The 114,292-nt window shown below is 68.0% G+C and carries 108 protein-coding genes, 1 tRNA gene and 3 pseudogenes (2 of these 112 running past the window's edge); 79 read left to right on the top strand and 33 right to left on the bottom strand.

The genetic code is table 11. From position 1 onward, the window contains the following. The 5 genes from yidC to CPY97_RS01055 all read left to right on the top strand — a co-directional run. A protein-coding gene (yidC, locus tag CPY97_RS01075) for a membrane protein insertase YidC (protein ID WP_096423252.1) crosses the window boundary here: on the top strand, positions 1–658 show its 3' portion. 311 nt of this gene lie to the left of the window's left edge; only the last 658 of its 969 coding nucleotides appear in the window; the start codon falls outside the window, past its left edge; its stop codon occupies positions 656–658. A 3-nt stretch (positions 659–661) separates the two neighbouring features. Next, the gene (locus tag CPY97_RS01070) at positions 662–1,144 is read left to right on the top strand and encodes a protein jag (RefSeq protein WP_096420081.1); all 483 of its coding nucleotides are present in this window, start codon (positions 662–664) and stop codon (positions 1,142–1,144) included. A 10-nt stretch (positions 1,145–1,154) separates the two neighbouring features. Beyond that, positions 1,155–1,799 carry a 16S rRNA (guanine(527)-N(7))-methyltransferase RsmG gene (gene rsmG, locus CPY97_RS01065; RefSeq protein ID WP_197702238.1) on the top strand — a complete coding sequence of 215 codons (645 nt, stop codon included), beginning with the start codon at positions 1,155–1,157 and terminating at the stop codon, positions 1,797–1,799. 66 nt (positions 1,800–1,865) lie between these two features. Continuing rightward, the gene (locus CPY97_RS01060) at positions 1,866–2,759 is read left to right on the top strand and encodes a ParA family protein (protein WP_173826846.1); all 894 of its coding nucleotides are present in this window, start codon (positions 1,866–1,868) and stop codon (positions 2,757–2,759) included. Then, on the top strand, positions 2,759–3,709 hold the full coding sequence (locus CPY97_RS01055; protein WP_096420077.1) for a ParB/RepB/Spo0J family partition protein: 951 nt from the start codon (positions 2,759–2,761) through the stop codon (positions 3,707–3,709). Before CPY97_RS01060 ends, CPY97_RS01055 begins: the two co-directional genes overlap by 1 nt. 4 nt (positions 3,710–3,713) lie before the next feature. Here CPY97_RS01055 and CPY97_RS01050 read toward each other — a convergent pair whose 3' ends face one another. The 6 genes from CPY97_RS01050 to CPY97_RS01025 form a co-directional block, all read right to left on the bottom strand. Further along, a complete protein-coding gene (locus tag CPY97_RS01050) occupies positions 3,714–4,688 on the bottom strand; it encodes a D-alanine--D-alanine ligase family protein (protein WP_096420075.1) in 975 nt (324 codons plus the stop codon). A gap of 6 nt (positions 4,689–4,694) precedes the next feature. Continuing rightward, entirely contained in the window at positions 4,695–6,017 is a 1,323-nt protein-coding gene (locus CPY97_RS01045) for a PLP-dependent aminotransferase family protein (RefSeq protein WP_096420073.1), read from the bottom strand. 103 nt (positions 6,018–6,120) lie between these two features. Then, positions 6,121–6,444 (bottom strand): thioredoxin, encoded by a 324-nt coding sequence (gene trxA / locus CPY97_RS01040; RefSeq protein WP_096420071.1) that lies wholly within the window; start codon positions 6,442–6,444, stop codon positions 6,121–6,123. 48 nt (positions 6,445–6,492) lie between these two features. After that, positions 6,493–7,458, bottom strand: a complete 966-nt coding sequence (gene trxB, locus CPY97_RS01035) for a thioredoxin-disulfide reductase (RefSeq protein ID WP_096420069.1) — start codon at positions 7,456–7,458, stop codon at positions 6,493–6,495. A gap of 125 nt (positions 7,459–7,583) precedes the next feature. After that, entirely contained in the window at positions 7,584–9,251 is a 1,668-nt protein-coding gene (gene murJ, locus CPY97_RS01030) for a murein biosynthesis integral membrane protein MurJ (RefSeq protein ID WP_231923987.1), read from the bottom strand. Next, the gene (locus tag CPY97_RS01025) at positions 9,248–11,293 is read right to left on the bottom strand and encodes a DUF6049 family protein (protein ID WP_096420067.1); all 2,046 of its coding nucleotides are present in this window, start codon (positions 11,291–11,293) and stop codon (positions 9,248–9,250) included. Before CPY97_RS01025 ends, murJ begins: the two co-directional genes overlap by 4 nt. 58 nt (positions 11,294–11,351) lie before the next feature. Here CPY97_RS01025 and CPY97_RS01020 point away from each other — a divergent pair, with 58 nt between their 5' ends. From CPY97_RS01020 to CPY97_RS00990, 7 genes are all read left to right on the top strand, one after another. Next, complete coding sequence (locus CPY97_RS01020; protein WP_096420065.1) at positions 11,352–12,794, top strand: CCA tRNA nucleotidyltransferase; 1,443 nt, start codon at positions 11,352–11,354, stop codon at positions 12,792–12,794. A 133-nt stretch (positions 12,795–12,927) separates the two neighbouring features. Beyond that, a complete protein-coding gene (gene rpsF / locus CPY97_RS01015; protein WP_096420063.1) occupies positions 12,928–13,290 on the top strand; it encodes a 30S ribosomal protein S6 in 363 nt (120 codons plus the stop codon). A 4-nt stretch (positions 13,291–13,294) separates the two neighbouring features. Beyond that, the gene (locus CPY97_RS01010) at positions 13,295–13,834 is read left to right on the top strand and encodes a single-stranded DNA-binding protein (protein WP_096420061.1); all 540 of its coding nucleotides are present in this window, start codon (positions 13,295–13,297) and stop codon (positions 13,832–13,834) included. A gap of 53 nt (positions 13,835–13,887) precedes the next feature. Next, positions 13,888–14,148 (top strand): 30S ribosomal protein S18, encoded by a 261-nt coding sequence (gene rpsR, locus CPY97_RS01005; RefSeq protein ID WP_096420059.1) that lies wholly within the window; start codon positions 13,888–13,890, stop codon positions 14,146–14,148. A gap of 9 nt (positions 14,149–14,157) precedes the next feature. Beyond that, positions 14,158–14,619, top strand: coding sequence for a 50S ribosomal protein L9 (rplI, locus tag CPY97_RS01000; protein WP_096420057.1), 462 nt, complete (start codon positions 14,158–14,160; stop codon positions 14,617–14,619). A 418-nt stretch (positions 14,620–15,037) separates the two neighbouring features. Further along, a complete protein-coding gene (gene dnaB / locus CPY97_RS00995) occupies positions 15,038–16,423 on the top strand; it encodes a replicative DNA helicase (protein ID WP_419866109.1) in 1,386 nt (461 codons plus the stop codon). Positions 16,424–16,548: 125 nt separating this feature from the next. Further along, positions 16,549–20,211 carry a P-loop NTPase fold protein gene (locus CPY97_RS00990; RefSeq protein WP_150129155.1) on the top strand — a complete coding sequence of 1,221 codons (3,663 nt, stop codon included), beginning with the start codon at positions 16,549–16,551 and terminating at the stop codon, positions 20,209–20,211. Between the two features lie 24 nt (positions 20,212–20,235). Here the strand turns inward: CPY97_RS00990 and CPY97_RS00985 are convergent, their stop codons facing one another. Then, entirely contained in the window at positions 20,236–20,556 is a 321-nt protein-coding gene (locus tag CPY97_RS00985) for a hypothetical protein (RefSeq protein WP_096420053.1), read from the bottom strand. Positions 20,557–20,912: 356 nt separating this feature from the next. Here CPY97_RS00985 and CPY97_RS00980 point away from each other — a divergent pair, with 356 nt between their 5' ends. From CPY97_RS00980 to CPY97_RS00955, 6 genes are read left to right on the top strand one after another with little or no spacing between them, the layout of a single operon-like run. Beyond that, a complete protein-coding gene (locus CPY97_RS00980; RefSeq protein WP_096420051.1) occupies positions 20,913–21,635 on the top strand; it encodes a TnsA-like heteromeric transposase endonuclease subunit in 723 nt (240 codons plus the stop codon). Next, the gene (locus CPY97_RS00975) at positions 21,632–22,045 is read left to right on the top strand and encodes a hypothetical protein (RefSeq protein WP_096420049.1); all 414 of its coding nucleotides are present in this window, start codon (positions 21,632–21,634) and stop codon (positions 22,043–22,045) included. Before CPY97_RS00980 ends, CPY97_RS00975 begins: the two co-directional genes overlap by 4 nt. Before the next feature lie 20 nt (positions 22,046–22,065). Next, positions 22,066–24,219, top strand: a complete 2,154-nt coding sequence (locus CPY97_RS00970; RefSeq protein ID WP_096420047.1) for a DDE-type integrase/transposase/recombinase — start codon at positions 22,066–22,068, stop codon at positions 24,217–24,219. Further along, positions 24,216–25,373 carry an AAA family ATPase gene (locus CPY97_RS00965; protein ID WP_096420045.1) on the top strand — a complete coding sequence of 386 codons (1,158 nt, stop codon included), beginning with the start codon at positions 24,216–24,218 and terminating at the stop codon, positions 25,371–25,373. The genes CPY97_RS00970 and CPY97_RS00965 overlap by 4 nt, the downstream gene beginning before the upstream one ends. Beyond that, positions 25,370–27,589: a TniQ family protein gene (locus CPY97_RS00960; protein ID WP_096420043.1), complete on the top strand. Its 2,220-nt coding sequence runs from the start codon at positions 25,370–25,372 to the stop codon at positions 27,587–27,589. Before CPY97_RS00965 ends, CPY97_RS00960 begins: the two co-directional genes overlap by 4 nt. Continuing rightward, entirely contained in the window at positions 27,586–27,795 is a 210-nt protein-coding gene (locus CPY97_RS00955; RefSeq protein WP_096420041.1) for a hypothetical protein, read from the top strand. Before CPY97_RS00960 ends, CPY97_RS00955 begins: the two co-directional genes overlap by 4 nt. A 421-nt stretch (positions 27,796–28,216) precedes the next feature. Here the strand turns inward: CPY97_RS00955 and CPY97_RS00950 are convergent, their stop codons facing one another. Both CPY97_RS00950 and CPY97_RS00945 read right to left on the bottom strand, forming a co-directional pair. After that, positions 28,217–29,023 carry a metallophosphoesterase gene (locus tag CPY97_RS00950; protein ID WP_096420039.1) on the bottom strand — a complete coding sequence of 269 codons (807 nt, stop codon included), beginning with the start codon at positions 29,021–29,023 and terminating at the stop codon, positions 28,217–28,219. A gap of 80 nt (positions 29,024–29,103) precedes the next feature. After that, complete coding sequence (locus tag CPY97_RS00945) at positions 29,104–29,565, bottom strand: zinc ABC transporter ATPase (RefSeq protein WP_096420037.1); 462 nt, start codon at positions 29,563–29,565, stop codon at positions 29,104–29,106. A gap of 464 nt (positions 29,566–30,029) precedes the next feature. Between CPY97_RS00945 and CPY97_RS13215 the strand changes: the two genes are divergently transcribed. Next, positions 30,030–30,191, top strand: a complete 162-nt coding sequence (locus tag CPY97_RS13215) for a hypothetical protein (protein WP_161494032.1) — start codon at positions 30,030–30,032, stop codon at positions 30,189–30,191. Then, the gene (locus CPY97_RS00940; RefSeq protein WP_096420035.1) at positions 30,188–30,433 is read left to right on the top strand and encodes a hypothetical protein; all 246 of its coding nucleotides are present in this window, start codon (positions 30,188–30,190) and stop codon (positions 30,431–30,433) included. The genes CPY97_RS13215 and CPY97_RS00940 overlap by 4 nt, the downstream gene beginning before the upstream one ends. Here the strand turns inward: CPY97_RS00940 and CPY97_RS00935 are convergent. From CPY97_RS00935 to CPY97_RS00920, 4 genes are read right to left on the bottom strand one after another with little or no spacing between them, the layout of a single operon-like run. After that, positions 30,408–30,938 (bottom strand): YbhB/YbcL family Raf kinase inhibitor-like protein, encoded by a 531-nt coding sequence (locus tag CPY97_RS00935; RefSeq protein ID WP_096420033.1) that lies wholly within the window; start codon positions 30,936–30,938, stop codon positions 30,408–30,410. The genes CPY97_RS00940 and CPY97_RS00935 overlap by 26 nt on opposite strands. Before the next feature lie 20 nt (positions 30,939–30,958). Then, complete coding sequence (locus CPY97_RS00930) at positions 30,959–32,524, bottom strand: GMC family oxidoreductase (protein WP_096420031.1); 1,566 nt, start codon at positions 32,522–32,524, stop codon at positions 30,959–30,961. Next, positions 32,521–33,042: a hypothetical protein gene (locus CPY97_RS00925; RefSeq protein WP_197702237.1), complete on the bottom strand. Its 522-nt coding sequence runs from the start codon at positions 33,040–33,042 to the stop codon at positions 32,521–32,523. The genes CPY97_RS00930 and CPY97_RS00925 overlap by 4 nt, the downstream gene beginning before the upstream one ends. Before the next feature lie 55 nt (positions 33,043–33,097). Continuing rightward, a complete protein-coding gene (locus tag CPY97_RS00920; protein ID WP_096420029.1) occupies positions 33,098–34,126 on the bottom strand; it encodes an NAD(P)-dependent alcohol dehydrogenase in 1,029 nt (342 codons plus the stop codon). 260 nt (positions 34,127–34,386) lie between these two features. Here CPY97_RS00920 and CPY97_RS00915 point away from each other — a divergent pair, with 260 nt between their 5' ends. The 3 genes from CPY97_RS00915 to CPY97_RS00905 all read left to right on the top strand — a co-directional run bounded on the left by CPY97_RS00915 (position 34,387) and on the right by CPY97_RS00905 (position 37,367). Next, positions 34,387–35,145 carry an MIP/aquaporin family protein gene (locus CPY97_RS00915; protein ID WP_096420027.1) on the top strand — a complete coding sequence of 253 codons (759 nt, stop codon included), beginning with the start codon at positions 34,387–34,389 and terminating at the stop codon, positions 35,143–35,145. A 124-nt stretch (positions 35,146–35,269) separates the two neighbouring features. Further along, a complete protein-coding gene (locus tag CPY97_RS00910) occupies positions 35,270–36,418 on the top strand; it encodes a glycerol dehydrogenase (RefSeq protein ID WP_096420025.1) in 1,149 nt (382 codons plus the stop codon). Between the two features lie 112 nt (positions 36,419–36,530). Further along, entirely contained in the window at positions 36,531–37,367 is an 837-nt protein-coding gene (locus CPY97_RS00905; protein ID WP_161494031.1) for an IclR family transcriptional regulator, read from the top strand. A gap of 51 nt (positions 37,368–37,418) precedes the next feature. On the opposite strand, the gene CPY97_RS00900 is transcribed toward CPY97_RS00905, so the two are convergent. The 5 genes from CPY97_RS00900 to CPY97_RS00880 form a co-directional block, all read right to left on the bottom strand. Further along, on the bottom strand, positions 37,419–38,078 hold the full coding sequence (locus tag CPY97_RS00900; protein WP_231923986.1) for a bifunctional 4-hydroxy-2-oxoglutarate aldolase/2-dehydro-3-deoxy-phosphogluconate aldolase: 660 nt from the start codon (positions 38,076–38,078) through the stop codon (positions 37,419–37,421). After that, a complete protein-coding gene (locus CPY97_RS00895) occupies positions 38,075–39,022 on the bottom strand; it encodes a sugar kinase (RefSeq protein WP_096420019.1) in 948 nt (315 codons plus the stop codon). Before CPY97_RS00895 ends, CPY97_RS00900 begins: the two co-directional genes overlap by 4 nt. Before the next feature lie 35 nt (positions 39,023–39,057). Beyond that, positions 39,058–39,948, bottom strand: coding sequence for a carbohydrate ABC transporter permease (locus CPY97_RS00890; protein ID WP_096420017.1), 891 nt, complete (start codon positions 39,946–39,948; stop codon positions 39,058–39,060). Positions 39,949–39,953: 5 nt separating this feature from the next. Beyond that, the gene (locus tag CPY97_RS00885; RefSeq protein ID WP_096420015.1) at positions 39,954–40,964 is read right to left on the bottom strand and encodes a carbohydrate ABC transporter permease; all 1,011 of its coding nucleotides are present in this window, start codon (positions 40,962–40,964) and stop codon (positions 39,954–39,956) included. 73 nt (positions 40,965–41,037) lie between these two features. Next, on the bottom strand, positions 41,038–42,327 hold the full coding sequence (locus tag CPY97_RS00880) for an ABC transporter substrate-binding protein (protein WP_096420013.1): 1,290 nt from the start codon (positions 42,325–42,327) through the stop codon (positions 41,038–41,040). Between the two features lie 241 nt (positions 42,328–42,568). On the opposite strand from CPY97_RS00880, the pseudogene CPY97_RS13855 reads away from it, so the two are divergent. The 12 genes and pseudogenes from CPY97_RS13855 to CPY97_RS00825 form a co-directional block, all read left to right on the top strand. Continuing rightward, a pseudogene (locus tag CPY97_RS13855) lies at positions 42,569–42,703 on the top strand (LacI family DNA-binding transcriptional regulator); the annotation flags it as partial. A gap of 30 nt (positions 42,704–42,733) precedes the next feature. Continuing rightward, positions 42,734–43,603 carry a substrate-binding domain-containing protein gene (locus CPY97_RS00875; protein ID WP_231923985.1) on the top strand — a complete coding sequence of 290 codons (870 nt, stop codon included), beginning with the start codon at positions 42,734–42,736 and terminating at the stop codon, positions 43,601–43,603. Beyond that, entirely contained in the window at positions 43,600–44,610 is a 1,011-nt protein-coding gene (locus tag CPY97_RS00870; RefSeq protein ID WP_096423248.1) for a Gfo/Idh/MocA family protein, read from the top strand. The genes CPY97_RS00875 and CPY97_RS00870 overlap by 4 nt, the downstream gene beginning before the upstream one ends. A 9-nt stretch (positions 44,611–44,619) precedes the next feature. Beyond that, positions 44,620–46,251 carry an acyl CoA:acetate/3-ketoacid CoA transferase gene (locus CPY97_RS00865; RefSeq protein ID WP_096420009.1) on the top strand — a complete coding sequence of 544 codons (1,632 nt, stop codon included), beginning with the start codon at positions 44,620–44,622 and terminating at the stop codon, positions 46,249–46,251. A 37-nt stretch (positions 46,252–46,288) separates the two neighbouring features. Beyond that, the gene (locus CPY97_RS00860; protein WP_096420007.1) at positions 46,289–47,908 is read left to right on the top strand and encodes a GMC family oxidoreductase; all 1,620 of its coding nucleotides are present in this window, start codon (positions 46,289–46,291) and stop codon (positions 47,906–47,908) included. 32 nt (positions 47,909–47,940) lie between these two features. Continuing rightward, positions 47,941–48,708, top strand: coding sequence for an enoyl-CoA hydratase/isomerase family protein (locus CPY97_RS00855; RefSeq protein ID WP_231923984.1), 768 nt, complete (start codon positions 47,941–47,943; stop codon positions 48,706–48,708). 37 nt (positions 48,709–48,745) lie between these two features. Beyond that, entirely contained in the window at positions 48,746–50,272 is a 1,527-nt protein-coding gene (locus CPY97_RS00850; protein WP_096420003.1) for an aldehyde dehydrogenase family protein, read from the top strand. Further along, positions 50,269–51,447 carry a glycoside hydrolase family 88 protein gene (locus CPY97_RS00845; RefSeq protein WP_096420002.1) on the top strand — a complete coding sequence of 393 codons (1,179 nt, stop codon included), beginning with the start codon at positions 50,269–50,271 and terminating at the stop codon, positions 51,445–51,447. The genes CPY97_RS00850 and CPY97_RS00845 overlap by 4 nt, the downstream gene beginning before the upstream one ends. Positions 51,448–51,476: 29 nt before the next feature. Next, a complete protein-coding gene (locus CPY97_RS00840) occupies positions 51,477–52,982 on the top strand; it encodes a GMC oxidoreductase (protein ID WP_231923983.1) in 1,506 nt (501 codons plus the stop codon). Positions 52,983–53,328: 346 nt separating this feature from the next. After that, positions 53,329–53,811 (top strand): hypothetical protein, encoded by a 483-nt coding sequence (locus CPY97_RS00835; protein ID WP_197702236.1) that lies wholly within the window; start codon positions 53,329–53,331, stop codon positions 53,809–53,811. A 173-nt stretch (positions 53,812–53,984) separates the two neighbouring features. After that, positions 53,985–54,587 (top strand): hypothetical protein, encoded by a 603-nt coding sequence (locus CPY97_RS00830; RefSeq protein WP_096419998.1) that lies wholly within the window; start codon positions 53,985–53,987, stop codon positions 54,585–54,587. Then, positions 54,584–54,838, top strand: coding sequence for a hypothetical protein (locus CPY97_RS00825; RefSeq protein ID WP_096419996.1), 255 nt, complete (start codon positions 54,584–54,586; stop codon positions 54,836–54,838). The genes CPY97_RS00830 and CPY97_RS00825 overlap by 4 nt, the downstream gene beginning before the upstream one ends. A 12-nt stretch (positions 54,839–54,850) precedes the next feature. Here CPY97_RS00825 and purB read toward each other — a convergent pair whose 3' ends face one another. Beyond that, positions 54,851–56,236 (bottom strand): adenylosuccinate lyase, encoded by a 1,386-nt coding sequence (gene purB / locus CPY97_RS00820; RefSeq protein ID WP_096419994.1) that lies wholly within the window; start codon positions 56,234–56,236, stop codon positions 54,851–54,853. Next, the gene (locus CPY97_RS00815) at positions 56,233–56,775 is read right to left on the bottom strand and encodes a low molecular weight protein-tyrosine-phosphatase (protein ID WP_269457827.1); all 543 of its coding nucleotides are present in this window, start codon (positions 56,773–56,775) and stop codon (positions 56,233–56,235) included. Before CPY97_RS00815 ends, purB begins: the two co-directional genes overlap by 4 nt. Positions 56,776–56,898: 123 nt before the next feature. Here CPY97_RS00815 and CPY97_RS00810 point away from each other — a divergent pair, with 123 nt between their 5' ends. Continuing rightward, the gene (locus CPY97_RS00810) at positions 56,899–57,165 is read left to right on the top strand and encodes a hypothetical protein (RefSeq protein WP_096419992.1); all 267 of its coding nucleotides are present in this window, start codon (positions 56,899–56,901) and stop codon (positions 57,163–57,165) included. Further along, entirely contained in the window at positions 57,162–58,580 is a 1,419-nt protein-coding gene (locus CPY97_RS00805; protein WP_096419990.1) for a hypothetical protein, read from the top strand. Before CPY97_RS00810 ends, CPY97_RS00805 begins: the two co-directional genes overlap by 4 nt. A 19-nt stretch (positions 58,581–58,599) precedes the next feature. Here the strand turns inward: CPY97_RS00805 and CPY97_RS00800 are convergent, their stop codons facing one another. After that, positions 58,600–58,998, bottom strand: coding sequence for a phage holin family protein (locus CPY97_RS00800; RefSeq protein WP_096419988.1), 399 nt, complete (start codon positions 58,996–58,998; stop codon positions 58,600–58,602). A gap of 110 nt (positions 58,999–59,108) precedes the next feature. Between CPY97_RS00800 and CPY97_RS00795 the strand changes: the two genes are divergently transcribed. The 14 genes from CPY97_RS00795 (at position 59,109) to CPY97_RS00730 (ending at position 71,349) form a co-directional block, all read left to right on the top strand. Next, complete coding sequence (locus CPY97_RS00795; protein ID WP_231923982.1) at positions 59,109–60,197, top strand: histidinol-phosphate transaminase; 1,089 nt, start codon at positions 59,109–59,111, stop codon at positions 60,195–60,197. A 34-nt stretch (positions 60,198–60,231) separates the two neighbouring features. Next, on the top strand, positions 60,232–61,347 hold the full coding sequence (locus CPY97_RS00790; RefSeq protein WP_096419986.1) for a thiamine pyrophosphate-dependent dehydrogenase E1 component subunit alpha: 1,116 nt from the start codon (positions 60,232–60,234) through the stop codon (positions 61,345–61,347). Continuing rightward, on the top strand, positions 61,344–62,321 hold the full coding sequence (locus tag CPY97_RS00785; RefSeq protein ID WP_096419984.1) for an alpha-ketoacid dehydrogenase subunit beta: 978 nt from the start codon (positions 61,344–61,346) through the stop codon (positions 62,319–62,321). Before CPY97_RS00790 ends, CPY97_RS00785 begins: the two co-directional genes overlap by 4 nt. A 17-nt stretch (positions 62,322–62,338) precedes the next feature. After that, on the top strand, positions 62,339–63,706 hold the full coding sequence (locus CPY97_RS00780; protein ID WP_096419982.1) for a dihydrolipoamide acetyltransferase family protein: 1,368 nt from the start codon (positions 62,339–62,341) through the stop codon (positions 63,704–63,706). A gap of 99 nt (positions 63,707–63,805) precedes the next feature. After that, a complete protein-coding gene (locus CPY97_RS00775) occupies positions 63,806–64,912 on the top strand; it encodes a metal ABC transporter substrate-binding protein (protein ID WP_096419980.1) in 1,107 nt (368 codons plus the stop codon). A 5-nt stretch (positions 64,913–64,917) separates the two neighbouring features. Next, complete coding sequence (locus CPY97_RS00770) at positions 64,918–65,739, top strand: metal ABC transporter ATP-binding protein (protein ID WP_231923981.1); 822 nt, start codon at positions 64,918–64,920, stop codon at positions 65,737–65,739. 4 nt (positions 65,740–65,743) lie between these two features. Next, positions 65,744–66,667 (top strand): metal ABC transporter permease, encoded by a 924-nt coding sequence (locus CPY97_RS00765; protein ID WP_096419976.1) that lies wholly within the window; start codon positions 65,744–65,746, stop codon positions 66,665–66,667. Next, positions 66,667–67,515 carry a metal ABC transporter permease gene (locus tag CPY97_RS00760; RefSeq protein ID WP_096419974.1) on the top strand — a complete coding sequence of 283 codons (849 nt, stop codon included), beginning with the start codon at positions 66,667–66,669 and terminating at the stop codon, positions 67,513–67,515. Before CPY97_RS00765 ends, CPY97_RS00760 begins: the two co-directional genes overlap by 1 nt. Continuing rightward, positions 67,512–67,916 (top strand): Fur family transcriptional regulator, encoded by a 405-nt coding sequence (locus CPY97_RS00755; RefSeq protein ID WP_096419972.1) that lies wholly within the window; start codon positions 67,512–67,514, stop codon positions 67,914–67,916. Before CPY97_RS00760 ends, CPY97_RS00755 begins: the two co-directional genes overlap by 4 nt. A 152-nt stretch (positions 67,917–68,068) precedes the next feature. Then, positions 68,069–68,305: a 50S ribosomal protein L28 gene (rpmB, locus tag CPY97_RS00750; protein WP_096419970.1), complete on the top strand. Its 237-nt coding sequence runs from the start codon at positions 68,069–68,071 to the stop codon at positions 68,303–68,305. Next, complete coding sequence (gene rpmG, locus CPY97_RS00745; RefSeq protein ID WP_096419968.1) at positions 68,305–68,472, top strand: 50S ribosomal protein L33; 168 nt, start codon at positions 68,305–68,307, stop codon at positions 68,470–68,472. Before rpmB ends, rpmG begins: the two co-directional genes overlap by 1 nt. Before the next feature lie 2 nt (positions 68,473–68,474). After that, positions 68,475–68,780 (top strand): 30S ribosomal protein S14, encoded by a 306-nt coding sequence (gene rpsN, locus CPY97_RS00740; RefSeq protein WP_096419966.1) that lies wholly within the window; start codon positions 68,475–68,477, stop codon positions 68,778–68,780. 77 nt (positions 68,781–68,857) lie between these two features. After that, positions 68,858–69,130, top strand: coding sequence for an HU family DNA-binding protein (locus CPY97_RS00735; RefSeq protein ID WP_096419964.1), 273 nt, complete (start codon positions 68,858–68,860; stop codon positions 69,128–69,130). A 233-nt stretch (positions 69,131–69,363) separates the two neighbouring features. Then, entirely contained in the window at positions 69,364–71,349 is a 1,986-nt protein-coding gene (locus CPY97_RS00730; RefSeq protein WP_096423245.1) for a bifunctional copper resistance protein CopD/cytochrome c oxidase assembly protein, read from the top strand. Between the two features lie 22 nt (positions 71,350–71,371). Here the strand turns inward: CPY97_RS00730 and CPY97_RS00725 are convergent, their stop codons facing one another. Continuing rightward, the gene (locus tag CPY97_RS00725) at positions 71,372–72,316 is read right to left on the bottom strand and encodes a hypothetical protein (RefSeq protein ID WP_150129151.1); all 945 of its coding nucleotides are present in this window, start codon (positions 72,314–72,316) and stop codon (positions 71,372–71,374) included. A gap of 94 nt (positions 72,317–72,410) precedes the next feature. On the opposite strand from CPY97_RS00725, the gene CPY97_RS00720 reads away from it, so the two are divergent. Then, positions 72,411–73,739 (top strand): ATP-dependent DNA helicase, encoded by a 1,329-nt coding sequence (locus CPY97_RS00720; protein WP_096419961.1) that lies wholly within the window; start codon positions 72,411–72,413, stop codon positions 73,737–73,739. Here the strand turns inward: CPY97_RS00720 and CPY97_RS00715 are convergent. Together CPY97_RS00715 and CPY97_RS00710 are read right to left on the bottom strand one after the other, a co-directional pair. Next, entirely contained in the window at positions 73,710–73,949 is a 240-nt protein-coding gene (locus CPY97_RS00715; RefSeq protein ID WP_096419959.1) for a hypothetical protein, read from the bottom strand. The two genes, CPY97_RS00720 and CPY97_RS00715, sit on opposite strands and share 30 nt — an antisense overlap. Before the next feature lie 159 nt (positions 73,950–74,108). Then, positions 74,109–74,182, bottom strand: a tRNA-Gly gene (locus tag CPY97_RS00710). Between the two features lie 122 nt (positions 74,183–74,304). On the opposite strand from CPY97_RS00710, the gene dcd reads away from it, so the two are divergent. After that, positions 74,305–74,886, top strand: coding sequence for a dCTP deaminase (gene dcd / locus CPY97_RS00705; protein ID WP_096419957.1), 582 nt, complete (start codon positions 74,305–74,307; stop codon positions 74,884–74,886). Positions 74,887–74,907: 21 nt separating this feature from the next. Here the strand turns inward: dcd and CPY97_RS00700 are convergent, their stop codons facing one another. Next, on the bottom strand, positions 74,908–75,279 hold the full coding sequence (locus CPY97_RS00700) for a response regulator transcription factor (protein WP_096419955.1): 372 nt from the start codon (positions 75,277–75,279) through the stop codon (positions 74,908–74,910). A gap of 83 nt (positions 75,280–75,362) precedes the next feature. On the opposite strand from CPY97_RS00700, the gene CPY97_RS00695 reads away from it, so the two are divergent. Continuing rightward, positions 75,363–77,399 carry an ATP-binding protein gene (locus tag CPY97_RS00695; protein ID WP_096419953.1) on the top strand — a complete coding sequence of 679 codons (2,037 nt, stop codon included), beginning with the start codon at positions 75,363–75,365 and terminating at the stop codon, positions 77,397–77,399. On the opposite strand, the gene idi is transcribed toward CPY97_RS00695, so the two are convergent. After that, entirely contained in the window at positions 77,381–77,920 is a 540-nt protein-coding gene (gene idi, locus CPY97_RS00690; RefSeq protein ID WP_096419951.1) for an isopentenyl-diphosphate Delta-isomerase, read from the bottom strand. The genes CPY97_RS00695 and idi overlap by 19 nt on opposite strands. Positions 77,921–77,942: 22 nt before the next feature. Between idi and CPY97_RS00685 the strand changes: the two genes are divergently transcribed. From CPY97_RS00685 to treZ, 9 genes are read left to right on the top strand one after another with little or no spacing between them, the layout of a single operon-like run. Then, entirely contained in the window at positions 77,943–79,013 is a 1,071-nt protein-coding gene (locus tag CPY97_RS00685; RefSeq protein ID WP_231923980.1) for a polyprenyl synthetase family protein, read from the top strand. Positions 79,014–79,017: 4 nt separating this feature from the next. Beyond that, a complete protein-coding gene (locus CPY97_RS13515; RefSeq protein WP_173826845.1) occupies positions 79,018–79,929 on the top strand; it encodes a phytoene/squalene synthase family protein in 912 nt (303 codons plus the stop codon). Further along, entirely contained in the window at positions 79,920–81,488 is a 1,569-nt protein-coding gene (crtI, locus tag CPY97_RS13510; RefSeq protein ID WP_419866127.1) for a phytoene desaturase family protein, read from the top strand. Before CPY97_RS13515 ends, crtI begins: the two co-directional genes overlap by 10 nt. Positions 81,489–81,492: 4 nt before the next feature. Continuing rightward, the gene (locus CPY97_RS00675) at positions 81,493–81,849 is read left to right on the top strand and encodes a lycopene cyclase domain-containing protein (RefSeq protein WP_173826843.1); all 357 of its coding nucleotides are present in this window, start codon (positions 81,493–81,495) and stop codon (positions 81,847–81,849) included. Further along, positions 81,846–82,190, top strand: a complete 345-nt coding sequence (locus tag CPY97_RS00670) for a lycopene cyclase domain-containing protein (RefSeq protein ID WP_096419949.1) — start codon at positions 81,846–81,848, stop codon at positions 82,188–82,190. Before CPY97_RS00675 ends, CPY97_RS00670 begins: the two co-directional genes overlap by 4 nt. Beyond that, positions 82,187–83,050: a prenyltransferase gene (locus tag CPY97_RS00665; RefSeq protein ID WP_096419947.1), complete on the top strand. Its 864-nt coding sequence runs from the start codon at positions 82,187–82,189 to the stop codon at positions 83,048–83,050. The genes CPY97_RS00670 and CPY97_RS00665 overlap by 4 nt, the downstream gene beginning before the upstream one ends. Positions 83,051–83,103: 53 nt before the next feature. After that, positions 83,104–85,317 carry a glycogen debranching protein GlgX gene (gene glgX / locus CPY97_RS00660; RefSeq protein ID WP_096419945.1) on the top strand — a complete coding sequence of 738 codons (2,214 nt, stop codon included), beginning with the start codon at positions 83,104–83,106 and terminating at the stop codon, positions 85,315–85,317. Then, complete coding sequence (gene treY / locus CPY97_RS00655; protein WP_096423242.1) at positions 85,314–87,740, top strand: malto-oligosyltrehalose synthase; 2,427 nt, start codon at positions 85,314–85,316, stop codon at positions 87,738–87,740. Before glgX ends, treY begins: the two co-directional genes overlap by 4 nt. Positions 87,741–87,769: 29 nt before the next feature. Beyond that, on the top strand, positions 87,770–89,638 hold the full coding sequence (gene treZ, locus CPY97_RS00650) for a malto-oligosyltrehalose trehalohydrolase (RefSeq protein WP_096423241.1): 1,869 nt from the start codon (positions 87,770–87,772) through the stop codon (positions 89,636–89,638). A gap of 15 nt (positions 89,639–89,653) precedes the next feature. On the opposite strand, the gene CPY97_RS00645 is transcribed toward treZ, so the two are convergent. The 4 genes from CPY97_RS00645 to CPY97_RS00630 form a co-directional block, all read right to left on the bottom strand. Beyond that, entirely contained in the window at positions 89,654–90,151 is a 498-nt protein-coding gene (locus CPY97_RS00645) for a DUF2510 domain-containing protein (RefSeq protein ID WP_096419943.1), read from the bottom strand. A 36-nt stretch (positions 90,152–90,187) separates the two neighbouring features. Then, the gene (locus CPY97_RS00640) at positions 90,188–91,009 is read right to left on the bottom strand and encodes an isocitrate lyase/PEP mutase family protein (protein WP_096419941.1); all 822 of its coding nucleotides are present in this window, start codon (positions 91,007–91,009) and stop codon (positions 90,188–90,190) included. 43 nt (positions 91,010–91,052) lie between these two features. Next, positions 91,053–91,562 carry a DUF2510 domain-containing protein gene (locus CPY97_RS00635; protein ID WP_096419939.1) on the bottom strand — a complete coding sequence of 170 codons (510 nt, stop codon included), beginning with the start codon at positions 91,560–91,562 and terminating at the stop codon, positions 91,053–91,055. Between the two features lie 72 nt (positions 91,563–91,634). After that, positions 91,635–93,113 carry an MFS transporter gene (locus CPY97_RS00630; RefSeq protein ID WP_096419937.1) on the bottom strand — a complete coding sequence of 493 codons (1,479 nt, stop codon included), beginning with the start codon at positions 93,111–93,113 and terminating at the stop codon, positions 91,635–91,637. A 207-nt stretch (positions 93,114–93,320) separates the two neighbouring features. Here CPY97_RS00630 and dnaK point away from each other — a divergent pair, with 207 nt between their 5' ends. Genes dnaK through CPY97_RS00610 form a run of 4 tightly spaced genes read left to right on the top strand, consistent with a single transcriptional unit; the run spans position 93,321 to position 97,280 of the window. Next, on the top strand, positions 93,321–95,183 hold the full coding sequence (gene dnaK / locus CPY97_RS00625; RefSeq protein WP_096419935.1) for a molecular chaperone DnaK: 1,863 nt from the start codon (positions 93,321–93,323) through the stop codon (positions 95,181–95,183). A 4-nt stretch (positions 95,184–95,187) separates the two neighbouring features. Continuing rightward, positions 95,188–95,844, top strand: a complete 657-nt coding sequence (locus CPY97_RS00620) for a nucleotide exchange factor GrpE (RefSeq protein ID WP_096419933.1) — start codon at positions 95,188–95,190, stop codon at positions 95,842–95,844. A gap of 9 nt (positions 95,845–95,853) precedes the next feature. Next, a complete protein-coding gene (locus CPY97_RS00615) occupies positions 95,854–96,822 on the top strand; it encodes a DnaJ C-terminal domain-containing protein (RefSeq protein WP_096419931.1) in 969 nt (322 codons plus the stop codon). Between the two features lie 32 nt (positions 96,823–96,854). Then, on the top strand, positions 96,855–97,280 hold the full coding sequence (locus tag CPY97_RS00610) for a heat shock protein transcriptional repressor HspR (protein ID WP_173826842.1): 426 nt from the start codon (positions 96,855–96,857) through the stop codon (positions 97,278–97,280). 58 nt (positions 97,281–97,338) lie between these two features. Here CPY97_RS00610 and CPY97_RS00605 read toward each other — a convergent pair whose 3' ends face one another. Then, positions 97,339–98,949: a sensor histidine kinase gene (locus CPY97_RS00605; RefSeq protein ID WP_096419929.1), complete on the bottom strand. Its 1,611-nt coding sequence runs from the start codon at positions 98,947–98,949 to the stop codon at positions 97,339–97,341. 551 nt (positions 98,950–99,500) lie between these two features. Between CPY97_RS00605 and CPY97_RS00600 the strand changes: the two genes are divergently transcribed. Then, entirely contained in the window at positions 99,501–100,664 is a 1,164-nt protein-coding gene (locus CPY97_RS00600) for a class I SAM-dependent methyltransferase (RefSeq protein WP_231923979.1), read from the top strand. A gap of 10 nt (positions 100,665–100,674) precedes the next feature. Here CPY97_RS00600 and CPY97_RS00595 read toward each other — a convergent pair whose 3' ends face one another. After that, positions 100,675–101,337 carry an NADPH-dependent F420 reductase gene (locus tag CPY97_RS00595; RefSeq protein ID WP_096419927.1) on the bottom strand — a complete coding sequence of 221 codons (663 nt, stop codon included), beginning with the start codon at positions 101,335–101,337 and terminating at the stop codon, positions 100,675–100,677. A gap of 48 nt (positions 101,338–101,385) precedes the next feature. Here CPY97_RS00595 and CPY97_RS00590 point away from each other — a divergent pair, with 48 nt between their 5' ends. The 8 genes and pseudogenes from CPY97_RS00590 to CPY97_RS00555 all read left to right on the top strand — a co-directional run bounded on the left by CPY97_RS00590 (position 101,386) and on the right by CPY97_RS00555 (position 110,434). Beyond that, on the top strand, positions 101,386–102,915 hold the full coding sequence (locus CPY97_RS00590) for a glycosyltransferase (RefSeq protein ID WP_096419925.1): 1,530 nt from the start codon (positions 101,386–101,388) through the stop codon (positions 102,913–102,915). Between the two features lie 90 nt (positions 102,916–103,005). After that, positions 103,006–105,168: an ATP-dependent Clp protease ATP-binding subunit gene (locus CPY97_RS00585; protein ID WP_096419923.1), complete on the top strand. Its 2,163-nt coding sequence runs from the start codon at positions 103,006–103,008 to the stop codon at positions 105,166–105,168. Positions 105,169–105,235: 67 nt separating this feature from the next. Then, on the top strand, positions 105,236–105,481 hold the full coding sequence (locus CPY97_RS00580) for a hypothetical protein (RefSeq protein ID WP_150129150.1): 246 nt from the start codon (positions 105,236–105,238) through the stop codon (positions 105,479–105,481). Then, entirely contained in the window at positions 105,478–105,891 is a 414-nt protein-coding gene (locus CPY97_RS00575; RefSeq protein WP_096419919.1) for a type II toxin-antitoxin system VapC family toxin, read from the top strand. Before CPY97_RS00580 ends, CPY97_RS00575 begins: the two co-directional genes overlap by 4 nt. A 24-nt stretch (positions 105,892–105,915) precedes the next feature. Beyond that, positions 105,916–107,342: pseudogene (locus tag CPY97_RS00570) on the top strand (Ada metal-binding domain-containing protein). Beyond that, entirely contained in the window at positions 107,339–107,869 is a 531-nt protein-coding gene (locus tag CPY97_RS00565) for a methylated-DNA--[protein]-cysteine S-methyltransferase (RefSeq protein WP_096419917.1), read from the top strand. Before CPY97_RS00570 ends, CPY97_RS00565 begins: the two are co-directional and overlap by 4 nt. Before the next feature lie 48 nt (positions 107,870–107,917). Further along, a complete protein-coding gene (locus CPY97_RS00560) occupies positions 107,918–108,970 on the top strand; it encodes a zinc-dependent alcohol dehydrogenase family protein (RefSeq protein WP_096419915.1) in 1,053 nt (350 codons plus the stop codon). A gap of 126 nt (positions 108,971–109,096) precedes the next feature. Further along, the gene (locus tag CPY97_RS00555; protein WP_096419913.1) at positions 109,097–110,434 is read left to right on the top strand and encodes a hypothetical protein; all 1,338 of its coding nucleotides are present in this window, start codon (positions 109,097–109,099) and stop codon (positions 110,432–110,434) included. Between the two features lie 163 nt (positions 110,435–110,597). Here the strand turns inward: CPY97_RS00555 and CPY97_RS00550 are convergent, their stop codons facing one another. After that, the gene (locus CPY97_RS00550) at positions 110,598–111,770 is read right to left on the bottom strand and encodes an IS701 family transposase (RefSeq protein WP_150129146.1); all 1,173 of its coding nucleotides are present in this window, start codon (positions 111,768–111,770) and stop codon (positions 110,598–110,600) included. 77 nt (positions 111,771–111,847) lie between these two features. On the opposite strand from CPY97_RS00550, the pseudogene CPY97_RS13505 reads away from it, so the two are divergent. The 3 genes and pseudogenes from CPY97_RS13505 to CPY97_RS00535 form a co-directional block, all read left to right on the top strand. Further along, positions 111,848–112,492 (top strand): annotated as a pseudogene (locus CPY97_RS13505) (transposase); the annotation flags it as partial. A gap of 267 nt (positions 112,493–112,759) precedes the next feature. Then, positions 112,760–113,383, top strand: coding sequence for a GntR family transcriptional regulator (locus tag CPY97_RS00540; protein WP_161494030.1), 624 nt, complete (start codon positions 112,760–112,762; stop codon positions 113,381–113,383). 58 nt (positions 113,384–113,441) lie between these two features. After that, a protein-coding gene (locus tag CPY97_RS00535; RefSeq protein ID WP_096419907.1) for a DctP family TRAP transporter solute-binding subunit crosses the window boundary here: on the top strand, positions 113,442–114,292 show its 5' portion. 193 nt of this gene lie beyond the right edge of the window; the window shows 851 of its 1,044 coding nt (coding positions 1–851); its start codon is at positions 113,442–113,444; its stop codon lies off the right edge, out of view.

The following is a 114,292-nucleotide window of genomic DNA, read 5'->3' as shown; positions in this document are numbered from 1 at the left end:
GCACGGCACGAATCCGCTGTCGTCCTGCCTCCCCCTGCTGTTGCAGATGCCGATCTTCTTCGGACTGTTCTCGGTTCTGAACGACGCCTACGCCGGGCGCGACAGTGTGGGGCTCCTCACGTCGGAGCTGTCAGCGGAGTTCGGAAGCGCGAGCCTCTTTGGCGTCGCTCCCCTCGGTCTCACCATGGCGACGAGCGACGGAAACGTCGCGGTCATCATCATCGCGATCGTGCTCGTGATTCTCATGACCGGCTCGCAGTTCTTGACCCAGCTGCAGATCATGGCGAAGAACCAGTCGCCCGAGATGAAGAACTCCCCCATGTACCGCCAGCAGAAGATCCTGCTGTACTTGCTGCCGCTGGTGTTCGTTTTCTCGGGAGCCTTCTTCCCCCTCGGCGTCATGTTCTATTGGTTCGTCTCGAACATCTGGACCATGGTTCAGCAGTTCATCGTCATCCGAAACATGCCGACGCCCGGGAGCGAGGCTGCGCTCGCCCGTGAGGCTCGACTCGCAAAGAAGCGCCAGAAGAAGGGGCTGCCCGACCCCGCCGACGAGGCCAGCGGCTCCGTCGCCGTCGAGGAACCCATCAAGACTCAGCGCCAACAGCCGGTATCGAAGTCGCGCGCGAAGAAGCAGAACAAGAAGGGTGGTCGCTAGGCCATGACGGAAACCACGAGCACCGCCCCTACCTCGACCGCTGACGAAGGCGACATCGCCGCCGATTACCTCGAAGAGCTTCTCGACATCGCCGATCTCGACGGCGACATCGAGATCGACGAGCGGGGCGGTCGCGTCTATATCTCGATCGATGCGGACGAGCGGGATGCGCTTCGTCTGTTGTCGAAGCCCGATACCGTGAGCGCTCTGCAGGAGCTGACGCGCCTCGCGGTGCACGTGAAGACCGGCGAGTTCTCGCGGTTGATTCTCGACATCGCGGGATCCCGCGATGCTCGCGCAACCGAGCTCGCGCGTCTGGTCGACCGCGCAGTTGAGCGGATTGATGCTGGCGCCTCGTCCGCAGCGCTCCCCCCGATGTCGAGTTACGAGCGCAAGCTCGTGCACGACATCGCCGCCGAGCGGGGCTTCACGTCTGAGTCGGAAGGCGAGGGCGCCGAGCGCCACACCGTCATTCGCCGCGCCTAGGACGTTTCACGTGAAACATTCCGACGTAGAGCCGGAGCCGGCGGTCGCGTCTGGCCTGTTCGGCGCGCGCATCGACGTCGCTCGTTCGTTTGCACACCGCCTGGCAGAGGTCGGGGAAGAGCTCGGCCTCATCGGGCCCGTCGAACGCGAGCGGCTGTGGTCACGCCACATTCTGAACTGTGCACTCGTCGCCCCCTTCCTGCGCGAGGGCGCGCGCGTCGCTGATGTGGGCAGTGGTGCGGGCCTCCCCGGGCTCGTGCTCGCGATCGCGCGACCGGATGTCGAGCTCATTCTCATCGAGCCGATGGAGCGTCGCACGGAGTGGTTGCGCGACGAAGCTCAGCGCCTCGGGCTCCGGAACGTCACCGTGCTTCGCGCTCGCGCGGAGGAGGCCGTCGACGCCGGACCATTTGATCAGGTGACGGCCCGCGCCGTGAAGGCTCTCCGTCAACTGGTTCCCATGACGCGCCCTCTCCTGTCAGCCGGCGGGGAGATGCTTTTCCTCAAGGGCGCGCGTGTCGAGAGCGAGATCGCGGAGAGCGTGAAGCAGCGTCGCGCCGCTCGCCTCAGCGACCCCGAGGTCCTCATTCTCGGGGAGGGCGTCGTGCCCGAACCGACCCGCCTCTTTCGGGCTACAGTGGTCGAGGCCTCCTGACCAGGTGGCCGCCAGTGGTCGAACAACCACCACTGTTTCACGTGAAACATCCACCGGAAGGTAGTCGTGACGACTGACTCTCCCTACGACGGGTCCACTCCCCTCGCTCGAGAGGTCGCCGACATCACGCGCCGCCGACGCGCGGTGGAGACGCAGAACTTCCCCCTACCCGAAACCCCCCGAGTTATCACGGTCGCGAACCAAAAGGGTGGTGTGGGCAAGACCACCACGACCGTTAACTTGGCGGCGGCCCTGGCGCGACAGGGTGCGCACGTTCTGGTAATTGACCTGGATCCCCAGGGGAACGCGTCGACCGCCCTCGGCGTGGAGCACCGTGCCGAGACGCCGAGCGTCTACGACGTGATCGTGGGCGAGGCGACGATCGACGAGGTCGTACAGAAGAGCCCCGAGTTCGAGCGGCTGTTCTGCGTCCCCGCCACCATTCACCTCGCCGGCGCCGAGATCGAGCTCGTGTCCCTCGTCGCGCGCGAGCAGCGGCTCCGCACGGCGGTCGAGCTGTACCTCGCGGAGTCTGACGACCCCGTGCACTACGTCTTCATCGACTGTCCGCCGTCACTCGGACTCCTGACGATCAATGCGTTTGTCGCGGCGCGCGAGGTGCTTATTCCCATCCAGTGCGAGTACTACGCACTGGAGGGCCTCAGCCAGCTGCTGAACAGCATCCAGCTCATCGAACGACACCTGAATCCTGACCTTCGCGTCAGCACGATTCTCTTGACGATGTATGACGCACGCACGAACCTCGCCAATCAGGTGGTTGCCGACGTTCGCGAGCACTTCCCCCAGCAGGTGCTCGACACGCTGATCCCGCGCTCGGTCCGCATCAGTGAGGCCCCGAGCTACGGTCAAACCGTAATCAGCTACGACCAGAACTCCCCCGGCTCGCTCTCGTACCTCGAGGCAGCCGCGGAGATCGCAACGAGAGGGGCGGTGGCCTGATGGCGGCACCCAAGCGCACAGGACTCGGCCGCGGCATCGGCGCCCTCATCCCGACGGGATCGGGAGACCGCCCGGTCGATGTGTTCTTCCCGCAGGCCCAAGCTCCGGACGAGTCACTGACCGAGGTACCGGGCGCGCGGCTCGTCGCTGTCGCCCCCGGTGACGTCGTTCCGAACCCTCAGCAGCCGCGCACAGAGTTCCGCGAAGAAGAGCTCGCCGAACTGGTGCACTCGGTGCGAGAGTTCGGCGTGCTGCAGCCCATCGTCGTGCGCGACCGGGTCGGAGCGGGGCCGGGCGAGGCGCGCTACGAGCTCATCATGGGCGAGCGGCGCCTGCGCGCATCGACCATTGCGGGGCTCGAGAGCATTCCCGCGGTCGTGCGCAATACGAGCGACGAGAACATGCTGCGGGATGCTCTGCTCGAGAACCTGCATCGCGCCCAGCTGAACCCCCTGGAAGAGGCGAGCGCGTACCAGCAGCTTCTCGACGACTTCGGGATCACGCAGGAGCAGCTTGCCGAGCGCCTCGGCCGGTCGCGGCCGCAGATCACCAACACGCTGCGCCTGTTGAAGCTGCCGACGCCCGTGCAGAGCCGTGTCGCTGCCGGCGTGTTGAGTGCCGGACACGCGCGCGCGATTCTGTCGACCGCAGATGCCGTACTCATGGAACGCCTCGCGGACAAGATCGTCAACGAGGAGCTGTCGGTGCGCCAGGCGGAAGCGGCAGCGCAACAAATGGCCGGTCAGGGCAAGAAAACTCCGGCCCGTAAGCCGGCGCCGGGTGGGCGTCAGGCACAGCTCGACGAGATCGCCGAGCGCCTGGGCGATCGACTGCACACCCGCGTCAAGGTCTCGCTCGGGCGGAGCAAGGGCACCGTCACGATCGACTTTGCGACGGTGGGCGACCTGAACCGTATTCTCGGCGAGCTCGGCGAGCCGGGATTCCAGTAGGCCGCTAGACGGTCCGTGCCGCGTCGCGCAGAGCGGCGTGGGCGAGCTCCGCATACACCCACCCGACGTCGTGCCCGGCTGCCTCGAGGGCCAGCGCGAGAGTGGACGTTTCGGTGAGCCCCGGCATGACGCTCGCCTCCAAGAACCAGGGGGTGCCTGCGCCATCGATCATGAGGTCGATGCGGCTCAGGTGCCGAAGGCCCAGCGCTCGGTGGGCGTCGAGGGCAACCGCGGTGGCGCGGTCGACCGTCGCGGCGTCGACGCGAGCCGGCGCGTAGAACGTCGTCTCCCCCGCGTTGTAACGGGCCTCGAACCCGTAGACGCCCGACTTGGGTTCGATTTCGACGGCGGGCAGCGCAACAGGCCCGTCGCCGGTGTCGATAATGCCGATGCAGATCTCAGTGCCGATGATGCGCTGTTCCACGAGCGCGACATCGCAGTAGGTGTAGGCGAGCACCATGGCACGGCGCAGCTCCTCATCGCTGCTGACGAGGCTCACGCCCTGTGCCGAGCCGCCCTGTGCTGGCTTGACGGCGAGCGGTGGGGGCAACTCCTGGCCCATCACGGCAAGCACGCTCTCGGCGCCGAGCTCGCGGAACGCATCACGCGTCAGGGTGATGGAGTGGGGGGTCGGAACCCCCGCACGTTCGACCAGCGACTTCGCCGTGGGCTTGTCCCACGCCAGGCGTGTCGCGTGCGCGGGCGATCCCACATAGGGCCGGCCGAGAAATTCGAGCAGGCCCCGGAGGGCGCCGTCTTCTCCGCTCGCGCCGTGCAGTGCCGGCCACACGACGTCCGGCGGATCCGCCATGAGGCTGGGTAGCAGCGACGCGTCGGGGTCGCGCAGTTCGACGGCGATGCCGTGCGCGGTGAGAGCATCGGCGACCTGTCGGCCCGACTTCAGCGAAATGTCGCGCTCGTGCGAGATGCCGCCGGCGAGAACGACGACGCGGGAGGCGGTCAAGGATGGTGACGACATGGCGATCTACGAGAGGTTAGGGGGCGGGGAGATGACGTGGCTACCGAGGCGCACGTCGGCGGGAACCTCGTCGATCGGCCCGGTGGGAGCGAACGTCTCGAGCAATTCCTGCTCTTGGCGCACGACCGTCGAAAGCCGTCGAACCCCCTCGCGAATGTCGCTGGGCGTGGGGTAACAAAACGCGAGCCGGAGGTGCTGGCGGCCGGCGCCGTCGGCGAAGAAGGCGGTACCGGGCGTGTAGGCGACCAGTTCCTTGACGGCGCGGGGGAGCATCCCCTTCGCGTCGAGCCCGGGAGAGAGCGTGAGCCAGACGTAGAACCCGCCGCCCGGCATCGTCCAGCTGAGGTCGGGCAGGTAGTGGTTCAGCGCATCGATCATGGCGTCGCGGCGCTCTTTGTACAGCCCGCGGAACACATCGATCTGGCCGCGCCAGTCGGCGCTCGTCAGGTAATCGGTGATCACCATCTGGTTGAGCACGCTCGGCGAGAGAATCGACGCCTCGGCCGCGAGCACGAGCTTCTCGCGGATGCCGTGCGGGGCCAGTGCCCAGCCGACGCGGAAGCCGGGAGCGAGGGTCTTCGAGAACGAGCCGAGGTACACGATGCCGTCGGTTTCGACGCTGCGCATGGCCTGCGGCGGGGCCTGATCGAACCACAGCAACCCGTAGGGGTTGTCTTCGAGGATCAGAATGCCGTGGCTGCGGGCGATGTCGATGATCTCGAGCCGGCGGGCCGAGCTCAGTGTCACTCCCCCGGGGTTCTGGAAGTTCGGGATCAGATACAGCAGCTTGATTGGGCGACCCGCTGCGCGGAGCGACTGGATGCGCTCGGTCAGCGCCGCGGGAATGATGCCCTCCGCGTCCACGGCGATGTGCGAGACCTCGGCCTGATACGAGCGGAAGATGCCGATGGCGCCAACGTAGGAGGGCGACTCGGCCAGCACCACGTCTCCCGGGTCGAGAAACAGCTTCGCGACCAGGTCGAGGGCCTGCTGAGAGCCGGTGGTCACGACGACGTCGTCGACGCCGGCGTGAATTCCCTCGAGCGCCATGACCTCGAGGATGCGTTCGCGCAGCTCGGGGGTGCCCTGCCCCGCCCCGTACTGCAGCGCGGTCGCTCCGCGATCCGTCATGACGCGTTCCATCGCCGAGCCGATCGACTCAAGCGGCAGTGCCGAGACGAACGGCATACCCCCCGCGAGCGACACGACCTCGGGGCGCGACGCCACGGCGAACAGGGAGCGAACTTCCGAGCCAGACAGCCCGGCCGTACGCGTCGCGTACTGCTCGTACCAGGGGTCGAGCGATGTTCCCTCGCGCGGAATGCTCATGCGGTCTCCGTGGTGGCGGGCCGTGCCCGGATGCACGACTCCCCCGACGCTACCAGCGCCGGGGGAGTCGATAACGCGCGATGACGCGCAAACAACGGGGTGTTTAGGCGAGGAATTCGGCGAGGTCCGCCTCGAGGGCCGGCTTCGGCTTCGCGCCGATGACGCTCTTGACGACCTCTCCGCCCTGGAACACCTTCATCGCCGGGATCGACGTGATCTGGTACTTCATGGCGGTCTCGGGGTTGTCGTCGACGTTGATCTTGACGATGTCGATCTTGTCGGCGTTCTCGCTCGCGATCTGGTCGAGGATCGGCGACACGGCGCGACACGGGCCGCACCAGGGCGCCCAGAAGTCGACCATGATCGTCTTCTCGCTCTTCAGAACTTCGGCCTCGAACGTGGCGTCGGTGACGTCGCGGGTGGACATAACTGCTCTCCTTCTTTCGAAAAGGTCGGATGCTCGAAGGCGACCGGGCTAGGCGCTGACGGTTTCTGCGTTCGCGCCCTGGCGAACATCGTCGCTGAGGCCTTCGAGGTAGTGCTGGGCGTCCAGGGCGGCGGCGCAGCCGCTGCCGGCGGCTGTGATGGCCTGCTTGTAGGTGGGGTCAACCACGTCACCGGCTGCGAATACGCCCGGGAGCGAGGTGCGGGAGCTGCGGCCCTCGACAGCGATCGTTCCCTGCTCGGTGAGGTCGAGCATCCCGTGCACGAGGTGCGTGCGGGGGTCGGCGCCGATCGCGATGAACAGGCCGCTCACATCCAGCGTGCGCTCGTTGCCGGTGACCGTGTCGACGAGACCCACGCCCGTGACGAGCTCGCCGCCGTAGATGTGCGCGACCGACGCGTTGGTAACAAATTCGATCTTCGGGTCGGCCTTCGCACGGTCGAGCATCGCGGGGGATGCCCGGAAGGTCTCGCTGCGGTGGATCAGGTACACCTTGTCGGCGAAGCGCGTGAGGAACGTCGCTTCTTCCATCGCGGAGTCACCGCCGCCGACGACCGCGACGGTCTTCTGGCGGAAGAACGCGCCATCGCAGGTGGCGCACCACGAGACGCCGTAGCCCGAGAGGCGGTCTTCGTCGGGCAGCCCGAGCTTGCGGTACGCCGAGCCGGTCGCGTAGATGACCGCGAGCGCCTCGTGACGGTCGCCGTTACCGAGCGTGACCGCCTTGACCGGGCCGTCGAGCTCGAGGGAGGTGACATCGTCGTAGACGATTTCGGCGCCGAAGCGCTCGGCCTGCTGCTGCATCTTCGTCATCAGGTCGGGCCCCATGACGCCCTCGGGGAAGCCGGGGAAGTTCTCGACGTCCGTGGTTTTCATGAGCTCGCCGCCGAACTCGACCGAGCTGGCGATGACGAGCGGCGAGAGGTTGGCACGGGCAGCGTAGATGGCGGCCGTGTAGCCGGCGGGGCCGGAGCCGATGATGATGACCTGTCGCATGGAGCCTCCGTTCGTTGGCGAATGGGCGCGGTATTCGCGCCTATGGAAGGGCAAACCCAGTCTAGGTCGCGGGTATTCCGGCTCGGGCTGCTGTTCAGGGGATGGTCATTCCCGTCACCGACTGTTCACCGCCGGCGCAGGCGCTTGGCGACGGGGTCGACGAGCGCGGTGAACTCGGGAACGCGCAGCACGGAGAGCGCACCCGCGTAGGTGACCGTCATGGCTCCGCCGATCGCGATCATGGTGACGATCGCGGCGCCCACGTTCTCACGGGCCGCTCCCCCGTCGAATGCGCCCATCGTGACGGCCAGGGCGAGCCCGACGGCGCTGGCCGGAATGGCGGCCAGCGCGAAGAGGCCGGTGCGCTGGGCGGTCAGGCGCATCCCGATACCGCCGAGGCGCCTGCGCAATATTGCCAACGAGATCAGGGTCTGGGCGGTACCCGCGATGGTGGTGACGAGCGCGATCCCGGGCGCGATCCACGGGCTCGGCATCGTCGCGACGACAAGAGCGAGCGCCACAAAGATGCCGGACTGCGCCAGTTGGATGAAGAACGGCGTGCGCGTGTCATCGAGCGCGTAGAACACGCGCTGGGTGATGAACAGGGTCGAGAACGGGATGAGCCCGATGACGAACGCGACGAGGACGCGCGCCATGCCCTCCACGAGCACCGGGTCACTGCTGAAAATGCGTGAGAAGGGCCCGGAGACGACCGCGAGACCGATCGTGGCCAGCATCATGATCATCGTGATCGTGCGCAGGCTGGCCCCGATGTCGTCGCGCAGCAGGTCGCGGCGTCCGTCACGGGCGTGGCCGCTCATCCGGGTGAAGTAGGCAGTGCCGAGTGAGACCGTCACGATCGAGTGCGGCAGGATGAAGATCAGCCAGGCGAAACGCAACACGGCCAGCGACGGTTCCCCGTCGTCGGCCGCGAGCGAGGCGACACGGTTGTGGATGATGCCGGCGAGCTGCGTGACGAGGATCATGCCGAACACCCAGCCGGCCGCCTTGCCCGTCTGTGCGAGCCCCACGCCCCGCCACTGGAAGTCGGGGCGGTAGCGGAGCCCGGCCCGACGCCAGAACAGGAACAGGACGAACGCCTGCGCCGCGATGCCGAGAGTCGATGCGCCACCGAGCAGGGCCACCATGTCGGGCGTCCATACGCTCGCGTCGCTGACATCGCCCGAGAAGATCCACGCGAAGGTCAGCAGGCCGGCGATCATGACGATGTTGTTGACCACGGGAGCCCACGTGTAGGGGCCGAACACCTTCCGCGCGTTCAGCACCTCCCCGAGCAGGCTGTACAGGGCGAAGAACAGCACCTGCGGCAAGCACCAGTACGCGAGCGCGGTGGCGAGAGCCATGATCTCGGGCGAGAAGCCGCGCGAGCCGTCGCCGGCCTGCTCGGCGTACAGTGCCACCAGCAGTGGCGCGCTGACGGTGGCGACGACGGCGACGGCGAGGAAGACGACGAAGCCGAGCGTGATGATCTTGTTGACGTAGCGCGTGCCCCCGTCGGGGTCGGTGCTGGCCTTGACGATCTGCGGCACCAAGACGGCCGTCAGGATGCCGCCGGCGATGATCGCGTAGATGTTGTTCGGCAGCGTCGTGGCGAGCGCGAAGGCGTCGCCGGCGCCGGACGTGCCGACCACCTGGGCGAGGATGATCGCGGAGACGAATCCGAGGATGCGCGACACGATCGTCCCCGACGCGAGGAACAAGCTCGCGCGGCCGATCGAGTCGCGTCGACCGTCGCCCTCGGGGGCCGGGGTCGCGGCGGGGCCAGAACTCAACGCGTGCTCGTCTCGGTCGTGTCAGGGGGGCCGGTCAGCTCCGGTGCGGAGGCGTCGTCGGTGTCTGGTGCCGCTCCGCGGTCGGCGCGCGTCTGCCGACGGCGCCGGATGTCGCGCACGAGGCCGACGGCAAAGAGCAGGGCGATGATGCCCCCGATCGCGATGGTACCGGCGGTCTCCCACCCCGCCTGCAGGTTGAGCCCCACACCGATCGGGTTGCCGATCACCGCGCCGTCCTCGGCGCGCAACGATACGCGGATGTCGACGTCTCCGTTGACAAGGGATTGCACGGGAACGAGCGCGCGCACCTGCGAATTCGCCTCCACGATCGTCTCGACGCGCTGATCCTCGACGCGTAGCTGACCGGTTGCGGCTTCGACCCGCACGAAGACGCGCACGGCCACGGGAAGGCTGTTCTGCACGGTGACGGGCAGCGACGTGCGGTCGGCGAATAGCGTGATGGTGTTGCTCTCAACGACCTGCACGGCCGAGCGCAGCCGATCCGACTGGCCGCGGTAGCGGCCCTCCCCGGCCGCGGCGCTCTCGCCCCCAAGCGCGAGGGCGTCGAGCAGATCGAGTCGACGGTCGGCGAGCAGTGGCCCTGCGTCAAGAGCGATGCGGGCAAACTCGGCGTCGCCGCGCTCGAGTTCGAGCAGGGCGTCAAGCGCGGGCGTCGACGGGGTGGTGCTGTCGGCCGCCAGCGACGTGGGCTGCCCGTTCGCTCCCGCACCCGTGACGGGTGCGAGAGAGGCCGACCGCGCCCACGGCAGTGCCGTGAGCTCGTCGAGCAAGAGACCGACTTGCGCGCTCGGCGCAGCGGTGCGGTCGGCAATGCCGACGAGCGGCGTCGCGGAGGCGGACGCGCTCGCGAGCAACGCGCTCAGTTCGGCGACGGCGGCGCGACGCACCTGAGTGCTCGTCGATGCGGCGACCGCCCGCACCGCGTCGGTCGTGAGGTCGTCGGCCACCACGGTGCGTAGCGACTCGGTGATCGGCCTGGCGACGCCTGCCCCGCCGTCCACGTCGGTTGCGCGGGCGAGCACGACGCGCGCGCCCTCTGTCTCGAGCGGATCGATGGCGTCGGCCCCGAGGCTCCCGTCGGCGGGCCAGACCCACCCGGTCAGGGCGTGTGGCCAGTTCGTCAGCTCGTCGAGGGTCGCGGTTGGCTCACCGTCGTCACCCAGCACGACGGAGCCGGCGCCGAGCGTCGGCGGGCTTGCCACCTCCAACGTTCCGACGGCGGCCAGCGGGTCGGCATCCGACCAGCGCAGAGCGAAGGTTTCGAGTCCCGAATCGGCAAGCCTGGCGAGCCAGGCCGTGGCGCTCGCCGGAGCTGCCTCGCCGAGCACACGGATCGAGGCGAGGATGCGCGGGTCGACACCCAGCGCGACCCCCCCGCCGAGCGCCGTGTCCAGCGTGCGCGTCAGCCGTCCGTTAGGGGCGGTGAGGGCGGTCAGCTGGTCGGCGTCGAGGAAGCGACCTCGTTCATCCGGTGCGGTGAGCGGCGCGATGACGGCGATGCCGGAGCCCGCCGCGGTGGTGCCTGCCGGCTGCCCGACGATGGCGGTGCGGTCGTGGGCGAGCGCCGCGCCCTCTGCTGAACTCACCGACACGCCGGCAGCCCGCACGCCAAAGCGCTCGTCGAGGTCGATGTCGTCGGCGGGCACCGTCAGCGAGGCGACGACGGTCGCACCGGGCGCGATCGTGACGAGCGGGGTGGTGGCGACAATCGGTCCGGTCGGGGGGTCGTCGTCGCGCAGCCATCCGCGCACGGCGGACTGGTCGATGAGTGGTTCGAGCGTCAGGTGCAGTCGCGCCGTCGCGCCCGCAATGGGCTCGGCAGTGCCGTTCGTCACTGTGACGCGAACCTCCAGGTCGGCGTCGTCGCGCAGCACCCCCGCGTCGGCAGGCGCCGCGACGACCGTGATCGTGCTGGTCGCGACGTCGGCGGTGGTCGTGGTGGACGGTGCGACGAGTGGGCCCACCGCGAGCGAGAGGGCGACGGCGGCCCCGGCGACCCGGCGGCCGCTCAGCCTGGGCACGCCAGAACCTTCGACGCCCGCAGCCCGACCATGACGGGAAGTCTAGACTCTGGGGACTATGGAGAGCGTGGCCCAGGCCGTCAGCCGACTGCGCGAGCTCGCCGCCGCCGAACCCCTGGCCACCCTTGCCCAGCGCTTCGCTGCGGCCGGTCACGAGCTTGCACTGGTCGGCGGTCCCGTGCGCGACGCCTTCCTCGGTCGTGGCGTGCACGACCTCGACTTGGCGACGTCGGCGCGACCCGACGACATCATTCGCATCATTCGACCCGTCGTCGATGCCCACTGGGACATCGGCCGCGACTTCGGCACGATCGGCGCACGCATCGGCGATGACACGGTGGAGATCACCACCTACCGCGCGGACGAATACGACCCCTCGAGCCGCAAGCCCGAGGTGGCTTTCGGCGACACGCTCGAGGGCGACCTGCTGCGTCGCGACTTCACCATCAATGCGCTCGCCCTGCGCCTTCCGCAGCTCGAGCTGGTTGACCCCACCGGTGGCTTCGACCACCTCGTCGCGGGGCTGCTCGTCACCCCCACCACTCCAGAACGCTCCTTCGGCGACGACCCCCTGCGCATGCTGCGCGGCGTGCGCTTCGCCGCGCAGCTGGGTGTGACGATCGACGAGGCGGCGCTCCAGGCGATGACGGCGATGCGGGGCCGGCTCGAGATCATCTCGGCCGAGCGCATCCGCGACGAGCTCGTGAAGCTTCTCGCGACGGCGTCACCGCGCCGCGGACTCGAGCTGCTCGTCGCAACGGGCCTTGCCGACTACGTGCTACCGGAACTGCCTGCGCTGCGGCTCGAGATCGACGAGCACGCGCACCACAAAGACGTCTACGAGCACTCTCTGACGGTGCTCGAACAGGCCATCGATCTCGAACAGGCGCGGGGTGAGAAGGATGCGCCGGCCGACACGATTCTTCGGCTTGCGGCGCTGCTCCACGACATCGGCAAGCCGGCAACGCGCAAGATCGAGCCGAACGGCGCCGTCACCTTCCATCATCACGACGTCGTCGGCGCGAAGATGGCGAAAAAACGCCTGACCGCGTTGCGCTTCGACAAGGACACGATCACCGCGGTCGCGCGTCTCATCGAGTTGCACCTGCGCTTCTTCGGCTACGCCGACGCGCCCTGGACCGACTCAGGAGTGCGGCGTTACGTCCGTGACGCCGGGCCCGTGATCGAGCGCCTTCACATCCTCACGCGCGCCGACGTGACCACGCGCAACAAGCGCAAAGCCGCCCGGCTGAAGAATGCCTACGACGAGCTCGAGCAGCGCATCGTCGAGCTCGCCGAACAGGAGGAGCTCGCGGCCATTCGGCCCGACCTCGACGGCGAGCAGATCATGCGGATCCTGGGGCTTCGTCCGGGGCCCGAGGTGGGGGCGGCGTACCGCTACCTGCTCGAGGTGCGGCTCGACGAAGGCCCGCTCGCGGCCGACGTGGCCGAGCAGCGGTTGCGCGACTGGTGGAGCGCGCGCGGTGACGATTCCCGCTGAGTGGCGGCGAGCATCCCTGATCGACTACGCTGTCACGGTTGTCTGCGTGCACTCGCGCGCCGGCACGTGATGCCATAACCCTCCTGCTGCAGACCGTCTGCAGCCGTTCGAGTCCGAAGGAGGTGGGTGAGTCATGCATCAGTACGAATTGATGGTCATTCTCGACCCCGAGATCGACGAGCGCACCGTCGCTCCGAGCCTCGACAAGTTCCTCGGTGTTGTTCGCAACGCCGGTGGTTCCATCGAGAACGTCGACATCTGGGGCAAGCGCCGTCTTGCCTACGAGATCAACAAGAAGAGCGAGGGCATCTACGCCGTCGTCAACTTCACCGCCACGTCAGAAGCCACCGTTGAGCTCGACCGCCAGCTGAAGCTCAGCGAGGCGGTCATGCGCACGAAGGTGCTGCGTGCCGAGGAAGCGATCGCGAACCTCGCGGCCGCGAAGGCAGAAGCCGACGCCAAGGCCGAGCGCGCCGCCGCAAAGGCCGCGGAGTAAGCCCGTGGCCGGCGAAACCGTCATCACCGTGGTCGGCAACCTGACCGCCGACCCGGAGCTGCGGTACACCCAGAACGGCCTCGCGGTGGCGAACTTCACCATCGCCTCGACGCCGCGCACCTACGACCGTCAGTCGAACGAGTGGAAGGACGGCGAAGCGCTGTTCCTCCGCGCGAGCGTGTGGCGCGACTTCGCCGAGCACGTCGCCTCGTCGCTGACGAAGGGGATGCGCGTGGTCGCGCAGGGACGCCTCAGGCAGCGTTCCTACGAGACCAAGGAAGGCGAGAAGCGCACGACGATCGAGCTCGACATCGACGAGATCGGCCCGAGCTTGCGCTACGCGACCGCCCAGGTCACCCGTTCGTCGGGTGGCGGCGGAGGCGCGGGCCAGATGGGCGGCGGAAACCGTGGCGCTGCCGCGATGACCGACGAGCCCTGGGGCGCGCAGTCGTCGCAGAACTCGGGCGGCGCTGGCGGAGGCGCGGCCTCCGGTGGCGACGTCTGGAACACGCCGGGCTCGTACTCGGACGACACTCCGTTCTGATCCGGCACGCCCGGATCCACATCACTCAGATCTACAGGTAAAGGACAACCACAATGGCTGGCAAGAGCAGCGGCGACCGCCGCAAGCCTCGCGGCGGCAAGGGCGCGAAGAACGCCGCCCCCGCAAAGGCGATCAAGGTTGGCGTCATCGACTACAAGGACGTCGCCACTCTCCGTAAGTTCATCTCCGAGCGCGGCAAGATCCGCGCCCGCCGCATCACCGGTGTCTCGGTGCAGGAGCAGCGACTGATCGCGAAGGCCGTGAAGAACGCCCGCGAAATGGCCCTGCTTCCGTACGCGGGCGCTGGACGCTAAGGGGTCACGATGTCGAAGCTCATTCTCACGCAGGAAGTGTCGGGCCTTGGCTCGGCCGGTGACGTCGTCGAGGTCAAGAACGGGTACGCCCGCAACTACCTCATCCCCCAGGGCTTCGCCGTGGCGTGGAGCCGCGGCGGCGAGAAGCAGGTTGAGTCGATCAAGGCCGCTCGCGCCGCGCGCGAGCACGCCACGATCGAGGAGGCTCAAGATCTCAAGCTGCGCCTCGAGGCGAACCCTGTCACCCTCACGGTGACGGCGGGCGCCGAAGGTCGCCTGTTCGGCTCGGTGAAGACCGGCGACGTGGCCGCCGCCGTCGAGAAGGCCGGAATCGGCTCGATCGACAAGCGCCTCGTCGAGCTCGTGGCTCCCATCAAGACGGTGGGCACGCACGAGGCGATCCTGAAGCTGCGCGACGGGATCGTGGCGACCATCACGCTGAACGTGGTGGCCGACAAGAAGAAGAAGTAGGGCTTTTCCGCCCCGAGCGGTACCCGCGGCCTGTGCCGCGGGTACCGTTTTTTTGTGCCTCCTGTCAAGAGTTTTCGCGCACATTCCTCCACAGCAATCGCGCACGTCTGCCAAGCTTCAGGTGGCGGTTGAAGCCTGTTTTTCCACACACGGTGTGGACAAGAAAACGCCTGGTCAAGTGGATTTGAGGTGGGTTATCCCCGCTGTCATCCACAGGCCATTCCACATTTTCCCCACACGACGCGCGGGCGTTGTCCGCAGGTTTCCCCAGGTTTATCCACAGGGGGTATTTGAGGGGCGGAGCGACGCGTCCCTAGGGTGAACCGTCGTCGACCCCGAGACCTCGCCGTGTGTGCTCACGCGTGTGTCGGTGCTCGCGCGTATACAGGTTGCACCCCGCCAACAGGAAGGCTCCTCCGTGTCGATTGCCCACATCTCGTCCGCCATCGATCCGCGCGCGGGTGATGGTCGAGAGGGTGAGCGTCGCGCCGAGCGCACTCCCCCGCACGACCTCCTTGCCGAGCAGAGCGCCCTCGGCGGCATGTTGCTCAGTAAAGACGCCGTCGCCGACGTGATCGAGGTTGTTCGCGGCATCGACTTCTACGTGCCGAAGCACGAGATCATCTTCGACGCCGTCATGTCGCTGTACTCACACGGCGAGCCCACCGACGTCATCGCGGTCGCCGACGAACTCACGAAGACCGGCAACCTGACCCGCGCCGGCGGCGCCGACTACCTGCACACCCTGACCGGGCTCGTGCCGACCGCGGCCAACGCTGGCTTCTACGCCTCCCTGGTGGCCGAGAAGGCCGTGTTGCGTCGACTCGTCGAGGCCGGCACCCGCATCGTGCAGATGGGCTATGCCTCCGAGGGCGAGGTCACCGACCTCGTGAACAACGCACAGGCCGAGATCTACGGCGTGGCCGGGGGCACGCAGTCCGAAGACTACGTGCCGCTCACGCAGGCGGTCGGCGAAGCCATCGACGAGATCGAGGCAGCGAAGGGCCTCGACGGCAAGATGACGGGGGTGCCCACGGGGTTCGCCGACCTCGATCAGCTGACGAATGGCCTGCACGGCGGACAGCTCATCCTGATCGCGGCGCGACCCGCACTCGGTAAGTCGACGCTCGCGCTCGACCTGGCCCGCGCATCCGCCATCAAGCATCAGCAGCCGACGATCGTGTTCTCGCTCGAGATGGGGCGCAGCGAGATCGCGATGCGCCTGCTGTCCGCCGAGGCGTCGATTCCCCTGCACGCGATGCGCAAGGGAACGCTCGAGGGTCGCGACTGGACGGCGATCGCCGCCACGCGCGGCCGCATCGCTGACGCTCCGCTCTACATCGATGACAGCCCCAACATGACGCTCGTCGAGATTCGCGCCAAGTGTCGGCGCCTGAAGCAGACCGTTGGGCTGAAAATGGTCGTGATCGACTACCTGCAGCTCATGACCAGCGGCAAGCGCGTCGAGTCGCGTCAGCAGGAGGTCAGCGAGTTCTCGCGGGCCCTGAAGCTGATGGCGAAAGAACTGCAGGTTCCGGTCGTCGCCCTCTCGCAGCTGAACCGCGGGCCCGAGCAGCGCGCCGACAAGAAGCCCGCGATCAGCGACCTGCGCGAGTCGGGGTCGCTCGAGCAAGACGCCGACATGGTGATCCTCCTGCACCGCGACAGTGCCTACGACAAAGAGAGCGCCCGCCCCGGCGAGGCCGACCTCATCGTCGCGAAGCACCGCAACGGCCCGACCGACACCATCACGGTCGCCTTTCAGGGCCACCTCTCGCGCTTCGCCGACATGCCGCGGGTGTAGCGGCTGGCCGTGTAGGTTCCACGCGAAGATGGCATTTTCCACGGGTAGTTGGCATGCATTTGGCATTTGTGCCAAGTGCCGTGGACACCGTCGACCGTGTCCGTGTCTTTGATCTGGAGTGAGTGATGTCGGACGCGGTGTCGAGTAGGGATGGCCTTGGTCTGGTGCCGTTGGTGCCGGAGCATGTGGCCGAGCAGCACCAGATGTACAGCGACGAGCTTGTCTCGTTGCTCGAGGATGACCCACGTCGTGCGCGCGTGTGGAACATTGCTCTGACCGGTGGTTATGGGAGCGGGAAGAGCAGCGTTCTGGCGGGAGTACGTGATCGGCTGCCGGCGAGGGTTGTGGAGATCTCGCTGTCGTCGCTGAGCGATGTCGGCGTGCAGCCGTTCGACAAGCAGAGCAACGAGCTTACGAACTACATCCAGAAGGAGATTGTCAAGCAGCTTCTGTACCGTGAGCGCCCGAGCAGGGTGCCCGGGTCTCGCTTCCGGCGCATCAGTCGACTGCCGAAACGGCGCGCGGCGCTGACATCCGTTCTGATGGGAGTGCTGGTTGTCGCGGTGTTTTGGGTCACGGGCTGGGGTGCACCGCTGCAGCTGGGCCCGGACGAGGAGTGGCGTCGTCCCGTGATCCTGGCTGTGATCGGTCTGATCTCGGCCGCCGCTGCCTTCACTGCGCAGGTGTTGCTCTCGAACAGGGTGAGGATCGACAAACTCGGCACCGCGGCGACGTCCGTGAGTTTGACCGGTGACGCTGAGGGCAGCTACTTCGACGAGTACCTCGATGAGATCGTCTACTTCTTCGAGATGACCGGGCGCGATGTCGTGGTCATCGAGGACCTGGACCGCTTCGAAGACCCGAGCATCTATGCGTCGCTGCGTGAGCTGAATACGCTGCTCAACTCCTCCGGCCAGCTACGCAACAGGCCGGTCCACTTCATCTATGCGGTGCGGGACAGCATCTTCGAGGACCTGGAGGAAGCGCGCCGCAAGCGCGCGGGTGAGGAAGCTCCCGGCGCCACGGACGTGGACCCGGGTGTATGGCAGGCGGATCGTGTGCTGTCGGAGCCGGCGACGCAGAGGACGAAGTTCTTCGAGCTTGTCATCCCGATCGTCCCGTTCATCACGCACCGCTCTTCAGCGGACCTGCTGTCCGAGATGATGCGGAGGATCGACCCTGAGGTGTCCTTCGATGTGATCCGCGTTGTCGCAAAGCACGTCACCGACATGCGACTTCTGCACAACATCGCCAACGAGTATCGGGTGTTCCGCGCGCGCATCATCGCCCCCGGCGCCCTGCGCGGCCTCACCCCGAGCGGCCTGTTCGCTGTCGTCGCCTACAAGAACACCCACCTGCAGGACTTCGAGCAGATTCGCGTGGGCGCGAGCGTCTTGGACACGATCTACCGACGGTCGCGGCGCATCATCACCGCGGGACTGGCGACCCTCGCAGACTCACTCGCAGAGCTTGAGGCCTCGCAGGTGCCTCATGTCGCGACGACGGATCGTGCCGAGCAACTCGGCGCGGCCTTGCAGCGCATCGTGGAACGCTGGCTTCTACGGATGGGCCGCCGTTCACACGATGTGACGTACTGGATTGCCGGACGGCAGTGGACGATCAACGAGGTCATGACGGTTGAGTTCTGGCAGGCAGCGATAGATTCCGGTCGGCCGGTCGAGATCCGCGACCCCTCGGATGCCGCGTTCACCCTCAGCGCATCGGATCTGCGCGATGACCTCGGCTCGTTGGTCCCCACCAGCTGGATAGCACGCGCGTCCGGGGATTCGCATCGGGCGATCGAGAAGATCCGCCAGGATCAGCAATGGCTTCGCACAGCCGACTTCGTCGACTTAGCCGAACCGCGGATTCCGCTGGAACTGGACGGGGAGGACGTCGACTTCGCCGCCTGGGTGAAGGCGACCGTCGTCCGTGACCCGCTTCTCACCGATCTGGTCTGTGACGGCCGGCTTGATCGGAATTACCCGCTCTACGCGTCGCAGTTCTATGGTGTCGTCGCGTCCGCAAGAGCGATGACCTATGTCGTCCAGCACCTGCAGACCGAGAGCCCGGACACCAACTTTCCACTCTCCGCGGACGAAGTCATCACGGTGCTGTCGATGGGTGGCGAGCATGTCTTCGAGTCCATCGGCATCTTCAACGTTGCCATTTACGATCATCTCCTTGCCGATGACGACGCGCGACTTGACACGAACGTGCGGCTGCTCGCCACGGGGAACACCGAGGGCGTCGCGTTCCTGAAGGCCTACCTGCGGCAGGGCGCCGACCCAACGAACCTCGTCCGAAGGCTCGCTCCTCACTGGACCGCGATCTTCGACTTCCTCGAGGCGGACCTTGCTGACCTGCTCGAGGTGAAGGACTCCCTCGTAACGGCTGCCTTCTGCGGGGTGGACCCGGAGCTGGATTACCACCTGTCGGACCCGGTGAAAGGAACGATCGCCGCGACGCGCCTGGACGTGCCCGAGCTGGTCGATCCCGCTCGTTCACCACAGCGGGCTGTGGCAGCGCTGCAACGCCTCGGCGTCCGCCTCCCCGCTCTGGACGGACTGTCTCGCTCGGCGCAGGAGGCGGTGATCGCAGCACGCCAGTATGACGTGACCACAGCCAACCTCGAGGTGGCCGTCGGCGAGGGCGAGAACATCTCGCTGGACACGATCCTGAACTTGGATGATCCGACCTTCGACCACGTCATGCATTTCTTCGACGATTACCTGGCCGTGCTCGATGAGACCCAACGGCCGAGCGTCTCCGCCGCGGAGATGATCGTCGAGGTGATGTCCGCGGTCGAGCGCGCCGCGCCTGGACGATCCATCGACGTGGAGAAGCGGATGCCCCGAGAGCTCCGGGTCGATGACATCCATGATGTGCCCGAGGATGTGCTCGCGACGCTGGCCGCGGGGGGCCGGTTCCCGCTCACCTTCGCGAACGTGACCAGCTACATCAGCGACCGGGCACCCGATGACCAACTGGTTTCCTACCTTCAAGCCTCTCCAGACCTTGAGGTCCCGACGGATGCGGACGTGGGCCAACGGCACTCGTTGGCCGCGGCGATCGTGAACGAGCGTGAGCTGACCGTGGATGTACGGGTCCGCCTCGTGGGGCAGCTGGTCGACATCGTGCAGGTGACCCGGGAGACGTCCCGGGAACCAGAGCTGATCGCCGCGCTGATGCGCGCAAGCCTGCTCGACGACAACGCCAACACCTTCAACACGCTTGCCCGCTCGGTCGCGGCGCAGGAGGCGTTCGTCGCCACGTCCCCCACCGTGACCGAGTACTTCCTGTCGCTGACCCTCAGCGAGCCACTCCTGGCGCGCCTGGTCGGCAACCCGCACGTTCCCGACGAGATCAAGGTCGCGATCGCCGAGAATCTTCCGGGCAATCCTGCATGGCAAGGCGTGGACGTTGCAGAAGCGCTGGGCGAGTGGGCGCAGGTCAGACCCTTCGTGTTCCCCGCCGACACCGTCCAGGTCATCCACAATCAGGCGGCTGCGACCCGCGCAAAGGTCGCGGTGCTCAGTAGTAGCGCGGCAAGCCTGGGATTCGAAGCGGTTGTCGCTCACGTCCGTGCTCTACCTGAGCCCTACTCGCGCCTCGTGGAGCGCAACCGCGGGTACGTCGATATCCCAGCCTCGCCCGATTTTGCGCCGACACTGGATGTGCTTGAGGCGGACGGGGCAGGGCCGGTTTCGTCGTGGACAGCAGACCCGCACAACACTCGCGTGTGGATGAGGCACCCGCTAGACGAGGGCAGTGCGGACCCCGGTTGAGCCGTCGGACCTGCGTCTCCTGGTTCAGCTTGCTTGCGCCCGGTCGGTGGCTTCGCGATCCCGTGTGTACTGGCTCGCGGCCTCCCACCATGGGTTCTCTCGAACGCGGTAAAGGATGGTCCGTTCCCCCGGGACGCGTTCGACGAACTCGATGAACTTCGCGCGTAGCAGCTTCTGGATGAGGGGGTGCACGATGCCGGGAGACAGGCGTGTGGCGTCGGCGATGAGCTTGGATGAGAATGTCTCGCCATGAAGCGAAGCGATCTCGACCATGACTGTGACCATGTGGCTGTTTCCGAAGACCAGCCGGGAGTCCTCCGGCGCGATCGGCTCAACCATCGTCATGTCCTTGAGTGTCGCACACCCGGTCCCGTGAAGCCTCAATCTGAGCCGAGAATCCGCGGGTCGACGACCCCTATATTTGTTGGGCTGAGGGTGTGTTATCTATGTGACATACACTACAGTGAACGTCACATTCACTACTACCTAATTCGGGAATCGGGTATACCGAAGAAGGCCCGAAGTCAACTGTGTATTCCTGAATCGTAGAAGCCGATTTCATGTGAGTGGCGTGCATTCCGTTGCCGGTTGTGCAGCGACCACGATGGCGACATGTTCACCGCCGGCCACCGAACCCCGAAGGGGCCTCTGAGTCAGTTCGGGTTGATGGGGCCGCAGGGGACGGCGAAGGTCGTAGTGCGGTGACCGGGCCGGCGTCGATGGTCCGGATCCGCAGGTCGGAGGATCTCGTCGACGTCTTCTCATTGGGGGACGTGCGGCTGCGCATGTTCGACACGGCGGTTCCGTGGCGGGTGTTCCGCTGGTACAGGAAGCAACGCCACTTCTCCGGCAGCTACTGGTCGGCGACGATGGACGCCCCGGTCGGGTACGAGTCACGACTCGAGTACGCGAATCTCCTATTGACTGACTTCGACCCCCGAGTGGAGTGGATCCTCTCGCAGCCCTTCCTCATTGAAGGCCTCGACCGGGGGACGCCCCGCAAGCACATCCCCGACTACCTCATCACGCACACGGATGGCTCGGTGTGCGTGGTGGATGTGAAGCCTGCCGAGAAGCTGCAGTTGCCGAAGGTGCGGGACTCGTTGTCGTGGTCGCGGCGCGTGTTCGAAGCGCACGGGTGGGAGTACCGGGTGCAGTCGGAACCGGACCGGGTGCTGCTGGCCAATGTGCAGTTCCTCGCCGGATACCGGCGCCGGTTCCAGTTCGTCGACGCGGAGATCGCCGCGGTCATTGACGAACTGCGAACTCCGATGACGTTCGGGGAAGCGGCACGCGCCGCCGCCCCGATCGCGGGTGACCCGCGGGCCGCTCGTTCCCTCGTGCTGCATCTGCTGTGGACAAGGCAGCTGCGCACGGACCTCACCCACCTGTTGAACACGACAACCCTCTTGGAGCCGACATGAGCAGCCACGAACTCTTGCGCCGCGGGAGCACCTTCACCCACCGAGGCGAACCTTTCACGGTGGTCCGTGTTCTGGGCGGAACCGTGGTCGTCCGAGATCGCGGCGGACACATCCGCCGCCTCTGGACCGAGCAGGTCCTCGAGGACATCGCGACGCGGAAGGCTCCCGCAGCGTCGGCGGTGGAGTCGTGCTCGGACGCGACCCTTCAGGCGTGCGCGGCGCTTGGCCTGACACCCCCGAGGCGCCGCACTGCGCCAACTGATCGGGAGAGAGCGGTCGCGTACCTGCACGATGTCGACGAGTATGCCCACGAAGTTTTCGGCGAGCGAGTCGATCGTCGCAGTGTTCCGGCGCGGCCGGTCGTTCACCTGTTCACTGCACCCGAGACCACCCCGCCGCAGGCGGCGTGACACCAAATAGGAGAGCGATTATGAGCACGACATGGACGCTGCAGGCCGGATCGGATCTCGTCTACGACGGTGAGCCGTGCACCATCGTGGAGATCTGCGATGGTGCCATCATCACCCGCGACCGGGCCGGCCGGTCGCGCCGCCTGCGAATGGTGGATGTGCTGCGACCGCCGAACGAGGGCGGTCGAGCCCACATTCCCGGCCGCACCCGGGAGGAGGAACAGGGGACACCGTTGGCGGTGATCTGGTCGGATGCGACCGACTCCGTCAAGGCGAGGTCCGCGGAACGGTCCGATCACATCCGTGAAGTGCTTACCGGGTACAAGTCCGGCACGAACGACATCGCCCGCGAGGGCGAACCACGCCTCGAATTCCATCCCTCACGCAGCCTGAGCGAACGGGTCGCCGCGAAAGCCGTCGAACTCGGGAAGGGAAGACGGACCATCGCACGGTGGGTCGCTCAGTACAAGGACGCTGGTGAAGTGGGGATGGTGGACTGCCGCAGCGCCCAGCCGGGGATGTCGTTGGTGAACTTCGATGACCGGTGGGTGACGGCGGCGCGAGAGGTGATCGACGAGCAGACAGCGGAGTCGAAGGTCGCAAAGAGTGTCATCATCGGCCGCGTCCACGCGCGCGTCGAGCGTACCCACGGGCCGGGTGTGGTGTCGGAGCCATCTCGCAGCGCCGCCTACAAGATCCTCGACGAGCTCAGCCGCGGTCTGGCCACCTTCACGGGCAGTACGAAACGCAAGCGATCCAACGCGAATCGTCCACCGGCACCCTACGGGCGACTGTCTGCGACGAGGCCGGGCGAGTACGTGCTGATGGACACCACCCCGCTGAACGTATTCGCGGTCGCCCCGGTGACGGGGAAGTGGGTGTGCGCGGACCTGACCGTGGCGATGGACCTTTACTCGAGGTGTGTCCTCGGCGTGCGCCTCACCCCCGGTTCGACCAAGTCGATCGACGTCGCAGGGGTGCTGATGGAGACGTGCCAGCCGTTCGACACCCCGCCGGACTGGGGCACTTCCGCACGATGGCCCTATCACGGCCTCCCGGGTACCGTGCTGGTCGATCCGACCAGGACGAGGGTTCCGCGGTTCGTGCGCGCCGGGATTCTGCCTGAGACGATCATCGTCGACCACGGCGCCCCCTACCTGTCCGAGCATGTCACCAGTGCGTGCGCCCGTCTGGGGATCTCGATCCAGCCGGCGAGGATCTACCAGCCGACCGACAAGAGCCCGGTGGAGCGGTTGTTCAAGACTCTCGACACGTTCCTGCAGGAGCTCCCGGGATACAAGGGCGCCGACGTGTCTGGCCGGGGGGAGGACGTCGAAGGCGAAGCCGTCTACACGGTCCCGCAGCTGGAGCAGATCATCCGCGAATGGATCGCCACCGTCTACCACGTCCGACCGCACGACTCTCTTGAGGACTCCAGCCTGCCGGGTGTGAAGCTGAGCCCCGCCGAACGCTACGACCAGGGCGTCGCCGTGGCCGGCCGGCTGCGGCTGCCGACTGACCGCAACGTCCTCCTCGAGCTGCTCCCCGTGGTAAAGCGGCAGTTCAACCACTATGGCGTGGAGATCCACAAGCTCCGCTACACCGGCGAGTCGGTCGCGAAGTACCGCAACCGTGCCCGGTCCATCCGCCGCGATAAGGGCACGGAGTGGCCGTTCGTGGTGAACCCGGACGATCTGACGAAGATCTACTTCCACGACCCTGAAGATCACACTTGGCACACGCTCGAGTGGGAGCACAAGGGCGCGTTCGATGTGCCGTTCAGCCTGGACGCGCTGGAGTATGCGAAGAAGATCGCGATCCGGCAGGGCCGCCCCTCCCAGGTCGACGACGTCGCCGCGCAGCTGCTCGAGGACTGGGGCGCCGGCCGTGGGTTGACCCCGTCGGAGCGGCGGATGAGCTCCCGGATGGCAGCCCGGCTGGATGAGCAGAACCCAGACCCCGAGGGCGTGTGGTCGCTGCGCACCGTGCAGCGGATGCTCGACGCGGAGCTCACCGCAGGATCTGACCTCGCGTCCGAGCTGACCGGTTCTGTCCGCGATCCCCGCAGGCGGGTCGACCTACCCGAGACCGGGGACGACGATGATGCGGACGACATCGACGATCCCATGATCCGGTCGGACTATCACTTCGACCCTATGGAGATGCTCCGATGACCACTCCGACCATTGAGCCGCAGTTCTCGGTGCGGCAGCGGAGTCTGTCCACGTATGAGGGGTGGAAGGACTTCGCCGAACGTCTACCCCGGCCGCGCCCAGAACAGCTCACGCGTGAGCAACTCGCTGCGCTACCCGCTCACGAGCGGGCCGGATATGACTTGGAGCGACGGGTGTGGCACGCGAACATCCTGCTGCGCACCCGACAGGTCGAGGACATCGAGCTCCAGCTCGCGGACATCCTCGACTCCAACCTGCAGGACTCCGACCGGGTCAAGTCCGCCGCGGCGATCGACGCACCGCCTGCATTGGGGAAGTCGACGGTGGTGAACAACTTTGGTCGTGTCTTCCATCAGCAGCGGGTCGCGGAGGCCGGGGACTGGCTGGACACGGACAGGGATGTGCGGCACCTGCCGGTGTGCCATGTGACGCTGACGGGGAGGCTGACGATCAAGGGTCTGCACATGATGATCCTCGGCTTCTACGCCCACCCCGCCACCGCCGGCATCCTCCACCGGTCGATGGCGGGCAGAGATCTGGCGCGGGCGGCAGCGGAGTGCATCGAACGCCACGACACCCGCCTGGTGATCGTCGACGACCTGCACTTCCTGAACATGCGCACCCGCGACGGGGTCGAGGTCGCGAACCAGCTGAAGTGGCTCGCTAACGAGTACAACGCAACCTTCTTGTTCGCCGGTGTCGCTCTTCGCGCCCGCGGCCTGGTCGGTGAAGGGGAGACCGGTAAGGAGGCGGCGATGGCGCAGACCTTCCGCCGGTGGACCGTGCTCGGGTTGAGCCCGTTCACCCTCACCCACAAACGAGCAAGGGAGGAGTGGGACCGGCTGCTGTTCGGCATCGAACAAGCCCTCGTCCTCACCGACGCCCGCCCCGGCATGCTGGTCGACCTGTCCCGATACCTGTTCGCCCGGACCACCGGCAACATCGGATCCTTGATGGACTTGATTCGTCGCGGCGCATCCCGGGCGATCCGCACCGGGCGAGAGGCCATCGACCGGGAACTGCTCGACGACATCCGCATCGATGAAGGCGCCGAGACGGAACGCCGCGAGCTCGAGGCGAAGCTGGAACAGCAACTTCGAAACCAGAGAGCACGCCGCCGCAAGAACCATGACGGCGGGGCGGCCGCCGCATGAGCAAGACGACCGCAACGCGTTCTGACGAGGTGCGAGTACTGCCGTTTCGGGTGCGGCCGCTGCCGGATGAGCCGTTCGACTCGTGGCTGGAAGTGATGGCGGCCACCTATGGCGCGACGATGAATGAGATGGCATGCGCGCTTGGTCTGATCGAGCAGAGGAAGGGTTCGGCTGTTTCGACGACCGCGTGGATGGCGGACGGGTGGGCCACGGCGCTGACCGATGAGCAGGCCGCCCGGCTCGAGGCGTCGACCGGGATCCCGGCGGGTCAGTTCCAGGAGATGACGAGGATGCGGTTCGCGCATCACGCGATCCGGTACACCCGGCAGGGACGGATCAGCGCGCGGTGCCCCGCGGGAGGGACCGCGGGGCGTTACTGCCCGGAGTGCCTCACCGACTCAGGTGGGCGGTGGCGGATGTCGTGGCAGTTTCCGTTCGGGTTCGCCTGTCCTCGCCACCGTCGCCTGCTGGTCGATCGGTGCCCCGCCTGTGATCTGCCCGCCCGCCATCGTGCGCACCCGCTTGCGCTCGTCCCAGCTCCGGGCAGGTGCCACAACCCCGTCGTGGGTCCGCGGAGGGGTCCGCAGGCGAGCCGGTGTCGCGCAGACCTCACCGTGGACACGACCCGCACCCCTGTGCCGCAGGCGGTGCTGGATGCGCAGCGGGCGATGATGCGGATCGTCTCCACCGGTCAGGCGCGGTTCGGGATCTATGCGGACGCACCGCAGCCAGCCGTGCCGGTGCTGGAAGATGTTCGGCTCCTGGCCCGTACCGCCCGGGACGCGATCGTCGACGGCGACAGCATCGACACCGGCCCACTCGGGCAGGAACTTGTGGGGCTGTTCAAGACGAGCGAGGACTGGACGACGGCGATCCGGGCGCGACCGGACTCCGCCGTGGGCGCCGCTGTCGGTACCACGCTCGGCCACGGTGCGTTGACTGATCCGGACGCGGTCCGCACCCTGCTGCAGGGGCGGCTGGCACAGAGCACGTCGTACACCGCGCACACTCCGCAGTTGCAGACCCTGATCGCGGCGGCGCTGGGTCGTCGCCGCCGACCCACCGTGTTCCTGCAGTCCGCACCGGCGTCCGGGGTCGGCCCGGCGGAGCGAGCGCGGAAAGTGCCCGCGCAGTTGTGGGTCGACTGGATCAGCCGTTATGCCCCGCTGCGGGTCGAGAACGAGATCGCGGCGTCCGCGTTGGCAGCTGCGGTCGTTTTCACCGGCACCCGCCTGACCCACTCCGCAGCTCTTGCGCTGCTCGATCCGCATGCCCCCTCACGGCGGGTGACTCATGTGATGCGCGAGCTTGGCCGCAGTTTGCACGACGCCGACACGTTGCATGCAATGCTGCGGCTGGCTGCGTTCCTGGACACCCACGACGTGCCGATCGACTACACCCGACGTCGACATCTCGACTACACCGAACTATTGCCCGAATCCGAGTGGGGGCGGCTGTGCCGGGAGGCGGGGGTGTCACCCGGGAGTGGACGTCGATGGCGCCTGGCACGTGCGTTCCTGTACCAGAAACTCTCCGGGAATCCGCTGCGCGCGATGCCATCGGGGTGGGACGCAGCAAGGGTGAGCCCGCCCGCCGTCGCACGATTCGCCGAGGAGCTTCCCGCAGCGGTGCGGGCGCAACTCGACCAGATCTCCGCCGAGTTCCTCGTCGCCAACGGCATCCAGGAGCCAGTCGCCTGGACGCCCGAACCCGTCGATCAGCTCCCGGAAGACGGTCCTCAGATCCGGCCGGCATCGTGGCCGCCCAGCCGCCCGGCGCGGGCCACGGCCGCAGACGCCATGACCCCAGATCAGCTGGCGCAGGCGTACGCGGCGGGAGCCACGACGTACGAGATCGCCGCGGAAACGAGAGTGTCCCGGCAGACCGTTGGCCGCATCCTCGCCGACGCGGGTACGCGGACGCGACGAGGACGGCCCCGCACCTTCAACTTCGATCTCCACTGGCTGCGCGATCTCTATGAGACACAGCACCTCACCATCGCGCAGATCGCGCAGCGCGCCGGATGCAGCGAGATGACCATCAACCGGCACCTGCACGCCGCCGGCATCGCAGTCCGACCGCGTGGGGGCGCGCGCACCGACCGATCCTCATGCTCGCCCCGCAGGCGCCCCGCCCCGCCGTGGACTCGGTCGCCGTATCTCAGCCGAGTGATCGACGAGTACCCGAACGCCGGACAGACGAAGGACGCATCATGACTGAGAAGAAGCGAACCTCTCGCCGGCTGCAGCACGCAGCCCGGGAACGCATGAAGGCGACAGGAGAGAAGTACACCACGGCGCTGAAGGCGGTGATGGATGCGGAACCGTCGACGAGCCCCGCCCCGCTGCGAGATCAGAGCGACGAGCTTGCCCCTCCCGCCGACGCGCAGCACACATCCAACGACGCCCGCCACCGGTCCTGAGTCCGGCGGTTTCGGGCTGATGGTCGAGGGAACGGAGGGCGTGCTGTGTGGAACGACGCCGGGTGGAAGGACAAGCCGTGGTCGGCGCCGCACCTGGCCCCGCTGTTCACGGAGCTCACCGCTGACGATACGGCGCCCGTTTGGGCGCGTCGCGCGGTGAAGTTCATCCACCGCTACACGAGGGAGCACGGTCGGGCACCGACCTTCCGGGAAGTGTTCACCGAGCTCGCTACGCAGGACCGGGATGCTCAGGCGCACCAGGATGCGTGGATGTCGCCCTCGGTGCGATACCTGACGATGGTCCACTGGCGCCGCCGCGGATGGATCCGCTTTCGACGCGAGCCCCGGACCCTCCGATCCGGCCCCGCGGCAGGTGAACTGTTCATGCCAAAGCCACCCGAGACGCGCCGAAGCTGCAGTCCTAGCCCTGGGTCAGGTTCGGGGGCGGGTTGGGGTGAGAAGACTCGAGCGCGCTGAGGAGTTCCTCGAGTGCGGTCCGCAGCTCGTTGTAGCCCATCAGGTAGAACATCGTGTCGGAGTTCGAGGTTTCGGTGGCGTCGAGGTCCGCGATGACCTCACGGGCTTCACGGATCGCCACCTCGAGCCACGGCTCGACGTCGCGCAGTGTGCGGATCCACGCGTCGATGACGGTGAACGGGAGGGGGGCGTAGCCGTGGGCGTCGACGCCGACGTGGAACTCGTGTCCGTTCGGGCCGTGGTCGCGGGCGTGGGTGTGGCCGTGCAGCAGCGGGATCCCATCGTCCCAGCGGGGCCGGTGGGTGGTGTGTCGGTCCGACTCCTGAGAGTCGCCCTTGTAGGGGTAGTGGGAGGCGAGGATCCGGTACCCGCCGCGGGTGCCTTCGATGACCTCCGGGAGGATGGTCCACCCCGCCGCCTCGTAGAGCGGCGCGAAGCGTTCGATCGCGTTCTTGGATTGGGTGGCCGGCGATACCCGGTCGTGGTTGCCGGGCACCAGGTAGCGGCGGCCGTTCAGGTGCGCGGTCAGACCGATCGACTCCTCGATCGGGCCGAGCGCCACGTCACCGAGGTGCAGCACCACATCGGACGGGCCGACCGTTTCGTTCCACCGGCGGATCAGCTCGGCGTTCATCTCCTCAATGCTCGTGAACGGGCGTTCCGCGAGCTCGCTGATCCGGGCATGGCTGAAGTGGGAGTCAGCGGTGACGAAGTCGACCTGATCAAAGTCGAACCACGAGTACTCACTCACGGCGGTTCCCCCTCGCAGGTCACGGATGTGTTGCAGAATCTAGCGATGTCTAGCGTTTCAGTAGACCCCGATAGATGTCGCTAGAGTTCGTCGAGATCGATCCCGAACCTCCGGGCGAGGTCGGCAAGCGGGACCTCCTCGCCGTCGGCGGGACGTTCCCGGACGATCCGCGCGATATCCTCCTCCTCGGCCGCGTCCTCGGCATCGGCGATCGCCGTCAGCTCCTCGAGCAGAACCTCGACTGGCGTGCCCTCGGCTGCCGCGCGACGTCGGATCTCGGCGGCGGCGTGGGCGAGGGTGTACATCCGCTCCCACGGGTGATCACCGTGCCGGGCGATCGCGACCGTGTCGCGGGTGTAGCTGCGCTCCTCCCCAGGGACGAGCCACCTCTCGGTGCCGTCCGAGGCGAGGAAGAAATCCACGTAGCAGTTCCCGCACGGCATCCGGTAGACCCCAGGTTCGGTGGGCGCGGACTCGGTGCTGCGCGCGATCATGTCGCGGATGATCCGCTCCCAGTCGACGTTGCTGTCACCGTGCGACACGGGTGCCCCCTTTCAGGCAGAACAGAGCAGTCTGTCACGCAGGTGACGCCGTGTCTACACGGCGAGTCGCTACAGATCGGCGGCAACGTCCTGCAGCGCTGGTCAGCGCGACGCGCTGGGCCGAATCCCGGCATCCTCGCCATCTTGGGCGGAAACCTACACATCTGTAAGTTTCACGCGAACTTACAGTTGCCGCAGGCAGTTGGCAGGCATAGGGCAGCGCTGACCACTTGTCGTGGACGATTGCGTTCCCGCTCGTGGTCCGTGTGAGCGAAGCAAGGGGGCCTCCGAGCAGCGCACACGGGAGATCGCCTCTCGCGAGCCCCGGGCGGTACACCTTCGTCGTACCAGCGTTAGGTCGGCAGGGGCCACTGGCTGTTCGCAAAGTGATGGTCACTCTGCCAGAGGAGCTTTCGAGATCGTGGGAACGCGCCCGCGCAGTCGAGCATCGCACCCGCTCGGAAGTGATCCAGGAGGCGCTGCGGACCTATTTCGGTGAGGCTGTCTACGTGCCCAGCGATGAGGAGCGGCGTCTGTTCACCGCTGCGTTCGACGAGGCGGCGCAGACTCCCGAGCGGATCCGCGATTGGGACCAGGTCCGCGCGGCGTTGCGCGTCGAGCAGTGACGGTCCGGCTCTCCCGACTGGCGGTCGGCGATCTGGCTGAGACCCGCGACCACCACCGCGCGATCGGCGAGAACCTGGAGCACAGGTTCCTCGACCAGCTCGACCTCGTCATCGACCGGCTGCTCAGCTTCCCGAACGGCGCGGCCCCCGATCGACAACTGTCGCGCCTTCGTGCACGCGCGGTCGTCAGATCGCTGATCATGGTCGTCGTGGCGTCTAAACCGCCTCCCACCAGGGCGTGATCACGGCGCGTGCGAGGGTGTGTCCGGAGAGATTGAATCCGAGGAACGCAGGAGTGGCGGAGGGGTCGATTCCAAGGGTCTCGACGTCGAGGGCATGGATCGCGATGTAGTACTTGTGCTTGCCGCTGCCTTTGGGAGGTGCTGCGCCGAGGTACTGCTTGAGTCCGGCGTCGTTCGCGAGTTGCCATGCGCCTTCGGGTAGGCCTGACCCTTCCGCGTCTCCTGCGCCTGCGGGAAGCTCGGTGACGTGGGCTGGGATGTCGGCGACCGCCCAGTGCCAGAAGCCGCTGCCGGTGGGGGCCGTGGGGTCGTACACGGTGACGACGAAGCTCTTGGTCTCGGGCGGGAAGGCGCTCCAGCTCAGCTGGGGTGAGACATCCTCTCCGCCGGCGCCGAAGATGCCGCTGACCTGCGGGGAACGCAGTCGCGCGCCGTCGGCCGGGATGTCCGTGCTGGTCACGGTGAAGGCCGGTACTTCGGCGATTGCATCGTAGGGAGTGGTCATGAGGGTTCTTCCATTCTTTGTTACAGCTCGTGCTTGGCGAGCTTGTCGGCGATGTAGTCGGCCTGCCGGATGGCAAGGGCGACGATGGTAAGTGTGGGGTTGGCGGCGGCGCCGGTCGTGAACACCGAGCCGTCGCTGATGAACAGATTGGGCACGTCATGGGCTCGGCCCCACTTGTCGACGACGCCCTCGGTGGGCTTCGTGCTCATCCGTGAGGTGCCGAGATTGTGAGTCGAAGGGTAGGGAGGAGTGCGGTGTGTGCGGGTGGCGCCGACTGCCTCGTAGAGCTCAGCGGAGCGGGTGTACGCGTGTTCGCGCATGGTCACGTCGTTGCGATGGTCGTCGAAGTGGACGTTCGCGACAGGCAGGCCGTTCTTGTCCTTCACGGCTGCGTCGAGGGTTACCCGGTTGGTCTCCTGTGGCAGGTCCTCCCCGACGAGCCACATCCCGGCGGTTCGGGCGTAGGCATCCATGAACGATGTGAAGTCTCGCCCCCATGCGCCGGGAGTGAGGAACTTCGCCAGGAACGCGGGACCGAGTGCGATCGTCTCCATGTAGTAGCCACCGGAGAATCCGCGGCTGGTGTCGTGCACGGACTCGTCTGCGATGAGGCCTGCCATCGTTTCGCCGCGGTAGAAGCGGACCGGGTCGTCGAACTGCGCGTAGGTCGAGCCCGTCATGTGCCGCATGTAGTTCCGCCCGACCTGTCCGGAGGAATTGGCGAGACCGTCGGGGAACAGCGGTGACTCGGACAGCAGGAGCAATCTGGGGGTTTCGATGGAGTTGCCAGCAACGGCGACCAGGCGTGCTCGTTGACGGTGCAGCGCCCCGCTGGCGTCCAGATAGAGGACTCCGTCGGCGCGGCCCTTGGCGTCGTGTGTGATGCGGATCGCTTGCGAGTCCGGCCGCAGGTCGAGAAGGCCCGTGGCCTCAGCGCGAGGGATCTCCCGGACGAGGATGCTCCACTTCGACCTGTTCTTGTCGCCCTGGAAGTTGAAGCCGTCCTGGATTGACGCGGGACGCCCGTCGTACTCTTCCGCGTTCGTCGCGTACGGCCCCGTCGCGTAGTGCTTGTAGCCGACGCGCTTGGCCCCCTCGGCGAACACCTTGTAGTTGTTGTTCGCGGGGAGAGGCTTGCGACCGTGGCGATGCGTTGAGCCCATCGCGATCTCGGCGCGATCATAGTAGGGGGCGAGGTCGTCGAGGTCGATCGGCCAGTCCAGCAGGCTCGAGCCGTCGATGTGCCCGTATGCCGTGCGGGCTTTGAACTCGTGAGCCTTGAACCGCGGGGTTGCGCCCGACCAGTGCGTCGTGGAGCCGCCGACCGCTTTCACGATCCAGGCGGGAAGGTTCGGGAAGTCCTGCGCGATCCGCCAGGATCCGGAGGTCGTGCGCGGGTCGGTCCAGGCCAGCTGGCTGAACGACTCCCACTCGTCGTTGACGTACTCCTCGTTGCGAATGTAGGGACCGGCCTCAAGAAGTACGACGGGGATGCCCTTGGCTGTGAGTTCGTATGCGAGTGTGCCCCCGCCGGCACCGGAGCCGATGATGACGACGGCTTCGTCGTCGTATGCGATGGTGCTCATTTCGCGGCCGCCTTCTTGATCTCGTTGAATGCCACGTCAATGCCGGGCACCGGTGGGGAGTACTCCAAGAGAGGCTCGCCGTCGTACTCGGTGATCCTCGGTTCCGGTAGCCAGTCGAGGTCGGCGAAGCCCCGGTTGAGGTAGCCGCCCTTGTCGAATGACGGACCCTCATAGCCGAGGAGCTCCCACGTGTCGGCGTCGCTGTAGAGGGTGACGACACTGCTCGTCAGCAGGGTCCGGAAGAACTCTGTGTGCTGGAGGCGCTGCAGGATGTCGCTCAGCGCATCGACGCCGACCTTGCCCAGTTCACCGCCGGCGAGGGACTGGAGGCTGCGCAGCCCTTCCTCGACGACCCCCTGCTGATGCGGCGAACTCGTGACGGCGACGAGGATGGCCTGTGCGGAGCGGAGGTAGGGTCCGTCCGCCAGGTTGTCGTGCGGAAAGATCGCCCGGATGACTCGGGCGAGATCTCCGGCGGATGGCGCGGGCGCTGTCGCTTCCGCTGTTGTTGTTCCCACGTGGATCTCCTTCGATTCGGGTGGATGGGTGGGCGGGATGAGCGCTCTGGGTGGTTCAGGGAACGAGGATGCCGCGCCCGACGAGCCGACCGGCGTCAAGGTCGGCAATCGCATCCAACGCCGCCTCGAGCGGGTAGACCTTGGTGTGCAAGGCGACCTTGCCCTGCGCGGCGAGGGTCATCAGCTCGACGAGGTCGTTGTAGGTGCCCACGAGGTTCCCGATTACGTTGATCTCCCGCGAGATGATGTCGATTGTCGGTATGCGCACCTCACCGCCGTAGCCGATCACGTACTGCGAGCCTCGGTTGCGCAGCAGCCTCGGCGCGAGCAGCTCTGTGCCGTGCTCGCCGACGTAGTCGAACAGGACGTGCGCGCCGCCGCCGGTGATGTCGAGCACCTCGGCTGCGACGGCCTCGTCGTCGGTCGCCAGGACGGTGTGATTCGCGCCGAGAGACCGAGCGAGCTCGAGCGCCTCTTCGGATCGGTCTACGACGGTTACTTCGGCGCCGGTGATCGTGGTCAGCGCTTGGATGCCGATGTGTCCGAGACCGCCGGCGCCGACGACGACGGCATGCGTGCCAGGGAAGAGCGCGTCGGCTGCCTTCCTTACGGCGTGATAGGCCGTCAGACCGGCGTCTGCGAGGGCCGCGATGTCGCGGGGCTGTAGCGAGGAGTCCAGTTTGACCACGGCGCGCGCGTTCGTGAGCAGCTGATCCGCCATCCCGCCGTCGACGTTGACGCCGGGAAATGTGGCGTTCGCGCAATGGGAGTCCTGCCCGACCCGGCATGCGGGACACAGCCCGCAACTGGTCAGCGGGTGCATGACGACCGTGTCGCCGATGCTCACATTTGTCACAGCAGATCCGACTTCCCGAACCCATCCGGCGTTCTCGTGTCCGAGCGTGTACGGCAGCTGCGGGTGCTGAATCGGCTCCCACTGCCCCTCGATGATGTGCAGGTCGGTGCGGCACAGGCCCGCAGCGCCCACATCGACGATCACGTCCCACGGGCCTTGGATGCGCGGCTCTGCGATCTCATCAATCGTCGGGGGCACCTCGTACTGGTGCAGGCGTACTGCTCTCATGTTCTCTCCTCGTCGAGACAAGACGGTTGCGGGCGCGGACATCGGCGCTTGGGTCCGCAGACGGGCGCTGCGCATCAGCATCGGCGGCTCGGACATCGACCGGAAGCGTCGTTCTCGAACTGTGAGAACGCGCAAGATCGTGCGTCGCAGATCCCCTTCTCACCAACCGGAATGCGGCTTCCCTGGCTGAAGGCGCGGTCAATAGCGTTCCGGCCAGCCGCGCAGAGACCGGCACTCAACCACTCAAAGGAGAGTCGACCATGGACACACTTACAGGGGTATTCGTCTCCGAGATCGTCGGAACCGCCATTCTCCTCCTGCTCGGATGCGGCGTCGTCGCGAACGTCGCCTTGGCCAAGACCAAGGGCAACGGCGGGGGTTTCCTGCTCATCAACATAGGTTGGGGAATCGCGGTGTTCGCAGCCGTGATCGTCGCCTATCGCTCCGGGGCGCATCTCAACCCCGCCGTCACGCTCGGCATCGTCGCGACGGGAGCCAGCGAGTTCGTGCCGGGTGTCGCCGTGAACGGTCTCTCGATCGGCACCTACATCGTCGGCCAGATGATCGGTGCCATGGTCGGTGCATTCCTGGCGTGGCTCGCGTACCGGCAGCACTTCGACGCCGAACCGGCCGCCGCGAGCAAGCTCGCGGTCTTCTCGACGGGACCCGCCATCCGCAGCTATGGGTGGAACCTGGTCACTGAGATCCTCGGAACCTTCGTGCTCGTGTTCGTCGTCCTGGCATTCGGAAGGCACGGTGACGCAGCCGGGCTCGCTGCGCTCGGGGCGTTGCCAGTTGCGCTGCTGATCATCGGCATCGGCGCCTCGCTCGGCGGGCCGACCGGGTATGCCATCAACCCTGCCCGTGACCTCGGTCCGCGCATCATCCACGCGCTCGTGCCGATCAAGGGAAAGGGCTCCAGTGACTGGAGCTACGCATGGGTGCCGATCGTCGGGCCGATCACCGGTGGAGTGCTCGCCGGATTGGCCTCCACTGTGCTGCTTCCGGTGCTTGCCTGAGCACATGCCCGATTCTCACCATTCAAGTACGCCATTGGCACACCCCCGACCTCCTCGTAGCGTGACCTCATGTCGCGTGCAACGGCGCGCCCGCGCCATCACCTCGATCAAAGGAGATTGACCGATGTCCGATTCCCTCGCAGTCAAGACGATCATCAGCCCCGGTCGTTACGTCCAAGGGCGGGGCGCTATCCGCAGGCTAGGAGAGTTCCTCAAGCCACTCGGGGAGACACCGCTGCTCGTCGCTGACGACGTCGTCTGGGGCTTCGTCGGCCACGACGTCGAGTCCTCGCTCACGGCGGCCGGTCTCCCGGTTATCCGTGAGCGATTCGGCGGCATCCCCTCGGCCGCAGAAGTGGACCGTCTGGTCGCGGTCATCCGCGAGCACAACGCCGATGTCATCGTCGCCGTCGGCGGCGGCAGCACGATCGACGCTGTGAAGGCATCCGGGTACCTCGCCGGAATCCGCTGGGTCACAGTGCCCACCGTCGCCTCCACCGACGCACCGACCTCGGCCCTGTCCGTGATCTACACCGAGAACGGCGAGTTCGAGGAGTACAGGTTCTTCCCCAAGAACCCCGATCTCGTTCTCGTCGACACCCAAGTGGTGGCGAACGCTCCCGCCGCGTTCCTAGCCGCCGGCGTGGGAGATGCCCTGGCGACCTGGCTGGAAGCGCGCGCGACCGCGAACGCCCACGCGAACACGATGGCCGGCGGCCTGCCGACACTCACCGGCACGGCGCTCGCACAGCTGTCCTGGGAGGTCCTCTGGGACAACGCGCTGCCCGCCCTGGACGCAGTCCGCGACAATCTGGTCACTCCGGCCGTGGAGAAGGTCGTGGAGGCGAACACCCTGCTCTCGGGCATCGGATTCGAATCCGGTGGGCTCGCCGCCGCGCATGCGATCCACAACGGTCTGACCGCCGTGCCCCAAACGCATGGTCTTGCGCACGGGGAGAAGGTCAACATCGGCTCTGTCACCCAGCTGGTGCTCGAGGGCGCGCCGACTGACGAGATCCGCGCGTTCATCGAGTTCACCACTCGCGTCGGCCTCCCGAACACGCTCACCGAGGTCGGGCTGTCACCGGAGGACGACGCCGAACTGCAGATCATCGCGGTCGCCGCGACGGCTCCCGGAGAGACCATCCACAGTATGCCGTTCGAGATCAGCCCCGCGGAGCTCGTCTCGGCGCTGAAGTCCATCGAGCGCTTCGCTCGGACCGTGCGTTCCGAAGCCGGTCTCGCCTCTCCTGTTCCGCGAGCCCACCACTGACGATCTCCGCGGTCAACCAGCTGACGTGAGGTCGGCCGGTTGACCGCGGAGATATTCTCGGATGTTGAGAAGACATGGTGCTTTTCCGGTCGCTCGGACGCAGAATGTAAGAATGAACACTGGTGTTCTACCCGTTCCCGTCGTCCCAGAGTTGATGCGTGATCGCGATCGACTTGACGGGGTGGCCACGGTGCAGAAAGCACTTCAGCTGCTGGAGGCGATCGCCGATCGTGGAAGCAGCACCGCGCGGGAGCTCTCCGCCAGCCTGGGCATTCCGCTCCCCACGGTGTATCGCCTCGCGCAGGAGTTGGTGAAGCGTGGCTATCTCGTGCATCTGAAAGCCGAGTACAAGTTCGAGCTGGGCTATAAACTGTACGGCCTTGGTGTCTCCCTTCACCGACAGATCGCAGCGTCCTCGGAGGTCCGCGCAGCGATTGATGAGTTGCACAACACAGTGGAGATGGCCGCCTACTTCGCGATTTATCGCGGTGCCGATGTGGTCGTCACCTATGTGTCCGACTGCGCGGAGCACCGTCGCCTCTCCCCGCTGAAGTTCGGGTTCCACGAGGCGGCTCATGCGACCGCATTCGGTAAGATCATGCTCGCCGGTATGAGCATCGAGCAACGCGACGAATACCTCCAAGTGCATGGCACACCCCAACTCGCCGATGCAACCATCGCCGATCGGGCCACCCTCGAAGACGTTCTCGCGAAGGTCGCCCTGCGCGGAGTGGCGTGGGAGAGAGAAGAGTTCATGCCGGGCAAGAGCTGCGCGGCGGTAGGAGTCCGCGGCGCGTCCGGACTCATCACCGGTGCCGTCGCGATCAGCATGGACGCCGACGCAATCGATGGCAGTGAGGAGCGACAGGTCGAAGTCCGGCTCCGCGAGTACGCCGGACTAATCAGCCGCTACTACCGGGCAGAGTCGAACTCGCTCGCGCTCTCCTGATACTGCCGACAGTCCTGAAGCAGCGGCAGATCCCCCTCCTCCGAGTCTGGGTCAACGGGCCGTTGCGGTCGTGTTATGCACGGAGATGATCTCGGCGAGCAGAGCGCGCTGTGCCGGGTCCGCGAACGCCCCGCCAACACCGACGACGGACGCGCCTGCCGAAACGAACTCCCCGGCGTTGCGGCCGTTCATCCCGCCTGTGGCAACGAGCCTCACCTCTGGAAACGGGCCTCTCATCGCTTCGAACCACCCGACGCCGAGCCCAGATGCGGGGAACGCCTTGATCCACGTGAACCCAAGTGCTACGGCGCGCAGGACCTCAGACGCCGTCGCCACCCCAGGGAGGAAGGGGATGGATGCCCGATCGGCCTCCACGATGAGGGTGGGGTCCAGCCCCGGGGAGACCGCGTACGCCGCGCCCTCCGCAATGGCGAGACGGAGCTGCTCGGCAGTCACGATGGTTCCAGCCCCCACCCGCCGTCCTCGCTCGCGTCCCGCGTCGACGGCCGCGCGCAGCGACGGGATGGCCGCCGGGGACTCGATGGGCACCTCGACGTGGGCGACACCTATGTCCCACGCAGTGGCGGCCAGCCGGACCGTGTCCGTGGGCGAGAAGCCCCGGAACACTCCCATCACGGGGCTGCTCGCCAATCCCTCCGTGAACCACGACGGCTGCTGTCTTCCGGAGGGGAGCGGATGTGTCGTGCTCACTGGGGTGTGCTCCCTATCGGATCGTGTGTACTGGGGAAGGGTCGGAAGTCGGCGAGAGTGCCCAGTGTCCATGCCGCGAGTTCGTGCCCGGCGGACAGACGCTCGTGCGACGGATGTCCGCGGAGGTACCCGGCGAGGAATCCTGCCGCGAAGGCGTCGCCGGCGCCGACCGCTTCGACGACCTCGACGCTCTTCGCGGGGACGCGGGTCACATCCCTGATGCCTGATGCCTGGGTGATCTCCACGGCCTCGACCGCACCGTCCTTCACCACGACGTGCGGAACAGTGTCGAAGAGGTTCGCGACGTCCTCGGCGGCGGAGACTCCCCAGAGCAGCTGGGCCTCGTCGAGCCCGACGAAGAGGACGGAGCAGCTGCGCCCCAGCTGCAGGCAGCGCTGCGCCGCATCGGCCTCGCTCCACAGCGCCGGCCGGTAGTTGACGTCGAATGAGACGCAGTAGCCGAGTCCGGAGGCATCGGAGATCACCTGTTCCACGAGTTCGGAGCATGAGGGGGAGATCGCGGCGGTGATGCCGGAGGTGTGAACCCAGGTGGCCGAGCCCATGGGCCATCGACGGAGGTCGTCCACAGACATGCGTGACGCCGCCGAGCCGTCTCGGTAGTAGGAGACGGTCGCATGCCGGCCGGGCAGAGGGTCTTTGAAGTAGACGCCGGTGCGGGCTGAGGGGTCTCGTATGACCCGGCTGAGGTCCACTCCGCGCTCGGCCAGGGCCGTCAGTATCCGGTCGCCCAGTGCGTCGTCTCCCAGGCGGCTGAGCCAGATCGACTCCAGCCCCAGCCCGGCCAGATGCGACGCCACGTTCGACTCGGCTCCGCCTGCGGACACGGTGAATTGATCGCTCGTGGCAAGCGGCCCCGGCGACGATGGGGTTACCATCGCCATCGCCTCGCCGATGCAGAGGACGCGGTGCGTTGCGCCGTTCATCCGATAGACCTTCTCTGCCGCTGCATCCGTCCTGCCTACTTGACTGCGCCAGCGGTGAGACCTCGGACGAAGAATCGTCCGAGAATGAGGTAGAGCACCACTGTGGGTGCCGCGACGAGCACTGCGCCGGCCATCAGTTCGGAGTAGTCGACCGTCGTGGTGCCGATCAGGTTGTTGAGGGTGACCGGCGCCGGCCAGGATGCGGGCGAGGCGAGGATGAATCCGAAGAGGAAGTCGTTCCAGATGTTGGTGCACTGGAAGATGATCGCGACGACGATTCCCGGACCCGACAGCGGGAGCATGATACGCGTGTAGGTTCGCCAGATCCCAGCGCCGTCGATCGCCGCGGCCTCGACGAGCGCGTCCGGGATGCCGGCGTAGTAGTTGCGGAAGATGAGCGTAGTGATCGGTATCCCGTAGATGATGTGCACGACGATCAGCCCGAGGATCGTGCCTTGGAGGTTCAGCATGTTGAGGAACTGGAACAGCGGGATAATGACTGCCTGGAAGGGGATGAACATGCCGACCAGGAGGATGGTGAACAGCACGGTGGATCCTTTGAAGGGGTACTTCGACAGGATGTAACCGTTGAGCGACCCGATCGCCGTGGAGATGATGGCCGCAGGGATCGTGATCTGCAGCGAGTTCGCGAGTGAGCCGTGCAGCTTCTCCCACGCGGATGCGAACGCCTGCAGGCTTGGGGCGTCCGGGAAGGCGAGGAAGAAGCCTGGTGCACCGGTCGTGCCGGACAGCGCAGTCGCGATGATGACGTACACCGGGACCAGCATCAGCGCAGTGCCGAGAACGCAGAGAGCGAGTACCACCCAGCCGCCGACGGTGTGCGGGAGCACGCGCGCGCTTGCCTTGCGTGCCCGGCGGTTGCCGGTCAGCACGGCCCTGGTGGTGGGTTCGACGGTGGTGGTCATGCCGGTCAGGCCTTTCGTTCGTGCCGGTATCCGCGCACGAGGTAGGGGACGATGACGGCGAGGGTCATCACGAGGAGCACGATCGACATCGCGGAGGCCTTGTCGTATCGGCTCGTCAGATAGTTGTAGATGTAGATTCCGGGGACGTCGGTGACAAAGCCAGGACCTGAGCCCGACATGGCGACGACGAGGTCGAAGATCTTGAGGGCCACATGCAGCAGGAGGACGAGGCAGGTCACAGTGGCTGGCCAGAGCTGCGGCAGCACGATGTGGCGGATACGCTGCCAGGCGTTCGCCCCGTCGACGCTCGCGGCCTCCAGGTGCTCTTCGGGGATCGAGCCGAGACCGGCCAGGTACATCGCCATCGCGAAGCCGAGGAGCTGCCAAGCGGCCGCGACGATGATGGGGATCAGCGCGACAGGAACGCCGAGCTGCACCTTCAAGAAGTCCGTCCCGCTCGGGTCGTTCAGCGCCCCGATGATCGTGGTGTCGGTGGTCCACCCCGGGGGGTCTGCTATTCCTATGGCGCGGAGGATCTCGTTGATGCCGGTCGCAGGCGCGAAGATCCATCGCCAGACGACACCGGTGACGATGAAGGACAGGGCGTAGGGGAGGAGGAAGACAGTGCGAAAGAACCCCCGTCCGATGGCGACGTGGTGGATCAGGAGGGCCGCGACGAGTCCCGCGAGGATGGCGATCGCCAGGAAGAGCACCGTGAACACGATGATGTTCCGCAGAGACGATTGAGCGCGAAACTCCTGGAGCATCTCCACATACGTCGCTCCCAGTGGCTCGCGCAGCGAAAGGTCGGCATTGGTGCCGATCTTCCAGTTCGAGAACGAGATGTAGATCGTCACGCCGATGAAGGCGTACACGAAGATGGCGCTGACCAGCATGCTCGGCGCGAAGATCCATGCGGCGCGGCGGTGTGTAGCCGCCAGGTGTGGTCTCACCCGTCTGCGCGTCTTGGGGGTGGTGGCAAGCGTACGGGTGTCGGCCGGCGTCGAGGTCGTCATGAGGAGTCCTCCGTAAGGCGAGAGTGCGGCCCGGCCCGGCCCTGCGGCCGGACCGCATTCCCGCGATGGCGATCTAGCCGAGCGTGGACTGGGCGCCGAGCATCGACGCGATGAATGCGTCGGCGTTACCGTTGCCGTTGAACGTCGTCACTGCGTCGGCGAAGATCTGCGCGACCTCGCCGGTGGATGCCTGCGCGTGTGCGATCGATGACACGATGGCCGCGGTCGCGAAGCTCGCTGCTGCCCCTTGCTGGTATCCGGAGAGCGACGAGACGTCCGCGGTCGTCATCGCCGGGATCGAGCCCTTCTTGGCGGCGAAGGCAGTCTGGACCTCGGGGTCCATCAGGGTCTCGAGCCACAGCTGCGCGGCCTCGGGGTTCGGCACGTTCGTGGCTGCGATGGAGAAGCCGTCGCCGACGTAGTCGAAGATGTCCGTCTCGCCGGGGAACGTCACCCACCCGAAGTCGACCTCCGGCTCGAAGCCCGCGTTGATCAGCTCTCCGTATGCCCAGTCGCCCATGAGGTTCACGGCGCACTCACCGGCGGCCAGCTTCTTCGAGGCCTCATCCCAGGTGAGCGCGGAATGGTCCGGGTTCGACAGGGCCAGCAGCGTCGCGTAATCATCGAGCGCCTGCACGACCTCGGGGGAGTCGAACGAGTACTCGTTGGTCCAGAGGGCGTTCCAGTTGTCAGCTCCCAGCCGAGAGATGAGGGCTGCCTCGAGCAACTGCGCCGAGGCGAAGACGTCCTTGTCGCCGAGGCAGACCGGGGTGACTCCGCTGTCCTGAATCGTCTGCAGGTCGGCGAGCAGCTCGTCGAGTGTGCCTCCGGCTTCGAGCGTCACTCCGGCCTGTTCGAGAACAGCGGGGTTCGTCCAGAGCACGTTGCCGCGGTGGACGCCGATCGGGACGGTGTAGTACCGGCCGTCCACTTGCTGCACGGCAGCGACGTCAGCGGGGACCAGGGCCTCCCAGCCGTTGGACTCCCAGAGCTCGGTCACGTCGCCCAGCTGGCCGCCGGCGACGTAGCTCTCCATCTGGCCGGCGGGGTGAAGCTGCCAGGCGTCGGGCGGATTGCCAGCTTGGAGGCGGGCGGCGAGAGCCTGTTGGGCGTTGGCGCCGCCACCCCCTGAGACGGCCGCGTTCTCGACGTTGAGCGTCGGATCCTTCGCCTTCACCGCGTCGATGAGCACGTTGAGCGCGTCGGCTTCGGACCCAGAGGTCCACCAGGAGGTGATCTCGAGCGTATTGTCACCGCCGCCCGTGTCGTCGGGGTTGTTGGCCGCGCAGCCGGTGAGGGCGGCGACCAGCAGCGCGGCGGATCCGAGGGCGACTGCTGCGGTTGCCTTCCGGTTGATGTGCATGAGTTTCTCTCCTTTGAGTGCAGGTGACACTGAGGCGACTGAGGACTCTCGCACCTGGTGATTTAGTAGATCGATCACGCATATTGGTCCGAATGTACTGCCCCGCGTATCGGTTCTGTCTGCTAGATTGTCATCGAAACGGCGGAAACGCAACAGTTTTCGCCAATCTAGCCGTTGGTGTTTCGATCTACTAGATTACACTCCAACTATCGATCTCGTTCAAACCAAGGACGGTGGAACCGTGAGCAGAACGACGCTGACCGACGTGAGTGAACGCGCTGGAGTGTCTCGATCTACTGCGTCACTCGTGCTGCGGGGAAGCTCACGGATCTCGGAGGCCACGCGACTTCGAGTCGAGCAGGCGATGTCCGAATTGGGGTATGTGTACAACCGGCAGGCAGCGAACATGCGGCAGAGCCGGTCGATGACGCTCGGCCTGATCGCCACGGACATCCGCAATCCATATTTCGCCGAGCTCACCATGGCAGTCGAGGAGGCTGTGCACGATGCCGGCTACACCCTCTTCGTCGGATACAACCGTGACAGCGTCGATCGTCAGCGCGAGCAGATCGAGGCCATGATCCAGCGACAGGTCGACGGTATCCTGCTGCTTCCCTCGATCGGGTCCACTCGCGACAGCGTGGGCAGGCTCGTCTGGACGACGAAGGTGCCGATCGTCCAGTTCTCGCGCTACTTCACGGATGATCTCGACTACGTCGGCCCCGACAACCGAGCCGCCGGTGAGAACCTCGCCGCGCACATCGCATCGTTGGGCAGCGGTTCCGCGGTCCTCATCGGGGGCCCGACCGAATCGTCGGCACGCCGGGAGCGCCTGCAAGGGCTGGTGAGCGGACTCGCAGGGACACAGGTTCGATTCGACCCCGCCGACTCGGTGTCGACGCTGAACATCCCAGACGACGGCGCCCGAGGTCTCGGGGAGTTCCTCGACCGGGGCACCCTTCCGGACAGTGTGATCTGCTACAGCGACGCGGTCGCACAGGGTGTATACGGCGAGCTGAGGCGGCGGAACCTCGAGCCGGGGTCCGCGGTGTCGGTCGCCAGCTTCGACGACGCACCACTGGCCGCGCTCCAGTACCCACCGCTGACATCCGTTGCCACGCACGCGGCAAGCATCGGCAGAAAGGCCTCAGAGTTGCTGCTCGCCCGTTTGCAGGATGGGGACGAACCACCGCGCCGTGTCCTCATCGAACCGACGTTGAAGGTCCGCGCATCGACCGCACTGTGGCGCCCGCGCGGAATCGCGGTGGCGCGATGAGCCGCGGCCTGCGTTGGGGTCTTATCGGCACCAGCGACATCGCACAGACGCGAGTGATCGGAGCCATCCGCGCCTGCGGCGGCGCGGTCGAGATCGTCCATAGCTCGTCGGCCGATCGTGCGGCGACCTATGCTCACGCGAACGGGATCCCGGCGGGAACGTCGGATCTCCCTGCGCTGCTCGCGGCCGAGATCGACGCCGTGTACATCTCCACGACCAACGACCTTCACCACCCGCAATCGATGGCGGCGCTTGCCGCAGGCAAACACGTGCTCTGCGAGAAGCCGTTGGCGATCACCATCCGCGATGCACGCGAGATGATCGAGACCGCCGCGGAGCGCGGACTCGTGCTCGCGGCCAACCATCATCTGCCGGGCAGCCCACTGCATGCGGCAGCCCGGGATCTGGTGCGATCGGGCCGGATCGGCACGGTGCTGTCTGCGCGGGTGCATCACGCCGTCCTGCTTCCTGAACGTCTTCGCGGCTGGCGCGTCGAGTCGGCGGCGCCCGGCAGCGGCGTGATTGCGGACATCACCTGCCACGACGCCTCCGTCCTCAACCCCCTCCTCGGCCGGCCACGACGCGTCGCCGCGCTCAGCGCGCACCAAGGACAGTGGAACGCCGGTGCGGAAGACGCCGTGATGACGGTCATCGAATACGAAGGATCCGCAGGAGAGCGCATCCTGGCCCAGACGCACGACGCGTTCACCGTCGAGTTCGACCGCACTTCACTCACGATCCACGGCACGCTCGGCTCGATCCACATCAGCGACGCCATGACGCAAGACACCCACGGCACGGTCACGCTGACGACCGCAACGGGAGTGGAGCTTATCCCCGTCGACACGTCTCGAGATCTGTACGAGATCATCATCGACGCGTTCACCGCCGCGATCGCGGGACATGGCCAGCCGACCGCCTCCGGTGAGGACGGGTTGGCGGCCTTGCGCGTCGCGCTCGCCGCCCAGGAGTCGGCACGCACCGGCCGCATGGTCGGAATGGACTAGGAGACCCACATGCAGAAAGCCACGATCCTCACCGCACGGGACGCCGCCGATCTCATCCGCGACGGCGATGTCATCACCGTCAGTTCCTCCAGCGGGCTGGGCTGCCCCGACGCTGTGCTAGCCGGCATCGGTCAACGGTTCGCCGAGACCGAAGCACCCCGCAGGCTGACTGCCGTGCACCCGATCGCCGCCGGCGACATGTACGGAGTCAAGGGCATAGACCATCTCTCCATGCCCGGGCTTCTCGCGAAAGTCATCGCAGGCTCGTATCCGTCCGGGCCGTCGTCCTTCGAGCCGCCCAAGATCTGGCAGATGATCGAGAACAATCAGGTTCACGCCTACAACTTCCCCTCCGGCGTGCTGTTCCAGATGCACCGTGCAGCGGCCGCCCACCAGCCTGGCGTGTTCACTCAGGTGGGCAGCGACACCTTTATCGACCCACGACAGCAGGGCGGCAGGATGAACGCCTCCACACCTGCCGAGCACGTTCGAACGGTCGAACTGGACGGTGCCGAGTGGCTCTTCTTCCCCGCCGTCGTCCCGAACGTCGCGATCATCAGGGCGACGACGGCCGACGAGTTCGGCAATCTCACCTTCGAAGAGGAAGGCTCACCCCTCGGCGCATTGGATCAGGCCTACGCGGCGCACAACAACGGCGGCATTGTCATCGCCCAGGTGAAACGGATCGCGCAGGCGTACAGTCAGGCGCCCCAAGATGTCCGCGTTCCCGGCATCCTCGTGGATGCCATCGTGATCGACCCGGATCAGCTTCAAACCACCAACACTCTGTATGACCCGGCGATCTCTGGACAGCTGCGCCAGCCCCTCACGCAACTGCCGCCTGTCCCCTTCTCGCTCGAGAAGGTTATCGCCCGCCGTGCTGCGCAGGAGCTCCAGACGGGAGAGATCGTCAACCTCGGTTTCGGCGTCTCCGCACTGGTGCCGCACATCCTCGTGGAGGAGGGCCTCGCCCAGGAGGTCAGCTGGGTCATCGAGCAGGGCGCCGTCGGAGGCGTCCCACTCCTCGATTTCGCGTTCGGATGTGCGCAGAACCCGGACGCGATCATGCCGAGCATCGACCAGTTCACGCTGCTGCAGGGCGGCGGATTCCATCGATCGATGCTCTCCTTCCTCGAGATCGACGAGCGAGGAAGCGTGAACGTGCACTATCTACCGAAGAAGCGCCACGTCACGGCCGGTGTCGGCGGCTTCGCGGACATCACCTCCTCGGCCCCCGCGATCGCCTTCATCGGTTCGTTCACCGCCGGCCGGCGTGACATCGAATTCGATGAGGGAAGGCTCGACATCCGCAGCGACGGCCCACACACCAAGCTCGTGAAGAACGTCGCCGCCGTCACCTTCTCCGGTCCGAAGGCGCTCGAGCGGGGGCAGCGAGTCACATACATCACGGAGCGCTGCGTCCTCGAGCTGACCAAGCACGGACTCGTGGTCACCGAGGTCGCTCCTGGCGTGGACGTACAGAGAGACATCCTCGATCGCTCCGACTTCACCCTGCACATCGCGGACGATCTGCGCACCATGGACCACGCCTTGTTCCTCGACCGGCCGCTCCAGCTCACCCTCCCGCTTCTGCCGCCTCCGAGCCGGATCATTGCGCTGGACACGCCTCGGGCCGCCTGAGCGGCACTCGAACACCCACAGACTCAAGGACGATCAGATGACCAGCAACACCTACGACTACATCGTGGTCGGCGCCGGCGCAGCCGGCTGCGCCGTCGCACACCGCCTCACCGAGGACCCCGATGTCTCCGTTCTACTTCTGGAAGCGGGTGGCCGCGACTCCTCCTTCCTGGTGCACATCCCGGTCGGCTTCACGAAGCTGACCGGGCCGAAGGTGAACTGGGGGTATGAGACCGTCCCGCAGGCGCAGCTGAACAACCGGGAGATGTGGTACCCGCAGGGACGGCTCCTCGGCGGCAGCACCTCGATCAACGCCATGATCTACATCCGCGGCAACCGGCACGACTACGATCGGTGGGCAGAGCTCGGCAACCACGAGTGGGGATTCGAACAGGTCCTCCCGTTCTTCCGACGCGCGGAGCACAACGAGCGCCTCAACGACGAGTATCACAGCTCGAACGGCGCGATGAACGTCACCGAGCAGGTCTCGCACAACGAGCTGAGCAAGGCATTCGTCCGTGCCGCTCAAGAGCTGGGACTGCCGTTCACCCCCGACTTCAACGGCGCGGTCCAGGACGGCGTCGGCTACTACGACGTCACGCAGAAGCGAGCGCGCCGCGAGAGCGCCGCCACCGCGTACCTGCGTTCGGCCCGCGACCGTCGCAACCTCACCATCCACACCCACGCACTGGCCACCAAGGTCATCGTCGAGAACGGGCGAGCCACCGGGATCGAGTACACGCACGACGGCGAGCCGGCCACAGCCCGGGCGAACAGGGAGGTCGTCCTCTCGGGGGGCGCGGTCAACACCCCGCGGCTGCTGCTGCTGTCCGGGATCGGCCCTGGTGACGAGCTGCGCGCGCTCGGCGTCCCCGTCGTGCACGATCTCCCGGGGGTGGGCAAGAACTTCCAGGACCACATGGACGTGTACCTCACCGCCGAGACGACCGATGTCAGCTACAACCGTTCGGATCGCCCGGTGCCCGCGGCGCTCTCGATGATCCAGTACCTGCTATACCGCACCGGCCCCATCACCGCATCGGTGTGCGAGGCGGGGATGTTCGTACGCAGCAGTGAGGCTGTCGAAGCCCCGGACATCCAGATGCACTGCCTTCCCGCGTACGTGATCGACCACGGTCGGCTCCGCGTCAAGGGGCATGGGATGACCATCAACACCTGCAACCTGCGACCGAAGAGCATCGGATCCGTCACGTTGCGCTCATCCGACCCGTCGGTGCCGCCGGCGATCGACCCGGCGTTCCTCACGGATCCGTACGACTGGAAGATCTCGCTGGAGGGCTTCAAGTGGGGCCGAGAGATGCTCGCGACGAAGGCGTACGCGCCTTACATCAAGAAGGAGCACATGCCCGGCAAGGACGTCCGCACCGACAAGGAGATTCGCGAGTACGTCAAGCAATGGTCCAAGACGGATTACCACCCGGTCGGATCGTGCAAGATGGGCGAGGACGAGATGGCTGTCGTCGACCAGCAGCTGCGCGTACGCGGCGTCGAAGGGCTGAGGGTCGTCGACGCGTCGATCATGCCGACGCTGATCAGCGGGAACACCCAGGCCACGTCCATCATGATCGGTGAGAAGGGCGCACATCACATCCGGCATGGGGCCTCATCCGCCATTCCCGCAGCCGAGTACGTGTGATGTCGGCCACGATGAACGATGCCTCCGGGAGGGTGAGCGTCGCCGTCTCGCGCGGCGGGGCCGTGGCGACCATCCTGATAGATCGGGCGGATAAGCTCAACGCGCTCACCCTTGACATGCTGCGGCAGCTGGAGTGGGTGTGCGAAGAGATCGACCGATCCCCCGCGCGGGTCGTGCTCGTGCGGACGGCTGGCACGCGAGTGTTCTGTGTCGGGGCGGACATCACCCACTTTGCGGGGATCAGCGCTGTCCAGATGTGGCGGGAATGGGTCGCCACCGGTCACCGGGCGTTCGCTCGGCTGGCATCGCTGCGGCAGCCCACCATCGCGGTCGTGGACGGCCTCGCGGTGGGCGGAGGCTTCGAGCTCGCCCTGGCGTGCGACCTTCGCATCGTCGCTCAGCACGCGAAGGTCGCGCTGCCCGAGGGGGGCCTGGGCACGGTCCCGGGGTGGGGTGGCACGGAGCGGCTCACCGAGCTGGCGGGGCGTGCCCGCGCGAAAGAGCTCGTGTTCACCCGCCGCCAGCTCACTGCTGACGAGGCTCAACAGTGGGGCGTTGCGAACCTTGTCGTTGATGCGGCCGAGATCGACGACGAGACCTCCCGCCTGGTGTCCGAGATTCTGCTGTCCGCACCGGTGGCGATCCAGCTCGCCAAGCAGATCATCGACGCTGCCGCGGACGGGGCCGCGAGCTCGGTACTCGAAGCGCTCGCCTCCGGGGTCGCGGCCGGAACGGACGACCTCATCGAAGGAACCAACGCGTTCCGGGAGAAGCGCGCCGCTCGGTTCACCGATTCGTGAGCCGACGCGACCAGAGCGACATGCAGAAGGAGAGATCATGAACCAGGCCAAGAACTACACGCTGTCGGAGATCGAGGCGACCACACTCGAGATGGTCATCGACGGCGAGAGCGTTCCCGCTGCGAGCGGTGAGACGTTCACGCGCTCGAGCCCCGCCCACGACATCGAGGTGTCCACCCTTCCCCGGGGAGACCGCGAGGATGTCGATCGCGCCGTGACGTCGGCGCGCCGGGCGTTGGAGGCCGGATGGCGCACCGTCTCGGGGGCACAGCGGTCCGCGCTCCTGCAACGGGTGTCGGAGCTGATCGTCCGGGACCTGGAGAAGCTTGCCCTCGCCGAGACGCTCGAGTCCGGAAAGCCGATCACCCAATCGCGCAACGAGGTGCGGTCGACCGCGGAGCTGTGGGCGTACTCCGCGAGTCTGGCCCGGCACAACTACGGCGATGCGCACAACGGCCTGGGCGCCGAGACCTTCGCACTGGTCGTCCATGAGCCGATCGGCGTCATCGGCATGATCACGCCGTGGAACTTCCCGCTGCTCATCGTCAGCCAGAAGCTCCCGTTCGCGTTGGCTGCAGGCAATACGGCGGTGATCAAGCCGAGTGAGAGCACCTCCTCGACAACGGTCATGCTCGCCGAGCTCGTCCGCGAAGCCGGATTCCCGCCCGGTGTGGTGAACGTGGTCACCGGGAACCGCCGCGTGGGACAGGCGATCGTCGACCACCCCGGCATCGACATGCTCAGCTTCACTGGATCGACAGCGGTCGGACGCAGCCTCGCCGCGAGCGCCGGACAGAGCCTGAAGAAGGTGGAGCTGGAGCTCGGCGGCAAGAACCCGCAGATCATCTCGGCGGACTGCGACTGGCCCGCCGCCGTGGATGCCGCCGTTTTCGGTGGATACTTCAACGTCGGCCAGTGCTGCAACTCGGGAAGCCGCCTCATCGTCCACCGCTCGATCGCAGACGAGTTCGCCGCCGCGGTCGCGGAGCGCGCGGCCCACGTGCCACTGGGCGACCCGCTGGACAGCGCGACGCAGATCGGTGCGATCGTGAGCGAGGAGCAGTTCGGCGTCATCCAGCGCTACGTCTCGGAAGGCGTCGCCGCCGGAGCCCGCCTGGTCACTGGCGGCGCACCCGCGCGCAGCGACGCGGGGCGGTTCTACCAGCCGACCGTCTTCGCGGACGTCACACCCGACATGTCCATCGCCCGGGAGGAGATCTTCGGACCCGTTCTGTCGGTGCTGCCCTTCGATGAGCTCTCCGACGCCATCCGCATCGCCAACAGCACGTCGTTCGGCCTGTCCGCGGGAATCTGGAGCAACGACATCAACGAGGCGCTCATCGCGGCCCGCGATCTGCGCGCTGGAACCGTCTGGGTCAACCGCTGGATGGACGGCTACCCCGAGATCCCGTTCGGCGGGTACGGCGAGAGCGGGATCGGCCGCGAGCTCGGACGCCAGGCGCTCGCCGAGTTCAGCGAGCTCAAGACCATCCAGCTCCAGGTCGGGCCACGTGACACCCGATGGGTGTCAGCGCCGGACGCGGAGCGAAAGGGAGCACGATGAGCAGTCCCCTCGTCCTTCCCACCGTCCTTCCGCTGGTCCTCCCGAACGACTACCGGCTCCCCGAGTCCTTCGACTCGGTTGCCACTCGCGTGTGGGCGACCGCTACTGCGAAGGTGAACAAGCTCATCTCACAGCATCCTGATCATTTCCCGCTCTACACCGAGGGCGGACGATGGGTCATCGACGGCGAGGCGTGGACCAACTGGTGCGAAGGGTTCCTCGGCGGAGAACTCTGGCTCCTGTCCAGACGGGCACCGGCAGGTCGGGACAGCTTTCACACCGCGGCCGAGCACTACTCCGAACTCATCGAGCATCGGAAGACTGACGACACCGTGCACGATCTCGGGTTCCTGTTCTGGTCGACGTATCGACGCTGGTTCGAGGCGTCCGGTGACCCCGCGAAGCGAGATGTGCTGATCGAGGCAGGCCGGACGACCGCGAGTAGACACCGCACGGTTGGCGGCTACATGCCGAGCTTCCGGCAGCCGGACAGTCTCTTCATCGACATCATGATGAACATCCACATGGCGCTGTACGCCGCGCAGCAGACGGGCGACACGGACCTTGCCGCGGTTGCGATCGAGCATTGCCTGACGACGCGCCGCTATCTGATCCGAGGCGACGGATCGGCGTCGCATGAGGGGATGTTCGACCTCGAGACGGGTGCGTTCCTCCGCCAGACCACGCAGCAGGGCTTCTCCGACGACGGCTCATGGGCTCGCGGTCAGGCATGGGCGCTCTACGGTTTCGGAACCGTCTACCGGTTCACCGGCGATCGAAGGTTTCTGGCCACGGCGATCGCGACGGCTGACTTCTACATCGACAACACTCGTGGCGAGCTCATCCCCCCCAACGACTGGGAAGAGCCAAGTCCCGTCCACTCCTACGAGTCATCCGCAGCCGCGGCCGCTGCAGGTGGCCTGTGGCAGCTCGCCGGATTGGTTGGCGACCCGTTGCGTGCGAGGGTCTATGCCGATCATGCGGTGCGCACGGTGGAACGCCTCGCGAGCCCGCACTTCCTCGCCCGACCGGAAGAGGACTGGGAGGGCATCGTCAAGCACGGGACCTACCACGAGGGCAAAGGGCTCGGGGTTGACGAGTCGGTCATGTGGGGAGACTACTGGTTCCTCGACACCATCGACCAGATGCAGCAGTTCCAGGAGACCGGCTCATGACCGCATCTGCGATCGACACACCTCGGGTCGTGAGCACCGACATTCTGATCATCGGCTCCGGCATGGGCGGCTCGACACTCGCCTGGGGGCTGCGAGAGGGCTCCGAACGCGTGCTCGTGGTCGAGCGCGGCGACCATCTCCCGCGCGAGGCCGAGAACTCCGACCCTGTCGAGGTGCACGTGCGCGGCCGCTACAAGAACGCAGAGGACTGGATCGACGACAGCACTGGCCGCCGCTTCCGGCCCGGTGTGTACTACTGGGTCGGCGGCAACACGAAAGTGTACGGCGCGTGCCTTCCCCGTTTCCGCAGGAGCGACTTCGAGTCCACGCCCCACCACGACGGGGTGTCGCCCGCGTGGCCGTTCTCCTATGACGAGATCGAGCCGCACTACTCGGCCGCGGAGACCCTGTATCACGCCCATGGGCAGTACGGTGAGGACCCCACTGAGCCGCCGCACTCACGCGACTACACCTACCCGCCACTCGAGCACGAGCCGACCATCGAGCGGCTCGCTGCGGACTTCCGGCGGCAAGGCCTTCACCCCTTCCACATGGCGACGGCGCTGGACGTGGACACCGCGGAGGAAAGGGCCGCGTGTACCGGGTGCGACGGGGCACCGTGCGAGACGGGCGCGAAGTCTGACGCCGAGAACCGTGCGCTGCAACCCGCGCTGGACACCGGAAACGTCGAACTGCTCACCCGCACGGTCGTGACCAGGCTGGAGGTCTCCGACGACGGCCGGACGGTGATCGCAGCCCTCGCCGAACGCGACGGCGAACCGTTGAGAATCACGGCCAGGAAGTTCGTCGTCTCTGCCGGCGCCGTCAACTCGGCCGCATTGCTGCTGCGTTCCACCTCACCACATCACCCGCACGGACTGGGCAACGCGACAGGGCTGGTCGGTCGGAACTACATGGTGCACAACAGCACATTCTTCATGGCGATCGACCCACGCCGGACGAACTCCACACAATGGCAGAAGACGCTCGGACTGAACGACTGGTACGAGGGTGGAAAGAGCGCCCGAGGCAACCGGTTCCCTCTCGGCAACGTGCAGATGCTCGGGAAGCTGCGCGCCCCGATGCTCAAGAGCGCCCGGCGTTGGGTGCCGAACTTTGTGCTGCGCTGGATCGCGGACCACAGCGTCGACTTCTACCTCACCACCGAGGATCTCCCTAGACCCGAGAACCGCATCGTCACCACGGACGGGGATGTTCGCGTGCGCTGGCAGACGACGAACATGAAGCCGCACCGCGAACTCGTGCGGCGGATGAGGCAAGCCGTCCGCCGAGCCGGCTATCCGATCGTTCTGACACAGCGCATGGGGATCGAGACCAACTCACATCAGTGCGGCACCATCGTCGCCGGGGTCGAGCCCTCAACGAGCGTGCTAGACCCCAACTGCAGACTCCACGAGGTCGAGAACACCTGGGTCGTCGACAGCTCCTTCTTCCCATCCTCGGCTGCCCTCAATCCGGCGCTCACCATCGCGGCGAATGCGCTCCGAGTCGCGGAGAGGATCGGATCCACATGAGATCGACCCAGCAAACGAGTCGTGGAAATGACAGCCTCGCGAGCGTCCTCGTGGCTTCGGCAGTGACCGCTGCACTGCTTGTCGCCAGCCTCGCTCCACCGACCAACCTTCGTGAAGCGAGCGGCCAAACCTCGATCAGCACGACGTCCATCTTTCGGGTGTTGGTGCCCATCCCATACTGTGCGCCCTCAGTCGGCTGCGCATCCCCCAGCGAAGACCTGCACGTCCCATAGCGGGGATGCTCCCGGTGCTCATCCCCGGCAAGTCACCCGTCAACGAGACTCAGGCGCACGACGTTAGCGGTAGGCCTCATCGGTGCTCGCGCTGGTCGTCAGGTGCTCCTGCCATGGTGTTCCTGATCGCCGCCGCCCAGGTCGGCGCCGTGCGCGACGCTCTGCAGGTCCTCCCGGTCGTCGTGCTCGCCGCGGTGGTGTTCTTGGTCCTCGCCGCTGCTCTCGCCAAGCTCACGGCCGTCACCCTGCGGCTGCCTGCCGTGCAGGGCTGCACTCTCGCGTTCAGTTTCGGGACTCGGAACTCGTTCGTGGTGCTCCCGCTTGCGCTCTCGCTGCCCGCGGGATGGGAGATCGCGGCGATCGTGATCGTCATCCAATCCCTCGTCGAGTTGCTTGGCATGGTCGCCTACTTTGTGGCTCGTGCCCCGGTGGCTGTTCCGCGATCAGAATGCCCGGGTGCTGCCTGGATCAACGCTGGGCGATATAAGCGGACCCACTGCGTGAGGTCAGCGTCGCCAGCAGATGGCGGTGTTCGGTGCGATCCCGACCATCCCCGCCAGAACGGGCATAGCCGCGGCGAGCTGGAACAGCTGTAGGGGTCTTTCGGAGGAATCCGCCATTTCGCGTGGAATCTCCGGCTCGAAATCGCTGCCAAGTGCCGTGGATTCCCGGCCTCCTCCGCCATCTCGAGCGGGAACCTACAGGCCGAGCTTTCCCTCACCCGGTCGATGCAGGAGGCTCACGGTTCCCGGCCCTACGCTTGTGAGCTATGGTGACCGCCCCATCCACCGAGAGTGACGCCGACACCGGCTCACGAGCATCCGCTTCACCGTGGCTCGCACCCATCGCGCGTGCCATTCCGGCCCTCATTGTCGGCCTGGTGATCACGTTCACGCCCGACCATTCGGCCAGTATGGGCCTCGTTTCGCTTGGCATCTTCGGTGCCGTGAGTGCCGTCGTGCTCGTCCTGACGACGCTGCGCCTCGGCGCCGGTGAACCGCTGCGGTCACTGCACCGTGGGCTGTCGGTCATCGCGGCCGTCGCCGCCGCCGCCGCGTTCGCCCTCGTGGCAGGTCTCGAGGGAAACCTCCTGCCCTTCCTGCTGCTTACGCTCGGCGCGTACGGCGTGTTCGCGGGCGCCTATGAGGTCGTGTGGGGTCTGCGCCACCGCGGCATCTCGCCGCTCGCCCGTGACGGCATCACCGTCGGCGCGGGCACGGTCATCCTTGCGTTGATCCTCGTCGCCGTGGGCGACTCGGTCAGCGCCGTCGGCTTCTTCGGCGCCTACGCTGTCATCGTCGGCGTCTACCTCGTCATCGCCGGCTTCAGCGCGAAGTGGGCCGACACCCCCAAGGAGCACCCCGCCTCATGACCGACAAGACGCCCCGCCGCGAACGACTGCGCCCCGGCGAGCTCGTCGGCCTCGCCGCCGTCGTCGCCGCCTTCATCGGCCTCATCATCTTCATGGTGACCCGTGACTGGCTGCTCGCCGTCATCTTCTTCGGTGCGACCTTCGTCATTGACCTGCTCGTGCTCGCCATGCTGATGCTCGCGGTCACACCCAATAGGCCGGCCGATGGTGAGCGCTGGGCGGCCGAGCAGCAGGGCGGCGAGCAGCAGTAGCGCTCGCCGCCGTTAGCGCTCGACGTAGCCGGTCAGCTCGTCGGCGAGCCCCGCATACGTGGCCGGGGTCAGGGCACGGAGGCGCGCCTTCGCGTCGTCCGAGACGTCCAGCCCGTCGACGAACGCCCGCAACTCGTCGCCCGATACGCGGTGGCCGCGCGTGAGCTCCTTCAGCAGTGCGTACGGGTCACTGATCGTGGAGCGGCCCGCCGTCACCTCGGCGCGAATCACCGTCTGAATAGCCTCGCCGAGCACCTCCCAGTTGCCCTCGAGATCGCGGGCGAGCGCATCCTCGTCGAGAGCGATTTCGCCGAGCCCCTTCACGATGTTGTCGAGTGCGAGCAACGCGTGGCCGAGGGCAACGCCGATGTTGCGCTGTGCCGACGAGTCGGTCAGGTCGCGCTGCAGGCGCGAGGTGACGAGTGTTGACGCGAGCGAGTCGAGCAGCGCTGCCGACAACTCGAGGTTCGCCTCCGCATTCTCGAAACGGATGGGGTTGATCTTGTGCGGCATCGTCGACGAGCCCGTGGCGCCCTCCTGCGGGATCTGCCGGAAGTAGCCCATCGAGATGTAGGTCCAGACGTCGGTGCAGAGGTTGTGCAGCACTCGGCCGACGTGCGCGATGCGCTGGTAAAGCTGCGCCTGCCAGTCGTGAGACTCGATCTGCGTGGTGAGCGGGTTCCACGTGAGGCCGAGGTGCTCGACGAACTCCTTCGATGACGTTGGCCAGTCGTGCGTCGGGTCGGCGGCGACGTGGGCGGCGAACGTGCCGGTCGCGCCCGAGAACTTGCCGAGGTATTCGACCTCGTCGACGCTCGTGAGCAGCCGCTCGAGGCGGTGCACGAACACGGCAAGCTCCTTGCCCATGGTGGTGGGCGTGGCCGGCTGGCCGTGGGTGCGCGAGAGCATCGGCACGGCGCGCCACGTGAGCGCGCGCTCGCGCAGCGCCTCGACGACCGACCGGGCTCGGGGCATCCACTCACCGGCGACCGCGTCGCGGATCGTGATGGCGTACGCGAGGTTGTTGATGTCTTCGCTCGTGCAGGCGACGTGGGTGAGCTCGGCGAGGTCACCGAGTCCGATCGCGGCCAGGTGGTCGCGCACGTGATATTCGACGGCCTTCACGTCGTGCCGCGTGACCGCCTCGCGCGCAGCCAGGGCGGCCACGTCGTCATCGCCGAAGCCCTCGACGAGTGAGCGCAGAGCGACCTTCTCATCGTCGGTCAGGCGACGCGCGCCGAGCAGTTTGCGGTCGGTGAGGTGGATGAGCCATTCGACCTCGACGTGCACCCGCGCGCGGTTGAGCCCGGCTTCCGACAGGTGGCTGCCCAGGTCGCCGACCTGGCTGCGGTAGCGGCCGTCGAGCGGGCTGAGCGGTTGCGGGCTGAGGGTGGTCATCGGGCTCCCTGTCGTAGTGCGGGTTCGAGCTGCTGAAGAAGGGCGCGGCACGATCGTTCGATCACGCTGAGCACCTGGGCGAAAAGGTCGGCGTCGGAGTAGTACGGGTCGGGCACGTCGACTCCCGCGCCTTCCGGGTCGACGTCGGTGATGATCTGCACGCTCGCGCGGGCGTCCTCGCTCGGTGCCCAACTGCGAAGAATGCGCTCGTGCCCCCGGTCGAAGCCGATCACCAGGTCGTGGGTGACGAACCAGGCCGGGTCGAACTGTCGGGCGCGGTGGTCGTCGGCCTCATACCCGCGACGGGCGAGCGCGTCCACGGTGCGCGGGTCGGCGGGCTCACCCACGTGCCATTCGCCCGTGCCGGCCGATTCAACCGTGACGAGCTTCTCGTAGCCGCGTTCGCGGATCAGCTGCCGCATGACCGCCTCGGCCATCGGTGAGCGACAGATGTTGCCGGTGCAGACGAAGCAGATGCGGAAGACCGGCGCGAGGGGGCGACCGTCCGCCTCCGCGTCCTCGTCCGATTGGCTGCTCACCCGCCCATTCTGCCGGGAATGCCGAAGGCCCGACACTCCTCCCCATCCTCGATGTGCTCGAATACGACCCCACGCGGCAGGCACGGGATGCTCGCCGTCGCGCCGGCAAGGCACCCTCCGGGCATGAATTCTCCCGATCCGTTCCTGGCGGCTGACCTACGCAGGCGTGAGCGCCAACTCGCCCACGCGGCCGACATCGTGCGTACGGCGCCGACACAGCTTCCCGGTCCCGAGTCGCGAGCGGGCTTTGCTGGGCCGATACGTGTCGTCTACGACGCCGAAGCGCGACGTATCGAGGCGCTGCTCGCCGAAGCGGATGGGGCGCTCACGAACGCCTGGCGACACTTCACCGCTCTCGCGAGTGCGGCCGAGTCGGGCAGTGGCCGATGACGCTGACGGTCACGGCGCCCGGCACCACCGTGGTCTCGGACACCGTGCTCGAGTCCATGTGCATCCAGGTGCGCGCGCAGGCCGACCGCTGCGCGTTCGCCGAGCGACTGGCTCGCGGCGCGTACGGCCCGGGTGTCGACAGCTATGCGCTCGCGCAGCTTGATCACGCGGTTGTCGCGACGCGAGACGCGACCCATCGCTTGGAGGCGCTGGCGACGGCGCTGACATCGGTCGCTGATCTGATGGTCGGCGCCGACCACGCCGCGCAGCGCGCTGTTGAGGCAGCCGCGAGTCAGGCGGCCGCGCTTCTCGGCTTCGTCGGCGCTCGTGTGGCCCTCGCCGGTGGGGTGATGCTTCTGCCCGCAGCGTTGCAGGCTGCTCGCTTCGCGTACCTGCTTCCCGAACCCCTGCGCGACGCCGTGGCGACGACACTGGGGTCGGCCGCCGGGCGCGGACTCGATCTCGCGGGTCAGCGGCTCGCCACCCCTGATGGCGTTGCGCTGACGCGCTGGCTCGTGACCCTGCTGGACGACGCCGCGCTCGGGGCGGTCGGCGTTCCGCCCGCGCTCGTGCCGATCGTCGGCGAACCCGGGCTCGGACTCACGGGCGTCACTAGTTCGGCGGCTGTTCTCACCGGGCTCGCCGCCATCATCGGTATCCGCGGCACGGCCCCTGTCCGCGTCGAACGCGTCAGCGTCGTCGGCGGCATTCCGACTCCGGCGCCCTCCACCCTCGAGAGACGAACCCCGCCACCGCAGTCGGTGGGTGACCGTGTGTCGAGGCTTCCCGACAGCAGCGGCCCGCCGGTGCGGGTAGAGAGCTACGACGGGCCACGCGGCCCGCACTTCGAGGTGTACATCGCGGGCACGAACGCCACCGCCGAGGCCGGAGGCACGAACCCCTTCGACATGGCGAGCAACGGCGCGCTCGTCGCCGGCCTGCCCGACGCCTCCTCAGCCCGCGCCGTCGAGCTCGCGCTGCGAGACGCCGGCGCCACCGCGGATAGCCCCGTCGTGTTCACGGGCCACTCGCAGGGTGCTGCGGTGGCCGTGGTTCACGCCGAGAGCGGCGCGTGGAACACGGCCGGCCTCATCACGATCGGCGGCCCACTCGGCAACTTTCCCGTGACCGGCGATTATCCGGCGATCGTGATCGAACACGACGATGACATCATCAGCGCGGCGTCGGGCGTGCGACGCGAGACCAACGCGACCGTCGTGACCACGCGCGCCTTCCCCGACGGCGCGGGCGAGCTGTTTCTGCCCCACGCCGCCGCCACGTATCAGGGCACGGCGACCCTGGTCGACGAGAGCAGCGATCCCGCCCTCGTCGCAGCGCGTGATCGGTTTCCGACCGTTTCCGGGGTCGGAGCCGTGCGGCACTACGAGGCGACGCGCATCCTGGATGCGCAATAGCCGTGCTCAGCCGATGGCGTTAGCGGGTCTTTCCCACCAGTGGCTTCAGCACGATGCCGATCAGCCAGCTGATGAGGCCGAGCACGATTGCGCCCAACACGCCCCACCAGAAGCCATCGACCTCGAGACCGAAGCCGATGAGGCTCGAGATCCACGCGACAAGAAGAAGCAGCAGTCCGTTCACGATGAGCGCGATGAGCCCGAGGGTCAGGATGTACAGCGGGAAGGCGACGATGCGAATCAGGTTGCCGATCACCCCGTTGACCACCCCGAAGATCAGCGCCACCAGCAGGTAGGTGAGCACGACGGCGGTCGTGTCGCCATCGCCGAACGGCACCACGCTCACCCCGGCAACGATGAGGGTGGTCAGCCAGAGGGCCACGGCATTGATGATCAGGCGCACGATAAATCGGGACATGCCCCCATTCTGGTCGGCGGGACTCGGGCGCGTCCACTGAATTCCCGGTGACCGTCCAGCGACGAGTTTCCCTGGCGGATGCCCGCCACGCGCCCGCGTACGCTGGTCGCGTGAGCGCCCCCGAGCATCCGAACCCCGCCGGGCCGCCCGTGCGGCTCCGCGACGAGATCGTCGCCCTGCCTGCGTACCGCCAGGGACGCCAGGCGTCGGCCGACGCCTTCAAGCTGTCCAGCAACGAGAACCCCTTCCCCGCGCACCCGGCGGTCATGGCGGCCATCGCCGACTCGTCGCCCAACCGCTACCCCGACGCGACGGCGCTCGCCGTGCGCGAGCGCCTCGCTGAGCGCCACGGCGTCGACCCCGACGAGGTCATTGTCGGCGCGGGCTCGGTGTCGATCCTGCTGCAGCTGATTCAGGCCTCGTGTGCCCCCGGCGACGAGGCCGTGTACGCCTGGCGCAGCTTCGAGGCCTACCCGCTGCTCACGACCATTGCCGGCGCCACGGCGGTTCCCGTTCCGCTGACGCCCGACTTCCGGCACGATCTGGCCGCGATGGCGGCGGCGATCTCCGAGCGCACCCGCATCGTGCTGGTCTGCTCGCCGAATAATCCGACCGGCACGACCGTGGCTGCCGACGAGTTCGAGGCGTTCATGCGCGTCGTGCCGAAGAACTTGCTCGTGGTGCTCGATGAGGCGTACGCCGAGTTCGTCCGCGACCGCACGGCGGTCAACGGATCCGAGTTGATCGGGCGCTACCCGAACCTGGTCGTGCTGCGCACGTTCTCGAAGGCGTACGGTCTCGCGGGCCTGCGGGCGGGCTACGCCGTCGGGCACCGTGCCCTCATCGACGCCGCGCGCAGCACCCAGATCCCGCTGTCGGTGACCGAGGTCGCTCAGCGCGCCATGCTCGCCGCGCTCGACCACGAAGACGAGCTCCTCGCCCAGGTCGATGAACTCGTGGTGCTGCGTGACCGCGTCGAGACGGCCCTTCGCGAACAGGGGTGGGCGATTCCGCCGAGCGAGGGCAATTTCGTCTGGCTTCCCACCGGCGACCGCACAACCGAGGTTGCGGAGCGGTTCGAGAAGGCCGGAATCATCGGACGTGCGTTCCCCGGGGACGGCATCCGTATATCCGTCGCCGAGCATGCGTCTGTGCCGACCCTCCTGCGGGTAGCGGGCGAGGTTGTCCGCGACCTCTGAACCGTGACCCCGCCCCCCGCCTAGAGTGGAACCCATGTCGTACACGGCCGAGACCCTGCAGTTACTCGCGCCCGACGGAACCCTCCGCTACACCGACGAGACGGAGCGCTTCCGCGACCGGGTCGACGCGCTCGACGAGACCACGCTGCGTGAGTTCTACCGCCACATGGCCGTCACCCGGCGCTTCGACATGGAGGCGGGCAACCTCCAGCGCCAGGGCCAGCTCGCGCTCTGGATTCCCAGCATCGGCCAGGAGGCCGCCCAGGTCGGGTCGGGATTCGCCGCCCGCGCACAGGACCACATCTTCCCCGCCTACCGCGAACACGCGGTCGGCCGGCTGCGCGGCCTCGACCTCACGCGCATCATCGCGATGCTGCGCGGCCTCACCCACGGAGGCTGGAACCCGGCTGACACCGGCAACTTCCACCTCTACACGCTCGTCATCGGTTCGCAGGCCCTGCACGCCACCGGCTACGCGATGGGCGTGCGCTTCGACGGGCTCGTCGGAACCGGCGACCCCGAAAGTGACACCGCCGTGCTCGTCTACTTCGGCGACGGAGCGACCAGCCAGGGCGACGTCAACGAGGCCTATGTCTTCGCGCAGAGCTATCAGACACCGCAGGTGTTCTTCCTGCAGAACAACCACTGGGCCATCTCGGTGCCCGTCAGTGTGCAGTCACGCACGCCGCTCTACCGCCGCCCCGCCGGATTCGGCATTCCGAGCGTGCAGATCGACGGCAACGACGTGCTCGTCAGCTACGCGGCGACCGCCGAATCGCTGGATGCTGCGCGCAGCGGTGAGGGACCGCGCTTCATCGAGGCGCTCACCTACCGGATGGGAGCGCACACGACGAGCGACGATCCCACCAAGTACCGCACGAACGACGAGGTCGCGTACTGGCAGGAGCGCGACCCGATCAGCCGCTACGAAACGTTCCTGAAGGCGCGCGGCGTGGACGCCGCGTTCTTCGAGGAGGTTCGCCAGGAGGGCGAGGATCTCGCCGCCGACGCACGGCGCCAGACGCTCGCTATGGAGCCGCCGCCCGCGGACAGCATGTTCCGTCACGTGTACAGCGACGAGCATCCCCTCATGGCCGAGCAGGCCGAGTGGCTCGCGCGCTACGAGGCATCGTTCGAGGAGCAGGCATGACCGAGACGATGACGATGGCGAAGGCCCTCAACGCCGGCCTCGCCGCCGCGATGGAGGCCGACCAGCGCGTCCTGCTCATGGGCGAAGACATCGGGCTGCTCGGTGGGGTGTTCCGCGTGACCGAGGGGCTACAGCAACGCTTCGGTGAAGGTCGCGTGCTCGACACGCCGCTCGCCGAGTCGGGCATTGTCGGCAGCGCGATTGGGCTCGCAATGCGGGGCTACCGGCCGGTCGTCGAGATTCAGTTCGACGGGTTCATCTTCCCCGCCTTCGACCAGATCACGACCCAGTTGGCGAAGCTCACGGCTCGTCACGAGGGCGGCCTGCAGCTGCCGGTCGTTATTCGGGTGCCGTACGGCGGACACATCGGGGCCGTCGAGCACCATCAGGAGAGCCCCGAGGCATACTTCGCCCACACCGCCGGGCTGCGGCTCGTGAGCCCCGCGACTCCGCACGACGCCTACTGGATGATCCAGCAGGCGATCGCAAGCGCCGACCCCGTGCTGTTCTTCGAGCCGAAGAGTCGCTACTGGCCAAAGGGTGAGGTCGACCTCGACGAGGCCGGCATCGGCATGCATGCGAGCCGGGTCGTGCGCACCGGCACCGACGTCACCGTGGTCGGCCACGGCGCCATGGTGAGCATGCTGTTGGACGCCGCTGCCCTCGCCGATGAGGAGGGCACGAGCATCGAGGTCGTCGACCTTCGCTCGCTCTCCCCCATCGACTATGGGCCGTTGCTCGAGTCGGTACGTCGCACGGGTCGTCTGGTGGTCGCGCAAGAGGCGCCCGGCAACGTCAGCATCGGCTCGGAGATCGCCGCGACCGTGTCTGAGCGTGCGTTCTACTCGCTGGAGGCTCCCGTGGTGCGCGTGTCGGGTTTCGACACCCCCTTCCCGCCCGCCAAGCTCGAGGGCGCCTACCTTCCCGACGTCGACCGCATCCTCGACGCCGTCGACCGCTCGCTCGCCTACTGAGCCGCCTGGAGGACACCGTGACCGCATCCGAGTTCCCGCTCCCCGACGTCGGCGAGGGTCTGACCGAGGCCGAAATCGTTGAGTGGAAGGTGGCACCCGGCGACCCTGTCGCGGTCAACCAGGTGATCGTCGAGATCGAGACGGCCAAGTCGCTCGTCGAGTTGCCGAGCCCCTTCGAGGGCACGGTCGATGAGCTGCTCGTCGCCGCCGGAGACACCGTCGAGGTCGGCACCCCCATCATCCGCGTGCGGGGGGCCTCGGATGCTGCGGCTCCCGCTCCGACCGCCGCCGAATCCGAAACGGCGGATGCTGTCGCCGACACGAAGGGAACGGTCGCCTCCGAAGAGTCCCGCGCGGGCGCCGACTCCGGCTCCGGCGCCGTGCTTGTGGGCTACGGATCGAAGGGCGGTCATGTGGTCTCGCGCCGCCGCCGCTCGGCCGGTGTCGGCGTGACCGACCACGCGCCGCAAGAGGAGGCCGCGGCTGCCTCACCGAGGCCGCGATCCCTTCCCGTCGCCGAGGCGGCGCCCGTGCTGGCGAAGCCGCCGATCCGCAAGCTCGCCAAAGACCTCGACGTGAACCTCGCCCAGGTCGCGGGCACCGGCATCGGGGGCGAGGTGACGCGCGACGACGTCATTCGCCACGCACAGCAGGCGAGCGTGTTCCGCAACATCACGACGCCCGAGCAGCCGACGGCGCGTGAGGACCGCATCCCCGTCAAGGGCGTTCGGAAGGCGATCGCGGCCGGCATGGTGAAGAGCGCGTTCACCGCCCCGCACGTGAGCGTCTTCGTCGATGTCGACGCGACCCGCACTATGGAGTTCGTCAAGCGACTGAAGGCGAGCCCCGACTTCGCGGGCGTCAAGGTGTCGCCGATGCTCGTCATGGCGAAGGCAATGATCTGGGCCGTACGCCGCAACCCCACGGTCAACTCGACCTGGACCGACACCGAGATCATCGTTCACCACTTCGTGAACTTTGGCTTCGCCGCCGCCACCCCGCGCGGGCTCGTCGTGCCGAACGTCAAGAACGCCCAAGAACTCAGCCTGCGCGAACTCGCCCAGGCGATCGAGCAACTGACGATCACCGCGCGCGACGGCAAGCTGCAGCCGGCTGACATGGCCGAGGGCACCATCACGGTCACCAACATTGGCGTCTTCGGAATGGACACCGGCACGCCGATCCTGAACCCGGGTGAGGTCGCGATCGTCGCGCTCGGCACGATCAAGCAGAAGCCGTGGGTCGTTGACGGGGAGGTGCGCCCGCGCTTCGTCACGACGCTCGGCGCGAGCTTCGACCACCGCGTCGTCGACGGGGATGTCGCGAGCCGCTTCCTGGCGGACGTCGCGTCGATCATCGAAGAGCCGGCGCTCCTGCTCGACTGAACGCGCGCATCCGGTTCTTAATGAGAACCGTTTTGACAATCGTTATCAGTAAGACGTACGCTCGGGGAGTCCCATCGCCCCCTCCTTAGAGAGTCCGTCATGACGTCGTTTTCGACCTCGCGCCGCACCCGTCGCGCGCTTCCCGCCCTGCTCGCCTCGAGTGTGCTCGCCCTCGGCCTCGCCGGCTGCGCGACGGCCGAGCCGGCCGCCGACGCTGACACCCCCGCCGCCGTCGAGCCCGCCCTGACGATCGTTGCGAGCACCACGCACACGGCCGAGTTCGCCGAGCGCGTGGCGGGCGAGCTCGCCGAGGTGACCGCGCTCATCCAGCCGAACCAGAGCGCGCACAGCTTCGACCCGACCGCCGCCGACCTGCAGGCGCTCGCCGCCGCCGACGTGCTCGTCATCAACGGTGCTGGCCTCGAAGAGTGGCTCGACGACGCGATCGCGTCATCGGGCTTCGCGGGTGAGACCGTCGACGCGAGCGAGCAGGTCGGCCTCATCGAATTCGCCTCAGAGGATGCGCACGGCCACGAGGGTGACGACCACGCTCACGAGGAAGACGTCGCGGCCGCGTCGACGGAGGAAGAGCCCCACACCGAGGGTGACGACCACGACCACGCGCACGACGGGGGCGACCCGCACATCTGGACGAGCGCATCCAACGCCGCCGCGATGGTCGAGGCCATCGCCGAGGGCCTCGCGGCCGCCGACGCCGACAACGCCGAGGTCTACGAGGCCAACGCTGCCGCGTACATCGCCCAGCTCGAACAGCTCGACGCGTGGATCATCGAGAGCATCAGCGCGGTCGACCCCAGCGACCGGCTGCTCGTCACCAACCACGAGGCCTTCGGCTACTTCGTCGACGCCTACGACGTGACGTACGTCGGTGCCATCATTCCGAGCTTCGACGACAACGCCGAGGTCAGCGCCGCCGACATCGACCGGCTCGTCGCGAGCATCCGCGAATCCGGAGCCACGACCGTGTTCAGCGAAACGACGCTGTCTCCCGCGGCGGCCGAGACCATCGCCAGCGAAGCCGGCATCCAGGTGCTGAGCGGCGACGAGGGTCTGTACGGCGACTCGCTCGGACCGGCCGGCTCGCCCGGCGAGACCTACATCGGCTCGATGATCCACAACGTCACGGTTCTCGTGACGGCGTGGGGCGCCGAACCCGCCCCCGTTCCCGCCGCATTGGCAGAATGAGGGGCGTGACCTCAGACGCTCCAGCGACGGCCGGCTCCCCCACCCGGGAGCCGGCCGTCGCCGTGCGTCCGGCGCTCAGCGCGCGCGGCGTCGCGCTGCGGTACGGGTCGAACCCGCCCGCCCTCAGCGACGTCACGCTCGACGTGGCGCCCGGCGAGGCGCTCGCCGTGATCGGGCCGAACGGTGCCGGAAAGTCCACGTTCATCCTGGGGCTGCTGGGCCTCACCCAGCTCGCCGACGGCGAGCTGCGGGTGCTTGACCGAACGCCGGCTGCCGCCCGGGTGAGCGTCGGCTATGTGCCGCAGACCGCGGGCCTCGACCCCGAGTTTCCGGTGACGCTCGATCAGGTCGTCATGATGGGGCGATACCGAAAGCTCGGCTGGCGCTGGCCCGGTCGCCGCGACCGCGCGGCCGTGCACGCGGCCCTCGAGCGGGTTGGCCTCTCCGAGCAGCACCGCACGCGATTCGGCCGACTGTCGGGCGGTCAGCAGCAACGCGGACTTCTCGCACGCGCGCTCGTCTCGTCGCCGCGGCTACTCGTGCTGGACGAGCCGTTCAACGGCCTCGACCAGACGAGCCGCGACACCCTGCTCGACATCGTGCGCGAGCTCAAGGCCGAGGGGGTCGCCTTCGTCATCTCGACCCATGACCTCGACCTCGCCCGCGCGGTCTGCGACAGCGTGCTACTCGTGAACGGAGTGCAGGTCGCTGCCGGCCCCCGCGACGACGTGCTCACCCTCGACAACCTCGAGCGGGTCTTCGCCGGACATCAGGTCGAGGTCGACGAACACACCGTCGTCGTGCCCCCGCACGACGGGCACGCCTGAGACCATGACCGCGATCGACTGGCTGTTTTCCCCGTTCGCGCTGCCGTTCATGCAGCGGCCGCTGCTGGTCATGCTCGTGTTGGCCGTCGCCCTCGGGCTGGCGAGCGTCATGGTCACCCTGCGGTCGCTCCAGTTCGTCGGCGACGGACTCGTGCACGCCGTCTTTCCGGGCATCGTGATCGGCTTCGCCGTGGGCGGCCGTGAGGGCTTGGTGCCGGGCGGACTGGTTGCCGCAGCAATTGCGGCCGTTGCCTTCACCCTGCTCACCCGGCGGGCTCTCGCGAGCGACTCCGCGATCGCTGTGGTGCTCACCGTCATGTTCGGCATCGGCGTCATCATCGTCTCGCGCCAGTCCGACTACGTCGGCCAGCTGCAAGAACTGCTGTTCGGGCGACTGCTCACCGTGACCGACGCCGATGTGACGCTGACCGTCGTCGTCGCGGCCGCTGCCACGATCGCGATCGCCGTCGTCTGGCGCACCCAGCTGTTTCGCGCGCACGACCCGCTCGCCGCGCGCGCTGCCGGCCACCGCGTGCTGGCCACCGACCTCGTGCTCACCGTCGCCGTGGCCGTGCTGATCGTTGCCGCCACCGCCGCCGTCGGAAACCTCCTCGCCCTCGGGTTGCTCGTGGTGCCCGGCGCGGCCGCCCGCCTGCTCACCCACCGCATCGGCTGGATGGTCGCGATCTCCATCGCGACGGGGGCGCTCGCCGGCTTCGGCGGTCTGCTGATCGGGTTCCGCGCATCCGTTGATTGGGGCATCCCGCTCGCCGGCGGCGCGTCGGTCATCACGATGCTCGTCGTCATCTACGGTGTCGTTTTGGCCGCCAGCATGCTGCACCGCCACGGTCCGCGCACCGCACACACGGCAGCGGATGCTCGCGGCGCGTCGACCGCGCCTGCGCCGGTTCCCGAGGCGGCGCGCTGATGGGCTTCTTCGAACGCGCGCTGCTCGAGGCGGTGCTGGCCGGCGGCGTCGCCGGACTCGTCGGAACATTCGTGGTGCTGCGCCGCCGCGCCTTCTTCACGACGGCCCTCACCCACGCGACGTTTCCCGGCGCTGTCGTCGCCGCGGTTCTCGGAGTGAGTGTGGTGCTGGGGGCAGCCGTCTTCAGCGTGCTGTTGGTGGCGCTGATGACCCTGATCTCTCGCGTCCGCGACCAGGGCGCGCAGGTCGCCGCCGGCGTCGTTTTGACGTTCGGCTTCGCCCTCGGAGCGCTGTTGCAGTCGGCGAACCCGTCGCTGCCGATCTCGGTCGAGAGCTTCCTCGTCGGCTCGATCCTCACGGTCGGCTGGGGCGACATCACCCTCACGGCCATCATGTTCGCCATCGCGGCGGTCGTGATCCTGCTGCGCGGCCGACACCTCGTCTTCTCCACCGTCGACGAGCTCGGCTACCGCGCCGCCGGCTACCGGCCGTGGGTTGCCGAGGCGACGATCGTCGCTCTCATCGCGGGCACCGTCGTCGTGATCATGCCCGCCATCGGCGCCATCCTCGCCATCGCCCTCATCGTCGGCCCGGCCGTCGCCGCCCGCCAGCTGGTGTCGTCGACGAACGCCGTGCTTCTGCTCGCTCCGGTGATCGGGGCCGCATCCGCCGTGGCGGGCGTCTTCCTGTCGCGCGCGTTCTCCATCGCGGCGGGTGGCGCGATCACAGTCGTCATCGCGCTCGTCGTTGGCGCTTGCGTGCTCGTCGGTCGGATGCTGCGCACCGGCTCCGGGCGGCGCCCGGCTCCCCAGCCCTCCCGCACTCCGCGTACCCTGGTGGGGTCATGAAGCGGAATACCTGGCAGCGCGAGGCCGTGCGCTCGGCCCTCGGCGAATCCGACGGGTTCATCAGCGCACAGGCCCTCCACGGCGCCCTGCGCGACTCGGGCACGACGATCGGCCTCGCCACCGTGTACCGGGCGCTGACCGACCTCACCGACGAGGGCGAGGCCGACACGCTCACGCAGGACGGCGAGGCCCTCTACCGGGCGTGCACTCCCGACTCGCACCACCACCACCTGATCTGCCGCCGCTGCGGGGCGACGGAAGAGATCGCGGCCGACCCGGTCGAGCAGTGGGCTCGCCAGGTCGCGGCCGAGCACGGCTACACGAAGGCGGAGCACGTCGTCGACATCTTCGGCCTGTGCCCCGCGTGCTCGCGTTTGTCGGAAACGCCCGATAGCCCGTAAGCTAGAGGATTGTGTCAGGCCCCGGCCTGGCTTCTTGTGCGCATCTCGCCCCGCTCAACCAGCTACTGGAGCGGATACGGCGGGTCTCGCGTGCCGACAAGTGACCTTGGGTACGGCCGTCGCCGTACGGTAGCCGAATAGTTGGAGGACCCATGGCAGCCGTCTGCCAGGTGACCGGAGCCACCCCTGGTTTCGGGCACAACATCTCGCACTCGCACCGCCGCACGAAGCGTCGGTTCGATCCGAACATCCAGAAGAAGACCTACTACGTGCCCTCGCTTCGCCGTAACGTCACCCTGACGCTGTCGGCCAAGGGCATCAAGGTGATCGACGCGCGCGGTATCGAGTCGGTCGTCAAGGACCTCATCGCTCGCGGGGAGAAGATCTAATGGCCAAGCAGCAGGACGTCCGTCCCATCATCAAGCTTCGGTCGACCGCCGGTACCGGGTACACCTACGTGACCCGCAAGAACCGTCGTAACGACCCCGACCGCCTCGTGCTGAAGAAGTACGACCCGGTTGTCCGCAAGCACGTCGAATTCCGCGAGGAGCGCTAACCATGGCGAAGAAGAGCAAGATCGCGCGCAACGAGCAGCGCAAGGTGATCGTCGAGCGGTACGCCGCGAAGCGACTCGAGTTGAAGAAGGCCCTCGTCGACCCGAACGGCACCGACGAGTCGCGTGAGGCGGCCCGCAAGGCGCTGCAGAAGCTTCCGCGCGACGCGTCGCCGGTTCGTCTGCGCTCGCGCGACGCCATCGACGGCCGTCCCCGCGGTGTTCTCAGCAAGTACGGCATTTCCCGTGTTCGCTTCCGCGACATGGCGCACCGTGGCGAATTGCCCGGCATCACGAAGTCAAGCTGGTAGTTTCAGGGGCGATTCCCGCGAGTTCTCGCGAATTCGCGGGATCTATCTGAACAATCCTGAGGTCCGAGGAGGACACAATGAACCGTTCCGAGCTCGTCGCCGCTGTGGCTGCTGAGTCGGGCCTGAGCCAGGCTGACGTCAACCGCGTCCTCGATGGTCTGTTCTCGACCGTCTCCGGCGCTGTCGCCAGTGGCACCAAGGTCTCCATCCCCGGCTGGCTGTCGTTCGAGCGCACGTCGCGTGCCGCTCGTACCGGCCGCAACCCGCAGACCGGTGAGACCATCCAGATCGCCGCGTCGAACGGCGTCAAGGTCAGCGCCGGCAGCAAGCTGAAGGCTGCCGTCAAGTAACTCTCGAGGCCTTCGGGCTTCTCGGCACCGCGCATCACGCACGGCGCCGCCCACACGAGGCGCTCCCGCTCACGGGCGGGGGCGCCTCGTTGCGTTCCCGGCTGGTGCGAAGCACCGCTCCAGTACGCTGAACACGCCGGTTTCACACAGCGCGAAGGGGGGATGCGGTGACCGCGTCAGCGACGCACACCACCGTGCCAGACACGGGCACCCCGCACGATTCGTCGCCGTGGCTGCGCCGCGCCCCCTGGTCGGCACTCGGTGTCGCCGCGCTGCTCGTGGGCGGCACGATCGCCCTCGTCGCCGGGCTCGCGTACGGTGGCGGCGCCGACGCTCCGCTGTTCAGCGACCCGGGCGCGGTCGTGCGCTGGGGTCTTCCCGCCGGCAAGCTGCTGGTGAATCTCGGGGCGGCGGGCGCGATCGGCGCGATCCTGCTCGCCCTGATCGCCCTGAGCATCCAGAGCGACGCCTATGGCCGCGCCCTCGATATCGCCGCCGGGTCCGCGGCGGTCTGGACGCTCGCGAGTGCGGTCACCGGGTTCTTCACCTTCCTGACCGTTTTCACCCAGCCGATCAGCCTCGAGCCCGAGTTCGGGCGCGTGCTCGGCGTCTTCTTCGGCGAGGTCGACCTCGGTCGCGCGTGGCTCGCCACGACGCTCATGGCGGCCGTCGTGACGGTGCTCTGCTTCGTGTTGCGGCACCCGAGCCTGGTGGCGGTCGTGGGTCTGCTCGCCGTCGCCGCTCTCTGGCCGGTCGCGCAGACCGGGCACGCGGGCGGAACCGCTGATCACGACGCCGCCGTCACCGCCGTCTTTCTGCACAGCGTGTTCGCCGCCGTGTGGGTAGGAGGGCTGCTCGCGCTGATCCTGTTGCGGCGGCCCCTGGGCGACGACATGCCCACGGTACTGCGCCGCTACTCGACCCTCGCGCTGATCGCGTTCATCGTGGTCGCCGCCTCCGGCCTCGTCAGCGCCCAGCTGCGCATCGGCGACCTCGCGGGGCTCGGCACCGAATACGGGATGCTCGTCATCGCCAAATCCGCCGCACTCGTCGCGCTCGGCATCGTCGGCGCCAGCTACCGCCGCGCGGTCATCGCCCGGGTCGAGGCGTCACCCCGGCCGGGGCTCGGCTTCTGGACGATCGTCGTCGCCGAGCTCACGGTGATGGGTGTCGCGATGGGCCTGGCGTCTGCTCTCGGGCGCACGGCGACGCCCGCGCCCCAGGTGCCCGTGACCGAGTTGCCCGATCCGACGCCCGCCGAGCTGCTCACCGGGTCGCCGTTGCCGCCCGAGTTCGTGTGGTGGCGCCTCGCTACCGAGTGGGACCTCAACCTGCTGTGGACGCTCCTTGCGGCCTTCGGCCTGTTCTTCTACCTCGCGGGCGCCGTGCGTCTTGCTCGCCGCCGCGACCGGTGGCCGATTCACCGCACGATCCTGTGGACGCTCGGCATGATCACCCTGTTCTTGGTGACCAATTCGGGGCTGGCGGTATACGAGAAGTATCTGTTCAGCATCCACATGCTGGGCCACATGGTGCTGTCGATGGCGATTCCGGTGATGCTGGTGCTGGCGGCGCCGGTGACGCTCGCGGCCCGCGCGATCCGCGCCCGTAAAGACGGCTCGCGCGGCCCCCGCGAGTGGATCCTCGCGATCGTGCACTCGAAGTGGGCGGGTTTCGTCGGGCACCCGATCGTCGCCTCGATCGTGTTCGCCGTGTCGCTTCTGGTCTTCTACTACTCGCCGCTGTTCCGGTGGGCCGTGACCGATCACCTCGGCCACCAGTGGATGATCGTGCACTTCCTCCTGTCTGGCTACCTGTTCGTCAACTCGCTGATCGGCGAAGACCCGGCGCCCTACCGGCCGCCGTACCCCATCCGGTTGCTGATCCTCATGGCGACGATGGCGTTCCACGCGTTCTTCGGGTTGTTCCTGCTGTCGGGCACGGGCCTCCTGCTGCCTGAGTGGTACGGCGCGATGGGCCGGGAGTGGGGCATCACCCCACTCGCCGACCAGCAGCGCGGCGGCGGCATCGCCTGGAGCGTCGGCGAGATTCCCACCCTGACGCTCGCGATGCTGGTGGTCTGGATGTGGTCACGCGCCGACAAGAAGGAGACGAAGCGTCGCGACCGTCAGGCCGACCGCGACGGCGACGCCGAGCTCGTGGCGTGGAACGCGATGCTCGCCCAGCGCGCGGGCCGCGACGGCCGGGCCGACGGATAGGTCGACCGCGCGCTGCTCCTGGCTACGGGTAGACCGTAACGACGGGCCCGTCCGGCCCGAGCGCGACGACGCCGAGCATCTCGGCCGGAACGTCGTCGACGAGGCGTGTAATGCTGCCGTCGAACAGCGACTGCACCTCCGCCGTGATCTGCATGGTGGCCGACGCCTCGAGGCTGAACCGCCCCGCGTTCGCTGTTCGGCTGAGCACGACGCGCGGCTCGTCGACACGTTCCCACCGCGGCCGGTCGAGCACGCGGTCGTCGTCGATGACGCGACCGAACGGGCATCCCGCCGGTTGCAGGACGGTCTGCTCGGCGCACTGATCGAGCAGCTCGGTCACCTGCCGCTGCACCTCGCGCACCAGCCGGTCGGAGGGCTGTGCTTGCAGGATGACCGGGGCCGGGTCAACCGACCGCGGCCGGATCACCCGCGATGGCGCGTCGAGGAACGGCTCGGCGTTCGTCACCGACACGCGGGCGGGGATGAACGCGGCGACCTCGCTGGTCGCCCCCGGCCCCGAGGTGGTCACCGTCCGCCCAGGGACGCGCACACGATCGTGGTTGTCACTACCGACCGGGATGCGCGCGACGGGAGGCGCGACGAACCGCCACTGCGGGATCACCCCGAGCAGGCGCGCGTCGGGCTCGAGCAGGAAGATGACGGTCGCGGGGTCCGACTCGCCCCCGTACACGGCGGTCACGGCGACGCGATTCTCGGCGCGGTCTTGCGCGGTGACGACGCGGACCGTCGTGGGTGTCCCCTCGTCGCCGAGGGGCAGGGGCGCACCCGTTTCCAGTCCGGCGAACTGAGCTGCGGCGAGCAGGTCGTCGTCGGCCAGCGCCGCCAGGTAGCGTTCGACGTGCGCCTCCGGAGTCTCGGCGACGATCACGAGGGCGGCGAGCGCGGCGGCGGTGAGCCCCGACACGAGGGCAAGGACTCCTCCCCCGATCAGCATTCCGCGCGACATGCGCCCAGCCTAGGCGGGGGCCCGCACCGGGGCGCGGCCCCGGCTACGCTGAAACCCCTATCCCGGAGGTGTCGTGACTGCTTCGTCTGCGTTCGTGGGCGCACCCACCCTCGCCGATGAGCAGCGCGCCGTCATCGAGCTGATCGAGTCGACGCGCGACCACGTCTTCGTGACGGGCCGCGCCGGCACGGGCAAGTCGACGCTTCTGGAAGCCTTCCTCGCCCAGACCGATCGCACGGTCGTCGTGTGCGCGCCAACCGGAGTGGCGGCGCTAAACGTCGGCGGCCAGACGATTCACTCGCTGTTTCGCCTCCCGATCGGGCTGATCGCCGACGCCGACCTCGACGACGCCCCGCACCTGCGGCGCCTCCTGGGCGGCGTCGACACGGTCGTCATCGACGAGGTGTCGATGGTGAGCGCCGACCTGATGGATGCGATCGATCGGCGCCTCCGCAGCGCCCGCGCACGCCCCCGCGAAGCCTTCGGTGGCGCCCAGGTCGTGTTATTCGGCGACCCGTATCAGCTGGCGCCGGTGCCGGGGCGCGACGAGGGGGAGCGCGCCTACTACGCCGACCACTACCGCTCGATCTGGTTCTTCGACGCGCGCGTCTGGCGGGAGACCGAGCTGCGCATCGTCGAGCTGCAGACAATTCATCGCCAACGCGACGAGGCGTTTCGCCACATGCTGACCGCCGTGCGGCACGGTGAGGTCACACCCGAGATCGGGCGCGCGCTCAACGAGGCGGGGGCCCGACCGGCACCCAACGAGGGGGTGCTGACCCTCGCCAGCACGAACGCCACGGTGACGCGCATCAACGGTCGCGAGCTCGCGCGCCTCCCCGGCGACGTGAAGACGGCGCGCGCCGACGTCGTCGGCGAGTTCGGCGGCCGCGGCGGCTACCCGGCCGACGAGGCGCTGCAGCTGAAGGTGGGCGCCCAGGTGATGTTCTTGCGCAACGACACCGCCGGCGACGGTGCCCCCCGTTGGGTCAACGGCAGCCTCGGAACCGTCGAGCGCATCGGCCGCACCGTCTTCATCGAGGTCGACGGCGAGAGCCACGAGGTGCACCCCGCCACGTGGGAGAAGTTCCGCTACACCTACTCGTCGGCCCAGAAGCGGGTCACGAAGGATGTCATCGGCGAGTTCACGCAGTTCCCGTTGCGGCTCGCGTGGGCGGTCACGATTCACAAGTCGCAGGGCCAGACCTACGACCGCGCGATCATCGACCTGGGGCCGCGTGCCTTCGCGCCCGGCCAGACGTATGTGGCGCTGTCACGCATCCGCTCGCTGGAGGGCCTGCACCTCGTACGACCGCTGCGACCGAGCGACATCATCGTCGACCACGACGTGCGCCGGTTCATGGCGGACGCCGAGCCGGTGATCGACCGCGGGTCAGTGGTTCGAGTGGTCGACCCCGAATAGCGGAGCGGCAGGCTCATCGGCGGGCGCGGCGAAACGGCTCGCGAGCGCAACCCCCGTGGCGCCTGCGAGTCCGACGGTGCTCGCCACACCCAATGGCAGCAGTGTGGATGCACCGAGGCCCCCCAGCCCCGGATCCTTCAGTGCCGCGCTCGCGAGCAGGAGTAACCCCCAGAGGAGAGCCGGCGTCGTCAGCAGCAGCACGGCAGACATCGCTGCCGGCGACGCGATGGTCGTGCCGAGCCCCCGCTCGGCACGATGCGGCGGTGCGAGCCCCCGCTCGCCGCCGGACGCGTGGTAATTGACATTGCGCCCTCCTCTCGCACCGTGTTCGGTGCGGGAGGCGCGGCGGTTTGCTGTGAGATGGCTGAATGGAGGGGATGACGGGAATCGAACCCGCGCTATCAGCTTGGGAAGCTGAAGTTCTGCCATTGAACTACATCCCCGCGCGGTGGAGCTATGAGCGACGACCATTTCTGGTCGTCGCCGCGACCCCAGCGCCGACGCCCGTCCCGGGCGTCGGTTGCACGCACACCAAGTCTACTCATCCCTCGCTAGGCTGACCTTCATGCTGCTGAGCGACCGCGACATTCGGGCCGAACTCGACTCGGGCCGCATCGGCCTTGACCCGCTCGACACGTCGATGGTGCAGCCGTCGAGTGTCGACGTTCGGCTCGACCGCTTCTTCCGGCTGTTCGACAACCACAAGTACCCGTTCATCGATCCCGCGGTCGAGCAGCCCGAACTGACCCGCCTGGTGGAGGCCAAGCCCGACGAGCCGTTCATTCTGCACCCTGGCGAGTTCGTGTTGGGCTCGACGTACGAGACGGTCACCCTGCCTGACGACGTCGCCGCGCGGCTGGAGGGCAAGAGTTCTCTCGGGCGCTTGGGCCTGCTGACCCACTCAACGGCCGGGTTCGTTGACCCCGGTTTCAGCGGTCACGTCACCCTCGAGCTGAGTAACGTCGCGACACTGCCGATTACGCTGTGGCCCGGCATGAAGATCGGCCAGCTCTGCTTCTTCCGGCTCACCTCGCCCGCCGAGAATCCGTACGGCACGGGCGCATACCTCAACCGGTACCAGGGCCAGCGGGGCCCGACAGCCTCGCGGTCGTGGCAGAACTTTCATCGCACCGACATCGAGCGGTAGTCGGCGGGCCCTCGCACGGCGCTACCCGGCTGGAACCAGCAGGGCGGTGATGCGTTCGATCAGGTCACGCGAGCTGAACGGCTTCACGATGTAGTCGTCCGCGCCCGCCTCCATCGCGCGGTCGACGTCGCTCTGCTGCGAACGAGCGGTCAACATCAGGACTTTCGTGCGATGGTCGGGGTCGGAGGCACGAATCTCTTCGCACACGTCGATGCCGTCGCGACGCGGCATCATCCAGTCCAGCACAACGAGGTCGGGCTTCTCGGTGGCGAACAGCGTGAGACCCTCTTCACCATTTGTAGCGCTGACCACGTCGTGCCCTGCCCCCTTGACTCGATTCTCGAGCAAGAGGAGCACGTCGGGCTCGTCTTCGACGATCAGAATGCGCGCCATTGTTCTCTCTTTCCCCCTTCACACCTTAGTCTCAGAAACGCACGGTTCGGGGTGGGACCCGCCCGTACGGGGGAGGATGGTTCGTGGCATTCACGACGGCGGTCGGGTTCGGGCGGCCGGCCGCGAGGCGCACGGTCGTCGCGACCCTCATCGTGCTCGCGGGGATCATCAGCTATTTCTCGGTCGAATTGCGTCCCGCAGGCGCTGCCATCGCCGCGTGGTGGCCTGCAGCTGGGCTGGGCGCGGCGGCGTTGCTCGTCTCTCGGGGAACACGCCTTCTGGCGGCGACGGGCATCCTGTTCGCCGCGATGGCGGCAAACACCCTGGCGGGCCGTGAATGGGGCCTCACCGTTGGTTACGGCATCGGCAACGCTGTCGAGGCGTGGGTCGTCGCGTGGATTCTCACCCGGGGCCGGGCTGCGGCCCGACTCGACGGCGTTTCCGACATCGCCCGCTTCCTGGTCGCCTGCATCGTGGGGTCCGGCGTATTCTCCGCGATCGGCGGCGTGACGGCCTTCATCGTCGCCGACCGGCCCCTCGAGGTCGCCTTCTTCTCCCTTCTCGCCTCGCACTTCTCGGCGCTCGTCGTGGTGCTGCCGCTGTTCGTGCTCTCTCCGCGAACTCACGGACGCGTGCATCCCGTAGAGGTGGTGGCGCAGGTCGCCGTCCTCGCGCTGATCACCTGGTTCGTGTTCTCTCCGACGAGCGACTTGCCGATCGCGTACCTGCCGCTCATCGCGCTGCTGTGGGCGGCGTTCCGGCTGCCCGCCGTCGTTGTGGCGGCGGAAATCCTCGTGCTGGCCACCGCCGCCACGATCCTCACGGTGCTCGGAGGAGGTCCCTTTGCGCCGTTCATCGCAACGGGAGAGCGCACCACGGTGCTCCTGTTGCAGGGGTTCCTCATCGTGCACGCCCTCGCCGCTCTCTTCGTCTCGGGCGCCCGCAACGACTGGGGGCGCGCCCTCGTGCGCGTGGAGGCGCAGGAGGAGCTGCTGCGCGGCGGCATCGTCAATGCCGAGTCGGGCATTGTGATCGCCGAGCACACGGATGACTCTCGACTCGTCATTCGCGGCATCAACCGCGCCGCGCTCGCCGCACTGGGCTTGGAATCCGCGCCTCCTGAGTGGTTCGAGGCGGGAATCCCCCTTGTTCCGGGTCAGCCGGTGCTGGGCAATCGTGGCCTTGACGCGTTGCTGCGCAGCGGGGAAGCCGGCGAGGCAGAACTCACGCGTGACGATCGCCGCTTCGACGCGCAGGTCTCGACGCGCCCGTTGTCGCGAGGCACCGCGATCGTGACGATCGTCATGTCTGACGTCACGCGCCGCCAGGAACGTGAAGACGCCGTCGTGCAATCGCTCGTTCGCCTGCGCGACCTCAACCAGCAGAAGGACGACTTCATCGCCTCCGTCAGCCACGAGCTGCGCACCCCGGTGACGGCGATCATGGGATTCTCGGAGCAGCTGGCCGACGAGGCGCTCGGCGCTCAGGCCCAGCAGGCCGCGGACGTGATCGACCGCAACGCGCGCCGCCTCGCCGACGTCATCGAGGACGTGCTCGAGCTGAGCAGACTGACGGGCTCCGCGACGATCCGGCGCGCGGCGTCCGAATTTGACCTGCGCGATCTCATCGAGCTGGCGGCCGAGGACGCGCGGGGCCTGTACCCGGCGCGTCAGATCGTCATCGAAACCTCCCTTCCCGATGAGCCCGTCCCGGTTGTGCTCGTGCGCCAGGACGTTCAGCGCGTCATTGCGAATCTGCTGTCGAACGCGGTGAAGTTCAGCCCCGTTGGGGGAACAGTGACCGTGGGTCTCGGCCCGGCTGGCGATGGCGTCGAGATCACGATCGGTGATCGCGGTCCGGGAATCCCGGCCGAGCACCTTCCGCACGTGTGGGAGCGCTTCTATCGCATTCAGGACGAGTCGCACCGGGATGCTCCGGGCACGGGCCTCGGGCTTCCCATCGTGAAGGCGCTCGTCGACGAGCGATTGCGAGGACGCATCACGCTGGAGCCGCAGCCGACGGGGACCGGAACGCTTGCGCGCGTTCTGCTACCCCGGGAGACCTTCCCCGCCCCGCCCACGGCGAGCGTTCCCGTGATGCCTCAGGCCTCCGGGGAGTAGTCACCCGGCCAGACGGCCAGCTGCCAGCCGATCCAGGGCGAGTAGGCGAAGGGGGTGGCGGCGACCGCGCTCCGCAGGGCGTCCGGTTCGACCCAGGCCCACTCCGCGACCTCATCGGCGGCCGGCTGCGGGTCACTGGATGCTCGTGCCGTGTACACGGGGCAGATTTCGTTCTCGGCGACCCCAGACGCGTCGACCGCGCGATAACGGAAGTCGGGGAGCGCGACCCGGACGTCGCTCACGGCCAGCCCGAGCTCGCGCTCGGCCCGCCGCGCGATGGCCTCGCTTAGGTCTTCCCCCGGCGCGGGGTGGCCGCAAAAGCTGTTCGTCCACACCCCCGGCCAGGTTTTCTTCGACAGGGCGCGGCGCGTCACCAGCACCCGGCCGGCGTCATCGAAAACGTGGCACGAGAACGCCTGATGAAGGGGAGTGTCCGCCGTGTGAACGGTCGCCTTCTCGGCGGTGCCGATGGGGGTTCCGTCGTCAGCGAGAAGGACGACGAGTTCGGGGGTTTCGCTCATGGGGCCGCGCTAGTCTGCTGGGGTGAAACGACACGACGCTGTGGCCATCGCTGATGAGCGAGCGGCACTCGTCGACGCTGTTTTGGAGCGCTTCTTCACCCTATCCAAGAAGCGTGCCGAGCCCCTGGGCGACCACTATCTCCACCTGTGGGGCCTGCTCGAGCGCAACACCCAGGGCGGCAAGCGGTTCCGCCCTCGGATGGTCATGGCCGCCTACTGCGGGTTCGGTGGACGCGATCTCGACGCTGCCGCCTACGTCGGTGCAGCCTTCGAGCTGCTGCACACGGCTCTGATCGTGCACGATGACGTGATCGACCGAGATTTCGTGCGCCGTGGCATCCCGAATATTTCCGGCGCCTACCGCGACCATGCCGTCGACCGGGGCGCCTCGGAAGACATCGCCGAACACCGGGGGGTGTCCGCCGCGGTCATCGCGGGCGACCTGGCGCTGTTCAACTCGTACCGCCTGCTCGACCGTTCGGGCGCGGACGCCGAGACCCGCGACCGCCTCGCTGACGTGCTCGATGAGGCCATGTTCGCCTCCGCCGCCGGCGAACTCATCGACGTCGATTTCTCGATCGACCCTGGCATGCCGCTCGTCGACGACATCCTGACGATGGAGCGGCTGAAGACGGCCGTCTACTCGTTCGAGACGCCGCTGCAGGCCGGCGCGATACTGGCCGGCGCATCCCGCGACGCGATCGACACGCTGGGCGCGTTCGGGCGCGAGATCGGCATCGCTTACCAGGTCATCGACGACGTGCTCGGGGTCTTCGGCGAGCCGGGCGCGACCGGCAAGACGACCATCGGCGACCTCCGCGAGGGCAAGCGCACCGTCCTGGTGGCCTTCGCCTGCTCGACTCCGGCGTGGGCGCGGCTCTGCGACCTCATCGGCAAGCACGATCTCACCGAACAGGAGGCCGAGGAGGCCCGCGAGTTGCTCGCCGTGTGCGGCGCGCGGGCCTTCGCCGAGAACCTCGCGCGCGACTACGCGCAGCGCGCGCTGGCGCGCCTCGCCGAGCCGTACATTCCCGCCGCCCTGCGCGACGAGTTGCACCCGGTTGCCGCCGAGGTGCTCGATCGAGTGAAGTGACCCCATGACCGAGATGCGCCTCTCTCTGTACGACCGCGTCGCCGACGAGATCGCGGGCCGGGTGATTCGCCGCTACTCCACGTCGTTCGGGCTCGCCTCGCGCCTGCTCGAGCCCGGCGTGCGCCAGCACGTCGAAAACATCTACGCGCTCGTGCGCGTCGCCGATGAGATCGTCGACGGCGGCGTGGCGGAAGCGGGGCTCGACACCGCCGCGGCCGGCCGGTACCTCGACGAGTTCGAGGCCGACACCGAGCAGGCGATCCGTACCGGGTATTCGACGAATCTCGTCGTGCACGCCTTCGCCCGCACGGCCCGCGAGACGGGGTTCGGCACCGAGTTGACGAAGCCCTTCTTCCACTCGATGCGCATGGATCTCACCGACACCGAGCACGACCAGGAGAGCTTCGACACCTACGTCTACGGCTCGGCCGAGGTCGTCGGCCTCATGTGTCTGCGGGCATTCCTTCAGGATCACCCCGTCACCGACGACCAGAATGAGCGCATGGTGCGCGGAGCCCGCGCCCTCGGCGCCGCCTTCCAGAAGGCCAACTTTCTGCGTGACCTCGCGGCCGACGTCGAGACGCTCGGGCGCAGCTACTTCCCGGGAATCCGCGTCGACCAGTTCACCGAACAGGAGAAGCACCGCTTGCTCGACGACATCGACGATGACCTGCGCGTCTCGGCCGCCGTGATCCCCGAGCTTCCGGCCGGCAGCCGGCGCGCCGTGGCGCTCGCGCAGAGCCTCTTCCAGGAACTGGGGGAGCGCATCCGCAGAACCCCCGCCGAGACCTTGATTCGCGCCCGCATCAGCGTGCCGACGGCGGTCAAGGCTCGTCTGTTGGCGCAGGCCGCCGCGGGTCGCACCCCGCGCCCGCCGAAACCGGCGCCGGCGTCGGCGATCGGAGCATCCGCGTGAGCCGCGTCGTCGTGATCGGCGGCGGCATCGCTGGCCTGTCGTCGGCCGCGCTGCTCGCCCGCGACGGCCATCGCGTGACCCTCGTCGAGAAGCGGGACCAGTTCGGCGGCCGCGCCGGCTCGTGGTCGGTCGACGGCTTCCGCTTCGACACTGGGCCCAGCTGGTACCTCATGCCCGAGGTGTTCGACCACTTCTTCAAGCTCTGCGGCACCTCGACCGCCGAGCAGCTCGAGCTGATTCAGCTGGACCCTGGTTACCGCGTCATCACCGAGGGCTTCGACCGGCCGACCGACATCGCCGCGAACCGCGCCGACAACGTGGCGCTGTTCGAGTCGATCGAGAAGGGCGCGGGCGCGAAGCTCGAGCGCTACCTCGACTCGGCCGAAGACACCTACGTCATGGCGAAGAAGCGCTTCCTGTACACGAGCTTCGAGTCGATTGGTCCGCTCCTGCGGGGCGACGTGCTGAAGCGTTCGGGCAAGCTCATGACGATGCTCGTGCAGAGCCTCGACAGTTTCGTCGGGCGACGCTTCCGCGACCTGCGCCTGCGCCAGATCCTGGGCTACCCGGCCGTGTTCCTCGGTTCGTCACCGTTCCTGACCCCGGCGATGTATCACCTCATGTCGCACCTCGACCTGACCGACGGCGTGCTGTACCCGATGGGCGGCTTCGCGAAGCTCATCGAGCGCGTCGCCGCGGTCGCGGAAGACCAGGGCGCCGAGCTGCGCCTGAACGCGCCGGTTGCTCGCATCATGGTCGACGAGGCAACGGGGGATGCACGGGGCGTGCAACTCGAGGACGGCGAGATCATTGAGGCCGACCTCGTCGTCGCGGCAGCCGACCTGCACCACACCGAGACGGCCCTGCTGCCGAAGGAGCGGCAGACCTACCCCGAGCAGTACTGGCAGAAGGCGACGGCTGGCCCGAGCGCACTGCTCATGTATCTCGGCGTCGAGGGTGACCTGCCGCAGCTTGAGCACCACACGCTGCTGTTCGCCGCCGACTGGCGCGAGAATTTCGAGAAGATCTTCGGCGAGAGCCCGTCGTGGCCCGACCCCGCATCGCTGTACATCTGCAAGCCGTCGGGCGTTGACCCCTCGGTGGCGCCCGAGGGCCACGAGAACGTGTTCGTGCTCGTGCCGGCTCCCGCCGATCTGTCGTTCGGTCGCGGTGACGTCGATGGCGATGGCGACACCCCGCTCGAGACCTACGCCGACCGCATCATCGCGCAGATCAGCGAGTGGGCCGGAATCCCCGACCTCGCCGACCGCATCGTCGTGCGCCGCACGTACGGACCCGGAAACTTTGCCGAAGACGTGAACGCCTGGCGGGGAACAGCGCTCGGCCCCGCGCACGTGCTGAAGCAGTCGGCGTTCTTCCGCGCGGGCAACGTCTCCAAGAAGGTGCGCGGCCTGTACTACGCCGGCTACTCGACGATCCCCGGCATCGGTCTGCCGATGTGTCTCATCAGTGCGGAGGTGCTGGTGAAGCGCCTACGCGGCGACACCTCGACCGAACCGCTGCCCGAGCCGCTCGAGCCAACGGTCACCACCGTCTAGCGTCATGATCGGCTTCAGCTACCTGATCGCGCTGTCGATCGCGATCACCGGCATGGTGATGCTCGATCGACGGTTCGGGCTGTTCTTCTGGCGCGACTGGCGGAAAGCCGCTGTCGTCTTGCCCCTCGGCGTCGCGTTCTTCCTCGTGTGGGATGTCTTCGGCATCGCCCTCGGCATCTTCTTCCGCGGCTCGACGAACTTCTTGACGGGTGTCTTGATCGGCCCCGAGCTGCCGATCGAGGAGGTCTTCTTCCTCATCCTGCTCTGCTACAACACGATGAACGCCTACCTCGCCGCCGTCGACTGGCTGGGCGGACGCTGGCGCCGCGCGTCACGAAGCGCCGGGGTTGTGACGTCGTGACCTACACCCTGTTGAACATCGTCTTCCTCGCCGTCGTCGCCGTCGTGGGGGTCGCCGCGGTGCTGGCGCGGCGCTCACCGAACTGGCGCGCGGTGGGGCTTGCGAGCATCCTGCTCATCGCGCTCACGGCCATCTTCGACAACGTGATCATCGGAACCGGCATCGTCGACTACGACGACGCTCTCATCTCAGGGATCCGTATCGGCGTCGCCCCGATCGAAGACTTCGCCTACACGGTCGCCGCGCTCGTGCTCCTGCCGGCGGTCTGGCATCTGCTGCCCACCCGCACCCGCGAGGCGGGCGCCGAGGCCGGCGACGCGCGGCAGAATAAGGACTCGTGAACACGCTCGCGCAGCTGACCCTCAGCTCGCGGCCGCTCAGCTGGATCAACACGGCCTTCCCCTTCGCGGCCGCCTACCTCCTGACGACGCGCGAGATCGACCTCGTGGTGATCATCGGCACCGTGTACTTCCTCATTCCGTACAACCTCGCGATGTACGGCATCAACGACGTGTTCGACTACGAGTCCGACCTGCGCAACCCCCGCAAGGGCGGGGTCGAGGGGGCGCTGCTCGACACCTCGCTGCACCGCACGACCCTGATTGCGGCGCTCGTCACCAACGTGCCGTTCCTCGTCTACCTCGTGAGCGTCGGCGATCCGCTCAGCTGGCTCGTGCTCGCCATCAGCGTCTTCGCCGTCATCGCCTACTCGATGAAGGGGCTGCGGTTCAAGGAGAAGCCCTTCCTCGACTCGGTGACCTCGAGCACCCACTTCGTGAGCCCCGCCGTCTACGGCCTGGTGCTCGCCGGCGCTGAATTCACGCCAGCCCTGTGGCTGATTCTGGGGGCGTTCTTCCTCTGGGGCATCGCGAGCCACGCCTTCGGGGCGGTACAGGATGTGATCGCCGACCGCGAGGGCGGGCTCGCGTCGATCGCCACCGTCATCGGCGCTCGCGCCACGACGAGGCTCGCCGTCGTCGCCTACGTGCTCGCCGGACTCCTGCTGCTCGGCACCGACTGGCCGGGACCGCTCGCGGCCATCGCGGCGCTGCCCTACGCCGTGTCGACGGCGCAGTGGTGGAACGTCACCGACGCGACGGCGGAAGACGCCAACCGCGGCTGGCGGCGCTTCTTGCTGCTGAACTTCCTCGCGGGTGCCGTCGTCACAATGCTGATGATCTACTGGGTGATCGGAGCGTGACCTGCGGGGCGACCCCCTAGCCTGGTGCCACCACCACCCGCGAGGAGCCCCGAATGCACACCTGGCCCGGCACCCCCTACCCGCTCGGAGCCACGTTCGACGGCAATGGCACGAACTTTGCCCTCTTCAGCGAGGCCGCCGAGCGCGTCGAGCTCTGCCTGATCGACGAGGCTGACGACGGAACTCGCGTCGAGACGCGCGTCGAGCTGATCGAGGTTGACGCGTTCGTCTGGCACGCCTACCTGCCGAGCGTGCAGCCCGGGCAGTTGTACGGCTATCGCGTGCACGGCGCCTACGATCCCGAGTCGGGGCAGCGCTGCAACCCGAACAAGCTGCTGCTCGACCCGTACGCGAAAGCGGTGCACGGCGAGATCGACTGGGACGAATCGCTCTTCCCCTACCGCTTCGGCGACCCGGATGCGCGCAACGACGATGACTCGCTCCCGCACGCCATGCTCGGGGTCGTCATCAACCCCTTCTACGACTGGGCCGGAGACCGCCACCCGCGCATCCCCTATGCCGAGAGCGTCATCTACGAGGCGCACGTGAAGGGCCTCACGCAGACGCATCCCGACATCCCCGAAGAGATTCGCGGCACGTACGCGGCCATCGCGCATCCCGCGATCATCGACCATCTGAAGAAGCTGGGCGTCACGGCGATCGAACTCATGCCCGTGCACCAGTTCGTGCACGACAAGCACCTCGTCGACGCCGGTAAGCGCAACTACTGGGGCTACAACACGATCGGGTTCCTCGCCCCGCACAATGACTACTCGTCGGTGGGCGACCGCGGCCAGCAGGTGCAGGAATTCAAGTCGATGGTGAAGGCGCTGCACGCCGCCGGCATCGAGGTCATCCTCGACGTCGTCTACAACCACACGGCCGAAGGCAACCACCTCGGGCCGATGCTCAGCCTCAAGGGGATCGACAACGCGGCCTACTACCGGCTCGTCGAGGGCGATGAGCAGCACTACATGGACTACACGGGCACCGGCAACAGCCTGAACGTTCGCCACCCGCACTCGCTGCAGCTCATCATGGATTCGCTGCGCTACTGGGTGACCGAGATGCGCGTGGATGGCTTCCGCTTCGATCTCGCCGCCACGCTCGCCCGCGAGTTCTACGACGTCGACCGGCTGAGCGCCTTCTTCGACCTCGTGCAGCAGGACCCGATCGTGTCGCAGGTGAAGCTCATCGCCGAGCCGTGGGACATCGGCCCCGGCGGCTACCAGGTCGGCAACTTCCCGCCGCAGTGGACGGAGTGGAACGGTAAGTACCGCGACACCGTGCGTGACTTCTGGCGCGGCGAGACGGGCACGCTCGGCGAGTTCGCGAGCCGCATCACCGGCTCGGCCGACCTGTACGAGCACTCGGGCCGCCGCCCCGTCGCGAGCATCAACTTCGTCACCGCGCACGACGGCTTCACCCTGCGCGACCTCGTCTCGTACAACGAGAAGCACAACGAGGCCAACGGCGAGAACAATCAAGACGGCGAGAGCCACAACCGCTCGTACAACCTAGGCGAGGAGGGGCCGAGCGCGAACCCCATCATCAACGCTCTGCGCGCGCGGCAGGTGCGCAACTTCCTCGCCACCCTGCTGCTCAGCCAGGGGGTGCCGATGATCGCCCACGGCGACGAGCTCGGCCGCACCCAGCGTGGCAACAACAACGTGTACGCGCACGACTCGGCCCTGTCGTGGATCGACTGGGCGAAGGCGGATGCGGCGCTCATCGAATTCGTGGGCTCCCTGACACGGCTGCGCCGCGAGCATCCCACCTTCCGTCGCACCCGGTTCTTCGACGGCCGCCCCGTTCGTCGCGGCGCCGGTGAGCCCATGCCCGACGTCGCGTGGTTGCGCCCCGACGGCAGCGCCATGGACCCGGAGGACTGGGAGTCCGGCTTCGGCCGATCGATCGGCGTGTACCTGAACGGTCGCGGCATCAGCGGACGGGATGCGCGGGGCGAGCGCATCGTGGACCGCTCGTTCCTCGTCTACTTCTCGGCCCACACCGAGCAGGTCTCGGTCACGTTGCCGCCGAGCGACTACGGCACCCGCTGGGAGCGCCTCATCGACACGAGCGGAATCGACGGCGAGCCACTGCTCGGCGCCGGCGACACCATGCCGCTCGACGGCATCAGCCTCGTCGTCCTGCGCGAGTGGATCGAGCCCGAGATCGTGGTCGACGACGCGGTCGCCGCGTCGCTGTCAACCGTGCCGATCGACGCCATCTCGACCCCGTCGGCGAGCTCTGCGAGCACATCGTGACCGCGGAGACGCGACGCGGACCACGCCTTCCCGTCTCCACCTACCGGCTGCAGGTGACGGCCGACTTCGACCTCGACGCGGTCGCGGCGCTCGCCGACTACGTGCGTTCGCTCGGCGCCGACTGGCTGTACCTGTCGCCGCTGCTGCAGGCGACGCGGGGGTCGAGCCACGGTTACGACGTGGTTGACCACGGATCGGTTGACGGTGAGCGCGGGGGAGCGGCCGGCTTCGAGCGCGCGGTGCGCGCCGCCCGTGCCGAGCAGCTCGGCGTGCTCGTCGACACTGTGCCGAACCACGTCGGAGTCGCCGACCCGGCGCAGAACCGCATGTGGTGGATCCTGCTTCGCGATGGAGCCGTTGGCGAGGCGGCCGCCTGGTTCGACGTCGACTGGGCGTTCGGCGCGGGCCGCGTGCGCCTTCCGGTGCTGGGCGACGAGCTGCCGCAGGTCATCGCCGACGGGCACGTGACGCTGCTGCCCGACGGGGTCCCGAGCGACGAGGGGGGCGATGCGCTCGCGCAGCCCGAGCCGGGGCCGGCGGTGCGCGTGTACGAGACGGTGTATCCGCTGCGCGAGGGCAGCATCCCGCCAACCGACAGTGACCCGACGGCGCCGTCCGTGATCCAGGCGGTGCTCGACGCGCAGCATTACGAACTCATGCACTGGCGCCGCGCCGACGCCGAACTCAACTACCGGCGGTTCTTCGCCGTCAACACGCTCGCGGCGATCCGGGTCGAAAACGACGCGGTATTCGACGAGAGTCACCGCGAGATCGTGCGCTGGGTGCGCGAGGGACTCGCCGACGGCATCCGGGTCGACCACCCCGACGGACTGCTCGACCCGGGCGGCTACCTCGACCGTCTCGCCGAGGTCACCGACCACGCGCCGGTGTGGGTCGAGAAGATCCTCGAGGGCGACGAGCAGCTGCCCGTCGCCTGGCAGGCCGCCGGCACGACCGGCTACGACGCGCTCGCGTCGATCGACCGCGTGCTCGTCGACCCGGCGGGCCGGGCAGCGCTGGGCGCGCTCGACGCGACCCTGCGCGGGGACGACACCCCACTCGACTGGCACGCGCTGATTCGTCGCACGAAGCGGAAGGTCGCCGACACGATCCTGCGCAGCGAGGTGCTGCGGCTGGAACGGGAGCTTCCGGCGGCAGCGTCGGGTGAGCATCCGATTGACGGCGCGGCGGACGCGCTCGCCGAACTGCTCGCGTGCTTCCCCGTCTACCGCTCGTACCTGCCGGTCGGCGCCGAGCACCTCGCCGAGGCGGTCGCGGCCGCTCGGCGCTCGCGCCCCGACCTCGACGCCGCGATCACCGCGCTCGAGCCGCTGCTCGCCGACCCCGACCAGCCGGTCGCGCGTCGCTTCCAGCAGACGAGCGGCATGGTTATGGCGAAGGGCGTCGAAGACACCGCCTTCTACCGGGTCAGCCGGCTCGCCTCGCTCACCGAGGTGGGCGCCGACCCGGCCGAGTTCTCGGTCGACGTCGACGAGTTCCACCGACGGCAAGCCATGCGGCAGGCCGCCTACCCGGCCTCGCTGACGACGCTCAGCACGCACGACACGAAGCGCGGCGAAGACACCCGTGCGCGCATCCACGTGCTGGCCGAGGTGCCCGACGCCTGGGAAACCCTGCTCGTGGCGCTCCGCGAGGGCGCTCCCCTCGGCGACGGTCCCTTCGAGAACCTCCTGTGGGAGAGCCTCGTCGGCGCGTGGCCCGTGGAGGCCGACCGCGCGCACGCCTACGCCGAGAAGGCAGCCCGCGAGGCCGGCACCTCGACCACCTGGACGGAGCCCAACGCCGACTTCGAAGACCGGATGCACGCCGCCATCGACACCGTGCTCGGCGGCGGCGAGCTCACCGACCTCGTCACCGACTTCGTGGCCGCGATCGCCTCCGCTGGCTGGTCGAATGGCCTCGCCGCGAAGCTGCTGCAGCTCACCGGCCCCGGCGTGCCCGATGTCTACCAGGGCAGCGAGCTGTGGGAGACGAGCCTCGTTGACCCCGACAACCGCCGACCCGTCGACTACGACGAGCGCCGTGCGCTGCTCGCCCGCCTCGACGAGGGCTGGCTGCCCGATGTCGACGCGAGCGGCGCCGCGAAGCTGCTCGTCACGAGCCGCGCGCTGCGGGCCCGCCGCGACCGCGCCGAACTCTTCACCCGCTACGCGCCCCTGCCCGTCATCGGCGAGGCGGCCCGGCACGCGGTCGCTCTCGACCGTGGCGGGGCCGTCGCGATCGCGACGCGGCTCCCCGTCGGCCTGGATGCGCGGGGCGGCTTCGGCGACACCGTGATCGTCCTGCCCCATCGCCCCGTCATCGACGTGTTCACCGGCCGCCACTACGACGGCGGCGAGCTGCGCCTCGACGACGTGCTGCGCCCCTACCCGGTCGCGCTGCTGCTGGAGGCGGAGCGGTGAGCGCGGCCGTGACGTCCGCACGGCACGGGGTGCTCGACGGGGCGGGGGCGCGCGATCGCGCGGTGCGCGTGTGGGCGCCCCGTGCATCCGTTGTTCGCCTGCATCGCGAGCGAGACGGCGTGACCGAGCGCATCGACATGGATGCGCAGCCCGGCGGCTGGTTCGCCCTCGAGCAGGCGTTGCGCGTCGGCGACCGCTACGGGTTCCTGCTCGACGACGACGAGCATCCCCTGCCGGACCCGGCGTCGCGGCGCCAGCCGGACGGCGTCCACGCGCTGAGCGCCGTCGATGACCCGGCCTCCCACGAGTGGCGCGACCAGCACTGGACGGGCCGGCAGCTGGCCGGCAGCGTCATCTACGAGCTGCACCTCGGCACCTTCACCCCCGACGGCACGCTCGACGCCGCCATCGGCCGTCTCGATCACCTCGTCGAGCTCGGCATCGACCTCGTCGAGCTGCTGCCCGTGAACGGGTTCAACGGCACGCACAATTGGGGCTACGACGGGGTGTTGTGGCACACGGTGCACGAGGGCTACGGCGGGCCGGCCGCCTACCGCCGCTTCGTCGACGCCTGCCACGCCCGCGGGCTCGGCGTCGTGCAGGACGTCGTCTACAACCACCTCGGGCCCTCGGGCAACTACCTGCCGCGCTTCGGCCCCTACCTGCGCGACGGCTCGGCGAACACGTGGGGCGACTCGGTCGCGGTCGACACCCCCGAGGTGCGCCGGTTCATCCTCGACAACCTCGCGATGTGGTTCGACGACTTCCACGTCGACGGCCTGCGGCTCGACGCCGTGCACGCACTCGTGGACGACCCGGACGACCACATTCTCGAGGCGATGGCCGTCGAGACGGATGCGCGCAGCGCCCACCTCGGACGCCCGCTGACGCTGATCGCCGAAAGCGACATGAACGACCCGCGGCTGATCCTGCCGCGGGAGGCCGGCGGCTACGGGCTCACCGCGCAGTGGAGCGACGACCACCACCACGCGATGCACGTTGTCGTGTCGGGCGAGACGGCCGGCTACTACGCCGACTTCGCTGACCCGGGTGCGCTTGTGAAGACCTCGACGCGGGGCTTCTTCCACGACGGCACCTACTCGAGCTTCCGCGAGCGAGACCACGGCGCGCCGATCCCGCTCGACGTGCCGTTCTGGCGGCTCGTCACCTGCGCGCAGAACCACGACCAGATCGGCAACCGCGCCGCCGGCGACCGGCTCTCTCAGACCCTGAGCGACGAGCAGCTCGCCGTGCTCGCGGTGCTGAACCTGACGAGCGCCTCGACGCCGATGCTGTTCATGGGCGAGGAGTGGGGCGCGCAGACCCCGTGGCAGTTCTTCACCTCGCACCCCGAGCCCGAGCTCGGGAAGGCCACAGCCGAGGGGAGGCTCGCCGAGTTCGTGAAGATGGGTTGGGACGAGTCGGTCGTGCCGAACCCGCAAGACCCAGACACGTTCACACGCTCGCGCCTCGACTGGGCAGAGATCGACCCCGACCACGAGGGCACCGCCCGGCATCGCCGCCTGCTCACCCTGCACCGTGACCTCATCGCGCTGCGAAAGGCCGTGCCCGAGCTGACCGACCCCCGCTTCGTGCACGCGGCGAGCGCGTCGGGGCCGGCGACCGCGGCCGCCGACTACCCCCTTGCGTGGTTCCGCCTCGATCGCGGAGCCGGACTGACCGCCGCGGCGGGTGGCCTCGTCAGCGTCTGCGTCGCATTCGCCGAGCCGGCGACGATTGCCCTGCCGGGTAGCCCCGGCGACGAGCCGCCGCGCCTGCTGTTCTCGACAACGTCGGATGCCCGCCTCGCGCCGCCGGCGGAGGGAGCCCCCGCGACGGACACCTCCGCGTCGATCACCCTCGCACCGTGGAGCGCCGCGGTCGTGCGCCTGCGCTGACTGAGCCTGCCGCGGCTACACCCCGCCGCCGATGCCGATCGCGAAGAGCAGCAGGGTCGGCGCGAGGCCGAGCAGCAGCGCGGCGACGAGGGCGACGGTGGCGACGCCGCGCCCGCCGAGCTGCGGCGCGCGCTTCAGCGCCCGCAGTGCGAACACGACCGTGACGATGGCGGCCGCCGCGGCGATCGCCAGTGCGACGAGGATCACGCTGATCTGCTCGACGCCGGGCCCCGTAAGAAACCCGCCGGCGACGACCTGCTGCAGGGCGAAGCCGGCGACCGTCGCGACGAGCCCCCAGCGGGCGATGCGCGCATCCCGGTTCGGGCCGGGGCGCAGCGAGCGGGTGACGGCGGGGCTGAACGCCGAGAATGGGTCGGGTTCCTTCTTCGGCGGCCCGATCAGGTGCGCGCCGTCGTACCACCGCTCGTAGCCGGGCCGCTCGGGGTCGGGCTGCCAGCCCGGAGCGTTCGGGTCATCCAACTCGTCGAGCTCATCGCGTTCGTCGTGCGCCACGCCGCCATTCTGCCGCCCGGCGCTGAGCGCCTCCCGCTAGAGCTTGTAGCGGTACGACAGTTCGGCCGGGTAGTCGCCGTGCGCCGTCAGCTGAGCCGCCGCGTCGGCCAAGTGGCTGAGGGTCAGCCCGAGGATCTGCGGCCCGAACGAGATGCGCCCCACGCCCAGCTCGGCGAGGCGGCTGATCGGCAGGTATCCGGGATGCGCGAACACCGCAATCGGTGCGCGCACCTTCTCGACGGCGTCGGCCACCATCTGCTCGTCCCGAAGGCCGAGCATGAAGATGCTGGTGGCACCGGCGTCGACGTACGCGTTAGCCCGGTCGATCGCCTCGCTCCAGTTGTCGGGGCTGCCCGCGAGCGTGTCGGTGCGCGCGTTGATCGCGAGCGGAACTCCCGCGGTGTCGGCTGCGGCCCGCGCCGCGGCGACCCGAGACGCCGCCTCGTCGAGCGGCCGACGCTCGCTCGTCGCCCCGGCCAGTGAGTCTTCGATGTTCATGCCGGCGGCACCCGCCTCGATGAGGCGCGCGACGTTCTCGCCGACGCCCCGAGCATCCGGTGCGTAGCCGCGTTCGAAGTCGACGCTGACGGGCAGCTCGGTCGACGCCGTGATCCGTCGCGCCGCGTCCAAGGCCATGTCGACGCTCATGCCCTCTCCGTCCTCCACCCCCAGCGCGTAGGCGATCGAGTGGCTGGCGGTCGCGAGCGCCCGCACGCCGGGAGTGCGCGCGACGATGCGCGCCGTCATGGCATCCCACACGTTGACGACGACGAGCGGATCGCCGGGCACGTGCAGCGCAGCGAGGGCGGCGGCCTTGTCGGCGGTGGTGGGCGGCGTCAGGTCAGCGGCATCACTCATGCCCTCACCCTGTCACGGCGGGCGGGCCGGCGACAGGGCCGATTCAGTACAGCTGGAACCCCATGAGCGCGTACGCGAGCAGGAACGACAGCGGCGTCGCCCCCAACACGACCGCGACGGTGAGTGCGGCGACGGCCGACGCGCGTCCACCCAGAGGGTCGGCGCGCTTCATGCCGCGGTAGCCGTAGAAGGCGGTGATGACGGCGGCGAGGGAGGCCGCGACGATCGACGCGATGATCACGGGCGGGTCGACGAAGCCGAGGCCCACCACCTCGGCGGTGGTGATCCATGCCTGCACGAAGAAGGTGGCGAGGGTGGCGACCAGTCCGTAGCGGGCGATGCGGGCATCCCGATTCGGGCCGGGCCAGAAGGCCCGCTTCCAGTTGGGGTCGAACGCGGCGCCGGGCCGGGGCGACCTGTGCACCCACTGGGTGAACTGCTGGCCGTCCCACCAGCGCTCCCACCCGTCGCGCTCGGGGTCGGGCTGCCAGCCGGGGCGGTTCGGGTCGTCCTCGTCGAGGTTGTCGAGGTGCGGGTGCGGGTACGTCGTCACGACGACATTGTGCGCCCAGAATCCTGGATGCTCGGTGCCGGTTCTCTGCAGATCGTCGCGCGGGGCAGGCCCCTAGTCGATCACTTCCTGCCTCGGCTTCACGGGAAGCATGAGTAGAAGGCCCGCGAGCAATACGAGTACGATGCCGATGACGCCGAAGCGCGTGTTCTCGGTCACTCCCACGATGATGGTGAACAGGCCTGGCGCGAGGAAGCTGACGGCGCGACCGGTGGTGGCGTAGAGGCCGAAGATTTCGCCCTCGCGGCCGGGGGGCGTGATGCGGGCGAGGAACGAGCGGCTCGCCGCCTGCACGGGGCCGACGAACAGGGTGAGGAACAGGCCGGCGATCCAGAAACCGATCTTTGCGTCGCCGATGAACAGGATGGCGCTGCCAGCGGCAACGAGGCCGATGAGCGAGCCGATGATGACGCGCTTGGCGCCGAACCGGTCGTCGAGCCATCCGCCGAGGAAGGTGCCGATGCCCGCGCCGACGTTCGCTGCGACGGCGAAGTACAGCACTTCGGAGGAGCTGAAGCCGAACACGACGGCGGCGATGATGGCGCCGAACGTGAAGACGGCGGCGAGCCCGTCGCGGAAGATCGCGCTGGCGAAGAGGAACAGCAGCACGTTGGGGTTCTTTGCAGCGAGCCGCTTTACGGTGTTCCAGAGTTGGGCGTAGCTGCCGAAGAATCTGACCCGGTTCTCGCGTTCGCGCGCGGGAATCTCCGGCACCTTCCGCAGAACGGGAATGGCGAAGATCGCGAACCAGATGGCGGAGGCGAGGATCGCGAAGCGCACGTCGAGGGCCCCGCCGTCGCGACCGAAGGGGACGTTGAGCAGGCCGTTGCCGGTGTCGCTGCCAAAGTTTTGGATGAACAGCACGAGGAGCACGACGAGCAACACGATGCCGCCGACGTAACCCATTCCCCAGCCGAAGCCCGAGACGCGGCCTACGGTCGACGGGGTTGAGACTTGCACAAGCATGGCGTTGTAGTTGACGCTCGCGAACTCGAAGAAGATGTTGCCAACCGCGAGGAGGGCCGCGCCGAGATAGATGTAGGCCGGGATCGGGGCGACAAAGACCATCGCCGCCATGGCTGCGACTACCAGGAACGTATTGATCGCGAGCCAGAGTTTGCGCTTGCCGGATCCGTCGGAGCGCTGGCCGAGGACGGGTGCGAGGACCGCGATCACCACGCCCGCGATGGTGAGTGCGCCCGAGATGACGGTGGAGTTTGCGGCGAGAGCCGCCTGGAGCCCCGGCTCGGTGATGTCACCGCCGGCGGCCTCCACGATCGCGGGGTCGACGAATAGCTGGCTGGCGAGATACGTGCTGAACACGAAGGTGGTGACCACAGCATTAAAGGCGGCCGAGCCCCAGTCCCAGAGCGCCCAGGCGCGCACCATTGATTTGGGTACCGGAGTTTCGGCGAGGGATCCCTGCCCGACGGTGCCGATGGCCCGCGTGTGGCCGATTCGGGGAACGCTCGGCGTGCGGGCACTGACGGTTGCTGCGTTCTCGACGTCGTCGTCGAGCGGCTTCTCGCTCATGCGCTCACGCTACTGCCGCGCGGTAAACACGAGGTAGCGCGACGCGAACTTCCTGAGAGTTGAGTCTGCGTGACGCAAGTTTGCGCCACTCGACTTGACAGCGGGCATCCCTAATCTCAAACTTGATATCGCGCGACTCAACCTTTTCCTCTGGAGTCGCGCCCACCATCTTCCCGATCAATCCGAACTACCAGAAGGAGCACCACCATGGCTCGTGCCGTCGGCATCGACCTCGGAACCACCAACTCCGTCGTCTCCGTCCTCGAAGGTGGCGAACCCACCGTCATCGCCAATGCGGAAGGCTTCCGCACGACCCCGTCGGTCGTGGCCTTCACCAAGGATGGCGAGGTGCTCGTCGGCGAGACCGCCAAGCGCCAGGCTGTCACCAACGTCGACCGCACCATCGCGAGCGTCAAGCGCCACATGGGCACCGACTGGAAGAAGGAGATCGACGACAAGAAGTACACGCCGCAGGAACTGTCGGCGCGCATCCTCGCGAAGCTGAAGCGTGACGCCGAGCAGTACCTGGGCGAGCCCGTCACCGACGCCGTCATCACCGTTCCTGCCTACTTCAACGACGCCGAGCGCCAGGCCACGAAGGACGCCGGCGAGATCGCCGGCCTCAACGTGCTGCGCATCATCAACGAGCCCACCGCGGCCGCCCTCGCCTACGGTCTCGACAAGGGCAAGGAGGACGAGCTGATCCTCGTCTTCGACCTCGGTGGCGGAACGTTCGACGTGTCACTGCTCGAGGTGGGCAAGGACGACGACTTCTCGACCATCCAGGTGCGCTCGACCGCCGGTGACAACCGCCTCGGCGGTGACGACTGGGACGAGCGCGTCGTCGACTACCTCGCCAAGCGCTTCAAGGACTCGACCGGTGTCGACGTCTCGGGCGACAAGATCGCCAAGCAGCGCCTCAAGGAGGCCGCGGAGCAGGCGAAGAAGGAGCTGTCGAGCTCGACGTCGACCAGCATCCAGCTGCCCTACCTCTCGCTCACCGAAAACGGCCCCGCGAACCTCGACGAGACGCTCAGCCGCGCCAAGTTCGAAGAGCTCACGAGCGACCTGCTCGAGCGCACGAAGAAGCCGTTCGAAGACGTGATTCGCGAAGCGGGCGTCAAGGTCAGCGACATCGCCCACGTCGTGCTCGTCGGCGGCTCGACCCGCATGCCCGCCGTCGCCGAGATGGTGAAGAAGCTCACCGGCGGTCAGGAGCCCAACAAGGGCGTGAACCCCGACGAGGTCGTCGCCGTGGGTGCCGCCCTGCAGGCCGGCGTGCTGAAGGGTGAGCGCAAGGACGTGCTGCTCATCGACGTCACCCCCCTGAGCCTCGGCATCGAGACGAAGGGCGGCATCATGACGAAGCTCATCGAGCGCAACACGGCGATTCCGACGAAGCGTTCGGAGACCTTCACGACCGCCGACGACAACCAGCCGTCGGTCGCGATCCAGGTGTTCCAGGGCGAGCGTGAGTTCACTCGCGACAACAAGAACCTCGGCACCTTCGAGCTGACCGGCATCGCGCCGGCGCCGCGCGGAATCCCGCAGATCGAGGTCACCTTCGACATCGACGCGAACGGCATCGTGCACGTCAGCGCGAAGGACAAGGGCACCGGCAAGGAGCAGTCGATGACCATCACCGGCGGCTCGTCGCTGCCGAAGGAGGACATCGAGCGCATGGTCCGCGAGGCGGAAGAGCACGCGGAAGAAGACAAGAAGCGCCGCGAGGCCGCCGAGGTGCGCAACAACTCCGAGCAGCTCGCGTACTCGATCGACAAGCTCATCAAGGAGAACGAGGACAAGCTGCCCGACGACGTGAAGACCGAGGTTCAGGCCGACGTCGACGCGCTGAAGGCGGCCCTCGCCGGTGACGACGACGAGGCGGTCAAGACCGCGTTCGACAAGCTCAACGAGTCGCAGACGAAGCTCGGCGAGGCGATCTACGCCGCGTCGCAGGCGGATGCCGCCGGTGACGCGTCCCCCGAGGGCGCCGAGCCGCAGGCGGAGGACGACGACGTCGTCGACGCGGAGATCGTCGACGACGAGGACGACAAGGACAAGAAGTAGTCCGATGTCGGCCAAGAAGCGCAAGAAGGACCGGGACGAGACTCCCGACGAGAGTGCCGACGGCGCGGCGACGAGTGAGGGTGGCGTCCCGGAGGACGCCGCCCCCCTCGCCGAAGATGGCGCGCCGACCGACGCGGAGGAAGTCGACGAGCTGATCGCGGCCGAAGACGCCGACGTCGAGGTGTCGGAGTCGGGCAACAGCCTCGACGCCGACATCGACCACATCCTCTCCGAGGCCGGGCAGGCCGAGATCGCCGAGTACCGCGACCGCGCCGCGCGCGCGGAGGCGGAGCTCGCGAACTTCCGCACTCGCGTCGAGCGCGATCGCGCGGCAAACCGCGAGGCCGTGATCGCCGAGGTGATCCGCACGTTGCTACCCGCGATCGACGACCTCGACCGCGCTGCGCAGCACGGCGACCTCGAGGGCAGTCCGCTCGACCTGGTCGCGCAGAAGCTGCGCACCGGTTTCGAGAAGTACGGGCTGCGCAAGGTCGGCGAGGTCGGCGAGGTGTTCGACCCGAATTTCCATGAGGCGATCGTGCAATTGCCGAAGCCCGATGTGACCGCCAACGAAGTGGGCGACGTGATTGAGGTCGGCTACGCGTTGAACGACCGGCTGATCCGGCCCGCGAAGGTGGCGGTCTTCACCCCCGAGAGCTAGGAGGCGTTCGTGGCCAGTAACGACTGGTTCGAGAAGGACTTCTACGCGACCCTCGGGGTGCAGAAGGACGTCAGTGACGCTGAGCTGAAGAAGGTCTACCGCAAGCTCGCGCGGCAGTACCACCCCGACTCCAATCCGGGAGACGCGGCCGCCGAAGCGCGCTTCAAGTCGATCAGCGAGGCCTACGCGGTGCTGAGCGACCCTCAGCAGCGCGCCGAGTACGACCAGCTGCGCGCGATGGGCTCGGGTGCCCGTTTCACGGCGGGCGGCTCCCCGGGCGGCTTCGAGGACGTCTTTGGCGGGATGTTCGGGGGGCCCTCCCGAGGACGGCCCCCCGCGGGCGGCTTCGACGACATCTTCGGCGGCCTCTTCGGGGGCGGTCAGGGCTTCCCCGGCGGTGCCGGCGCGGGCTTCCGCGGCGGGCCGCAGAAGGGACGAGACCAGACAGCCGAGGTGAGCCTCGACTTCACGACTGCGGTGTCGGGTGACACGGTGCAGCTCGAACGTCAGAGCGGCCGACCCCTGAAGGTAAAGATTCCCGCGGGCGTCGCCGACGGCCAGAAGATTCGCCTGAAGGGCAAGGGCGAGCCGAGCCTTACGGGAGGCGAGCCGGGAGACCTGGTGCTGACCGTGAAGGTGCGCCCGCATCCCGTGTTCACGCGCGACGGTCTGAACCTGCGAGTCGACGTGCCGGTGACGTTCGTCGAGGCCGCGCTCGGCGCGACCATCGAGGTGCCGACGCTTGGCGGCGAGCCGGTGCGGCTCAAGGTCGCGCCGGGCACCCCCAGCGGCCGGGTGCTACGGGTGAAGGGTCGCGGCGTTACGAGCGCGAAGGGTACGGGCGACCTGCTCGCCACCGTGCAGGTCGCGGTGCCGTCGCACCTGAGCGCCGAAGCAAAGAAGAAGCTCGAGGCGTTTGCGAAGACTCTGCCCGACGAGAACCCCCGTGACGACCTGCTGCTGAAGGCGCGCGGCTAGATCTAGCGCCAACGACTCGCGAGGAGGCGAGAATGAGCACCGTGGACGAGAACACCCCGATGTTCGCGATCGCCGTTGCGGCCGAGCTCGCCGGCATGCATCCGCAGACGCTCAGGCAATACGACCGGCTCGGCCTTGTCTCGCCCACCCGCACGGCGGGGCAGAGCCGCCGCTACTCGATGCGCGACGTCGTGCAGCTGCGCGAGATCGCGCAGCTCAGCTCGGAGGGCCTGAACCTCGAGGGAATCCGTCGCATCCTCGAGCTCGAAAACGAGGTCCAGGCGTTGCGCGGTCGCGTCCGTGAGCTCGAGAAGGCGCTCGCCGATGAACTGCTGAAGAGCCCGGGTCGGCGCGTTTTTGCCGCCGGCGCGGAGGGCGAGGTCGTGTCGATCAAGGCGGGCACGCGCATCCAGAAAGCGAACCAGCTGGTCATCTGGCGACCGTTCCGGCGCGGCTAGGTCTCGTGCCCGCCCGGTCTGCCCAGCCGGCTCAGCAGCGGCATCGTGGGTTAGCCCGTTATCGGAAGGTGCTCGGCTCCCTTGCGACCCGCACGGCGGGTTCTGCCGCATCGTGCTTCGCCGTCAGCGGGAGTTCGACCGTGAAGCGCGTTCCGCCGAGCGGGGAATCGTCGATCGTCACCTGCCCGCCGGCGGACTCGACGAGCGCCTTGACGATGGGCAGGCCGAGGCCCGTGCCGGGCATCGCCAGCTTCGACTCGTCGGATGCACGGAAGAATCGATCGAAGACACGATCGCGGTCGGCCTCTTCGATTCCCACGCCAGAATCATCGACCGTGACGACCCCCCGGTGACCCGCCACTCGTGTCTCGACCCGCACGGTGCCTCCCGCGGGAGTGAACTTGATCGCGTTGGACAGGAGGTTGGTCAGCACTCGTCCGAGGCTGAGCCGTTCCATGCCGACCAGGCGGTCGCCCAGGCCCGTGCTCACCTGGATGGCGATGCCCGATCGCTCTGCCGTGCGCCGCTGTTCGTCGATCGTGTCGATCACGACGGGGTCGAGTTCGCTCACGTCAACGCTGCGGTGCGTTTCCGGGTCGGCCAGCCGGCCCAATTCGAGCAGCTGTTCGACCATCTCCGCCAAGCGGTGCGAGTTGCGCAGAATGATCTGCGCGGCCTGCTTGGTCTCGGCAGGTCCCGTGTCGTCGATCTCTTCCGCGAAGCCCAGGATGCTGGTGATCGGGGTTCGCAGTTCGTGGCTGACGGCGGAGACGAAGACGTCTTTTTGGCGGGCGAGCTCGCGCAACTCGACCGTCACGGCGCGTTCGCGTTCGAGCGTGCGCGCCAGCGCATCGCGGGCCGCAATCGTGTCGGTGATCTCCACCAGTTGAACGCCGACGGCCATGTCACCGTCGTCGGCGGCCGACGTGGCCCCGGCGAGGCTGGCGAACACCTGGAAGCTGCGCCCGTTCTCGAGGGTGACCTCCTGCGTCAGGTCGTTTTCGGGGTGCTTCAGCCACCGCTCGAGGAGATCCTCGAGCCAGTTGTCGGTGCTCATGCGGTACCCGACGTCGTTTGCCTCGACGATCGTGAGCCGTCCGTTGGCCGAGCGGCGCAGGACGAGGAAACCCACCTGTGCGCCGATGAAGCCTCCGCGGAGGAGCGCCGTCCGCCGCTCCCGATCGTCAATCAGGGCCTCGCGTTCACTGCGTCCGACGGCGAGGAAGATCGTGGTGATGGCCGCGCAGATCATGAAGAGCTGCACAAGCTCGCCCGCGTTGTCGATGCCGTTCATGTCACGGTACGGCCCGCCCAGCGCGATGTTGAGGGTGGGAATGAGCAGCGCGATGGCGGCGAGTTGGGCGACCACGTACAGCGGCCGGAATCGCGCCGCCGCCCACGCGAGCAGGGGGAACAGGGTGAAGAGCACGGGCACGGGCAGTGCCGGGGAGAAGATCACCCCGGCGAGGGCGAGTGTCACCGTGAACTGAACGATCCCCTCCGCGATACGTGCGGGTTTGACCATGAGTGGCCGTCGAGAGAACGGCACGAGAGCGATGGGCGCCATCAGCAGCAGTGCCGACAGGTGCGAGAGGAACAGGGCCAGCCCCGTTCCCACCGGCTCGTCTCCACCGAGCGCGAAGTGGATGAGCCCGCCCAGCAGCGCCACGCTGAGTGCGCCGGCGATCCGCCGCGAGGAAGAACTGTCCGAGGCCTCGGACGTTGTCGAGGCGTGCGTGCTCGCCGTGCCGACCGACGATCAGCACGACGATGAGCGCCTCCAGCACGAGCAGTATCGGTGTTGCGATGCTGAACTCGACGGCTCGCCCGACCACGAGGTTGGCGAGCAGACCGGTCGCCGCGATGACGGCGAACGGTATCCAAATGGGTCCGCGAAACAGCAGGATGAGCAACACACCGGTACCGGCCGCGGGCCACCAGATTGCCGCGGTGTCCCCCGGCGGGGTGTAGATCAGTGCGACGACACCGAGTCCGAGGGTGAGCAGGCTGAGGCCGATGGCGACGCCGAGGTGCACGCTCCGGCGCGCGGTGCGAATGCGCTGCGCCGGGTGCGGCGCCGAGTATTGCGGGCCCGCCTCACGGTCGGGGCTCGCCGACCGATCGTGCCTCATGGCGAGAATGTACCCCGAAGCCGGCTCATTTCCCTAGCGCGACGCCGCCCCCCGTTCGATGGTCGATCCTCCCGACTAGCGTTAACGCGTGGGGGTTTCTGTGGGCGATTCCGTGGCGGCGCGGCTCGACGCGACACTGACCGCTCTGCGGCCGCACGCCGATGCGCGCGCGGCGGGGCTCCGCGCGTGGGATGCCGCCGACCGCTACCTGCTCGACACGCTCGCCGGCGCGCACCCCGAGCTGTTGGCCGAGCTCGCGGGCGTCGCGGATCCCCGCGTTGCGGTGATCGACGACGCGCACGGGGCCCTCGTGGCCGGCCTGTCCGTTCTTGGCGTGCAGCGTGCATCCATTCATCACGATTCGGTCGTCGCAGCGCGCGCGACCGCCGACAACGCTCGGGATGCCCGTCTCCCGATCACCCTCGACGCGCACCCACTCGAGACGGTCGCCCGGGATGCCCGCCTCATCCTGCTGCGCCTGCCGCGGTCGCTCGCCAGGCTGGACGCGATCGCCCGCGCGATCGCGCCGGTCGCCCACCCCGACGTCGTGCTTCTCGCCGGCAACATGGTCAAGCACATGACGCCGCGCCAGAACGAGGTGCTTGGTGCCGCGTTTGGGCGCGTCGATGTGTCGCTCGCGCGCGGCAAGGCGCGGCTGCTGACGGCACGCGAGCCGATCGCCAGCGTCGCCGCGGCCGAGCCCGAGCGCTTTCGGGACGGGGAGTCGGGGCTGGAGGTCGTGGCCGTACCGGGCACGTTCGCGGGCGCGAGTGTCGACATCGGCACGCGCGCGCTGCTGCACGCGCTCGACGACCTACCGGACGCTGCCGTCGCGCTCGACCTTGCGTGCGGCTCGGGCGTGCTCGCGGTAACGCTCGCTCGACGACTGCCGGCGGCGCACGTGGTCGCGACTGACGTGTCGGCCGCCGCCGTCGAGAGCGCCCGGCTGACCGCCGAGGCGAACGGGGTCGCGGTCGAGGTGCGGCACGACGACGGCGCCTCGAGCCTCGCCGACCGGAGCGTCGAGCTTGTGCTGCTCAACCCGCCGTTTCACGTGGGCGGCGCCGTGCACACGGGCATCGCCCATCGTTTGATTGCCGAGGCGGCGCGGGTGCTTCGACCGGGCGGCGAGCTGCGCTGCGTCTGGAATTCGTCGCTGCAGTACCGACCGGTGCTCGAGCGTCTCGTCGGCCCGACGCGGCAGATCTCCCGCACCCGCAAGTTCACCGTGACGGCGTCGACCCGGCGCTGAGCGGGCACGCCTACATGTCGCGGTAGCGCTTCGCCTCCGCGAGCTTCGCCCGCAGTTCGTCCGCGGTGAAGCGCGGCCCGTAGCCGGGGGTGTCACGCTGGATGCGCCAGCTGTCGGCGAGGGTTCCGCCGTCGACGGCGTCGAAGCCGATCGAGTCGATCAGCTGCGCGACGCGCTGCTTCGCCGCCTCATCGTCGGCGTGCACGGTGAGGGCGCGGCGACCGTCGGTGCCGGCCGGTTGCGCGTGGTCGGTGATCTCGCGCGCCGGGATGTGGGTGAAGGCTTTCACGAAGGTACCGCCCGGAAACTGTTCCGCGACCCACTCGACGGTGGTTGTCGTCTCGTCGTCGAGTGGCGGTATCTGTCCGTCGCGCTGCGGGTAGTAGTTGCCGGTATCGATGACGGTGCGCCCGGCGAACAGGTCGCGCGGCAGGCTCGGCACCTTCCCGAGTGGAATGGTGAGCACGACGAGGTCGCCGGCCGCGGCCGCCTCGGCGACGGTGGCCGCGGTGAGCGTGCCGACGCGCGGGCTGTCGGCGATCTCGGCAACGAGGCCCGCGAGCGATGCGGGGCCGCGCGAGTTCGCGATCACCACGTCGTGCCCCAGCGCGGTGAACGCGCGGGCGAGCTGCGAGCCGATGTTTCCCGATCCGATGATGCCGATAGTCGTCATGGGAGGAGTCAACAGCGTCAGTCTGTGCGCATTCCCTAGGCTGACCGGATGCACTCCGACCCGGTCTGCCTCATCATCACGAGCCGCCTGCGCCCCGGCCTCGACGGCGGATACACGGTCGCGACGATGCGGCGCGCCCAGCTGCTCGCCGAAGCGGGCCACCCGGTCGTGCTCGCGACGGTCGATCTGCACCCCGACTACACGCCGTTCGCCGACGAATTTCGCCGCCTCGGCCTCGCCGACTCCCAGACGGTCATGCGCAACCTGCTCGAGGAGCTCCGCAGCCGCCCCGCGATCCTCCGCGACGCCGCCGACCCCGAGCTCGCCCCGACGATCGACGAGTCGGCCGGGACGCACCGCGAGGCCTTCGAGCTCGACGCGGCCGGCGTGCCGTGGCGCCAGGTGGTGCGCGACGCCGCAGGCGCCGTCGTCTTCACCGACTTTTTCGACGCGGACGGCATGCCGCTGTTTCGACTGCCGTTCGTCGCGGCGCCCGACTGGTGGCGCACCGAGGCGGTGATCGACGTGCTCACCGCCGGACGCACCCCGAGCGGCGGTGCTGGCGTGGTGCCCAGCCGCGTGGGCGGTCTCGCCGGCTTCGGCGCGCTCTACCGCGCCTGGTGGCGGGCCCTCATCGACGACGAGCGAGCGCTCTACCCGGATGCTCAGCTTGTCGCGATCGCGGAGGCCCGGCAGGTCGGCGAGCACTGGAACGGAACGGGTGGGGTGCCCCTTATTCACACAGTGCACAACGCGCACACGACGGCGCCGCACGCCTGGGACAGCCCGATGGACGTCACGTGGAGCGGGTGGCTGGACACTCTGCCTCAGTACGACGCTGTCGTGTGGTTGACCGAACGCCAGCGCGTGGAGGTCGCCCGACGACGCGAGGCCGACGCCACCAGCACCACGCCTGCGGCGGACGACGCCCCCGGCTACGTCATCCCGCACCCGGCCGAGCCGCCCGCCGACGTCGTCGCCGACCCCTCCACGGTCGCCGGCGCCGCTCACCGTGATCTCGACCGCGCCGTCATGGTCGCGAGGCTCGCCCCGCAGAAGCGCCTCGACCACGCGATCCGCGCGTGGCGCCTGGTCATCGACGCCCGCCCGACCACACGACTCGACATCTACGGCGACGGTCCGCTCCGCGCCGACCTCCAGGCCCTGATCGCCGAGCTCGACCTCGGCGACGCGGTGACCCTGCACGGTTACACCCCCGACGCCCCCGAACAGTCCCGCACGGCGGCGCTCTTGCTGCTGACGAGCGTCTACGAGGGCCAGTCGCTCGCCATCACGGAGGCGATGGCGCGCGGATGCCCCGCCGTCTCCTACGACATCGCCTACGGCCCCGGAGAGCTCATCACCGACGGCGAGACGGGCCGCCTGGTCCCCGCCGGCGACATCGCGGCGCTCGCCGACGCGGTTCTCGGGATGCTCGGAAACGCGACCGAGATTGACCGCCTGTCACGCGCATCCCTCGACTGGGCGCTCGCGAACGGGCCAGAGAGGGCCCTGGCGCGCTGGAAGCAGCTGTTCGCCGATCTCGCAGGGCGAACACCGCGCGCGCTTTCCTCCTAGCGCGCTCACAGCCGCACGCGTAAACTTGAGTCAGCGCGACTCAAGATTTGCGCGTTATGGGTACCTCCGGTCACGAAAGGCCAGTCGCACATGGCGAACATGCAGGGTGCGCCGTCAACGAACGGCGACCAAAAGTCGGCACTCGAGCAGTACGGCGTCAACCTCACCGCGATCGCGAGCGCTGGAAAGCTCGATCCCGTCATCGGCCGCGATGCCGAGATTCGTCGCGTCAGCCAGGTGCTGAGCCGCCGAACGAAGAACAACCCCGTGCTCATCGGCGAGCCCGGCGTCGGCAAGACCGCCGTGGTCGAAGGCCTCGCCCAGCGCATCGTTGCGGGCGACGTGCCCGACTCGCTGAAAGACAAGCAACTCGTCTCGCTCGACCTGGCCGCGCTGGTTGCCGGCGCGAAGTACCGCGGCGAATTCGAAGAGCGGTTGAAGGCCGTGCTGAAAGAGATCGACGAGTCCGACGGCCGCGTCATCACCTTCATCGACGAGCTGCACACGCTCATGGGCGCGGGCGGCGGCGAGGGTTCCGTCGCGGCGGCGAACATGCTGAAGCCGATGCTCGCCCGCGGCGAGCTGCGGCTCATTGGCGCCACGACGCTCAACGAGTACCGCGAATACATCGAGAAGGACGCCGCGCTCGAGCGCCGCTTCCAGCAGGTGTTCGTCGGAGAGCCGAGCGTCGAAGACACGGTGGCGATCCTGCGCGGCCTCAAGGAACGCTACGAAGCGCACCACAAGGTGGCGATCGCCGACAGCGCCCTCGTGGCCGCTGCCAGCCTGTCGAACCGTTACATCACGAGCCGGCAGCTGCCCGACAAGGCGATCGACCTCGTCGACGAGGCCGCCAGCCGGCTGAAGATGGAGATCGAGTCGAGCCCCGTCGAGCTCGACGAGCTGAAGCGCGCTGTGACGCGCCTCGAGATCGAAGAGCTCGCCCTGAAAAAGGAGAAGGACGAGGCGTCGAAGGCGCGACTCGAGGCGCTGCGCGCCGAACTCGCCGACAAGAGCGCCCAGCGCGACGAGCTGGAACGCGCGTGGGCGGCCGAGAAGCTCGCCCTGAACGCGGTCGGTGATCTGAAGGAGCGCCTCAACAACGCCCGCATCCAGCTCGATCTCGCCATCCGTGACGGCCGCTACGAGGAGGCCTCGCGCCTCGAGCACGAGACGATCAAGAAGATCGAGAAGCAGCTGGCTGACGCCGAGCACATCGAGCAGCGCCCGCGCATGGTCAACGACCAGGTGACCGACGAGGACATCGCGAGCGTCGTTGCCGCGTGGACGGGCATCCCCGTCGACAAGCTGACGCAGGGCGAGACCGAGAAGCTGCTGAACCTTGAGGCCGAGCTCGGCAAGCGCATCATCGGGCAGAAGGATGCGGTCGTCGCCGTCAGCGAGGCGGTGCGGCGCACGCGCGCCGGCATCTCCGATCCCGACCGGCCGATCGGCTCCTTCCTGTTCCTCGGGCCCACCGGCGTCGGCAAGACGGAGCTCGCGAAGGCGCTCGCCGACTACCTGTTCGACGATGAGAAGTCGATGGTGCGCATCGACATGAGCGAGTACGGCGAGAAGTTCGCCGTGTCGCGGCTCATCGGCGCCCCTCCCGGCTACGTCGGTTACGAGCAGGGCGGGCAGCTGACCGAAGCTGTGCGCCGCCGTCCTTACTCGGTGATCCTGCTCGACGAGGTCGAGAAGGCTCACCCCGAGGTGTTCGACCTGCTGCTGCAGGTGCTCGACGACGGGCGACTCACCGATGGGCAGGGGCGCACCGTCGACTTCCGCAACACAATTCTGATCCTCACCTCGAACCTGGGATCGCAAGCGCTCATCGACCCGTCGCTCGACTGGGATACGAAGGTGGCGGCCGTGAACGACATGGTGCGCCAGGCGTTCAAGCCCGAGTTCGTGAACCGCCTCGACGACATCGTCGTCTTTTCGACGCTGTCGACCGACGACCTCGGCCAGATCGTGTCGCTGCAGGTCGACCGCCTCGAGCGCCGGCTCGCGGACCGTCGCCTGCAGCTCGCCGTCACGCCGGAAGCGCGGGCCTGGCTCGCCGAGCGCGGCTACGACCCGATCTACGGCGCGCGTCCGCTGCGCCGGCTCATGCAGCACGAGATCGACGACCGGCTCGCGCGGGCGATCCTGTCCAACGAGATCACCGACGGCGACGTCGTGCGCGTGCACGTCGACGCCGACAGCGACGCGCTGACCGTCGACCGCATGGAGGACCTGCCGACGCTGTAGGGGTGAACGTCTGCGCCCGATGCGAAGATGCATGCGTTCTTGCATGTAAACTTGCTATCATATGCGCATGGTTGCTCTGCAAATCAGGCACGTTTCTGAGGCGACGCGCGATGCTCTCGCGCGCGAGGCGCGGCGGCGCAATACCTCGCTCCAGGACTTCCTGCTGGGTGTCGTGGAGCGTGAAGCGGCTGAGGCGCGTCGACGCGAGTGGCTCGACGAGCGCCGCACTGACCCGAACCGTCCGCGGCCAACGATCGGGCTCGACGTGATCGTCGACGTCATTCAGCAGGGCCGAGAGGCCCGCGGCGCGTGATCGTACTCGACGCTTCCGTGCTCGTCTCCGTCTTGGTGGACGACGACGCGGGCTCTACCGATGTGGCACTTCAGCGCATGCGCGATGACCTGCACTGGGTCGTGCCCGAGCACGCGATCATCGAGACCGTACATGCTCTCCGCGGGTTGATGTTGGCGGGAAAGATCACCCGGCACGAGCTCGACGATCACACTCAGACGCTGGTCGATTGGGGGCTGGAGGCGTGGCCGACCGTCCCGCTCCTTCCGCGCGTGCTGCAGCTTGCCGATAATGCGTTCGCGTATGACGCGGCGTACGTGGCTCTCGCTGAGGAGCTGTCGGCGCCCCTCGTCACGGGCGATAGGCGAATGGCGCAGATCCCGAACGTGCGCTGCCCCGTCGTGACGATCGCCGTGTCCGATTCCCGCTAGACGCAGGTCAGGATGCGCGATGGAATGGTGCGCGTGACCCCGACAAGCACCACCACGTCGCGCACGCTGCGCCGCCCGCGCGCGGACGCGACGGGCGCGCAGTGGCGCCCCGGGCATCCCGGATTCGCGGAGCGCTACCGGGCGATCGCCTCGCGCGACGCCCGCTTCGACGGGCAGTTCGTGACCGCCGTCGCCTCGACCGGCATCTATTGCCGGCCGTCGTGCCCCGCGCGCACGCCGCGCGAAACGGCGGTCGCGTTCTATGCCACCTCGGCCGCCGCCCACGAGGCCGGCTATCGAGCGTGCAAGCGGTGCCTGCCGGAGGCGACCCCGGGCAGCCCCGAGTGGGACTGGCGTGGCGATGTCGCCGGCCGCGCGATGCGACTCATCGGCGACGGCGTCATCGACCGCGAGGGCGTCGCGGGGCTCGCCGCCCGCCTCGGCTATAGCCCGCGCCACCTGACGCGCCTGCTCACGGCCGAGCTCGGAGCAGGCCCGCTCGCTCTGGCCAGGGCCCGCCGCGCGCAACTCGCCCGCGCCCTCATCGTGGGAACGCCGCTGCCTCTCGCCGACGTGGCCTTCGCCGCCGGGTTCGGCTCGGTGCGGCAGTTCACCGACACGGTGCGCGAGGTGTTCGCGGTCACGCCGAGTGAGTTGCGCGCACGCGCGCAGCGGCCCTCGCACGCGCTCCCCGGCGATAGCGACCCGGCGCCAGAGACCCCGCTCGTCGGCGTGAGCCTCGCCCTGCCCGCGCGCCAGCCCTACGACGCGCCGGGCATGTTCGGCTACCTCGCGGCCCCGGCCTCGCGCCGCTCGTGGCCAGCACGCCGGGCATCCGCGTGCCGGGCACCGCGGATCCTGCCGAGCTGCTCGTGCGCACCATCGTCGGCCAGCAGATCTCGGTCGCCGCGGCGCGCACCCACCTGGGGCGCCTCGCCGCGGCGGCCGGCGAGCCCGTCGCCACGGGGGTGCCGGGGCTCGAGCGGCTCTTCCCGACGGCAGGCGCGATCGCCGCCACGCTCGCCGACCAGGATTCCGCGAACCCCGCCCGGCCGCTGCGGCTCCCGGCTCGCCAGGTCGACACGGTGGCGCGGGTCGCGCGGCTCATCGCCGACGGCGAGCTCACCCTCGACGTGGGCGACGACACGCACGAGCTGGCCGCGCGCCTCGCCGCACTTCCCGGCCTCGGACCCTGGACGGCCACCTACGTCGCGATGCGCGTCACCGGCACCCCCGACGCCTGGATCCCCGGCGACGTCGCCCTGCTTGCCGGTGCCCGCGCGGCCGACGTCGTCCCCGCTGACCTCCCGCGCCCCGCCGCGTTCCGCCAGCTCGCCGCCGCGTCCGACGCGTGGGCACCGTGGCGGTCGTACGCCGCTGCGCACCTGTGGCGGGCCGCCCTCGAGGGCGTGCCCGCGCATCCCGAACCACCCCGAAAGGACACCCCATGACCGCCAGCCACACCGCCGGCCGCACTGCCAGCGCCCGCACCGTCGAGACCCCCGACGGCCCGTTCACGATCATCGCCGACGCGGATGCGGTGCTCGCCTCCGGCTGGACGGCCGACGTCGCCGCGGTCATCCCGCTCATCCACCGCACCATGCGGCCGACGGCCGACGCGCTGACGGGGTCCACGCCCGCGCTCGAGTCCGCGCTCGTCGCGGTCGAGCGGTTCTACGCCGGCGACAGCACGGCGCCCGACGCGGTGCCCGTTCGCCAGCGCTCCGGCGAGTTCCTGGAAGCGACGTGGCGCGTCATGCGCGGCATCCGCCCGGGTCGGCCCGTCACCTACGCCGAACTGGCGGCGCTCGCCGGACGCCCCGCCGCAGCCCGGCCAGCAGCCGCCGCCTGCGCCATGAACGCGGCCGCGCTGTTCGTGCCTTGCCATCGGGTGCTGCGCACGGGGGGCGGGCTGGGCGGATTCCGCTACGGACTCACCATCAAGCAGAGCCTGCTCGACCGCGAGGCGGGCGCGTGATGGCGCGCATCCAGTAAGCGTTCACTCCGCGTCGATACCGTTCCCACCATGCTTGCCACGGTCATCCACGCCGCCCGCGACATTCGCCTTGAGGAGGCGCCCGATCCGCGGCTTAGCGGCACGGGTCGCGACGCCGTCGTGCGCGTCGTCGCCGCCTGCATCTGCGGCAGCGACCTGTGGCCGTACCGCGGCGTGGTTGACACCGACGAGCCGCACCGCATCGGCCACGAGTTCGTCGGCGTCGTCGAACAGGTCGGCCACGACGTCACGCGCGTGCGCCACGGAGATTTCGTCATCGCGCCGTTCTACGACTGCGACATGACGTGCGTCCACTGCGTCAACGGCGTGAGCCCCTCGTGCCAGAACGGCAACTGGTGGGGCCGCGACGACCGTGACGGCCACTTCGCCGACGGCGCCCAGGGTGAATTCGTGCGCGTTCCGACCGCCGACGGCAGTCTCACGGTCGTGCCCGGCCCGATCGACGACGCGATGGTTCCGCACCTGCTCACGCTCAGCGACGTGATGGGAACGGGCTGGCACGCCGCCGTGTCGGCCGGGGTCGCGCCCGGCTCGACGGTCGTGGTCGTCGGCGACGGAGCGGTCGGCCTCTGCGGCGTCATCGCCGCGCAGCAGCTCGGAGCCGCGCGCATCATCGCCATGTCGCGCCACGCCGACCGGCAGGCCCTCGCCCGCGAGTTCGGCGCCACCGACGTGGTCGCCGAGCGCGGCGACGACGGCATCGCGGCGATCATGGCGCTCACCGGCGGGGTCGGCGCCGACCGTGTGCTCGAGTGCGTCGGCACGGCCGAGTCGATGGATCAGGCGATCCGCGCCGCCCGCCCCGGCGGCCGCGTCGGCTACGTGGGCGTTCCGCACGGCGGCGCCGAGCTGCCGATCCGCTCCCTCTTCTCGCGCAACGTGGGCGTCGCCGGCGGCATCGCCCCCGTGCGCAATTACGTGGATGCTCTGCTTCCGCTCGTTCTCAACGGCACGATCCAGCCCGGTCGCGTCTTCGACCGTGAGGTGCCGCTCGCAGGCGTCGCCGAGGGCTACCGACTGATGGACGAGCGCGAGGCAATCAAGGTGCTGCTGCGTCCGTAGCCGCATGGTCGGGTCTCACCAGGCCGCTGTCAACCCCGTGGCGGCCCGCGGCGGACACGTCTACGGTGGTGAGCCGTTTTCCCTCACGCGAGGGAGATCGCCGTCCGTAACCGCGTGAGGAGACCCATGCCCCGCCAGCACCGCCCATCCGTCATCGCCGCCCCCGTCGCCCTCGCCGCCTCGGCCGTTCTGCTGGCTGGCTGTACGGGCGAGCTTCAGGGGCCGGGGGCCGACGGCTCGTGGTACGCAGCGGACCAGCCCTACGCCGGTCAACTCCAGATCGAGGGCTTCGCCGTGGCCGACCCGATCAACCAGGCTCGGCACGATCGGGCCGTCGAGGCGCTGGGAACGGCCGTCGAGGTCAGCGTTTTCGCGGCGGCGGTGGACGCGCGCAGCTTCGCGTCGGCCGCTGAGGCGGGCGACGCGCCCGACCTCATCTACGCGGACCGCGCCGACATCGGGTACCTCGCAGCGCGCGGCGCGATCATGCCGCTCGACCGCTGCATCCAGGAGGCGCCGATCAACCTCGGTCAGTACAGCCCCGCGGCGCTCGCTCAGGTCACCCTCGAGGAGCGCATCTTCGCCCTCCCCGACACATCGACCGTGCCGCTGCTCGTCACGACGAGCGCGACCACGGGCACGGAGCGCGGCGGTGCCCTCGTCGAATCGATCGGGGCTGAGCCGCGTGAGTGGCGCGTCATCCAGCTGTGGGCCGCGGCCGAGGGCACGCCCCTCGTGACGCCGGATGGCCGCACCGCCACCTTCGACGACCCGCGCATCGTGGCGGCGCTCGACGGCTGGGCTGAGCCGTCAGCGGAGACGACCCTCGTCGAGTCGGCCGCGCTGTCGGCGGGCGTTACCGGCGGCGGTGACGAGCCCGACGTCGAGCCGCAGTTCGGCCCCGTGGTCGATGGTGCGGGCGAGCCGATCGCGGTATTGAACGGGTACGGGTGGGCGATCCCCGTCGCCGGGGCGAACCCCGCGACCGCGTGCGGCTATGTGCGCGCCGTGACCGAATCGGAGACGTGGATCGACGCCGTCACCTCCCGCGCCGCCTCGCCGGATCCCGCCGACGCGGCGACCGACTCCGAGACCGACGCCGGCACCGAGCAGGACGCAAGTGCCCCGGGTGGCGGTGACGTCGCTCCGCTCGAAGTCGCAGGACTGCTGACGGCCAATACGACGGCCGACGCCGAACTGCGCGGGTGGGTGACCGACACCGACGACGCGAGTGCGGCAACGCTGCGCGCCGCTGTCGACGAGGCGTACGAGGCGGCCGTACTCCCCACCGTCACGCCCGCCGACGTCTCACTCATGCGCATCTGGAGCGACGCCGTCGACGCCGTGCGCTCGGGTGAGCTCTCGGCGGCGGAGGCGCTCGCCGAGGCGCAGCTCGACGCGCAGAGCGCCCTCGACCGCGGATGGGCGAACCTGGCGCAGGCGCTGGATTCGCGAACGCCCTAGTACTACAGTCGCGTTTATGGCGTGTGTCCGCGGCGTAGATAATGGTGTCGTCGGGCGGTGTGTTGGTGTTTTCGGCGCCAGCGTGACCGGTGGAGCACTCGCGCGGGGTCGGCGGGTGCATTCAGCACGAGCGCGGCGATGAGGTGTCGGATCTCGGGCAGGCTCAGCTCGACGAGGTCTCCGTCGTCGTCTCCTCGAGCCCCCTTTTTGACCGGGTGACGGTGAGGAAGGCGTGGGCGAGCATGGAGAGCGTGATGTGCCGGTACCAGCCGGTGTACTGCCGGACTTGGTAGTGGTCCAGCCCGGTCTGCCCTTTCGCCGTTTGGAAGGTCTCCTCGATCGCCCATCTCGCGCCGGCGACGCGGACCAGCTCGCCCAAGGCGACGCGCTTGGGGCCGTGGCAGAGGTAGTACGCGAGCTCTGACGGGTCGGTGAGGCTGCGGCGGGCGAGGAGCCAGTACTCGGCATCCGGGTCGCGTTCCCCGTTGATCCGGGCGCGTGCCCACGCGTATCGGCGGTCGCCTTTCGAGCCCGCGCCGGCGGACCTGGTCCGCCACGCCGTGGCTGGGAGCTCGCCGATGAGCGCGTCGGCGCGGTACTCCTTCCCGAGGATCGACACGGTGGTCTTCGCGATCACCCGCTGGCTGGACGGCACGGCGAGCACGTACGACATCCCGCGATCCTCGAGCGCCTTGCGGAGCCGGTAGTACTGGCCGTAGACGGCGTCGCCAGTCACCCATGATGCGGGGACGTCGGCATCGATCGCGCGGGCCAGCAAGCCCATCGCGAGCTCCGGCTTCGTCTGAAACCCGCGCTCCTTCGGGACACCGGCGCGGGCGCAGCGGGCACGGTCCTCGGTCCACGTCTTCGGCAGATACAGCTCCCGGTCCAGGAACGTCCGGCCCGTGGGTGTCGAGTACGTCAGGAAGACGCCGACCTGCGCGTTCTCGATCCGTCCCGCCGTGCCCGTGTACTGCCTGGCGACGCCCGCGGACCGGTCGCCCTTCTTCAAGAACCCGGTCTCATCGACGATCAGGATCCCGGCACGGTCGCCGAGGTGCTCGACCACGTAGGAGCGGAGATCGTCACGGACCAGGTCGGGATCCCAGTCCGTGGTCGACAACAGCCGCTGCATCGGATCCGGCGTCACCTGACCGGCGTGCTCCGACAGCGTCCACGAGTTCTTCCGCTCCTGCTCCGACAGCAGCCCTCGCACATACGCGACAGCGTTCCGGCGCGGCTCCGAACGAGCGAACCGCGGCCCGATCAGACCAGCGACCTCATCCAGCTCCGCCGCCCACTCCCGCACATCCGCCACAGCAATATCGTCACCCACCGCCAAGGGTTAACACGATCATCACCTACAACGACGCTAACGCGCCGCACCACGCGAAATAAACGCGACTGTAGTACTATGGGTTCGCCGACATGGGTCCCTACGGCGGTGGCCAAGCGGAACTGCTCCGTGTGCCTTTCGGCGACCACAACGCGCTGCGCTTGGGCGAGGATGCGGAGGAGAAGGAGAACGACTACGTCATGCTCTCCGACATCTTCCCCACCGGCTACCACGCCACCGAGATGGCCGGCGTGATCCCCGGTGACAGCGTCGTGATCGCCGGGGCGGGTCCGGTCGGGCTGATGGCCGCCCTGTCCGCGATGATCAAGGGCGCCGCGAAGGTGATGGTGGTCGATCGTCACCCTGACCGGCTGGCGTTGGCCGAGCAGATCGGCGCGATCGCCATCGACGACTCCAAGGTCGATCCCGTGCAGGCTGTGCTGGACGAGACGATGGGGCTCGGAGCTGACCGCCGGGTCTACCTGGTCGTGTTCATCGACGCGCTGGTGGTGGAGGTCCGCGACGGGCAGGTGCGCAACAAGCCGTTCTATCTCGCAGTCGGCGTCACAGTGAACGGGGAACGCGACATCCTCGGAATCTGGGCCGGCGACGGCGGCGACGGGGCGAAGTTCTGGCTCGGGGTGCTCACCGAGATCAAGAACCGCGGCGCCGAGGACGTGTGCATCGTCGTCTGCGACGGACTGAAGGGTCTGCCCGATGCAGGGCGGGGAAGTAGACGTTCACACAGTCGGCGGCGATCTTTCGCGGGCCAGGTCGGTTCGACTGCCCATGTGAGCGGAGGCGTTCGCTCCGACTGAGTGAGTGTCGCGGCCCACCGCTCGCCCTACGCGCGCGTGGAGCGTTTGGCCCGGGGCGATGCCGGACGGTGACCATTTTTCGACCCACTTGCGTCCGTGTTCTGTATACGGCATACTGAACTCATGAGTGCCGCGTTAGTTCCTTTGGGAAGCCGGAAGCTGAGTACTCAGATGTACGACGAACTCGAGCGGGTAATCGTCGACTGCACGCTGCCCCCAGGCGCCGTACTCAACGACTCGGATCTCGCGGCCCAGTTCGGTGTAAGCCGAACCCCGGTGCGCGACACACTGCACCTGCTCGAGTCGTCTGGGCTAGTCGAGCGAGGTCGCTCGACCGGCTGGGTGGTCACTCCGATTCGGATGCGGGACATCGACGAGCTCGCCGAACTGCGTGCCCTGCTCGAGCCGGCCGGGCTTCCCAGAATCGTGCAATGGGACAATGAGCGCCTCGAGCGCCTGGGCTCGCTGTTCGACAACTTCCCGGGGTCCATGCTCCGAGCTGACACGGAGCAGTACCTGGCCCGTGATGACGAGTTTCACCGCACGCTGATCGCCGCGACTGAGAACAGTCGCCTTGAGCGTATGTATCACGTCGCAGACCGACAGCTCGCCAGATGCAAGCGCTACGTCACCTTCCAAGACGATGCGCGCCGCGCCGCGAGCCTCGAGGAGCACCGCGCCGTGTGCCGTTGCCTCATGAACCGGGATCCGGACGGCGCTCGGTCGGCGCTGCTCGAGCATCTCGAACGGGCGCACGACGCCCTGGCGGCTGCCATCAAAGCCTCGTTGACCTAGCATCCGCTGGGCTGGTCACACGCAACACCCATCAGCGCATCACTTCAAAGGAGAAACGATGAAACTGGCTCGTACATTTACTGCAATCGCTATCGCGGGAATCACCGCCGCGGCAGCCACCGGCTGCGCCAGCGGAGGCGGTGGTGCAGGCGGAGGCGAGAACGAGGGAGCCGTCGAGGCCACGACCAGCCGGCTCGCCGTCGGCGACCCGGCTGGCTCCGCGGTCGCGAACGCCGCGGAGCACTTCGCCGAACAAGCCTCGGAGCTCAGCGACGGAGCCATCGACGTTGAGATTTTCACCGACGGGACGCTTTTCAACGGCGATCAGAACGCGGCCGTGAACCTGCTTGGCAACGGCACCCTTGATGCGACCATCATCTCGACGTCGGTGTACGCATCCTTCGAACCCAACATGAACGCCATCAGTCTGCCGTTCCTGTTCGACGACATGGATCAGTTCAGCGAGTACCTCGCCGGTGAGCCCGGCCAGGCGCTGCTCGAGTCCCTGGAATCTCTGGGCATTTCAGGGCTGTCGATGCTCACCCGCACTCCGCGCGTGACCACCAATTCGGTGCGCCCGATCGAGTCGCCGGACGACTTCGACGGGCTCAGGATACGCGTCCCGCAGAATGAGCTGTGGGTCCGCTTCTTCGGCGAGCTCGGCGCAAACCCCACGCCGATGAACTTCACCGAGGTTTACACCGCCCTGCAACTTGGCACCATCGACGGCCAAGAGAATCCGCTCGAGGTGCCGGTCGCGAACAAGTTCTTCGAGGTTCAGGACTACCTGTCGCTGACGAACCACATCTCCGATGGATACGTGCTTGGCTTCAACCAGGGCAAGTTCGATGGGTACAGCGCGGAGGTTCAGGACATCCTCCGGGAAGCCGCCGCCAGCACGGCCGAGTG

Origin of the sequence: Microcella alkaliphila (genome assembly GCF_002355395.1) — a bacterium.
In the GTDB taxonomy this organism is placed as follows: domain Bacteria; phylum Actinomycetota; class Actinomycetes; order Actinomycetales; family Microbacteriaceae; genus Microcella; species Microcella alkaliphila_A.
The sequence above is the reverse complement of the archived record's forward strand: the minus strand, read 5'-3'. Positions and strand labels throughout refer to the sequence as shown.

What these genes read in the sequence shown, in the direction of transcription:
- CPY97_RS01070 (WP_096420081.1), top strand. Translation starts at nt 662, where the DNA reads ATGACGGAAACCACGAGCACCGCCCCTACCTCGACCGCTGACGAAGGC.
- CPY97_RS01055 (WP_096420077.1), top strand. Translation starts at nt 2,759, where the DNA reads ATGGCGGCACCCAAGCGCACAGGACTCGGCCGCGGCATCGGCGCCCTC.
- CPY97_RS01050 (WP_096420075.1), bottom strand. Translation starts at nt 4,688, where the DNA reads ATGTCGTCACCATCCTTGACCGCCTCCCGCGTCGTCGTTCTCGCCGGC.
- CPY97_RS01045 (WP_096420073.1), bottom strand. Translation starts at nt 6,017, where the DNA reads ATGAGCATTCCGCGCGAGGGAACATCGCTCGACCCCTGGTACGAGCAG.
- trxA (WP_096420071.1), bottom strand. Translation starts at nt 6,444, where the DNA reads ATGTCCACCCGCGACGTCACCGACGCCACGTTCGAGGCCGAAGTTCTG.
- trxB (WP_096420069.1), bottom strand. Translation starts at nt 7,458, where the DNA reads ATGCGACAGGTCATCATCATCGGCTCCGGCCCCGCCGGCTACACGGCC.
- CPY97_RS01020 (WP_096420065.1), top strand. Translation starts at nt 11,352, where the DNA reads ATGGAGAGCGTGGCCCAGGCCGTCAGCCGACTGCGCGAGCTCGCCGCC.
- rpsF (WP_096420063.1), top strand. Translation starts at nt 12,928, where the DNA reads ATGCATCAGTACGAATTGATGGTCATTCTCGACCCCGAGATCGACGAG.
- rpsR (WP_096420059.1), top strand. Translation starts at nt 13,888, where the DNA reads ATGGCTGGCAAGAGCAGCGGCGACCGCCGCAAGCCTCGCGGCGGCAAG.
- rplI (WP_096420057.1), top strand. Translation starts at nt 14,158, where the DNA reads ATGTCGAAGCTCATTCTCACGCAGGAAGTGTCGGGCCTTGGCTCGGCC.
- CPY97_RS00990 (WP_150129155.1), top strand. Translation starts at nt 16,549, where the DNA reads ATGTCGGACGCGGTGTCGAGTAGGGATGGCCTTGGTCTGGTGCCGTTG.
- CPY97_RS00985 (WP_096420053.1), bottom strand. Translation starts at nt 20,556, where the DNA reads ATGACGATGGTTGAGCCGATCGCGCCGGAGGACTCCCGGCTGGTCTTC.
- CPY97_RS00975 (WP_096420049.1), top strand. Translation starts at nt 21,632, where the DNA reads ATGAGCAGCCACGAACTCTTGCGCCGCGGGAGCACCTTCACCCACCGA.
- CPY97_RS00970 (WP_096420047.1), top strand. Translation starts at nt 22,066, where the DNA reads ATGAGCACGACATGGACGCTGCAGGCCGGATCGGATCTCGTCTACGAC.
- CPY97_RS00965 (WP_096420045.1), top strand. Translation starts at nt 24,216, where the DNA reads ATGACCACTCCGACCATTGAGCCGCAGTTCTCGGTGCGGCAGCGGAGT.
- CPY97_RS00960 (WP_096420043.1), top strand. Translation starts at nt 25,370, where the DNA reads ATGAGCAAGACGACCGCAACGCGTTCTGACGAGGTGCGAGTACTGCCG.
- CPY97_RS00955 (WP_096420041.1), top strand. Translation starts at nt 27,586, where the DNA reads ATGACTGAGAAGAAGCGAACCTCTCGCCGGCTGCAGCACGCAGCCCGG.
- CPY97_RS00935 (WP_096420033.1), bottom strand. Translation starts at nt 30,938, where the DNA reads ATGACCACTCCCTACGATGCAATCGCCGAAGTACCGGCCTTCACCGTG.
- CPY97_RS00930 (WP_096420031.1), bottom strand. Translation starts at nt 32,524, where the DNA reads ATGAGCACCATCGCATACGACGACGAAGCCGTCGTCATCATCGGCTCC.
- CPY97_RS00920 (WP_096420029.1), bottom strand. Translation starts at nt 34,126, where the DNA reads ATGAGAGCAGTACGCCTGCACCAGTACGAGGTGCCCCCGACGATTGAT.
- CPY97_RS00915 (WP_096420027.1), top strand. Translation starts at nt 34,387, where the DNA reads ATGGACACACTTACAGGGGTATTCGTCTCCGAGATCGTCGGAACCGCC.
- CPY97_RS00910 (WP_096420025.1), top strand. Translation starts at nt 35,270, where the DNA reads ATGTCCGATTCCCTCGCAGTCAAGACGATCATCAGCCCCGGTCGTTAC.
- CPY97_RS00905 (WP_161494031.1), top strand. Translation starts at nt 36,531, where the DNA reads ATGAACACTGGTGTTCTACCCGTTCCCGTCGTCCCAGAGTTGATGCGT.
- CPY97_RS00895 (WP_096420019.1), bottom strand. Translation starts at nt 39,022, where the DNA reads ATGAACGGCGCAACGCACCGCGTCCTCTGCATCGGCGAGGCGATGGCG.
- CPY97_RS00890 (WP_096420017.1), bottom strand. Translation starts at nt 39,948, where the DNA reads ATGACCACCACCGTCGAACCCACCACCAGGGCCGTGCTGACCGGCAAC.
- CPY97_RS00885 (WP_096420015.1), bottom strand. Translation starts at nt 40,964, where the DNA reads ATGACGACCTCGACGCCGGCCGACACCCGTACGCTTGCCACCACCCCC.
- CPY97_RS00880 (WP_096420013.1), bottom strand. Translation starts at nt 42,327, where the DNA reads ATGCACATCAACCGGAAGGCAACCGCAGCAGTCGCCCTCGGATCCGCC.
- CPY97_RS00875 (WP_231923985.1), top strand. Translation starts at nt 42,734, where the DNA reads ATGCGGCAGAGCCGGTCGATGACGCTCGGCCTGATCGCCACGGACATC.
- CPY97_RS00870 (WP_096423248.1), top strand. Translation starts at nt 43,600, where the DNA reads ATGAGCCGCGGCCTGCGTTGGGGTCTTATCGGCACCAGCGACATCGCA.
- CPY97_RS00865 (WP_096420009.1), top strand. Translation starts at nt 44,620, where the DNA reads ATGCAGAAAGCCACGATCCTCACCGCACGGGACGCCGCCGATCTCATC.
- CPY97_RS00860 (WP_096420007.1), top strand. Translation starts at nt 46,289, where the DNA reads ATGACCAGCAACACCTACGACTACATCGTGGTCGGCGCCGGCGCAGCC.
- CPY97_RS00850 (WP_096420003.1), top strand. Translation starts at nt 48,746, where the DNA reads ATGAACCAGGCCAAGAACTACACGCTGTCGGAGATCGAGGCGACCACA.
- CPY97_RS00845 (WP_096420002.1), top strand. Translation starts at nt 50,269, where the DNA reads ATGAGCAGTCCCCTCGTCCTTCCCACCGTCCTTCCGCTGGTCCTCCCG.
- CPY97_RS00835 (WP_197702236.1), top strand. Translation starts at nt 53,329, where the DNA reads ATGGTGTTCCTGATCGCCGCCGCCCAGGTCGGCGCCGTGCGCGACGCT.
- CPY97_RS00830 (WP_096419998.1), top strand. Translation starts at nt 53,985, where the DNA reads ATGGTGACCGCCCCATCCACCGAGAGTGACGCCGACACCGGCTCACGA.
- CPY97_RS00825 (WP_096419996.1), top strand. Translation starts at nt 54,584, where the DNA reads ATGACCGACAAGACGCCCCGCCGCGAACGACTGCGCCCCGGCGAGCTC.
- purB (WP_096419994.1), bottom strand. Translation starts at nt 56,236, where the DNA reads ATGACCACCCTCAGCCCGCAACCGCTCAGCCCGCTCGACGGCCGCTAC.
- CPY97_RS00810 (WP_096419992.1), top strand. Translation starts at nt 56,899, where the DNA reads ATGAATTCTCCCGATCCGTTCCTGGCGGCTGACCTACGCAGGCGTGAG.
- CPY97_RS00805 (WP_096419990.1), top strand. Translation starts at nt 57,162, where the DNA reads ATGACGCTGACGGTCACGGCGCCCGGCACCACCGTGGTCTCGGACACC.
- CPY97_RS00800 (WP_096419988.1), bottom strand. Translation starts at nt 58,998, where the DNA reads ATGTCCCGATTTATCGTGCGCCTGATCATCAATGCCGTGGCCCTCTGG.
- CPY97_RS00790 (WP_096419986.1), top strand. Translation starts at nt 60,232, where the DNA reads ATGTCGTACACGGCCGAGACCCTGCAGTTACTCGCGCCCGACGGAACC.
- CPY97_RS00785 (WP_096419984.1), top strand. Translation starts at nt 61,344, where the DNA reads ATGACCGAGACGATGACGATGGCGAAGGCCCTCAACGCCGGCCTCGCC.
- CPY97_RS00775 (WP_096419980.1), top strand. Translation starts at nt 63,806, where the DNA reads ATGACGTCGTTTTCGACCTCGCGCCGCACCCGTCGCGCGCTTCCCGCC.
- CPY97_RS00765 (WP_096419976.1), top strand. Translation starts at nt 65,744, where the DNA reads ATGACCGCGATCGACTGGCTGTTTTCCCCGTTCGCGCTGCCGTTCATG.
- CPY97_RS00760 (WP_096419974.1), top strand. Translation starts at nt 66,667, where the DNA reads ATGGGCTTCTTCGAACGCGCGCTGCTCGAGGCGGTGCTGGCCGGCGGC.
- CPY97_RS00755 (WP_096419972.1), top strand. Translation starts at nt 67,512, where the DNA reads ATGAAGCGGAATACCTGGCAGCGCGAGGCCGTGCGCTCGGCCCTCGGC.
- rpmB (WP_096419970.1), top strand. Translation starts at nt 68,069, where the DNA reads ATGGCAGCCGTCTGCCAGGTGACCGGAGCCACCCCTGGTTTCGGGCAC.
- rpmG (WP_096419968.1), top strand. Translation starts at nt 68,305, where the DNA reads ATGGCCAAGCAGCAGGACGTCCGTCCCATCATCAAGCTTCGGTCGACC.
- rpsN (WP_096419966.1), top strand. Translation starts at nt 68,475, where the DNA reads ATGGCGAAGAAGAGCAAGATCGCGCGCAACGAGCAGCGCAAGGTGATC.
- CPY97_RS00735 (WP_096419964.1), top strand. Translation starts at nt 68,858, where the DNA reads ATGAACCGTTCCGAGCTCGTCGCCGCTGTGGCTGCTGAGTCGGGCCTG.
- CPY97_RS00725 (WP_150129151.1), bottom strand. Translation starts at nt 72,316, where the DNA reads ATGTCGCGCGGAATGCTGATCGGGGGAGGAGTCCTTGCCCTCGTGTCG.
- CPY97_RS00715 (WP_096419959.1), bottom strand. Translation starts at nt 73,949, where the DNA reads ATGTCTGCCGTGCTGCTGCTGACGACGCCGGCTCTCCTCTGGGGGTTA.
- dcd (WP_096419957.1), top strand. Translation starts at nt 74,305, where the DNA reads ATGCTGCTGAGCGACCGCGACATTCGGGCCGAACTCGACTCGGGCCGC.
- CPY97_RS00700 (WP_096419955.1), bottom strand. Translation starts at nt 75,279, where the DNA reads ATGGCGCGCATTCTGATCGTCGAAGACGAGCCCGACGTGCTCCTCTTG.
- idi (WP_096419951.1), bottom strand. Translation starts at nt 77,920, where the DNA reads ATGAGCGAAACCCCCGAACTCGTCGTCCTTCTCGCTGACGACGGAACC.
- CPY97_RS13515 (WP_173826845.1), top strand. Translation starts at nt 79,018, where the DNA reads ATGACCGAGATGCGCCTCTCTCTGTACGACCGCGTCGCCGACGAGATC.
- CPY97_RS00675 (WP_173826843.1), top strand. Translation starts at nt 81,493, where the DNA reads ATGATCGGCTTCAGCTACCTGATCGCGCTGTCGATCGCGATCACCGGC.
- glgX (WP_096419945.1), top strand. Translation starts at nt 83,104, where the DNA reads ATGCACACCTGGCCCGGCACCCCCTACCCGCTCGGAGCCACGTTCGAC.
- CPY97_RS00640 (WP_096419941.1), bottom strand. Translation starts at nt 91,009, where the DNA reads ATGAGTGATGCCGCTGACCTGACGCCGCCCACCACCGCCGACAAGGCC.
- CPY97_RS00630 (WP_096419937.1), bottom strand. Translation starts at nt 93,113, where the DNA reads ATGAGCGAGAAGCCGCTCGACGACGACGTCGAGAACGCAGCAACCGTC.
- dnaK (WP_096419935.1), top strand. Translation starts at nt 93,321, where the DNA reads ATGGCTCGTGCCGTCGGCATCGACCTCGGAACCACCAACTCCGTCGTC.
- CPY97_RS00620 (WP_096419933.1), top strand. Translation starts at nt 95,188, where the DNA reads ATGTCGGCCAAGAAGCGCAAGAAGGACCGGGACGAGACTCCCGACGAG.
- CPY97_RS00610 (WP_173826842.1), top strand. Translation starts at nt 96,855, where the DNA reads ATGAGCACCGTGGACGAGAACACCCCGATGTTCGCGATCGCCGTTGCG.
- CPY97_RS00595 (WP_096419927.1), bottom strand. Translation starts at nt 101,337, where the DNA reads ATGACGACTATCGGCATCATCGGATCGGGAAACATCGGCTCGCAGCTC.
- CPY97_RS00590 (WP_096419925.1), top strand. Translation starts at nt 101,386, where the DNA reads ATGCACTCCGACCCGGTCTGCCTCATCATCACGAGCCGCCTGCGCCCC.
- CPY97_RS00585 (WP_096419923.1), top strand. Translation starts at nt 103,006, where the DNA reads ATGGCGAACATGCAGGGTGCGCCGTCAACGAACGGCGACCAAAAGTCG.
- CPY97_RS00580 (WP_150129150.1), top strand. Translation starts at nt 105,236, where the DNA reads ATGGTTGCTCTGCAAATCAGGCACGTTTCTGAGGCGACGCGCGATGCT.
- CPY97_RS00565 (WP_096419917.1), top strand. Translation starts at nt 107,339, where the DNA reads ATGACCGCCAGCCACACCGCCGGCCGCACTGCCAGCGCCCGCACCGTC.
- CPY97_RS00560 (WP_096419915.1), top strand. Translation starts at nt 107,918, where the DNA reads ATGCTTGCCACGGTCATCCACGCCGCCCGCGACATTCGCCTTGAGGAG.
- CPY97_RS00555 (WP_096419913.1), top strand. Translation starts at nt 109,097, where the DNA reads ATGCCCCGCCAGCACCGCCCATCCGTCATCGCCGCCCCCGTCGCCCTC.
- CPY97_RS00540 (WP_161494030.1), top strand. Translation starts at nt 112,760, where the DNA reads ATGTACGACGAACTCGAGCGGGTAATCGTCGACTGCACGCTGCCCCCA.